Source organism: Pseudoalteromonas sp. NEC-BIFX-2020_015 (assembly GCF_012952265.1).
Classification (GTDB): Bacteria; Pseudomonadota; Gammaproteobacteria; order Enterobacterales; family Alteromonadaceae; genus Pseudoalteromonas; species Pseudoalteromonas neustonica.
Window position 1 is genome coordinate 1 of sequence record NZ_JABCJL010000019.1, and the last position, 96,851, is coordinate 96,851.

The following is a 96,851-nucleotide window of genomic DNA, read 5'->3' on the forward strand; positions in this document are numbered from 1 at the left end:
TGAAATGTATTTGCAGTAGTTGTAGTGGTGCAGAAATTTAGAGCGCTCAGAGGTTCACTCTTGCAAGATACGTCCTGCGCCCACCACTTTCTATTACTACTTAAGCTAATAGAAATAAGCCGACGAAGGTCGGTTTTTTTATGCCTGAAATTCACGTTCTTGTAGGAACAGGCTTTAGCCGTGAAATGTATTTGCAGTAGTTGTAGTGGTGCAGAAATTTAGAGCGCTCAGAGGTTCACTCTTGCAAGATACGTCCTGCGCCCACCACTTTCTATTACTACTTAAGCTAATAGAAATAAGCCGACGAAAGTCGGTTTTTTTATGTCTGAAATTCACGTTATTGTAGGAACAGGCTTTAGCCGTGAAATGTATTTGCAGTAGTTGTAGTGGTGCAGAAATTTAGAGCGCTCAGAGGTTCACTCTTGCAAGATACGTCCTGCGCCCCACCACTTTCTATTACTACTTAAGCTAATAGAAATAAGCCGACGAAAGTCGGCTAAATTTAAAGAGATTGCTCAAAGCGTTCTTTCGGATGAACGAAAGAAAAAAGAGCTAGCAATGCGGCAGATAACTTCGTCCTTGAGCAGATAAAAAACCAAAGTAATGAGTTTTATCAGCAATATTTAAGCGATTTACAAGAGTTCGCTAAAGGCTATTTTTAGTTACCAGCAGGGTTTGTTCAATTATCAAGTGCTGAGAATGCTTAAACTTAAACCATAAAATTAACCCATAGATTAAGCTGTGAAATGATTACAAATATTTGCTTGCGCTGTGAAGTGTGTTATTTTTAATAAAATATTCCAAAATATTTTTGAAGTGGGAATTTTAATTGTGGGTGAAGGTGAGAGCTAATTTCAACTACATCAGATATGTTCTTTGGTAAGTAGTTAAAACCGTGTGGTTAATATAATAATAGAGGATCCTAAAATGCGACAATCACTAATTGCTCTGAGTATTACATTGGCCAGTATTGCTTCGATAACGCCCATCGCTGTCGCTAATACCTGGCAAACGGACGTTATAGGAGTTAGTCAGCCCCAATTAACTCCACAGCATTGGTTAGCTAATACTAAAGTTAAAGTAACGGCTCAGCCATTAATGAGTGCATCACAAATTATGGCGTTCAATAAACAACTGGTCGCTGAAAATGAGCATATTGTCGATCCTCTCGATTTTGCTACACAGCTTACAAAGCAGCAATTAACTAACCACATCTATAGCATTAGCGCGGTACCAAAAAGTCCTCGTTTTTATTCCAATGGCGTCGCATTAACAGACAAAAATTTTGCTGATTATCATGCCAATATGAATTTAGAAGCGATTGAAAATAACAACCAAGTTGGTTTTGGGGTTGTAGTAAAGCGCTCTGTACTACGTACTTTTCCAACATGGGATAGGGTATTAAATAGCGGCTTAGATAATGATCTTGATCGTTTTCAAGAAAGCGGGTTATTTCCAGGTGATATGGTAGCTATTTTACATCAAAGTGCTGATAAGCAATGGCTACTGGTGCGCGCTTATAATTATTTGGCTTGGGTGCCTACGGCTGATATTGCCACTGCAAGTAAAGCGACCTTACATAGATTTAAAAATCAGGATGATTTTTTGCTTATTACGGGGGCAAAAGTTAATACTGCCTACGTACCAGATAATGCTGATATCTCTGAGCTGCAACTCGATATGGGTGTACGCCTGCCATTAGTTGAGGCAAAGCAAGTACCAAATTTATTGCATGGGCAAAATACTTACGCCAATTATGTAGTACAACTGCCAACAAGAGGCGCGCAAGGTGAGTTAGTTATACAACCTGCACTAATTAGCCGCAGTAGTGACGTTAATATAGGTTACTTACCCTACACCCAGCAGAACTTGATAAAACAAGGGTTTAAATTCTTAGGCGAGCGTTATGGGTGGGGGCATGATTATAATGGCCGAGATTGTACGGGATTTGTAGGTGAGATTTATAAAAGTTTTGGTTTATTAATGCCACGCAATTCAGGGCAGCAAGGGCGAGGCGAGTATGGTATTAATCAGCGTTTTGATGGCGCTGATGCAGAGCAAGTAAAGTTAGATGCGGTTAAAAAGATGCAAGTGGGGGATCTTATTTATATACCAGGCCATGTAATGATGTATCTCGGTGAGCAAGATGGTCAACCTTATGTGATCCATGATGTAAAAGGGCTAGGCTATAACAAAGCTGATGGTCGCTTTTATTCTAGCGCATTAAATGGTGTATCGGTCACGCCATTATTGCCACTGCGTTTATCACCGCAAAAAAGTTATTTAGATCGCACCTATAATATTAAGCGAATTCGCTAGGAGCAACTATGAAAATTACCGCTATACGGTTTGCTAAATTAACAGTGCCATTAGTAACTCCGTTCAAAACAGCGCTACGGGAAGTTAGTTTTATAGAAGACTTAGTGGTGTTAATTGACACAGATAAAGGCCAAGTAGGTTACGGCGCAGCAGCATCAACCCCTATTATTACTGGTGATACCCATCAGGGAATGATCAGTATTATTAAGTATTTTTTAGCCCCCAAATTAATCGGTTTAGAAATTGAAAACCTTAATCATATTTGCCATGTTATTCAATCTACTGTGGTGGCTAATAGCAGCGCAAAAGCGGCGCTAGAGTTAGCTGTGTATGATTTATGGGGCAAACTTTACCAAGCGCCTCTTTATAAGTTACTCGGTGGTGGTAGTAGCACACTGCGTACAGATATAACAATTAGTGTTGATGGTATTGATAAAATGTTGGCCGATTGCGACACCGCTGTTAAACAAGGTTTCGATGTTTTAAAAGTAAAGATAGGAAACGATCTACAGCAAGATATTGAACGAGTGAAGGCAATTTATAGTGGCTTTTCTAAACACGCGAAAATTCGCCTTGATGTCAATCAAGGCTGGAATGCTAAACAAACGGTGTTCGCGTTACAAAAATTAGAGAGCGAAAATATTGAATTAGAGCTCGTTGAACAGCCTGTGAAAAGTGATGACTTTAAAGGGTTGAAGTATATCACTGAGCGAGTTAATACACCGATCATGGCGGATGAGAGTGCATTTTCGCCTAAACAGGTTATTCAATTATTGGAACAAAATGCCGTTGATATCATTAATATTAAAGTAATGAAAACCGGTGGCCTGAGCCGCGCTATAGCGATTGCAGATATCACCGCACAATATCAAGCACAGTGCATGATAGGGTGTATGCTTGAAGGCAGTATCGCGGTTGCGGGAGCCGCTCATTTAGCTTCTGCAAAGGCGCAACAAATAACAAAAATAGATTTAGATGGCCCAGCGCTAGGTCAATTCGACCCAGTTCAAGGCGGCGTTGAGTTTAAGGGGCCGTCAATAACTCTAAGTTCTGCGCCAGGGCTTGGGATAACGCAGATAGATGGTTTGCAACATATAGATAACGGAGTTTGGCCAGCATGAAAAATATAATAAAAATGACAAGTGCAGGGGTGGTTTTAACAAGCTTATTGGGGTGTGCTCAGCAACAAATAACGAGCAGCAATACGGTTATTTCATTGCAGACAAAACAACTGGTTGTGGTAATTGCCGGTGATTGGCAAACACCCCAAGCGCAATTGTATCGGTTTGAACGAAAAGGCAATAATTGGAAACAAATAGATGACGACTATTCGGTGGTGCTAGGGCGTACAGGCCTTGCATGGGGGGTTGGTTTACATACTGAACAAGCCGGTATACAAAAGCAAGAGGGGGATGGTAAAGCGCCTGCCGGAATTTTTGAGCTGGGCACTGCATTTGGCTATTTAGATTCACTGCAAACTAATATGGCTTATCAAGGTATGACAGCGAATGATTACTGTATTGATGTGAAAGGATCGCCATTTTATAACCAGCTAGTTAATAAGTCAGTTGTTGGAGAGGCCGCTGTTAAAGATTCATCGGAGTGGATGCGCCGTGATATTTATAGTCAAGATGACCTGTATAAAAAAGGTATCGTGGTTAAGCACAACAGTAATAACATTGATGGTGCGGGCAGCTGTATTTTTATGCACTTATGGCGAGCACAAGATAAGCCCACAGCAGGGTGCACCGCAATGACAGAGCAGAATATGGATGCACTTTTAGCGTGGTTAGACAGTAAATCTGCCCCACTATTAATTAGTTTACCTAAAGCGCAGTATCAACAAAAACAGGCGCTTTGGCAGCTACCATTAATAAAAACATTAAAATAAAGTTGTTTTCTTTTTGCTAAATCAGTGGAATAATATATTCCATTGATTGGTTTTTAATTGGGATAATAAATGAGTGCACAATACACCTTGCTAGATTGGCTCGTGTTTGCAAGCTACGGAGCCATTTTATTACTCAGTGGTTGGTGGTTTAACCGTAAGCGGGCTAATTCTAGTCAAGACTTCTTTTTAGGTGGCAATAGCATGCCAACGTGGATGGTGGCAATTTCGGTATTAGCTACATCGCAATCCGCAGCCACGTTTATTGGCGGGCCAGATCAAGGTTATCAAGGGGATTTATCTTATTTAGCCACAAACATCGGCGCATTTATTGCTGCGTTTATTGTGTGCATTTTTCTTATCCCTAAATTTTATCAGCAGCAAGTTTATACCGTATACGAGCTATTAGAAAAGCGCATCGGCCCCAAAGCCAAGCGTCGTAGCGGCTTAATGTATTTATTTGGTCGTGTGTTTGCCAGTGGGGCGCGTTTATATATGGCTGCGATTGCTGTAGCTATGATTTTATATGGCAATATTGAAGCGCAAAGCGTGATTGTTGCCACACTATTACTCGCACTTGTTGGCTTGCTCTACACCGTATTTGGTGGTATTCGCAGTGTTATTTATTCTGATGTATTACAAACCGTGGTGTATGTGAGTGCAGCCATAGCGGTTATTTGGTGCTTATTGGCTATCATTCCTGCCGATTTTTCTACTATTGTAGCAACGCTAAATGAACCCTCTGCAGGCGCTGATTCTAAACTGGCATTGTTTAAGTTTGACTTAGATTTTGGCCCCAGTGGCGTTTTTAATATGGCATCGGTATTAACAGGTTTTGTATTATTAAACATTGCAGCATTTGGCCTTGATCAAGACATGACCCAGCGCCTACTCACGTGTAAAAATGCCAAAGAGGGCAGTAAAGCCTTGGTGTTATCTATCGTGATGGTGATCCCCGTCATGTTAGTGTTTATCTCTATCGGTTTATTACTTTATATCGTTTATCAACAACCAGCACTAATGAACAGCGCAGGCGAGCAAGTCGTACAAGAGTTTAATGGTGAAAAAATTACCATCTTTATGTATTACGTATTAAACGAAGCTCCTGCAGGCGTTAAGGGGCTTGTCAGTGTCGGTATTATTGCCGCGGCAATATCAACGCTAAACTCAGGTTTGAGCTCAATGTCGTCAGTGATAGTACAAGATTTATATCGTCCTTATTTAGCTGCTAAAAATAAACAAGTCGCTGACGGCCACTTTGTTAAAGCGGGCCGTGTAGGGATGACTGTAGTCAGTGGAGCACTCGCTGCTATGGCGATTGCTTGTTATTTTTGGCAACAATACAGTGATATGCCACTTTTGAAGTTTGCATTAAGCGTAATGGTGTTCTCATACAGTGGTTTATTGGGCGTATATTTTACAACCTTATTTACTAAGCGAGGCAGTGAGGGCTCTGTGCTGGCTGCTTTATTAGTTGGTTTTGTTATTACCTTGCTAATGCAGCCTTACATGATTGATTGGCTGTTACCGCAAACAGAGCGCTTTTATCTCGGTTTCACATGGCAATTATGTATAGGTACAGCACTTTCAACCTTAGTGTGCTGTTTAGGCAAGCCTACTGAGAATAGTGTCGCGCAATGAATAAAATAAAATATCTATTAGCAGTTGATGGTGGTGGAACTAAAATAACGGCGCAGATAATTGAGCTTGCCAGCGGCATAAAATATAGCGCCGCAGGAGGGCAGGCTTCATTGCATAATGATTTTCAAACTGCATTGTCGAATATTGAACAGGTGATCAACGATCTCTATTTGCAAAGTAAGGCTAAAAGCGGTGAAGTACTCGCCGTAATGGGGCTTGCTGGCGGTGGGTCTTCAGTACTATCAAAAAGGCTATTAACAGCGCTAGAACTTGGCTGTGGTATTAAATTTGCCAAGCTGCATGTATACAGCGATGCTATTACTTCATTATATGGGGCTAATAATGGGCAGCCTGTTGCTATTGTAGCACTTGGTACAGGGGCTGTAGGTGCACGACTTAATAATCACGGCGATACACAGTTAGTAGGAGGCTGGGGGTTTTTAGTTGATGATTTTGGCTCTGGTGCACGTTTAGGGCTAAGTGCTGTGCAGTGTTTACTTGATGAAATTGATCAATTTAGCCAGCCACAAAGCCTACTTACACGTAAACTAAGTGAACAAATAGGCGCAACCAGAGAGCAATTAAATGCTTGGTTGTACGAAGCGAGAGCGGTTGATTATGCGCGTTTTACTTATTTAGTATTTGAATTACAAAACGACTGTAAAATTGCTGAACTACTATTACAAAAGCACGCAAAGCAGGTGGAGCGTTTAATTAATAAAACGCGAGCTCAAAGCCAGCTACCTGTAATGCTGATCGGCGGATTAGCGGCCATAACATTACCCTTGTTAAGTGCAGCCACGCAGCAATTAATAATACCTAAACAGGGCGATTCATTAAGCGGTGCCCTTATTTTAGCACAACAAAATTTGCATATATTTTTAGATAGGACAAACCAATGAGTTCTGAACACGCATTTGAACAACAACGTACTCTTCTTGAAGAACTAAATGGTATTGTTTCTGAAGGGCAAAACCCTGCCACACTCGATATTGATTTACTGGATAGCATACAGATCTTGACCAAAATAAACACCGAAGATCAAAAAGTCGCTGATGCAGTAAAGTGCGTAATTCCTGAAATTGCAAAAGCGGTTGATCATATTGTCACAGCGTTTAAGCAAGGTGGGCGTTTAATTTATATTGGTGCAGGTACAAGTGGTCGATTAGGTATTTTAGATGCAGTTGAATGCGCGCCCACTTATAGCGTAAGCGATCAGCAAGTGATAGGTATTATTGCGGGTGGGGAAACTGCATTTAAAAAAGCGGTAGAAGGTGCAGAAGACAGTTTAACGCTCAGTGTTGATGATTTAAAAGCGATTAATTTACAAGCCAAAGATGTCGTTGTCGGTATTGCCGCCAGTGGTCGTACACCTTATGTACGTGCCGCGATTGAATATGCAAAATCAGTAGGGTGCAAAACAGTAGGTGTAACCTGCAACCCTAACTCGTTAGTTATGCAGTTACCAGATATTGGTATTTGCCCAGTAGTAGGCGCTGAGGCAGTCACCGGTTCTACACGAATGAAGTCGGGCACAGCGCAAAAGCTAGTGCTCAATATGTTAAGCACCGCCAGTATGATCCGTACCGGTAAAGTGTATAAAAACTTAATGGTTGATGTGAATGCCAGTAATGAAAAACTACATGCACGCGCTATTCGTATCGTGATGCAGGCAACTGATTGCACGCATCAACAAGCGGTTGATGCGCTTAAGCAGGCAAAGCAAAGTGCTAAATTAGCTATTTTAATTTTACTAACAGGCAAAGACGCCGCCCAAGCGCAACACATGCTCATGCAAGCTGATGGTTTTTTACGTAAAGCGGTGGAACTTTAAATGTTGCTAAGGGTAATTATTTTACTACAGTGCTTATTATTAATTGCGTGCACGGATAGTAACCAAGCTCAAAGTAATGCAAAAGCAACGGCTATTAAAAGTCAGCCTATCTTGGTTGGTGCTGCACAATATGAGGCCTATCTCGGGGCTTTAAAAGACAAGAGAGTTGGGCTGGTTGTTAATCAAACCTCGCAGGTTGACGGAACTCACTTAGTTGATTTGCTCAGAGATAAAGGCGTGGATGTAGTTAAAATATTCGCCCCTGAGCATGGTTTTCGGGGGGATTATGATGCTGGCGCACATGTTAAAAATACCACAGATACTAAAACGGGTATTGATGTAGTATCAATTTATGGCAGTAATAAAAAACCGGATCCAGCGGTATTGAGCGAGTTAGACGTCATAATTTTTGATATTCAAGATGTAGGTGTGCGCTTTTATACGTATATCAGTTCAATGCATTACATGATGGAAGCGGCGGCATTACATAATCTTGAATTTATAGTGTTAGATCGGCCAAACCCGAATATCGCTTACGTAGATGGGCCAATTTTAGAACCTCAGTTTCGTTCCTTTGTAGGCATGCACCCGATCCCTGTTTTACACGGTATGACTGTGGGGGAATTAGCTAAAATGATCAAAGGCGAGCGCTGGATTGATAAGGCAGAGCAGCTTAAGCTGCGTATTATTCCTGTTGCTAATTATACCCGCAACACAGAATATAAAGTGCCAATAAAACCGAGTCCTAACTTACCTAATGCGCAAGCTATTAACTTGTATCCATCATTGTGCTTTTTTGAAGCAACCCCGATAACAATTGGTCGTGGCACTGACTTTGCTTTTCAGGTTATTGGTTATTCGCCAGTGGGGCTAGGGGAATTTAGTTTTACCCCACGGGCAATTAAAGGTGCGTCTATGAACCCTAAATTTAAAGATGTTACCGTATTGGGGCAAGACTTACGTGCAAGTGCCATAACAGGTTTGGATTTAAATATATTTATTAGTGCGTATACACAATTAACTCAAGCGAATCAGGTGTTTTTTGAACGACCAGATTTTATGGATAAACTCGCTGGCACAGATAAGCTGCGTTTAGCTATAAAAGCAGGTAAGTCAGAGCAGCAAATAAAGCAAAGCTGGCAGGCAGGGCTTACTACTTTTATGCAAAAACGTGAACCGTATTTACTGTATAAATACAACTCGCTTTATTAGTGATGAGAACGGTTAGATTAGTAAACAGTTAAGCACTAAAAAGGCCACTTGTGTGGCCTTTTTAGTGCTTAACTTGAATATAGGTTAATTTAGTTATTTATTTCTAAATTCACCTACTACATCATTAGAGTGTTCAAGTAACTTTCTACCTTGACGGCTTGATTGAGTCAAAGCAATAAAGAGAATATCGATAACAAAATCTTGTGCCGTACGTGCAAGAATCGACGACAACCGTACTGACTCTTCTTCAGCAACAGAGTACAACCTCACATTCGCTTGATCGGCAACCGGGTTACTACCAAACTTAGTAACAGAGATCACATAGCTGTCGTTTTTCTTAGCTTGCTTCACTACTTCGGCAATCTCTCTGGTTACGCCAGATTCACTTATCGCGATGACTAAATCACCTTTACCAAATGTAGATACGTAGGCTAGCTGTGCGTGGCCATCTGGTTCAGCTATCGCAGGCATACCTAGCTTTTGCAGTTTATAAGAGAAATCTTTAGCAACAAGTGCTGAGCCACCTAAACCACATATAAGAATACGTTTAGCTGATTTTAATAAGCTAACAGCTTGTTCAATAGGCTGTGCTTCGTTTAGGTTTTTAGTTTCCGTTAAAACCGCTAATTTACTACTGAGTAGTTTTTCAGCTATTTGTTCTAACGAATCACTTAACGTAATTTTGCCGTGTAGTTTTGGCTCTGTTACTTCGTCATTGAGTGCATCGATTACTGCAAGTTTAAATGCAGGAAACCCTTTGTAACCGAGTTTTTGTGAAAACTTCACTACACTTGACTGACTTACTCCGACTACCTTTGCAAGTTCTACCGAAGATAGGTTTCTAATAGCGTTAGCAGAGTTTAATGTGAAGTCTGCTAGTTTGGCTTCGCTGCTCGATAGAGACTGACGTAAGGCTTTAATTTTAACAAATGTAGACATGTTACTCGCTTATTTATGTATTTGGCGTATTTATAGCATCAATCGAAATAACTTTGTACTTATTTTGGGTTCAAATGTAACTATTAAAATTTCATTGTTGCCCTACTTGGTATAGTGAAAATAAATTATTTTAACAATTTCACCATAATTTCGAGAATAATATAAATTATTTATTGGAATAATATAGTTTTATTTATACTGGCTTACAACTAAGTTCACCAAAATTGCGGAGTTTAAGTGTTTTATTACGTGTTTTTATAACAATGTCGATCACTAACTGTAAAGTTAATATATATATGTTATATAGATTATCTTTGTTTTTTCATCTTGGTAAAATAAATTATTCCAGTTTGGTTTTTGCTGTGATACTGTTTAGTGGGGAGAACATTCCACCTTGATAACGCTGTTTAGCGCATGGTCATGTTGCTAGATACGTTTTCAATGGCATACCACATATTACTAAATAATAAATAGCAGGCTCAGTGGGAGAAACAACAGTGAAACTTAATAAAATAGCAATATGCCTTGCAATAGCAGGTTGTGCTTCAGCAAATGCAGCACAAGATGAGCAAGACGAAAAGAAAATTGAGCGTATTGAAGTCACAGGCTCAAGTATCAAGCGCACATCCCTTGAAGGTGATCTACCAATTACAATCATTAGCCGCAGTGATATTGATGCGGCAGGTATTAGCTCGGCAGAACAACTCATGTTGCAGCTAAATATTGGTTCTAATTCAAATGATGGTTTAGGGAGTAATACAGGGATTGTGAGCGGTGAAGAACGCGGTAATAATGGCGCATCAAGTGCTAACCTTCGACAGCAAGGTGCGGGTTCAACGCTGGTATTATTAAATGGTCGCCGAATTGCAAGTCATGGTTTAAAGGGGGCATCTGTTGATTTAAACTCAATCCCGTTTGCTGCAATTGAACGTGTTGAAGTGCTGCGTGATGGGGCATCTGCGGTGTATGGTACTGATGCTGTTGGTGGGGTCATTAACTTTATCTTGAAAAAAGATTACCAAGGCGTGCAATTAAACGCATTTACTGACATTACACAAGCAGGTGGTGGTAATATTAATCGCTTTAGTATACTTGCCGGTACTGGCGATTTAAACAGCGATGGCTACAATGTCATGGGTTCAGTATCGTATAAAAAAGTCGATATATTACGCGGCTCTGACCGTGATTTTACAAACACTTTCCAACCAAATCGAGGTTTATCGCCAGATACGCGTGGTGGTCCTTTTGCGTCAATCAATAACCGTGGTAACGGCGATGATCCAACCAATGGAAATTATAACTTAATTGGTACAGGGCTTATTGACCCCAATAACCTTGATGCACAAGGTAATCCATACGCTAATAATGTGCTTAATGTATTAGCACTTCCTGGGCAGCCTGGGTGTGAATCAATTGAAGGCATGGGCGTTGATACTGGCGCACTGTGGAATCGCGAAAATGAAACACACAGTTGCGCATGGGATTACCCAAGAGCTGCGGTTTTACAACAACCAGTTGACAGCATTGATTTTGTATCGCGTGCTACGTTTAAATTAGATGAAGACACCGAGCTATTTGCTGAAGTTATTGGCTCAGAAGTGACTTCTAAAAAGATTTTTGAACCTAACCAAATTACGCCGTGGTCAATTGGTTCAGCAGGGTATTACCCAAGCACAGGTTCATCGTATGATTATATAGTTGATGCATTATCTGACTATTATGGCGCGGATCAGTTAAATATTGGTGCACCTATTGCTTATCGCTGGCGCTGTATGGATTGTGGTAACCGTGAAATCGAAACAACGACCACGTCTTATAAAGTACAGTTGGGCATGGAAGGCATTATTGGCGACTGGGATTACAAAGCCGGTATTTCACGTTCATCAAACGAGGCTGAATCAGAGCTCGGTGGTGGCTATCATTATACTGAGCTACTTGCGCAGGCAATTGGCAGCGGCGCCGTTAACCCCTTTTTGTTAGCGGGAGAAACACAAACTCAAGCGGGTATGGATGCAATTGAAGCAGCATCAGCGCGTGGCGTAACCTTATATGGCGGCGAAACAACCCTTACACAAATTGATGCGTCGATCTCAGGTGATACAGGTTTTGAACTTGGTCTTGGCGGCGACACGATTATGGTGGCAACAGGTATTGATTTACGCCGTGAGGGCTATAAGTTTAATGGGGATCGTCGTGAATCAGAAAATAGACCTGCCATTTATGGGGCGCCATTTGATAATGGTAACGAACTTGATGATGTTCACCGTGATATAAAAGCGGTATTTGTTGAAGCGCTTATTCCTGTAGTTGATAGTTTAGAGATTAACTTAGCTGCACGTTATGACCATTACTCAGGCTTTGGCGGCACAACTAACCCTAAAATTGGTGTTAAGTATCAGCCCATGGAAGAGTTGTTATTTCGTGGAGCATACAGCACAGGGTTTAGAGCGCCTTCGTTTAACCAGCTATTTAATGGCGTATCAGAGCAGCCGTACACAGGCTCCGATTTAGCTGATCCTGCTTCGTGCGCAAATGGCATCGTTGATGTGTCAAACCCTAGTTGCCAACCTATCACCCCTGCGTTAGTTTATGGCGGCAAAGAAGACTTAGGGCCTGAAGAGTCAAAGCAATCGAGCTTTGGTTTTGTATGGGCACCAAGCAGCGAATTTAGCTTTAACCTTGATTGGTGGGAAATAATCACAGAGGGCACAATACAAACGCCAAACTTTCGTGATTTACTCGAAAATTACGAGACATTTAGCGGTAACTTCTTACGCGATGCACAAGGTAACTTAACAGGTATTGATATGCGCTATATTAATGCCGGTGAGCGTAATACCAGTGGTGTTGAAGTGGGTATGCAGGTCAATGGTCAGTTAGGTGCAGGCTTATGGGATATTAACTTCAACGGTAGTTACTTAATTGAAGATAAGAAAAAGCTTCTTGATAGCATTGCATTTGGCGATAACTTAGTTGGCACTCATTCTCGCGGTAATATTCCACTTCGTTGGAAGCATACCATCGCCTTTAACTATACGCAGGGTGATTGGCGTCATAATGTGACACAAATTTACCGTGATAGTTATGCAGATGAAGTGCCAGCAGGCGTGCAATCGGGTGCAATTAGTATCGGTGAAATCGAAAACTATAACCCAACGGTATCAAGTTATTTAATTTATAACTACAGCGTAGCGTATACCGGGTTTGATAATGTAGGTATTACGTTTGGTATTAAAAACCTGTTTGACCGTGATCCACCGTTTACAGCTCATCAAAACGATTACTCACCAGGTGCTGCGTTTGATCCTCGTGTAGCGAGCGCGCGTGGTCGAGCATATACGCTTAATGCAGAATATCGCTTTTAATTGAGTGTATATAAGGCCAAAGTGTAATTAGGGAGACTGGCTTAGCGTTGTCTGAGTCAGTCATTTTGTAGGAGTATTAAATGCACAATATTAAGCAAGTGGTTATTGCTGGTGGCGGATCTGCGGGATGGATGACCGCAGCAGCGCTGAGTAAACTACTTGGCGAGCATGTAAATATAACCTTGGTAGAATCAGCGCAAATAGGCACTGTTTCGGTCGGGGAGGCCACGATCCCGCAAATTCGTCAGTTTAATCAACTCATTGGTATTGATGAAAATGAATTTTTAAGTGCCACTTCAGGTACCTTTAAGCTAGGAATCGAATTTATTGATTGGGGACAAATAGGGCAGCAATACATGCACCCATTTGGGCCATATGGGGTTAACTTAAATGGTATTGCATTTCATCATTACTGGTTAAAAAGTGTAAAAAACACCAACCCAGCCCCAATATTAGATTATTGCCTCGAAGGGCATGCCGCTAAATTAAACCGCTTTGACCGTATCGTAGGGCAAACAACCAAAGGGCATAGCACCCTTAACTATGCATTTCATTTTGACGCTGTTAAATATGCCGAGTTTTTATCAACGCTGGCTATTAAACAAGGCGTTAAACATATCCAAGGCACTATTTCACAGGTAACCATTGAGCCAAGTAACGGCCATATAAAAGATCTTATTCTTGATGATGGTCAGGTGATCAGTGGCGAATTATTTATTGATTGCACCGGTTTTAAAGGGCGCTTGATCAACCAAGCTTTGCATGTTGGTTTTGAGTCATGGCAGCATTGGCTACCATGTGATAGCGCGATTGCGATTGCCAGCGAATCACTCCCAGAGCTAAAGCCTTACACCCAAGCCACCGCTCATAATGCAGGGTGGCAATGGCAAATTCCGTTACAGCATCGTGTTGGTAATGGGCGTGTATTTGCAAGCGGATTTACTAGTGCAGAACAACAAATCGTGCAGTTAGCCGCGCAGTTACCTTCCAAGGCGATGACTGAGCCACGCCAATTAAATTGGCAAAATGGTCGTCGTTTAAAAGCATGGCAAAAGAACTGTGTGGCCATAGGGCTATCTGCTGGCTTTTTGGAGCCGCTAGAGTCAACAGGGCTACAGTTTATTCAGTCGGCCATTTTACGGCTGATCAGTTTATTTCCTAGTTGTGCAATGGCGAAGGTGGATGCGGATACCTACAATAGATACACTGAACAAGAAATTACCGCTGTTCGTGACTTTATTATCTGCCATTATAAGGTAACAAAGCGCAGCGACAGTGAATTTTGGCGTTATTGCCAACACATGGATGTACCGAATACGGTAAGTGAGCGACTTGCTTTGTTTGCACAAAATGGCCGACTTTTCAGAGAAAACAATGAGCTATTTAATGAGCTTAGTTGGTTTTCGGTATTACATGGTCAAGGTATTGAGCCACAAGGTTATCATCCGCTGGTGAATAGTTTGAGCGATGCAGCTTGTGAGCAATATATGCAACAAATAAAAACCATGATCGGGCAAACCGCGCGCTCACTTCCTATGCACAGTGAGTATGTTGCTCGCCATTGCCGGTATTCTAAAAGTTAGGGTTTAAAAAGCATGATGACGTTTTTATCTTATTTAAAAAAGCTGGGGATTTTTGCCAGTGCAGCCTTTTTAGTTAGCTGTGCTTCAACGCCTTATGAATTTACTCAGTCAGCTAATTATAGCCATCGCGTTAAATTTTTAGTGATGCACTACACCGCTATCAATTATGAAAAATCAATGCAGGTACTTGTCGAAGATGGCGGATTGAGTGCACATTATTTAGTACCTGAGTCAAACGATCCGAGCTACCCAGATGACGAACTTAAAATTACGCAGTTAGTCGATGAGCATGACAGATCATGGCATGCAGGGCGTAGTTACTGGCAAGGCAGAGAGGACTTAAACGACCAATCGATTGGTATTGAAATAGTTAACATACCAACGTGCCATTCCCCAGAACTAGAAGAGCATGAATTAGATACGCAATTGCAAAATGATGCCTCAAAGCTGTGTATTTACCCAGATTATGATGCTAAACAAATGGCGTTATTAATCGAGTTAAGTCAGGGGGTTTTAGCGCGCCACCCTGATATTGGACCAACGCAAGTTGTTGGGCATTCAGATATAGCGCCCAGTCGTAAAAATGATCCTGGTCCACGTTTTCCGTGGTATCAACTCTATCAAGCAGGGGTTGGCGCTTGGTATGACAACCACACGGTAGATAAATATTGGCAGCAATTTAGTGTCGTTAAACCCTCTATAGGTTTAATGCAAAGCGCTTTACGTGGCTACGGTTATGATGTGCAAGCGACGAATCAACTTGATCCGCAAACACTCGATACTTTAAGTGCTTTTCAAATGCATTTTTTACCATGGCACGTTAGTGGTAACGCCGATGCACGCAGTGGCGCAGTACTGTTTGCATTAATGGAAAAATACTTTCCTAAAAAAGCAACCAAATTAATGGCGCAGTATAATCAAGAGCAAACCACAGTTGAGCCGCAGCCAAAACAACTAGCCAATGCACAAGTGGTTGCGTTAATCCCCGAACGAGACCCAAGCACGCGTTTATTGGTTAATAATCGTGGTACGTTTAAAGCCTACAAAGGCCGTGGCCAGCTAGTGATTGAAAACAACACCGCCACCAGTGCCGATATTTATATCAATGGCGAAAAAATCAATATAGCCAGCCCGCTTCAAGCAAATAAACAATACACATACAGTTTAAGTAAACGCACGCGTAACGGCATTAACACGTATAAAGTGGACAATGTATTGCCCGAAGGCGCAAGTTTAACCTTACGCTTTGCCTACCCACAGCTGAAAAAAAGCGCCAATAATACATACAATTTTAGTGCTGTAGATAAACTTATTAATGATGATATTGCAGCGGGGTTTCCAGGGGCAGTGTTAGGCGTAATAAAAGATGGAAAATTAATAAAACTAAGTAGTTATGGCGATGCGAAAAAATACCAACGTAATGGTACAGCAATGCAATCGCCGCAAAAAATGCAAACAGACACCTTATTTGATATTGCGTCAAACTCAAAAATGTTTGCTACTAACTTTGCGCTTATGAAACTTGTAAGTGAAGGCAAGCTTGATGTAAATAAGCCGCTTTTTTACTACTTACCAGAGTTTAGAGGGCGCGGGCGAGAGCAACGCTTAGTAAAAGATTTACTCACCCACAGTGCGGGGTATCCTGCGGTGGTGGACTTTCATCGAAAAGACAATAAATTTGGTGAGCGATTTTTCTCGCAAAATAGCTTGCGGACTAAAAATTTACTGTTAACAGGCGTGCCGTTTATAGCAGGGCGCAATGTTAAACACTTGTACTCAGATATAGACTACATGCTGTTAGGCGTGCTGATTGAACGCATTACGCAACAAGCGCTGGATCATTATGTTGAGGGGCAAATATACCAGCCGCTAGGCTTGCAACACACATTGTTTAACCCGTTACAAAAAGGGGTTAGTAAACATACTATTGCTGCAACGGAGCTTGCAGGAAACAGCCGTGGTGGCCGAATTAGTTTTGATAATATACGCACCGACGTACTGCAAGGGCAAGTACACGACGAAAAAGCATTTTATGCACTTGGTGGTGTAGCAGGGCATGCAGGCTTATTTAGTACCGTAGAAGAGCTTGGTGTGCTTTCGCAGTTGCTATTAAATCGCGGCGGTTATGGCGATAAACAAATATTTACCCCGCAAGTGCTCGATCAGTTTATAGCGCCGCAAGCGAGTAATGAAACTTATGGGCTAGGCTGGCGAAGAGCTGGTGAACACGCCCAAAAGTGGCATTTTGGTCCTTACGCAAGTCCACAAGCGTACGGCCATACTGGCTGGACAGGCACAGTAACCGTTATTGATCCTGCGTATGACTTAGCCATTATTTTACTCACTAATGCACGTCATTCGCCTATCAAGGGCAATGACACCCATTATGAATTTGTTGGTAAAAAGTTTGAGACCGGAAAATATGGCTCAGTAATCTCACTGGTTTATGAGGCTTTGCTTAATCATTAATGTAATCACTCATTAAAGCCACTAACTTAAATCACTAGTCGAATTAAGTTGAGTTTATTGTGCAACTGATTAAGCTAGTGGGCTTGTTTATAAATAATTATAACAGCGGCGCAGTCGCTACTAAAAAGGTTATTGTATGTCTTGGTATTCAATTTTACCGCCGTTGATAGCGATTTTGATCGTGTTTTGGCGCAAAGAAGTGATTATGGCACTGTTAGTTGCTGTTGCTTCTTCAGAGTTTTTACTCGCCCTACAAGGCGATGGAAATACGCTTTTTAACACATTTATAAATACCATAGAGCGTATTGTGGCGGTGGCTAGTTCACCGGGGAATAGCCGTATTTTGATTTTTAGTATTTTAATAGGCGCATTGCTTGCATACATTCGTGAATCTGGTGGTGTGGCAGCAACCGTTAATGTATTGATGAACAAAGGCGTCGCAAAAAGTAAACGCCAAGTTGGTTACTTAACGATGTTCTCAGGCGTAGCCGTGTTTATAGAATCTAACTTAAGTGTATTAACCTCGGGTATTTTATCTCGTGGCTTATTTGATAAGTTTAAAATGAGCCGAGCACGTCTTGCTTACATTATCGACAGTACCAGTGCACCGGTGTGTATTTTAATTTTGCTTAATGGTTGGGGCGCTTATGTACTTGGCTTGTTAGGTAATTATGAATTACCAGAGTCGGCGGTGTCGGTGTTATGGGGCAGTATTGGCTATAACTTTTACGCTATTATTACTTTATTATTAGTTTTTTATACCATCACCTTTGATAAAGTGCATGGCCCATTAAAAAAAGCAGAAGAGCAATTAGAGCACCAAAAAGCAGATGTACAAGAAGAGGTAAAAGGCACCAAAGCACGCTATATGCTAGTGCCACTTATTACACTGATTGGCAGCATGGTCGGCTTTATGTACTGGACCGGTAATGGCGATATTGCCAGCGGCAGTGGTTCTAAATCTGTACTGTATGCAACTATTTTAGCGTGTGTTGTCGCGTACTTTTTAATGATCAGTTCACGTCAATTTACTCATCATAAGCTGGTGGATATCGGCTTTAAAGGCATGGGAGAATTACTCCCATTGGTGGCTATCGTGTTGTTATCGCTTACACTTGGCGCAAGCTTAAAAGATTTAGGCACCGGCGTATTTGTAGCGGGACTGGTGGGCGATTACTTACCTATATACTTAGTTGTTCCGGTGCTGTTTTTAACTGGCGCGGTGATCTCATTCACGACTGGAACATCGTGGGGCACGTTCGCAATTTTAATCCCAATTGGCGTACCGCTCATTCAAGCGTTAGGTTTACCGCCTTCATTAGTGATTGCGGCAATTTTAGGTGGCGGTGTATTTGGGGATCATTGCTCGCCCATATCTGACACCAGCGCGGTATCGGCCATTGCCTCCGGTTGTGATTTACTCACCCACGTTAAAACGCAAATGCCTTACGCACTTTTTGGCGGCGCACTCACGTTTATAGCGTACTTAGTTACGAGCATTATTGTGCTGTAAATTTACAATAATTAAATTAGTGAGAACAAAAGCCTGCAAATTTGCAGGCTTTTTTGTTGCGCAGGCGCTGCTGCTTCAGAGTTTGTTGTAGGAGGTGGCTTCAGCCACGAATGATTTAATAGCAGTGATACCCAATGGGCTTGGTTTAAATTGTAAGTCGCCCTTTAGGGCGAAAAAGTGAATGTCACCACAGAGGGCAAAGAGGCGCTTCGCTGCACAGAGATTAAATATTGGTCGTAGGTGTTGGCTTTAGCCACGAATTTTTCACCTAAGCATCACTTGTCGGGATAAATCCGCGACCTACATTAATAACCTTATTCAAGGTTTTTCATGCTGACGTCGGCAGCTGTTAACATCAGCTAAATCGGGTTGCTACTGCTTCAGGATCTGTTGTAGGAGGTGGCTTTAGTCCGAAAAATTATCATATTATTCAGCCGCTAATGTTTTGCATAATCTAATTAGGGATAAATCCCTGCCTATATTAAGGGCACATATTCGACTTTGATAAAAAGTAAATACAGGTTGTAGCTTCGAATAATTCTGGCACGTAACGTTTTCAGGCTTAAAATCAGAAGCGACTCTTAGCTTAAATAATTAACTGTAATATCATGTAATAACCGCTTTTTTGTATCTTGTTTATATTTAGTGACGAATAAAATGACAAACCTTAGTTTTAATATCACGAAAATAAAGGAATAAGTTATGAAAACGCAAAAAGTTGTTGGCTATTGTAGTAACTGGATCACTCAAGAAAGTTTAAAGTCGCAGATAGAAGGTTATACTCACGTTATTTTTTCATTTTGGATATCACCTGAAGATGGGGTTTTAGGTGCAGCTGAAGCTGCCGCAAATGATCCAGAGCTTATACAATATGTTAAATCACTAGGGAAAAAGTGCATACTTGCAGCTGGTGGTGAAACTTATAACCCAAATGTGACTGATTCAGCACAGGCAAGAGAGTACGGCTTGGCACTTGCAAAATATGCATTAGAATACGGCTACGATGGCGTTGATTTTGATATCGAGAATATTACAGCCTCAGAAGCTTTAAATTGGCTGAGTGAGGCTACAGTGACAGCTGCAGAATATTCGAGTGAGCAAGGAGAAAAGTTAATTATTTCTCACGCACCACAAGGCCCATACTTTCCTGAATACAGCAAGTTAGAAGAGCTAACACATGGCTACATTGATTTTTATAATATCCAATATTACAATCAGGGAGCGTGGGAGTATCAAGCATATGAGTCATTTGAAATGTTATTTCCATTAAAGTATCAGAATATAAGCAATCCGACTTCAATTGAAAGCATTGCATCTCAAGGTGTTCCGCCAGAAAAAATTGTACTTGGTAAACCTATTACTGAAAATGATCTAAGCTCTAGTGGTTTTATCCCATTAGATCAACTCGTCGTCATTATTCGTCAGGCGCAAAGTGAAAACATTGCTTTTGGTGGGGTAATGGGATGGAAAATTGATAGCGATATCGATGGATTATGGGGCCGAACAATTGCGGCTACTCTAAATACAGCCTCTTAAAGGTAGCGTGCTGTAGTGGAATAAAAAATCAAAGAGCTTTGGTTTTATCAATTAGCGCACCCGATACAAGTTAGGTGCGCTATTTTTATTAAGTTGCATTTTGGTGACGGGGTTTTTCGAATTCCCACTGATTTTTAAACACTTGAATTCAAGTATTACGCGCTCTATTTTGGCACTACGCGGTATATACCCATGCCGTCAATTCCTAGGTATAAATCGCCGTTGGGGTGAGTTGCAATACTGCGCACTCTACCAGCGCCTTCAAACAACTTGCTATGACCGATAATATTGTTGCCATCGAGTTCAAGCATGACTAAGTGTGCAAATTTCATTGAACCAACCACGATATTGCCTTTCCACTGGGGGTATTTATCGCTACTAATAAATGCCATACCCGAAGGCGCGATAGACGGCACCCACACCCAGTCAGGTTTTTGCATCCCTTCGCGGGTGGTCTCATCGGTAATTTTACTGCCATTATAGTTGATACCGAAAGTAACTACTGGCCAACCGTAATTAGCTCCTGGTTTGATAATATTGACTTCATCGCCGCCTTGCGGGCCATGTTCGTGGCTCCAAATCACACCCGTTTTTGGGTGCATCGTCATCCCTTGTGGATTCCGATGACCATACGAATAAATACTTTTGCGCGCGTTTTCGTCATTATAAAACGGATTTGATTTAGGGATTGTACCATCAGCATTAATGCGGTGTATTTTTCCTGCATCGTGCTCTAAGTTTTGTGGATGAACATCGCGGTTGCCACGATCGCCAATAGAGAAATACAAGTAACCGTCTTTATCAAATTCAAGGCGAGAGCCATAATGGAACGTTTTTGTGGTGTTAGGGCTGCCATCAAACAGTAGTTGCTGATCAATTAACGTCATGTCTTTTAAGCGTGCGCGCATTATAGAGGTGTTATAGCCTTCGTCATCTCCTTCATAGCCAGAGTAAGAAAAGTATATCCAGCCATTGTCTTTAAAGTTAGGATCAAGCTCCACATCAAGTAGTCCTCCTTGACGCTCAGCATGTACTTTAGGCACCCCTTTAATGGCTTTCTCTAGCAGTTTTCCATCACGAATAAGCCTAAGATCACCCGCTCTGTTTGTGACTAACAAGTCTTGTTCGTTAAGCCACACCATGCCCCAAGGAATTTGCACGCCTTTGGCAACTAATTCAAGTTCATACTTATCGGCACTTGCGGCAACGGGAATAGGCTGCTCTGGCTGAGCGAAGGTATGTAACGAGGTAAAGCTTATAATAGAGGCAATTAAACTGGTGTAAATACACTTTTTCATGACAGTTCCAATTTGTGAACAACAATGACACTAGATTAGCGCGATACAAGCAAAATTGTTATTAACTTTCACTAAAGTGCGATTAGTTTCATAAAATGCAAGGTAAATGACAGGGTTGTCGCACTGGTGTTTTAGGTGATGGCTTCATCCGAAAGGTTTAACACCAATGATAGATTAACCACCGTAGGCGCTGAGCTTACTGACGCATGTGATTGGTAGGTTAGTAGAGTACAACGAAACCCAGCGGGCTTGGTTTAAATTGTAGGTCGCCCTTTAGGACAAAAAAGTGTATTTCACCACGGAGGGCACAGAGGCGCTTCGCTGCACCGAGGCTACATATTGGTTGTAGGAGTAGGCTTTAGCCACGAATTTTTTACTTAAGCATCACTTGTCGGGATAAATCCGCGACCTACATTAATAACCTTATTCAAGGTTTTTCATGCTGGTGACGGCAGCTTTTAACAACAGCTAAATCAGGATGCCACTGCTTCAGGATCCGTTGTAGGAGATGGGGCTTTAGCCATGATTGATTTAACATCCTCGTAGGCGCTGAGCTTACTGGCGCATGTGATTGGTAGGTTGGGTAGAGTGCAACGAAACCCAACTGGCTTGTTTTAAATTGTAGGTCGCCCTTTAGGGCGAAAAAGTGAATGTCACCACAGAGGGCACAGAGGCGCTTCGCACTGTACCGAGGTTAAATAGTGGATGTAGGAGATGGCTTTAGCCACGAACTTTTCACCCAAGCATCACGCTTGATCCTCAAATAGCTAATTGATGTGAACGTAAACGACGAATATAGGCCAACTTTCACCTTATCGCGCATCCATGCGCGATATTACTCATCAATTACTTATTTTCAGGGCGTGATGACGGGGAAATGGTGTTAAACGTGAAATTGGCTTTTGGTCTTGGTAATATACAAGGCCTGGCTCAGCGCACTTCTATGAGACTTATTTAAGAATTATATTTACCTAACTTTGTATGGCGCTATATAAAAAAGAGATGCTTAAGAGGGAATTGGATGATCGATATAAAAGACTTTGATTGGAGTACACCACCTAATCGCAAAATAGATGAGTACTTTCCTGCTGATAAGTTAGATAGGGCTCGATATGCCACATTTCTCACAAGGTTATTAATTCAAGAAGGTTTTGACGAGAATAGGCCGTAAGAAGAACAAAAGAGAAACTACGTATTAAACTTAAATGCCGAGTGGGGCGCAGGTAAAACATACTTTCTCAAGCGTTGGTCGCAGGAACTCAAAAATTTTCCAGTTGTATATATCGATGCTTGGCAACAAGATTACTCAGATGATCCTTTTTTAACAGTTATTGCTGGCATTATTAAGCAGCTTAGTACGCAGGCAAATTTCGCTATTACTATTCCAAACAAAGCAGCGTCAATATTTAAAGCTGTTGCACCTGCTATTGCACAAGGTTTAACGAAAAAAATAACTGGTATCGATTTAGATGAGTTAAATACATTATTATTTTCAGATGATGAAGGTGAAGAGATTGAGAAGGTAGAATCTAACAAACAAAATAATTCTGCATTCTCACCTGCAGTCAAAGCTCTTGCGCAGAATCTTATTAAAGAGCATGAAGCAAAAAATAAAAGCATCGAGGTCATAAAGTCTAAGTTAGCAGACTGGGTCAGTAAATTTGAGCAGCAGGAAGATAAAGAATTACCAATTTTTGTTTTTATCGATGAGTTAGATCGCTGTCGCCCAAGTTATGCTGTTGAAATGCTCGAAACTATAAAGCATATATTTGATGTTAAAGGCATCGTGTTTGTTGTGGCAACAGATACTGAGCAATTGCAACATACAATTAAGTCAGTTTATGGTGAAGGGTTTGATGCCAAAGTTTATTTAGGCCGATTTTTTAATAGTCGCTATAGTTTAAAGCGTCCCGCACTAAGTGATTTTTTAAATGCGCATGCTGACGGAACAAAGTTTGATCCAAAATATCTCAAGAGCAGAAATATTCAAATACTGCCTCAGACTGAACATATAGAAACTACATTAGCTAATATTTCAGTTGTGTTAGATGCTTTCCAAGTGTCCCCTCGAACAGCGATCCAAATAACAGAACGTATCACAGCCATTATTGCTAATTTACCAAACGAGAAGAAGGTAGATGTACTCGTGTTAGCCGTTTTGTTTTGTATCTATGAGAAAGATCATTCATTGTACGAAGAGATCATAAGTGGACGATTTAAACGAGAGGGGAAAAATGATAAAGATGAGCTTCGAAGAATTAGTTTAAGTGATTATCTAGGAGAAAAAATCTTAGATGCTAGTTTATCTGCTGAATTGACATATTCTATTGACCCTGCATTTTTCACCGATAGCTTTTATCTTGGTTCCCTTTCTCGTAGACCAAATCGATACAGTAAAGGAAGTTACCCAGTTTCACTATCAAAGTTTTTAGAACACATTTTTTGTAGGATATTTAATAACGTTGAAAGTTACTTTATAGGCTTTTTAGACTTGGACATTGAAGATGACGTCTCCGAATTAGAAAAAGCTGAACGCGAATTAGCTAACCATCCATATGGAGTTTCTCATGAGTCGGCAATTCTTTGGATAAACTATATTTATATTCATGATGGATATACCCAAATTACGAAAGAACATTATCGTGATTTTATAGAGCTATCTTCGCCGTTAGAGTACATGGGAGATAGCTGATATTTATACATGATAATTTTAGAACCAGGCTTCGTGAATAAAAGCTAAGCCAAGGTTTCACACCTCAGCCTCTTCTCTGTGTAGCGCGCAGCGCCTCTGTGCTCTCTGTGGTAAAACTACCCCCTACACACCTTCACTCCATCCCCTGCATGCTTGAGTGCGATGATATGCCCTTGGCCATTGTGGGCCATGGCGAGCATGTCGCCGATATTTATATCACTTTCAACAGCGTGTTTGGTTTTTAAGCTATTCAATAACGAGTCTTTTATTTGAATGAGTACTTCGCTGTGGCAGCTGGCGATGTACCAGTCGTTGTCTACTTTAACTAATTGCCCGTATTCAATATAGCGCTGTTGGTGTAGGCGCAGGTCGGCGGCGAGTTTATTGTCGAGCTGTTGTTTTTGGCTAGTTATTTCACTTGAATAACTGCCCGCATTATCTACTTGGTGAACTTCAATAAAATGATAGCTGCTGTGTTGCATGGCAAAGGTGTTGCGTGATTCGTCATGAACAGGGGTGTTAAATACGGTAAAACCCAGTACTACTAATGCGCAGGCGAGACCAGTCATTTGCAGGGGTAATAAAAAGCGGGCTGGCTTTTTAATTGGTGCTTTAGTTAGTAGTGCATGCTGCTCTGGCGTTAACGTGTGTGCTTTTTTACGCTCGCTAAAATGCTGTTTAAGCTGTTGGTCAAATTGCTCGTTATGCTTGTTCATTATATGCTCCGAGAATTGTTTTTAAGTGTTGTTTTGCATAACGTAGCCGTGTTTTAACGGTTTCATGATTGCTTTGGGTGATCTGTTGTATGTCTTCAAGCGAGAAGCCTTCTTGCTGTAAGCTAAGCGCTTCGCGTTGTACAAAGCTCAATTGTATGAGTGCACTATTAAAGGCGGCATAGTCAAAGGTCTGTTCGCTATTTGGAGCGACGATGACTGTGTTGTCCTCGAGTTCAACAAAGCGCTGCTGCTTACGAAACTCGTCAATTAATGCATTACGTGCTAGGCGAAAAAGCCACGCTTTTGGGTTGTCTTGCGGTTGATAATACTTACGTTTTTCCATCACTTTAAGCCATGTTTGTTGGCTAATATCAAAAGCGAGTTGCTCGTTACTTTGGGTCACTAAATAGTGATAAAGATCATTGCCAAACAGGGCGACGAGTTTAGTTAAGTGGCGATTGTCGCCACTTTTTGCGTAGTCAGCCAAATGATCTTTATTTGGCTGACTAATAAACCATGATTTTAAGCTCGCGATCATAGGCACCTTACTTTGTTTATTATTGAGTGTGCTTTTTTATTGAGTTTGATCTAATTTAAAATCAAGCTGTACACTTTGGTTTGTTTGCACTTGTGCTACGCCATCAATCACTTTTGGGCGGTATTTCCAGCGCTTTATTGCGCGTAGTGCTTCGCGGTCAAAAATACGTTTAGGTTCGGCATTCGTTACTTGTGCGTCAATTACTTCACCCGTTGCAGATACATTAAAGCTTAATTGTACCCAACCTTCAATCCCTTCACGCGCGGCTACGGGTGGGTATTTGGGATTTATACGTACAATGGGAGTGGCATCGCCAGTCGGGCGCTGTAAGGTGGCTTTAATATCGCCGCCTACTTTGCCAATGTTTAAGTCTGGCGTAAATGTGCCAGTAATAATATTAGTGTCTATGCTTGGCGGATTACGCTGCGGTGTTTTTGGCGGCGTTTGCATTTTAGGTGGTGGCGGTAATGTTTGCTTTTGTTGTACTTTTGTATCTTCTGGAGCTTGAAACATTTCTACAATGATTATGTCGCCGTTGTTTCTTGGGGCGCGCTGTTCGCCGCTTATTAAATACTGCATAAATGCAAATGCGGCAAAGGTCATTAAGCCACCGCCAATAATCGCGGCAGATGTTTTTAACGCTACGGGCTGTTGGGGGATTGTAAGTGTGTGCATAAGCATTTCCTGTGTTTGTTATACCCAAGCATCTGGGCGTTTCACAGGTAAAACGGTTGTTAAATCAAAAAGGGGTGAAATATTTTTAAAAAGTTTCGTCATTGCGTGTAGTGATTGGCTACAATGGCGGCTGAATCCTTTTTGTTTTTAATCTTATTAGGCTGTTATGCAACTTATTCAAATTGATAAAGCTCGTTATCGTAAGCATTTAAATCGCGTTATTATTGGCTGTGGCCTTACTTTGGCCATTGGCAGTTTGGCTATTTCACAAACTCTTATTGCTTTTTTTCCTGATGAAAGCGGCAGCCATTTTCATTGGAATTTAATTGGCGTGGTTATTACGAGTTTAACAATTGGCTGGGCACTTAATAAATACCGTACTCACGATTATATGACTGAAGTTGTTTATGTGTGGGAATTAAAACAAGCGCTTAATAAAATAACCCGTAAATTGGCAAAATTAAAAGCCGCAGGGCGAGAAGGTAATCCTGATGCGCTATTAGCTATTCATTATAGTTATGCGGGCTCGCGTTTGTTATGGCAACTTGACGATAACACCATCACTATGGATGAGCTTGCTATTAAACAAGCAGAGCTAGATAGTGTGGCGGCTAAATTTAATGTGAGCTTAGACGCTAATAACTACGATCCTGCAATTTTAAAGCAGTTTTAAGTAATATACCCATGAAACAAATTGAAACAATTTTACCTGTTTTAGTGAATTTAATTCGGTTATCATCAAAAAACACACAATTATAAATGATTTATTTAAATGAAATTAATTTTTGCAACAACATTGCTTTTTTTATCAGGCGCAAGCCATGCAAACGATGTTAGTTTTTCGATTGGCGGTGGTTACCCTTACGTCGCAGTGCCTGAGATTTCTTTAGCGACAAATGAGGGAACACAGCGTTGGTATGCTAATTATAAAATTGGTTTAGATGATGGCTTTTCGGCTGGTTTTGAACATGCCTTAACGAGCGATAAAAAACATGCTGTAGGTTTTGTTGTTGGTGCATTAGGTGTTCAGGATGATGGTCGTCAATGCCCTTTAGAATCTGAAGATGACAGTATTGGTGATGCATTTGGTAATATTTTTGGCTGTGCGTTATCTGGTATATTTGATAGAGAGACCACCAACGGTGTAGGCGTTAGTTATAGTTACCTTTTTAGTGGTTTAAATGAAGGTGGTTGGCGTGTTCGTTTGGAGTTAGGTTATGGCGAAGGCACTAACAGTAACGAAAGTCGCGCAGATGGCGGTGTGAGTATTAGTTACGAGTTTTAATATTAGGGCGTGTTGATCTTTGTGGATTGAAATTTGTTCAACCTAGGGGCGATTTAATCGCGGCGCGAGGTTTGTAACCTAGCGGGCTAAGTAAAAACCGAGCAACAAAGAGTCAATCGTCCCTAGGAAGAACCCTTTGGGCAGCGCATGTTTGGCATTTATACTGCGTTATAGCCTATTTATGGGGAACAACCACACACCATAGGCGCTGCCCTGCCTAAATACCAAACATACTGCTGCAAAATCAATCTCGAAAGGTCAGCACGCCCTATTTTCAAGTAATAATTGAGTAGGCTTTAATAATAAATTTTAGCCTACTCAAACACTATTAACAGCCTTCTACTGTTTAACCTTCCTTTTTGTTATATAACACCTAAGTTCGTTCTTCTGTTTCAGTTTCTTAAATTAATAATAAGTCCGTTTGTGCATTTTAATCGGTTGTTAAAAAATGCTGGTTAAATAAAACGAAATGGCCTGGCTTTACGTATTGAAGCAAATAAAACTGCTGCATTGTTTAGGAAGTTGCTGTGAATAAAATAAATCCAAAAAAATTACGAAATAGTAAGTGGACGGCTGTTAAGCCAATTAATAAAGAAAAACACTTTATTATTGTCGATATGGAGTTTGATGAAGAGGGCGCTGTAGTGTCTTGTGTTATTGAGGCGGTTATGTCAAAACGAGCTGTTGAAATCGATTGGCGCGATTTAAAAGATACCGCTAATTGGTTACAAGGTTGGCAGTAATACAGTGAATTAAAATTGAAAAACCACCAGCGTTATCACTGGTGGTTTGAGCATCTAGATAAAATAGCGATTACTATTTTAATTCAATCCACGCCATGTTCCAGTAAAGACCTACACCAGGCTCATACTGATTTGAACCTTCAGACCACTGTACGCAATAACCATTGTATGGCCATGACTTACACTGATAAACCTTACCATTTTTAGGTTGTAACACGATTGTATTAGCTTTGTAGCTGCTTAAATTTTCAGGGAAAATAAAGTCAGCATCGGTGTTTGGTGGCGTCACTGGTGGAACCGGTTTACCTGGCGTACCAGTGCTTTGTTCTGCAATATTTAAGTGAAACGATTTTTTGTCGGTAGTGCCATTGTGTGCAACATAGCTAATTACTAAATTGTAGTGACCAGCTTGGGCATGAGGGTAATCTAACGTGAGTTGTGATTGCCCCGCATCCACTTGATACGTTTTACTTTGCACACTGTTATATGACTTGTTTAATGTTGCAGAAATAACGGCTTTAGTGCTGATATTAATAGCAAAATCAAGACTAATAGCGCCATCTTTGATGACGTAGTTATGGGCTAAACCACTCACAGTAAAGTTTGGTTTAGGCAGTGGCGCCATTTCAAAAGCAAGCTCAACTGAGCTTATGCCAGAGTTACTTTGTGCGAAGATTTCATTGCGACCAGAGATTGGCTCAATATTTTTATCTTCATTTAGTTGACCTGCTTGTAGCCATGACTGCGACTCGTTAATTTTTTTCGCTAAAGCAAGGGTCCAATTTTCACTAAGACCTTGCTCTGTGGTTGTTATTTCTAACACGGTTTGTAAAGAGGGTAATTCTTTAGAGTCACCAAATACGCGAGTTTTTACTTTATCACCTACTTTTAAATCACGACCAGTGCCAATATCGCCTACATCTTGCCACGACACATTGCTGGTATCACCGTTATCGATCATCACATCAACAACATTATAAAAGCTCATTGGAGTATCTGCTACATCCCATACGCCCAGTACAATGTGGTAACCGCTACGATCTGACGGTACGTTACACAGATGAGTTAATTGACGCGGTGGTTGTTTGTTGTAGCTTTGGTATTCGCAAAAAGGAACCGCTTCAAATTGGTCGCGGGTTAATGGGCTATTAGGGTTCCACGATTTTTTAGTAATAAAATAACGCCAGTCACGAGATGAATGAGCGGCTGTTAGTGTCCAGCTAAACTCATTTGGACCCGCTTTAATATGGCGTTTTGTCCAGCGATTGATTGACTGACTGTCTAGTTGGCCAAATCCGCGAAGACCTGCACTGGCAATATGACCATCAACAGGGCCTGATTCAGGGAAACGATCTAGTCCTTCTAGGCTTTGTGGTTCATAAACAACATTGCCGCAATTGGCGTTTTCGCGTAGGCGACATAAGTAGCCACGAGATTCTGGTTTAGAAATATAACCATGGGCTGATGCGGTATTTGAAACAGGAAGTAACATTGCTAATGCCAACGGTGACATTGCGAGCAATGTTTTATGTAATATGTTCATTATGATCCTAAAAAAGCTAAATGTAATTTAATTTGACGCGCAGAATAAGCACAAAAATGTAGCTTAAGTTTATTCTGCTTGTACCTTTTATGGTAACTTTGAGGTGTGCTTTACACAATAAGCTTTAAGTTTGAAAAGTAGAGGTTAGGTGTGTTTTTTAGTTGTAATGGATTGTTTTTTTGTAGCAGGTAGTTATTTGGTATTTGCTTTCTCTCTAAAACATTAAATTAGAGCTCGTTGTGATCTTGTGTGTCGTAACGTAATAGGTCGCCTGGTTGGCAATCAAGGTGTTGGCAAATAGCGTCTAAAGTACTAAAACGAATCGCTTTTGCGCGGCCAGCTTTTAATACTGATAAATTTTGTGGGGTAATGCCAATTGCATTTGCAAGCTCGCTAGATTTCATTTTTCTCTTCGCGAGCATTACGTCTAAATCGATAATAATTGCCATTAAATTACTAACTCTTGTTCTTGTTGTAATTGGTGTGCTTGTTTCATTACCCACGCGATGACGTAAATAATTAATCCAGCTAACAAACCAATAATGTCTGTGTCATTAATTGACACCATTCTACCAAGTCCACTGCCGGTTACATAATTAAGTAGTGTAAAAAGTAGTGCGGGGTAAATGGCAACAATAATAAATTGAGCAAGTAAAACAGTACCAAGCCAAGTAAAGCAGCTAATATTTTTTGGGTTAAAAAAGAGTCCTTGGCGATAAAGGTAAAATAACCGAATCAAAATAATATTAATTAAAATAAAAGGCAGTAGTTGCAGTAAACCTAACCAAATTACAGCATTGAAGTTATTTTGTGTTAGTTGTTTAGCGGCTGATGCCCATGATCCGCTTACCTCAAGCCCAATCCACATGTTAGTGCCGTTTTCTTGGCTAAAATTTAATAGTGGGGTATCGCTGATCAGCACAATTACAGTGGTAATGAGCATCGTGAGTAAACTGAGCAATAGCAGCGTTAAAATGATATTGCTCATCCAAATTATTTTTTTCATTGTTATAGACTATTTGGCGTTAATTGGGCTAATAATACCTCATAATGCTTTTTAAGTTCAGCACCATCTAGTGCATCACCGTGATGTTTTCCCTGTGCGATATATAATTGCTTATGTTTTGATGCTGAATGTGCGTACAGAGATTTAGCAAGAGAGCTTGGCGTTTGTGTGTCTTTTTCGCCTGTAATAATAAGTAAAGGCGCAGTGTATTGCTCGATGACTTTAAGGTTATCAATACTGCGTAACTCAGGTGAGTAGTTCAGCTCAATAAAAGGCTTTGCGTACCATGGGATACGAGATTGTGTCATTTGCTCTACATTGGTTACACTGCCTTCAAGTACTAGGGCTGCGACATTACGTTGGCTGGCAACATAACTTGCTATCATGCTTCCTAATGAGTGACCGTGAACAATAATAGGCGCATTAACAAGTTCACTGTGTTGCTTTGCAAAATCAAAAACGGTTAACGCATCCTGCTTTAAATTATCAATAGTGGGTTTCCCGTCACTAAGCCCATAGCCTCTGTGATCGATCATTAATATATTCGTTTGTAAAGGCAAAAGTGCCGTTGCAGGCTCGCCCCCGGCTATATTTACTCTAAATTGATTGCCACCAAAATATAGAATAGTTGCTTTAGCATTATCTATGGTTATTAACGTTCCTCTTAATTGAATACCATCTTGGCTAGCAATCGTTATAAGTTGTGTTTTTGCTGAGCGATTAATAGCTTTCAGATCAGAGAGTTGTATCCGTTTATCTGGCTTAATAAAGTGAGACTCTTTAAGGCTTATGGTAGTACAGGCTGCTTGGCTAAATAGCAGTAGAGTAAGTGATATTTTGATAATTATTTTTAACATGGTAGCTCCTTTAAAAAATTTAATATGTCAGGATTGTTACTTTTAATCAATCAAAAGTTATCGTTTAGCGGTAATTTTATTGTTTTAAACTTCAATGTTCCACCACTGTAGTTATAAATGTGATGATGAAATTAACCAAAAAATGGCTGATTTAATAAGTAAAGAGGAAGGTGCTTGATAGCAGATAATATAAATTGCTAATTCGACTGAGCAATTTATTTAGCTTGATTATCATTCAATTTAGTAGGTAAAAGGTTTTTTTTTTCGTATTTATTTGCTAGGGTTGCGGTTGTATTATGGATGATTGGTTTTTTCAGGGATGATGATGAAGACTATTACTGCCTTTTGCCTTTGGCAATCTGTTGTATGTAGCTATGCGTTCGCGCATATCACTTATGTGAATAAGTCCCCTCTAAATATCCAGCGTTATTTCACTACAAAAATAGTTAATGAGTTATCAGATAATAAGTTTGAATTGATTTATTTTGATTCAAATTTGGATTTGTTATCCCATCAATATTTTGAGCATAACGCGGTAAGTATTCAATGTATAATTGATGTACCTGTAGAGCAAAGTAATAAGTATGGAAATGCTTATAAATACTGGAATGATGGAAATGTATTTCAGTCGTGTGCGACTGCATCGACAGATTTTTTTTCTATCAGTGAAAGCACTTTGTTAGAGGCGGTTTCAAATCAAAATATCATTGTTTTGCATGTACCCAATAGAATCAAGCCGGATCTCCTTTTACACGGAAACTTACTCGTTGAACGCGCATTTAAATTAATGCCTTTAACTGAGTTTCATCAAGCTTATCCTGAGATTACTAAGTTACTTAAACGTAATCGTAGACTGATTGTCGGGCAAGGAAAGCATACCTTCCAATTATATTTAGTGGTAAAAAGGAATTAAAAATGCAAAACAATAAACTTACAAAAAGCGCTTTATGTGTAGGCATGGCGTTGGCTTCAACCTCTGTTTTTGCTGCAAGTAGCTGGTTATCACGCGTTAATACAATAGATGAAAACCAAAATAAGCAAACCTTTTCAGCTCAAAATATCCAATCAGTCAATGTAAGCTCCACTGATTCTTCTAAAGCGATATTTGATATTACAGTCTCTTTGCATAATAACCCTGAAGGGGTTGAGCAAGTAGTTTATGAAGAAATTTTTGCAAATTTTGCCGATGGTATCTGTGAACAAACTAATGGTGCGCATAAGCTAGGAAAAGTAAGTGTATTTAGAGAAAATAAGCATCGCTCTAAATCTGACATTATTTGGGGTGAAAGAGAGTGGCCACGTGCCAATGCTTCTGGTTTTGGTGCCAATGGCATGCACATTTGGTTTGGTGATGTTTTCCCTAATGGTGCATCGCCAGGTGTTGATCATGACATGCTTAACGATCCATTAGGTGCAGGTTATACATTAGCACATGAGTGGGGGCATTATGCATATGGCGTATTTGATGAATACCAGGGTACAGCCGATTCAGGGGAAGCGAGCACACCGTTAAATACAGATGTTGCTGCAACATCTATAATGAGTAACCAATGGCGAGCAACGCAAGGTGATATGATATGGCTCAATCATTCTACGGCAGATTCTATAGGCGACGTAAACCGTACAGCACAAGGGCGGGTTTACGGTAAAAGTGCTTGGGAGGTATTACTGCAAGATGCTAAAGATGACCCTAAGTTAGGGCGTAAAACAGCGCAGCCTAATCGTACACGTTTTGTCACATTGGCAGATAATGCACCTGATAGTACTACACCAGTAAAAATTGAGCTACCAACGGCCCAGACATCATGTCGCGATCAACTTGAAGTTGTTTGGGTTGAAGGTGATATTGATATGCAAGTTGTTATAGATCGCTCAGGCAGCATGTCTGGCTCAGCAATTGATAACGCAAAACAAGCCGCCAAAATATTAGTGGATGCGACAGCTGAAGGCAGTACTTCCTTGGGGCTAGTGAGTTTTTCTAGCAACCGCAGTGTTGTACAGGACTTTCCAATACAAAAAATCGAAAACCCTGATACAGGTGTAAAAGTAAGTCTGAAGGCGTCAATTGATGCTATTCGTTCTTCAGGCTCAACGGCTTTATACGATGGGTCACAGTTAGCGCTAGATAATTTAGTTACCTATCAACAAAATGAGGGGAGCGGTGCACCAGGAGTGGTATTTGTATTAGCTGATGGCGATGATAATAGCTCAACAAGGTCGCAAAGTGAGGTTATTGCAAATTATCAAAATTCAAATATTCCTATTTTTAGCTTTGGTTATGGCTTTGCATCACCAACAGGCCCTTTATTAACGTTAGCAAATGAAACCGGGGGAAAATATTTTTCATCTCCTACATCACTTGCACAAATTGTGGATGCATTTTTACAAGCAAATGCAATCGCAACGGATAACCAAAATTTAGCGTCATCATTGCTCACAATAAATAGTGCTGAAAGTGCCACGCAAGCAATAGAAGTTGATTCAGGTTTAGATAATATTAATGTTTTTGTGAATCATAATTTAGCGGCAACGGATGTTGAGCTTAAATTATTAGATGCTACTGGTGTTGAAGTCACCGGAGTTGTTTTTGAGTGTGTTGAAGCCGCGGGCACACAGTCTTGCAATACAAACATTACTCAAGCTGATATTGCGGCACATGGTCTTGGGCAGTGGCAGCTGCAGATCAGTAATGTGAGCGTAAATAGTGAGTTAAAAACTGCTGTTAATATTAGTGCGGAGCCAAGTCTTTCAGGTAGTTATACGGTCAGCGTAGAAGGCTTTACAGGTAATGCAGTAACTTACCCTGAACCGATGATTATCACCACTGCGATTACGAAGGATAAGTTGATCACTGGGGCTAATGTAGTTGCGACTATTACATCACCGTCGGACCTTACCACGACGTTGGATATGTTTGATAATGGCCTTGAGGGCGATGCGGTGGCAGGTGATGGTATCTACTCTGTTATTGCTCCTTATAAAAGTAACGGGATTTACCAAGTAGAAGTTCACGTAAATAATAATGATAGCGCTGCTATGTATACGACTACGGGCTTATTAACGGCGACTTTAGATGGATCAGTTCCTACAATTGAAGCGTTACCAGCGATTACTGAAAATTTTGTACGTATCACTAAAACATCTTTAGTTATTACCGATGTACCACGTGATAGTGATGGTAACGATACCTATACAGGTAGTGATGATTTAGCTACAACGAATGCAGGTGTTACAGGTGTTGTTGATAATGCAGGTGATATAGACTTTTATGATATTAGTGGTGTTGATACTAGTAAGGATTTAGTCGTTCGTGTAGCTGATTTAAGTTTAGGTATGAAGCCGAGCCTAAATTTATATAAATCAGATGGTACAACAGCAATAAAAGAAAGCATTACTTTGGATACTAATCCATCTAAAACAGGGTATCTATATTATACAATAGATAAAGCTGATCTAGAGTCAAATATTTATGCTGCGGTTAAACATGAAGATGTAAGTGCTGTAGCGGGTGGGTATCAAATTAGTGCTGGTGAGGCATTAAATACCGACGTTGCGCCTAATAATGCACCAGCGATCAATGCAGATAATGTTAGCGTCTGGTCAGGTCAAACAAAAATGTTATCGCCTTTAAATAATGATACCGACATTGACGGTGATACGTTAACGATTGACAGCATTGATACCACTAATACACTTGCAACGGTTACCCTTTCAGGAGATAAAGTCACCTATGATGCATCGGTAGCATTTGCTGACGAAACACAAGGGACCATAGTAACCGATACGTTTAAATATATAGCCACAGATAATAACGGTGCATTTGTTGAAGGTACTGTTACCGTAGCTGTTAATATCAACAGTTCACCTGAGGCCGCTGTTGATACGGTTGAAGTGAAAGAAAATGCATCAGTTACTATTTCTGCCTTGAGTAATGATAGCGATATAGATGGTCATACAATTACGTTATTAAGTTACGACGCAGCACTTAATGGGCAGTTAACAGATAATAATGACGATACTTGGAATTACTCTCCAAATGGGCAATTTGATAACCTTAAAAAAGGTGAAACAGCAACAGAGAGCTTCACTTATACGATTGCCGATGAATTGGGCGCGCAAAGCTCAGCGCAAGTGACTATAACGATTATAGGTGAAAATACATTGCCAGTAAGTGTCGAAGATACAGCAACAACAACTAAGTCTGAAACTGTACAGGTTGATGTTTTAGCGAATGATACTGATGAGGATGGTGATGTATTAACTGTTTCATCGTTTAATGCTGATAATATCAAAGGTGCAGTTACAGATAATGGTAATGGTACGCTAACATATGATCCTGCAGGTAAATTTGACAGCTTATACAGTGGAGAATCTACGACAGAAACATTTACATACACGGTTTCTGATGGTGAACAGCAAGTAACAACAAACGTTGTGATGACTATTACAGGCGAAGGTACTAAACCTGCTGTGCCGGTAGATAATACAGAGCCAACTACGCGTAAATCGAGTGGTAGTTTATATTGGTTTACATTGTTATTAATGCCATTTGCGGCGCTTAGACGACGTAAAAAATAATATAATTTAAAATAACAGAAGCAAGCTTCATTAAGCTTGCTTTTTTTGTGAGTTAAACTGAATGGATGAGCATTATTGCTAATTAAATAACTCATTCGCGGCATTAAAAATTACTTATACATGATAGCCATAAACGCTGCCTTGTTATTGAGCTACTCCCTTATCGCTGTAACGGAGCGCTAATTCAATGCAATTGGCATCACTATTTTTTACTGCGCGGAGCTCCTAGTACAATAGCCGTTTGGCAAATGCATACCGATAAAAATGCGCTGACACCCAATGCCCCCCCAAAGTTATTAAATCTCGGTATTAAATGTTCAAACAGTACTGAAAAAATCAAACTGGCTGAAAATAAAGTGTAAATACCAAAGCGTTTAGGCGCACTCATGCCGATGAAGGTACCGCCAAAAAAAATTGCACTGTAAAGCTGTGCATCAACGTCACTCAAGCTCAATAGCAGATAAGCGCTAATTGATAAGATTGCTGATGCACGAATAGCATCAAGACGATTGTGTTGTGCTAGGTAAAAAGTTAAGAATGCGCCAAGTAACGCAAGTAGTGCAGATATAAGGCTCATAAAACAATCCCCTTAGCTAATACAAATAGAGCTACACTGACAAATGCAATACTTCCCAATCTACCACCAAAGCCTGTAAATAGCTTTGTTGTTAATACATACAAAATTGCGCCAATCAATGAAATAATGGCAAGCTCCCAGTAGCTACTTATTAAACCCTGTGAACACATACCTGCAAAGCTCCCAGCATAAATAGCCGCATATGGGTGATTACCAGAGCTTTTTGGAAAAGGAATAAAGCTACCAATAAGCCCTGTAAGGCAAGATGCAATAACCACAGGTACCATAAACTGTGTATGCAAGGTGTAACACGCAATAGAGCCCATAAAAAAAGCAATGTATTTTAGGATGAAAAATTTGGTCATAGCGCAGTGTTAAAAATAGGGCTTACTTGTAGTTTGAAACAGTAAAGCATTTTATTGTTAGGATCATTCATTTTATTTTACGATGTTTAAATATGGTTGTTCGGTTGCTATTTGTTTTTCAGGTTCAGGTAACTGCCATTTTTTTAAAATTGCTTGATATTGGCCACTCTCTTTTACTTGTTCAATCGTTAGCTTAATTGCTGATGCCGTTTGCTCATCTAGATTTTTGTTTGCAGCAAAGTAGAGTGTGGAAGGGTAATCAGTTAAATGAACATGCTTTTTTACTTGGTTAGGGTCTAAACCAATAAGTTTTAATTCATTTTGTAATGTGAGTGTGTTAGTTAAAACAAAATCAACTCGGCCTTTATAAAGCATATTCCACAATTGAGAGTAATTACTTACGAGTACTAAGTTATTACTCTCATCAAAACCAGCACTTCTAAGATAATGCTCGCTTGAGTAACCCCTAATCGTACTGACCCTGTAAGCTCTTGCGGCTTGAAGTGAGGGGGTCGAGTATTCAAAATCCTTTAGGCTTACTAAATATGCATCTGCAAAATAGACTTGACCGAGCCATTGAAACTGACTTTCACGAGTTGGATTTTTTAATAACGACATCATGATGATATTTGGGTGTGTTTCAAATTCATGAAAAGCGCGTGCCATTGGCATTATTTCAAATTTACCCGTTAATTTTGCTTTTTTTAAAACGGCTTTTGAAATATCCACTAAAGCACCAACCACTTCACCTTCACTATTTTTGAAGTGATAAGGAGGTAAGTCTTCAGCTACGAATGTTAACGATGTTGCTAAACCAAATGGGCTGTACAGTGGTAAAATGAAGGTTAGTAGCAGGTTGCGCAATATAAATGCTCTCTTTTTAAACAAGCAGAGTGCAGTTTAGTGAAAGTTAGCCTAAAGGTATAGAAATTATTAAAATACTTTATTCTTTATTCTTTATTCTTTATTCTTTATTCTTTATTCTTTATTCTTTATTCTTTATTCTTTATTCTTTATTCTTTATTCTTTATTCTTTATTCGTATTTTAACCACAAGTAATGAATTTTTATATATTCTTTTAGGTAACTTCTTTGCCTTCATGCCTGGCTGCTAAATCATCGAGCTCTGCGCATGTGTAGTCAAATTCTGCACTGTCAAAGTAATAGCTAACCTTAACATCAAAACCACCATTTAAAAGTGTGGTTTTTACATCTGCAATAGGCCAGTGTTTTAATTCATTTAAAAAACGGTTAGCTACTTGACCTGACTGGAAACGATAGCGAATTTCTGATTTCATATTTAATAAGTGTAATTTAAAGCTATTTATCTCGTAGTTTGTGGATTTGGCAGGTTTAGTCAAGTTTTTTACGCTTATAGATCTGCAATAAAGCATAAAGTTGCGATTATTAGCATTGGTTTTCAGTTACTTTTGCTTTAACGTAAGGGTCTGAAAATAAAATATAGATGTGAGTAGATTAAAAGGTATGACTAAGTACGGTATAAGTGTGCTATGAAAACGCCAAAACAGATTTTACCGTTAATAGAGGACGGTATAGTTGATGAAGTCATCAGCCAATTAATGAGTGGTAAAGAAGCCTCAGTGTATGTAGTTCGCTGCGGTGAACATATTCGCTGTGCGAAAGTATACAAAGATGTACAACACCGCAGTTTTAAACAAGCAGTAAAATACCAAGAAGGACGCAAAGTACGTAACAGCCGTCGTGGCCGTGCGATGGAAAAAGGCTCTAAATTTGGCCGTAAAGAACAAGAAAATGTGTGGCAAAATGCTGAAGTGGATGCGCTATTTACACTCTCACGCGTTGGTGTAAAAGTTCCACAGCCGCATGGTTGTTATGATGGTGTACTGATCATGGATTTAGTCACCGATAATGATGGTGATGTTGCGCCGCGCTTAAATGATGTAAATTTAACTGCTGAGCAAGCAATTGAAGATCACGCTACTATGGTGCATTACATTCGTTTAATGCTGTGTGCAGGTATTGTGCATGGTGATTTGTCTGAATTTAATGTGTTAGTTGATAGTTATGGCCCCGTAGTTATAGATTTACCGCAAGCGGTGAATGCGGCGGCAAATAACAATGCGCAAGAAATGTTTTTACGCGATGTACGTAATATGCGCTTGTATTATGGGCAGTACGCACCAGAAATACTCGATACACGTTTTGGTGAAGAAATGTGGGCATTGTATCAAGCGGGTGAGTTAACCGCTGAAACGGTTCTTTACGGTAATTTAGTCGATGATCATGCTGCTGCTGATGTTGATTCGGTTCTTGATGAGATCAAAGCTGCATTTGAGCAAATGCAAGAAAACCAAGAACGGATAAAGGCTGCACAAGCACCTGACGAAGAGTAAAGATATCGCGTGTTATACGCTTATGGTCAATGTTAAAGATGCGCGCTAACAGCCTTAAATTCTGTTAGACTGCGCAGCCTTTGGCGACTCGCGGTGAGTTGCTTTAAAACGACAGTTAGGAACGCCGGTGTCAAAATTTTTCTATCGCGGTAAACCCGATATTATGGGTAAAAATAACCAAGGTACTTATAAGCCTAAGCCAAATGTAAAACCTGGTAGCGAAGAAAATCCGCTGGTTTTACAGGTGCAAAGCCCTGAGCGCGAACGTGAAATAAATGCTATTTTGGTAGCCAATGATTTATTTGCTGATATTAAAGTTGATAGTACGTTAGCTGAAGACATTGCTCCTTTGGATATCGTACTCAACAAACCCGTTACGCAAGTTTTTGAGAAAACACCACAACGTAACGATCCATGTTCGTGTGGAAGTGGTAAAAAATATAAAAAGTGCTGTGCTTAACTCGATTAAATAAGTTTAGCTGTAGTTGAATAAACCATCCCAATGGCTATCGAGCTGAGCTTTCGCTTGGCTTAACTCAACACTAAAGTAATGCTGTTCAATAACAGTAACCAGTTTCATTTTTGTTAGCTTGTTCAGTGCATCAGTAATTTCAAAATCAAGTTCACATTGGTAGCTATTTTTAAACCAGTCTTCAATCTTTTCATCAAGCGCTTGCGCGGTTAAACCTTGCGGTGACTTTAATAAGAAGGTGTAGGCAAGCAGTGCTTCTTTAACGTCTTCTTCTTCGGCAGAGTCAATCAATGTATGAAATACGCCTGCATTGTTGTCTAAATTTTTAAAGTACAAGTTATCAGTGAGTGCTTTCATAAAACGAATTTTACGGTTTTTAAATTTACTCCATTCTTTAAAAATAAAGCTACCAAACACGCCCATTCCAATAGCAAAAGTAATAAAGTGCTGTTGGCTCATATGTACTTCTTCATTACGCCAACCTCCCCAAAAGGCTAATAAAGCGATTAACAATAAAATAGACGCGCCAAGTTTCGTCACTAATACTATCGCGCCGCCAATGAGTGCTGATGTGGCAATGACCACTTTATCAATCGGGCGCATTTTAACTTCGCTGTTTGGAAACAACATTTCTAGGTCTGCTTTAGGGACGTTTTGAAATAATTTTATGATGGTCGAATTAGGCTCATAACCCAGTGTTTTTTTGTTTTTTGCAGTAAAGTAATCTGCCCCTTTAAAGCGAATAAACACCGCAACGCGTTCATAATTTGTAAATTGTAGAGTGTGTGTTTTTAATCCCCACCATGAGCGAAGTTGCTCAGTTTTTTGGGATTCACCTCTGCGATAAAACACGACTTCAGCAAAATCATCAAACTCAACGGCTAAACGTACTTTAAAGAGTGACTCTTCACGCAGGGCATCTTGTAAATCGTCAGAAGTGATCTTTTCGTAGTTTGCTGCATTGAGAATGCTTGCAAACTCTTTAGCAAATTCAGCCTGATGAAGGGCTTTTTGTTCATCAGAAATTAGTCCGAGTAAGCGAGTGTCTCTGTTTGGGTCAAAAGGGGCATAGTTATGTTTAAGTGACTCAAGTTGGTGATGGTATTGATTATGTATCAAGCTTGCGAGTAAATGGCTAAATTGCTTGAAGGACTCAGTATCTTGTTCGGTAAGCTCTTGGGCACAGAGATCGACAATATCGTGCTTTGTGAAGGGAATAAATCGATCGTTTGACATACGGTGCGCTTTTACATACTTATTAATTCATAGATAGTAAAAAATAAAACTTATAAATGCGACATAAATCTGAGACTTAACTTATGATTGCATGTTAAATAAAGCACATTGAGATTTTTTAATGTTTTATTGTTGGCATGGCTATTTAATGTAATAGTGCATATTTGTAATTAATCTTAAATGGCGTGCGACTCCTCTTTATGTATATTAAACCCTTAAAGCAGCTTTTTACTGTGTTGTTTGTTGTGATGATTGCCGTAGTAATAGTTGGTTATTTATCAGAATATCATGTGCTTGAGCAAGATATATACTTTAATGGTGTTGCGACTGATGCAATAAATTTATTAATTGTTATTTGTATATTTTGGCTGGTTCAGTTATCTCACTTGGTGATAAAAACGTATTTTTTCTTAAGCTTAGGTTTGTGGTTATGGACTACAGGATTGCTTTTTGATTTATTAGATGAAGTACTCTTTCAACCTAAATGGATTGGTATTTATGTTGAAGATATGTTTCGTACATCTGGCATGTTAGTGACAGGTTACGGCTTATTCTTAGCTATGCAGAATTTGGCGCAAGCTCATCAACAGCTTTCTAAAGAACTAATTACGGATGATTTAACTAAAGTAGCTAATAGGCGTTACTTTTACCAGTATGTGAAAAACAATGAGAGTAAGCCTTACAGTATTTTTATTGTTGATATTGATCATTTTAAATCAATTAACGATGAGTTTGGGCATGATATCGGTGATGATGTTTTAAAAGAATTGGCTGTTCTATTTGCGAGTGAGTTTAAGGACGATGCTATTTTTGCTCGTATCGGTGGCGAAGAATTTGCCATTTATTACCCAAGTACGTGTATGGCAGATATCACAGCAATCACACAGCACTTGCTAACTCTTGCAAGTACTGTTGATGTTGCTGCAACTCGTAAGTTAAGTGTTAGTATTGGCGGCTCAATAAAGCAAGCTGATGATTCGTTGATAGAGGTTATGAAGCGTGCAGATCAAGCGTTATATAAAGCTAAAAATAGTGGCCGAGGACGTTTTGAAATAACATAACACCTGTTATTTTAGTAATAAAAATACCTTCCAATATGTACAGAGTTAAAGGCCAATTTTACATTTGATGGCCTCACGCCTCGTTTTTTAATAATTCACTTATACTAAAACCCTTTTATATTTAGCAGGTTAAGCTTTATTTTTTGTTTGGCACTTAGATTGCAAAGAGTAAAGCTGTAGTGCATAAGAGTGGATTTAGTAAGGGTATTATCGAAGAGGATATTTCACATATTGCACCATGTATTTACTCGCTTTTACATAGAATTAAATTATCTATTTTTGGGTGCACAAGGAGTTAGGATGTCTGTTGGGAAAAGTATAAAACAAAAAACTCGTCAATTTATTGATTCTAAGCATATGCTCAGCGGGATCACGGTTGCGTCATTTTTAGAATCAACTATCGTGCCTATCCCATTAGAAGCGGTAATGGTTCCTTTAATGCAAGCTAGGCGTGAAAAGCTTTGGCTAATTGCCCTAATGGCTACTATTGGCTGTATTTTTGGGGCCTTAGTAGGTTATGCCCTAGGCTATTATTTGTTTGATATGGTAGGGGATTGGGTTATAAATAGCTTTTCAAGCCCCGAGCAATTTGAGCAGGTTAAGCAAAAAATGCAAGCGCAAGGTTTTTGGTTTGTAATGACTTTGGGTATTGTGCCAATTCCATTTCAGATTGCTATGTTGGCAGCGGGCGCTACTAAATACTCTTTGCTGCTGTTTTTAATTGCGACCACTATTGCGCGCTCTATTCGTTATTTTGGTCTCGCACTGGTGGTATATTTTGCAGGCGATCAGGCTGAGCGAATTATCAAAAAACACAAAGCTAAAGCGTTAGTTGCAACTTCAATTATAGTACTGTTAGCGTGGTGGATGAGTACGTTATTTTAATCATTTGGTTGCACTGATAACTTCATCTTTTATTTGGCGTTGTGTTAGGGCGTGTTAACCTTTCGTGATTGATTTTGCAGCAGTCTATTTGGTATTTAGGCAAGGTAGCGCCTATGCAGTGTGGTTGTTCCCCATAAGTAGGCGATAACGCAGTATAAATGCCAAACATGCGCTGCCCAAAGGGTTCTTTCTAGGAGCTATTAACTCTTTGTTACCTACACGGATGTAGGTAAGGGGCGTGAGCAGGACGTGGAAGCTTTGCTCGATTTTTACTTATTCTCACATGGATGTGAGCCAGTAGAATAACGCAGGAGCAGTTATCGAGCCCACTCGATTCCAAACCTCGCGCCGCGATTAAATCGCCCCTAGGTTGAACAAATTTCAATCCTCAAAGGTCAACACGCCATAGGGTGACGCTGCGTTGCCAAATCGCTTTAAATACTTTACTGAATAAATATAGAAATAATAGCGGTATCAGTAGTATTTTTAATATCAAGAGTGAAAGCAGGTTTAAAAAATCTGTAAATAAACTTTCCATTGATGCCACCATATTAGTAATGCCGTTACTAACCGTATTTACAACGCGACTCACTATATTACCAGTATTTCCCGTTAGTTGGTCGTTAAGCCCAATAAGTTGTTTTTTAAGTTGGCTTTTTTGTAAGTACAGCGCGGCTAATTGATTGTTGATAGCAGCCTGCTTTTGTTTAAGGGCTTGTTGTTTTGCAATTAATGGTTTGGCAGATTCAAGCTCTGTAAGGGTTATTTTTTCTGTGAGTGAGCGTGCATCTTGGATTATATTTATCTGTTGAGTTAGTTTATCTAGGCGTTGTTGATTGTTTATTATAACGGTATTTAACTGTAATTCTTGGGTGTTAATTATTTCTATTTCATCAAAAATAGTTTGTTTTTGGCTGTTTATTTTAGCCGTCACTTGCGATGATAGCTGTGATGTTGCATTTGCTTGGGTATTTAAAGTGTCTACTTTTCCTTCGATATATTGATTTTTATTATCAATCTCTTCATCTAAAAATGCATGACTCATTAGCCCAGTGCTCAGTACAACCAAGGGAATTAAAAACCTGATTAACACCAAGCTTGCCAGTAACCGTCCTTTTAGTTGCTTTAAATAACCACCATAGTCACAAATGACATACGCGACGGCGCTCAGTGTAAATAAGCCACTAAAAAACACACCCGATGACATAGTGAACAGTATGCGTTGAATAAAGAGTGAGCCAATAGCCATACGCATTGCATCAGCAATGTATTCGGCTAAATCATTTACAGGATCAAGTAGTTGCGCGGGTTGAATACTTGCGATACCGATCCCAACCTCAGCAGATTGTAATAACGAGATAATGGCGTTTACGCTACGTGCTGATGCATACACGATAGATGACTGTAGTAGGGCTTGGTCAATAAACGTCATAATATAATCGTTAAAATGGGGTAACCAGCAAAGAATAACGAGGATAACAAGAGCAAGGTATTTAGCTGCGTTCACTGAGTTACTTTGCATTTGTTATCCTTTTAAGTTGAGATTTAAATTAACTATCCAGCTCATTTTTGTTGATAGTAATAACCCGTTGCGGGAATGGAATTTCAATGTCTGCGTTTTGAATTACTTTATATACGCCTCCATTGACAGCCAATTTGGTTTCAATAATTTTAGTTGTTGGTACCCAATAGCGATAACTAATAGTAACGCCGCTGTCTGCAAAGCGCTCAATGCCGACCTGTGAATGAGGGTCATCAGCAACTAATTCATGATTTTTTAATACCCCTTCAATGAGTTCAATTGCTTGTTCAGCACTGGCGTTATAAGCGATGTCTATTTCGCCCTTAACAAGAGAGTAATTAAACGAGTTATGCAGGATTTCACCGACGATATGCTTATTTGGAATGGTAATTTCGACTTTCTCTTCGTTGATAAGAACAGTATGTCCCAGCTCAATCGTTTTAACTTGGCCACTGACGTTTTTAACTTCAATGGTATCGCCTACTATAAACGGGCGAGTGGCAATAATCGCCAAACCTGCGCCATAGTTAGACAACATCCCTTGTAGTGCTAAGCCTGCACCAAGGGACGCGGCACCAATAGCAGCTACAAATGGTGTAACGCTTATGCCTATTTTGCCCAGTGCGATAATAATAAACATGATGACCAGCAGTACTTTTACGACATTACTGACAAAGTTAGTAAGCGTGATATCCATATTATTGCGCGCCATGAGTGCGGCAACCATTTTAGATATTTTTTGCGCAACCCATAAACCAAAAATTAAGATCAATACTGCGCCGACTAGCTGCATGCTGTACTTAACGAGGTACTCGCTGATCATGGTGTAATATTTTTCGACTTGTTGTATTTCTGTACTGATCATTACGTGCTCATTAAAAATTAAACGCTCTATTGTTGCTTATCATAGCAGAGCTTGGCTTAAAAAAGGATAAAGTAGAGGGACGATTAACGCAGTTACCAGCGCGCTTAATGCCATGGCAACTGATGCAAAAGCACCAATGCTCGTATTTTCATTTAATGCAGCGGCGGTGCCAATAGCATGGCATGCAGTGCCTATAGCAACACCTTGTGCTTGGTGGTTATAAATCCCCAAAATGCGAAAAAGCATAAAGCCAAATAACGCTCCCAGCAGGCCAATAAAAATAACCATCGCTGCGGCTAGGGATGCAATGCCGCCGAGCGAATCGGTAATTAGCAAAGTAATAGGCGTTGTTACAGACAGTGCTGCTACAGACGCAGCTAAGTGCACAGGAACATCAAATAAAGCGCTCAATAATGTCGCTACAACGGTTGCATTAATAACGCCAAAAGTACAGCTAAGTAAAATTAATAAAGCGTTTTTTCTGATATGGATAAATTGCTGATAAAGAGGCAGTGCTAGTGCAACAATGGCCGGCTCTAATAGCCAGCTGAGTAATTGACTATGCTGATAAAAGCGCGTGTAGGATAAATCAGCTGCAATAAGGATAACCGCGAAAATAGTAATGGCTAAAAATACGGGGTTACTTATTGCCTTTAATAAAGGTGATTGAATTCGAGAATTCAACTTTCTCAGTAATATAAAGAGCGTAATTATAATTGGAATGCTCAACCACCACATATTACTCATTATGATCCCGTCCTTTGAATAGGGCAATCACATAACTGATCAGAATTAAGCTACTCAGGGGAACAAAAATCAGTGTGGCTGTTAAAAACTGCCAATGCTGTCTAATTAAGCCTAAGTGTTCAATAAACCCGACACCGGCGGGGATAAAAAACAGGGGCATAAAATTTAAAAGAGGTGAAGCGCAGGGAAGTAATTGTTGCTCTTTCACTAAGCCACATAGTAGCAGCGACAGTAATATAAGCATCCCAAGTAATGGCGCAGGGAACCCCCCTCCAATCAAGTGCATTATTGTTTTTGCCGCAGCTAAACTACCAATGATCAATGCGCTACTAATCAAATAGCGTAGTACAGGGTAAGATAATACTTGGGTCGTTTTCATCATTGCTTATTTTATTTAATTAATGAGTAAACTTGAACATGTTTAGCCTAAAAAAACTATGCGACTTATAGACTACCAGTGTTTAGGGTTTTGATATTTTATCGTGTCGTTACCTTTTGCTTTGGCAATCGCTTTTTTGGTATTTGGATTGATAATTAACCTGATTTGGCTAAAGGTTTCTTTTGCTAAAATACGACGTTTTGGCGTGTGATAACTTTGTTGTGTGACTCGCTTTATAGCTGCAAGGGCATCGGGGGAGCGCTCGAGTAAAGTTGTAATCATACTTTGGCAGGCATCATGTGGGTTGTCACTGAGTAGAGTGACCAAGCCAATCTCGTGTGCTTTGTATGCACTTATTGGTTCGGCATGACTTGCTAGCCATTGCGCGTCATCACGCTTTAATAAACTAGGTAAAATGACATTAGCACCCATATCGGGGCAAAGTCCCCAGCGTGCTTCCATTATTGCTAACAGTGTATCCGGATGAGCAATTCTATAATCAGCGCCTAACGCTATTTGTAATCCCCCTCCAAAGCAGTTTCCTTGTATAACTGCAAATACAGGAACACTTAGAGACTGCCATCCAAGCACAACTTGTTGAGCTAAGTTACAGTTACCAGGCAGCCATTTAAAGAGCAATTTAAACATATCTACTGGGGATTTCATTACACTTGCTACATCAAGCCCTGAACAAAAGTGTTCACCACTGCCTTGAATAATAACAGCGCGAATCGACTTGTTTTTTTTAAGCTGCTTTATGACTTTAGCTAGTTGTTTGAACATGATGAAATTAAGCGCATTTTGTTTCTCTGCTCGAAATAGTGTGACGTACGCAACTGTGTTTTTTATTTCTAATGTAATCATGCCAACTCCTCTGACCTGTTGATTTTTAGCTTACGAGTTAATCGATTACATGTAAAGCGTCACTCTTTAATTGAACAAAAATTTACAGCAGCGACACAAATGTAAAACCAATGTACAAAAAATTACAAAGTGGTGTATATTTTATTTGAACTTACCACAAAACCTATCGTCAATACTTGCCCTAAACGTACGTTGCGTTTTGCACAATTAGATAATAACCAAATGGTAATGCATTTCATTACCTGCCAAGGAGAAAGCTATGCTGAAACGGTTTACGCCTAATATTTTAGGTACTTACCTGTCATTAACCATTAAATGTATGATTGGTGGTGCATTATTTGCGTCAATAGCAGGCTGCTCTGATGACTCGGCTACTAAACAAGTTGCTCCGCCTCCGGCCGTTTCGGTATTTAAGGTTATAACGCAAGATGTTGGAAATTATCGAGAGTTTGTTGCGAGGACTGAGGCGCATCAGGAAGTTAAAATACGTGCGAGGGTTGAAGGTGAGCTGATTGAACGCCACTTTGATGAAGGATCCTATGTAGAAAAAGGGCAGTTATTACTGAAGATTGATCCAAGTGAGTATCAATCTTCAGTAGCAGGAATTGAGGCTGATTTAAAAAGCAAAATTGCTGGCGCAGATGGTGCAAAGCGAGACCTAACTCGAGGCAAAGAAGTCGCCTCTCAAGGGTTTATTTCGCAATCTGATTTAGATAAGTTAACAACAAAGTACGATCAAGCAGCTGCAGCGGTTAAATCGGCACAAGCCAATCTTGAAAAAGCTAAATTGAATTTAAGTTACACACAAATTAAAGCGCCATTTGCAGGGCGTATTGGTAAAGTAAACTATGATGTAGGTAACTTAGTTGGACCAACATCAAACGAGTTAGCTCAGCTTACTGATGTTGACCCTATTTACGTTAATTTTCAGGTAGAAGAGTCTGACTATATAAGTTACCGCCAAAAGCACCAAGGTAGTGAAGGCAACCCACAAAATGTACCAATCGATTTATCTCTGCGTTTACCTAATAACTCAAACCTAGCATCAAAAGGGCAACTTGATTTCGCTGATACTAAAGTTGATCGCAGTACGGGGACGGTAGAACTACGAGCAACGTTTGCTAATCCTAATAATATAGTTATGCCGGGTTTATTTGTAACCTTGATTTTAGAAAGTAAAGATAAGCAAAAGCAGGCACTAATACCGCAGGCTGCAGTTCAAGAAAACCAACAAGGCAAATTTGTACTCGTCGTTGGGGATGATAAAAAAGTAGCCACTCGTATTGTGCAATTAGGTCGTCGTATTAATGCAATGTGGGTTGTTGAGTCTGGCCTTGAGCAAGGCGAGCAAGTGATTGTCGAAGGTTTGCAAAAAGTGCGCCAAGGGGTGGAAGTTAAGCCAGTCGAGAAAAAGGTTGATCACACCACGGGTACTATTTCTAATTTAACTAATGCCGCGGGCTAAAAGGAGCGTTCATGATCAGTAAAACGTTTATCGCGCGGCCTAAATTTGCCTTAGTGATTTCGATTGTTATCACCCTTGCAGGTTTGATTTCAATGGGATTACTACCTGTGAATATGTACCCGGAGATAACCCCGCCGCAAGTACAAATTACCGCGGTCTATCCCGGTGCAAGTGCACAGATAGTCGAGGAATCTGTGATCAGACCCATTGAAGAACAAATCAATGGTGTTGAAGATATGATGTACATTGAATCGAGCTCAACGAATAATGGCATTGGCAGCATAACCGTATATTTTAAAGTTGGTACAGACACTGATATTGCACAGGTCAACGTGCAAAATAGGGTGGCGCTTGCTGAGCCTGGCTTACCTGCAGAGGTAAAGCGTCAGGGGGTATCAGTTAAGAAAAAATCAAGTGCAATGCTACTGGGGATTAACCTCTTCTCTAGCAAAGATAATATTGATGATATATTTTTGAGTAACTATGCAACCAATTATTTAACCGAATCACTTGGGCGTATACCTGGTGTTGCGTCAGCAGAAGTTATGGGCGAAAGGACCTATTCGATGCGCTTGTGGTTGCGCCCAGATAAAATGGCTGCACTTGGGCTAACAATCGCTGAGGTACAGGCTGCTTTACAAGAGCAAAATACCATTGTAGCAGCCGGTAAATTAGGCGCAGCGCCAAGCTTACCAAGCCAGCAATTTGAATATTCGATTCAAGCTCGAGGGCGCTTAAAAACCCCCGAAGAGTTTGGCCAAACTATTCTTCGCTCAAACCAAGATGGCAATTTCGTCCGTCTTAGTGATATTGCACGTATTGAACTGGGCTCTGCTGATTACAGCGTAATAGCTAAGTTAAACCAGCAAGATACGGCTTTCATTGTTATTTACCAATTAACAGATGCTAACGCAACGCAGGTAGCAAGTGATGTAAAAGCTAAAATGGCAGAACTTGCAAAGCAACTCCCTGACGGTGTTGAATATTCTATACCGTATGATACAACTGAGTTTATTAACCGATCGATTGATGAAGTTGTTGTTACATTATTTCAAGCCGTTGGTTTAGTCGTGTTAGTGGTGTTTTTATTTTTACAAAATTGGCGAGCTACACTTATTCCTACTATCGCTATTCCTGTTTCTTTAGTGGGAACCTTTGCTTTTATGATGGCAATGGGGTATTCAATTAACTTAATTACCTTGTTTGGTTTAGTGCTTGCGATAGGTATTGTGGTTGACGATGCGATTATTGTTATTGAAAACGTTGAGCGTATCCTCAAAGAAGAAAAACTACCCATTAAAGAAGCCGTAACGAAAGCCATGGAACAAGTGACAGGGCCGATTATAGCTACCACCTTAGTGTTACTTGCGGTATTTGTGCCTGTAGGTTTTATGCCAGGTATTACTGGGGAACTTTATAAACAATTCTCTGTTACTATTTCGTTTGCAGTGCTTATATCATCTGTCAATGCGCTTACTTTAAGCCCTGCATTATGTGCGTTATTACTAAATGAAAAAGTAATGACGCCGATAAAATGGTTAGCGCCCGTTGATAGAAGTATTACTAAATCTACTACCGTCTATTCTAAAATCATACACTTTATTTTGAAACGTTCGGCACGAATGGCTATTTTTGCATTGGTTATTTTTGTGGCCGCTGGATGGTTGGCCAAAAGTGTCCCGACAGGGTTTATTCCAGCAGAAGATCAAGGCTTTGTATTTGTTGATGTGCAATTACCTGATGCAGCTGCAAGTGGACGCACAGAAAAAGTGATGCATAAAATAGCCGAAATAGTTAAAAATGAACCCGCAGCGACTGATTTTATAGCCGTATCAGGGTTTTCATTAATTGGTGGTGCAGGTTCAAATAATGCGTTAGGTATTGTGATTTTAAAAGATTGGGAAGAACGTACCAGCCCTGAATTAGGCTTAAAGTCTGTTATAGGTCGTTTGATGGGGCAAATGTGGGCAATGCCAGATGCGCAAGTGATGGTCTTTAATCCGCCTCCTATTCCCGGTTTGGGAAGCAGCTCTGGTTTTGAGTTTCGCTTACAAGATAGTGAGGGGCGTGATCCAACGCAGCTAGCCCAAGTTCTTAACGGCTTAGTGTATGAGGCAAATCAGCATCCTAACCTCAGCAATGTTTACAGTACCTTCAGAGCAAATGTTCCGCAGTACTTTTTAGAGGTTGATCGTAACAAAGCCAAAGCTCAAGGTGTTGCTCTGAGTGATATATTCTTAACGCTACAAGCGCAACTGGGCTCGTTATATATCAATGACTTTAATCAGTTTAGTCGTACTTATAAAGTGATTATGCAGGCTGAAAGTGAGTTCCGTAAAAATCCCACAGACTTACAACATTACTTTGTTCGTAACGATAAAGGGGATATGGTTCCACTGACTACACTCGCTAAATTAGAGCCGATCCTTGGGCCTACGACTTTAAACCACTTTAACCTATACCGTAGTGCTAATATTAGTGGCCAAGCCGCGGCAGAGTTTTCAAGTGGTGATGCAATTGCAGCTATGCAAGAGTTGGCGTCGCAGTTACCTAACGGCTATGTGTTTGAATGGGCGGGGCAGTCTAAGCAAGAGATTGAAGCGGGTAATATGGCACCTATCCTATTTGGTCTAGCGGTTATATTTGTTTACCTATTCTTAGTTGCGCAATATGAAAGTTGGACAATTCCATTTTCGGTCATTGCAGCGATCCCATTGGCAATGTTTGGTGCTATGTTGGCGTTGTATGTATTAGGTATGGAAAATAACATTTACGCGCAGGTTGGTTTAGTGTTGTTAATAGGGATGTCGACCAAAACCGCAATTTTAATTGTTGAATTTGCGATGGAGGAGCGTGCTGCTGGTAAGAGTATATTTGACGCTGCATTGAGCGCGGCAAGCATGCGTTTTCGAGCAGTATTAATGACAGCTCTTTCGTTTGTCTTAGGCGTGTTACCTTTAGTCTTTGCAACAGGTGCAGGGGCTGGAAGCCGAGTCTCATTGGGTGTTACTGTATTGGCAGGTATGCTAGCCGCAACTATTTTTGGCACTTTGCTAGTTCCATTATTTTATAGTTTGGTGCAATCAATGCGTGAAAAAATAAAAGGTACTGTATCGACTCAAGAGTGAAGTAAGGGTTGTGTAAAAAAAGTCAGGGAAACCTGACTTTTTTTTGTCAAAAATTTGCTGAGGTTTGATACTATACTTGGTAATTGCATCTTGAAAGGTTTATGGCGATGACAGGGCCCCGTTTATACAGTGAAGAAGAAGTAACGCACCAAGCTTATGATATCTTTTTAGAATTAGCACCAGATAACCTTACGGAGCAGGATGTTGAAGATTTTAATCAACATCGCGAAGAGCTTGGCTTTATTGAAGAAGGTGAGCCCGATGACCAATGGCATGATTTTGTGGCACTTGAAATTGAACCAGAATTATTTGTTCAAGTACTCGTCGGTCTTGAGTTTGATAATCAAGATATTTTATTTGCTAAAATTTTGATAAGTCGCGATAAAGATGCACCGTTTTGCCATATTTTATGGAAAGAAAGCGAATAATTTAGATGCCATATCTCCGTTATAAAGTACTTATGTTAAGCAATCATACAAAGATTTGTCAGTGATTAGGCTATTTCTGCTATTGAGCTTGATATTGAGCTTTAAAATCTGGGCGGTTGACCCATTTGAAGACTTTCATGAATATGGGCAACTTTCAGATGAAGAGATCCATAAAATTCATCAAGGTGAGTTACTCTACGGTGATATTGAATTTGGCTTTATTGTTAGTCGGGGCAATACTAATTCGACGAGCTTTAAGTTCAAGGGCAATTTATATCAAGATTTTGATAGTTGGCGTAATCAATTTAAAATAGATACGTTATATAAGCGAGACAAAAATGAGGCTACCGGCGATGACGAAGTCTCGGCCAACAGAGTGTTCATATCAGCGCAAGGAAACTATAAAGTTGGTGTGAAAAACGCCTCTTTCTTTATATATGGGGATTACGAAGAAGATAAATTTAGTGGCTTGGACTTTAAAAGTACGTTAGCCACAGGTTATGGAAATAGGCTATATGAAGGGGTTAAAAATCAAGTTGATTTTGATATCGGCCCTGGCTTATATCGCTCTGTTGCAGTAGGTGAAGCGGATGATGATAGTACTAAAACGGGCTATTTGTTGCGTTTGGCGCTGCAATGGGAGCGTACTGTTTCAAAGCGTACGCGCTTTAATCAAGATGTTAGTATTGAACAATCGCTTTCGGGGCTGAATTCGCGATTGAAATCAGAAACTTCATTGATCAGCCAAGTTATGGGGGCGGTGTCGTTAAAGTTTGCTTATTTATATCGTTATAACTCCAAACCGGAAAATGACAAACTAAAGTTTGATTCGGAGCTAAGTGCGACATTCGTTTATAGTTTTTAATATTTATTAGAGAGTGTTATGTATCAACATAAACAATTTGCACTGTTCATTTTTGTTATATTGAGCTGGATTGCCAGTTTTGTAGGTTTAGCGTGGTATTTAATTGGTGCGGATATGCCATTAATGGTATTTGCAGCAATTTTAGTGCTGGTGGCATTTTTCTTTCATGGTTTAACTATTAAAGTTGATGACACTCAAATCAGTTGGGGTTTTGGCCCTGGTGTATTTGGTGATAAGTTACAATTGACAGATATAGTCGAAGCTAAAGCGGTAGAAAACTCATATAGACACGGTATTGGTTTACGTATTACGCATGATGGTTGGGTGTATACTGTGTCAGGGTTTAGTGCAGTACAGCTAGTTTTAAAAGATGGTAGTCAGTATCGGTTAGGAACTAATGATCAAGATGGTTTACTTGCTGCTTTAGCCGATAAAATTAGTAATCCTGAGTAGCCCTAAATATCGTAAAATTAATAAATAAAAAGCGCATTAGCGCTTTTTATTTATTAGGGGAAATTGATTAATGGTCGTGACCACAACCACCTTCAACATGTACATGACCATGGGCTAGTTCGTCGGCCGTGGCATCACGCACTTCAAGAATTTCTACATCAAAGTTTAATGTGATCCCTGCAAGAGGGTTGTTACCATCAACAATAACTTCGTCTTCTTGAATATCAATGATCATGACTGATTGATCACCATCATCGGTAGAAGCACGAAATTGCATACCTACTTCAATTTCCATATCTTCAAACATTGATTTAGGTACTGCTTGCATGAGTTCATCATGGCGTTCACCGTAACCGTTTTCAGGCTCAACAGTAACACTCAAAGTGTCACCAGCTTCTTTACCTATAAGTGCGTCTTCTAGGCCTTGAATTAAGTAACCTGTACCAACGATAAAAATGAGTGGCTCACCATCAAATGAGTTATCGATAGAGTTTTTGTCATTATCCATAACAGAATAATGCATTTTTACCACTTTATTTGTTGCAACGATCATAGTTACTCCTATTTATTCGTCGTCAAGAGAGTAGGGTAGAGGAAGAATTGATAGCTCTACCGCCGGGGCATGTTTTGCACGCAGTAACTGACTAGGTTCACTGTCGTTTGGCAACACTACAAGGCCAAATAAGGTTTTACTTTGCGGGTTGTAAGCTTGGCTTATTAATTTACCCGCGCGGCGCCAGTTTTCACCCATTTGAGTTTCTAGTTCCGGCTCTGCCAATTCTCCGTCACTATGTCCTGACACTATATACATTGCGCGTTTATTCTTACCAAGGTATTTCATTCGCGCTACAGTTTCTTGGCCGGTATAACACCCTTTACGAAAGCTAATTCCGCCAATAGCTTGTAGGTTAACCATTTGCGGGACATATTCACCAAGGGCCAACTCATTGAGTTCAGGTTCACCAGCTAAAATAGCGTGTTGTTGCCACAAAGCATCGTTTTCAAGCGCGATAACGTCATCAGGAAGAGAAAAGTCAGCATTAACCATTAATAAGATACGGTTGTCTGCTAGTTTTATGGCTTTACCATAACTAAAATCACACGCGTTATCTTGCCCATTAAAATGGATATCGAGGCTTTTTAGGGCTACGGTTACGTCTTCACCAATTAAACCGATTAATTTTTCTGTTGCTGCTAGGAGCTCAACGTTTGAAAATACCGCATATTTTTTCAATTCAGCTAGTGATTGGGTGATTTCAACTTCAGAGGCCGCTAAATAGTAGCTATCTTGGTAGGCAAATAATTTCGCGACGCTCCATAGTTTACCTTTGGCATTACAATGCCCAGTCCATAAATAGTTATTTTGGCTTAGCTTGTTGATATCTTGAGTAATTTGACCATGAAGGTAGGCGAGTTTATCAACACCACTAATGCGGATCAGCTGATGTGACAAAGGGCATGCATATACTGTTGACATAAAAACCTGCGTTACAAAAAATATAGGGGCTCATAATACCGTAGTTAGCGCTGAGGGTATAGATGCATAAATTGCTGTTTATTCAGGTGCAATTTGTTAAACTGCAAGGTAACTAAGTACGAGGTAAAAAATGACTGAAATTCACAATAAAGCGCGTATCCGTTGGGCTTGTCGCCGCGGCATGTTAGAACTCGATGTGTTGTTTATGCCGTTTGTCGATGAGGCATTTGATTCATTATCTGTGCAGCAGCAAGCTGTACTACAGCGTTTATTAGAAGCTGATGATCCCGATTTATTTGCGTGGTTTATGGGCCATCAAGAATGTAAAGACCCAGAACTGAAGCAAATGGTACAACTTATTTTAGACCGGGTTCGTGTATAGATTCACGGTTGCAAGAAATAAAGCAGACCACAAACCCTTTGTGGTCTTATTTGGTTTGTTCGCCTGTTGTTTTAGTCTTTTTTTAACCACCCTTACAGTTCAACTACTTACTTTGGCTATGGCTTTTATTAGTGGCCGTTGGTGTTGGCTGCAATTTAAAGCTGTGCATAGTGATGAGGGGGTTGTGATTTTATCATCGTCAAATATCTGCTTTGAAAGTAAAACAGTAAAAATCAACGGTAATCTCAGTTGTAAAAGCCGAGTGTATCCAAAGAGTGTGTGGTTACATATAGAATCATTGGCTCAATCTCGCTGGTTAATTGTTAATGCCAGGAGTGTTGAGCCGCAAAACTTCATTCGCCTTAAACGTGCTATTTTGGCTGCTCGAACTGAGTCGGCGGGGTTAAAATAGTTGGGGTTGGGTTATCATTTAACTGCGGGTAGTCAATGGTGTAATGAAGGCCTCTGCTTTCTTTTCGCTCCATAGCACTTCGAATAATAAGCTCAGCAACTTGGACTAGGTTACGTAGCTCTAATAAGTTATTAGTAACGCGGAAGTTTGCATAATAATCACGAATTTCTTGTTGTAGTAGTTCAACACGGTGTAAAGCGCGTTCCAAGCGCTTAGTTGAACGTACTATGCCAACATAATCCCACATAAATAGACGTAACTCATGCCAATTATGCGTGATCACCACTTCTTCATCTGAATTAGTAACACGACTTTCATCCCATACAGGTAAGGTTTTTAATGCCGGGCTGTGCTGTATTTTAGCTAAAATGTCTTTTGCTGCGGCATGGGCAAACACAATGCATTCTAACAATGAATTACTCGCCATACGGTTAGCGCCATGTAGGCCTGTGTAAGCGACTTCGCCAATTGCGTAAAGATTATCTAGATCGGTTTTACCGTTAAAATCAGTCATTACGCCACCACAAGTGTAATGAGCTGCCGGTACTACTGGGATCGGGTCTTTAGTAATATCAAGACCCACACTCAAGCACTTTGCGTAAATAGTAGGAAAGTGCTCAATAATAAAGTCTTTATCTTTGTGGCTGATATCCAAATATACGCAATTTGCACCTAAGCGCTTCATTTCGAAATCGATAGCGCGAGCAACAATATCTCTTGGTGCTAATTCTTCACGAGTATCAAAATCTTTCATAAATCGGGTGCCATCAGGGCGTTTTAAGTAAGCGCCTTCACCACGCATGGCTTCTGTTATAAGAAAATTCTGTAACTCTGGATGATATAGGCTAGTTGGGTGGAATTGGTTAAATTCCATATTGGCAACGCGACACCCCGCACGCCATGCCATTGCAATACCGTCACCGCTAGATACGTCAGGGTTTGATGTATAGAGGTAGACTTTACTGGCTCCACCGGTAGCTAAAGCCACGAATTTAGCTGAAATCGTTTCGACTTTTTTTGCCGCGCGGTTCCACATATACACGCCGTGAATATGTTGGCCGGTTTGGCCTAGTTTTTTATCACCAATCAAATCAATTGCATTATATTGTTCAAGCAATGTTATTCCAGGGTGTGCTTGCACTTGGCTTATCAGGGTCGTTTGTACAGCGCGACCAGTTGCGTCTGCAGCATGAAGAATACGCCGGTGACTGTGGCCGCCTTCACGCGTTAAGTGAAAACGTTCTTTGCCTTTGCTGTCAAATTCCATATCAAAGGGGACGCCTTGCTCAATAAGCCATTGTAAGCAATCAGGGGCATTGCTTGCAGTGTAATGAACAGCTTCTCTGTCGCATAAACCACCACCGGCATCTAAAGTGTCTTGCACATGCGATTCTATACTGTCATTTTTTTTATCAAAAACAGCAGCAATTCCGCCTTGGGCATAGAGTGTGGAACCTTCGGTTAGTTCACCTTTACTAATTACGGTGACTTTACAGTGGTTGGCTAAAGACAGAGCTAATGAGAGGCCAGCTGCGCCACTGCCTATAATCGCGACATCCGTAATGTGGTGTTTATTTTGGTTCATGTCCGTGGTCTTTGCGGTTACAATGCTCAGATACTAATTTATGCAATTGGTACGAGCAATCAATATTATTATGATAGGCGTATATGTATCATATTTGGCGCGACACTATTAGTGATTTTCAGCTTTTGCCAACTTATTTACGGCTATTTTATAAAATAATAATATTAAACAGAACTTTTTGTTCATAGCGTAGTCAGAGTATTTGTGAACAATGGCTAAGATATGAATAACAAGCAATAATTAGATATAGGAGTACCGGCTCGAATGAGCGAGCAGGATTTGGATTTAGCGCTAGTAAAAAGGGTCCAGCAAGGCGATAAAAATGCCTTCAATCTTTTAGTAAAGAAGTATCAGAATAAAATCGCTGGTTTGATTTCACGTTACGTATCAAATCAAGGTGATATTGCTGATGTAGCACAAGAGGCGTTTATTAAAGCGTATCGTGCTCTTCCTAACTTTAGAGGGGACAGTGCCTTTTATACTTGGTTATACCGTATCGCCGTTAATTGTGCTAAAAATTACTTAGTGGCTCAGGGTCGCAAACCGCCAGCAAATGATATAGATGCTGACGATGCCGAATTTTACGATGGCGCAGATGCAATGCGTTCAAATGCATCCCCTGAAAACTTGTTATTAAGCGAAGAAGTTCGCGCAGTTATTTTTAGCACCATTGATAGTTTGCCTGAAGATCTTAAAACCGCAATCACCCTACGAGAAATCGAAGGGATGAGCTATGAAGAAATAGCAGTGGTGATGGATTGCCCAGTCGGGACGGTGCGTTCGCGTATTTTCCGTGCCCGTGAAGCAATTGATAACAAATTAAACCCATTAATAGGCGAGTCTTAATATGACAAAAGCAGACGTTAACAAGTTGGATAATCAACATCTATCCGCATTACTTGACGGCGAACAACCACTAGAGAATCAAGTGTTAGCATCTGATGATGCTGCTACTTTTGGTCGTTACGCATTGATTGGTGATGCTATGCGTGCTGAGTCAGATAATGCCTTCGTTATAGATATCAGTGATAGCGTTGCAAAAGCACTAGAAAGTGAACCTGTGTATGCTGACTTTAGTCAAAAACAGGCACAGCCTACACCTCTAGTGGCAAACGGCACCGATAATGTAGTGGCATTTAACTGGCGTAAACCAATTTCACAGTTGGCTATTGCAGCCAGTGTGGCAATGTTTGCGATTGTTGGTGTTCAGACTTTGCCACAAGGTGAAAATTCATCGGCGAATGAAATTCCAATGCTACAAACAACACCTTTAACGGGTGTTGCGTCTCCAGTGAGTTATTCATCAGAACCAGCGCTTGAAAATGCAGAGCAAGGTTTACGTGAGTTACAGCAGCAGCGCATAGGCGCTTTAGTTCTTGAGCATCAACGCCAAGCACGAGTTGCATATTCATTAGAAAAAGCCCACACTAAGGCGCAAGCCGAAGAGGAAAAAAACTAATTTAATGAAAGTTCTTACTTTTATTTTGTCGTTGGTATTAATGGCTCCAGCCTTTGCTGACGACGAAAACCCCGCTAAAGAGCTACTGCTCCAGATGGCTGATGCCGTCCACAATCGCAACTTTGATGCCTCTTTTGTTGTCGTCAAAGGTAAAGCGATGGAACCCTATCGTTGGTTACATGCAAAACAAGGTGACACCGAACTTGAGCATTTAAGCTTACTTAATGGTGCTGGCCTAGAAATGGTTAGAATTAATAACCAAGTAACTTATTTTGAGCCTCAATCTGCGCCTTATTCAATTGCTACAGACTCTATTGCAGGTCCAATTCCAGAAGTTCTATTCAAAAATATTGAACGATTAAGTTTGCACTATGATTTTGTTTTAGGGGGTAAAGGACGTATTGCTGGACGTGCTGCTCAATTAGTTCGTATTGAATCAAAAGATGAATATAAGTATAATTATTGGCTCTGGCTAGATGCAGAATCATCCTTGTTGCTTAAATCTGCGTATGTTAATCACGCCGGTGAAATGCTAGAGCAGCTTCAATTAACACATATTAGTGTGACCGAAGAGCCTGCGCCACTGTTATTGGAAATGCTTAATCGTCAATTTCCAACGTCATTACCGGCCGTTGAAGTTTCTAATAAAGAGTCAAAAACAGCGGGTAATAATTGGCAAATCGGTTGGTTACCTGATGGGTTTAGTTTACTTAAATCAGATCGCCATAAATTAGATTTAAACAATGAACTGACTGATTATTATCTATATTCAGATGGTTTTGTTGAAGTGTCGGTGTTTGTTCAACGACCTTTACCAGGGCGCAGACCGAGTGGTTCTTTATCATCAGGAGCTACAACTGTTTATGTTCATAATGCTGGAAGCTTTGATGTGTCGGTGGTGGGAAATATACCAGCAATGACCGCCAAGGCAATTGCTGAGTCGGTTGCAAGACCATTGTAAATTAAAAGCAGATAATGATAGAACAAACCCTTACAGTGGTGTCAATTGATGGCGCCACTGCGCATTTAGAAGCTCAACAAAAAAAAGCTTGCGAAGGCTGTAATGGTCGCTGTGGCTCTCAAGTGTTTGGCAAACTATTTGGCACCGCTAAAAAAACTTTTCCTTACCAATTTGAAACTGTTGTTGCTGTCGGGCAAAAAGTGACACTTGCGCTAGACGATAGCCACATGGTAAAACATGCCTTTGCAGTATATATGCTGCCTTTAGTCTTGGGGTTAGTGTTTTCTCTGATCGCTGCTGAGTTTTTTTCTGCGCCAGAATGGTTACAAATAATTGCCGCTATAAGTGGTGGTTTTACTGGCTTTGCTGTAGCTAAAAGTCGAGTGAAAAGTCTCAAACATGACATCAAAGTAATAAAAATTCATCCAATTAGCCTCCCTTTAACTCAAATAGATGGTGATTGAAGCCAATTAAATGTAAAATTGCGGCTTTATACACTCAATCAATTAAAATAGAAGTTTAGAATCCAGTTTATGAAGCATATCCGTAATTTTTCGATCATCGCCCATATTGACCACGGTAAATCGACCCTTTCTGATCGTTTGATCCAAGTTTGTGGTGGTTTAACTGACCGTGAAATGCAAAAACAAGTATTGGATTCAATGGATATAGAGCGCGAACGTGGCATCACGATTAAAGCGCAAAGTGTAACCTTAAATTATAAAGCAAATGATGGTGAAACTTACCAGCTAAACTTTATCGATACACCAGGACACGTTGATTTTACTTATGAAGTATCACGTTCATTGGCTGCCTGTGAAGGCGCATTACTTGTAGTAGATGCAGGCCAAGGTGTTGAGGCGCAAACATTAGCAAATTGTTATACCGCCATAGAAATGAATTTAGAAGTTATACCAGTACTAAATAAAATCGATTTACCACAAGCAGATCCACTTCGCGTTGCTGAAGAAATTGAAGATATTATTGGTATTGATGCGCTTGATGCTGTGCAATGTAGCGCTAAAACAGGTGTTGGTATTGCTGAAGTTCTTGAAATGATTGTCAGAGATGTACCATCGCCAGAAGGTGATAAAGACGCGCCATTACAAGCATTAATTATCGACTCTTGGTTTGACCCGTATCAAGGTGTTGTATCACTTGTACGTATTAAACACGGTGAACTACGCATCGGCGACAAAATTAAAATCATGTCGAATGAGCATATTCATACTGCAGATCAAGTTGGTGTATTTACACCAAAGCAAACAAACACCGGTATTTTAAGAACTGGCGAAGTAGGCTTTGTTATTGCTGGTATTAAGGAAATACATGGCGCGCCAGTTGGCGATACGATTACCCATCAAAAAAATGCAGCGCCTGCTCGCTTACCTGGTTTTCAAAAAATTAAACCACAAGTATATGCGGGTATGTTCCCTATTGCGTCAGATGAATATGAATCGTTCCGTGATGCCCTGAATAAACTAAGTCTTAACGATGCGTCGTTATTCTTTGAACCAGAGAATTCTACCGCACTTGGTTTTGGTTTTCGTTGTGGCTTTTTAGGCATGCTGCACATGGAAATTATTCAAGAGCGTTTAGAACGTGAATACGATATTGATCTAATTACCACTGCGCCTACTGTAATCTATGAAATAGTAACAAAAGAAGGTACTTTTCAGATTGATAATCCGTCTGACCTTCCGGCAGTAAATGATATTCAAGAAATTCGAGAGCCAATTGTAGAAGCAAATATCCTTGTTCCTCAAGAGTACTTAGGTAATGTTATTACCCTATGTATAGAGAAACGAGGTATGCAAACTAAAATGAGTTACCACGGTAAACAAGTAGCCGTAACGTATGAGCTACCAATGGCTGAAGTAGTAATGGACTTTTTTGATAAATTAAAGTCAACCAGCCGTGGTTTTGCATCGCTTGATTACAACTTTAAGCGTTTTCAAACGTCAGACATGGTACGTGTTGATATTTTAATAAATGCTGAGCGTGTTGATGCACTTGCGATTATTGTACACAGAGACAGTGCACAATCTCGTGGTCGTCAGTTAGCTGATGCACTTAAAGAGCTTATTCCACGTCAAATGTTTGATATTGCAATTCAGGCGGCAATTGGCGCGCATGTTATTGCACGTACAACCGTTAAGCAGTTACGTAAAAATGTAATCGCCAAGTGTTACGGTGGTGACGTAAGTCGTAAGAAAAAACTGCTTAAAAAGCAAAAAGATGGTAAAAAACGTATGAAGCAAGTTGGTAATGTTGAAGTGCCACAAGAAGCGTTTTTAGCAATTCTTAAAGTTGGTAAGTAAGGCTTCGTAACCCAGTTTCGTAAGAGAAAGGATTTAATGTATGGCAGGTTATTTTTCAATATTTTTAGTGCTATTAACATTAGGCTCAGGCTTAATTTGGTTAATTGACCATCTAATGTTTGCGCCAAAAAGACAGCAACGCTTAGCTCTTGCACAAAGTTCTGCTGGCGGCGAGCTAGATGAAGAAACTGCCGCATTAATTGCGCCTGAGCCGACATTGACAGAGACTGCTAAGTCGATTTTCCCGATGATCGCAGCAATTACTATTTTTAGGTCGTTTTTATTTGAACCGTTTCAAATTCCGTCAGGTTCAATGATGCCTACCTTGTTAGTGGGTGACTTTATTTTAGTGCAAAAGTATTCTTATGGGGTGAAAGACCCTGTATGGCGTACTCAATTAGTCGATGTTGCTGAACCTGAACGCGGTGATATAGTGGTATTTAAATATCCATTAGATGAACGTATAGATTATATTAAACGAGCTATTGGTTTGCCTGGTGATAAAATTGTTTACCGTAACAAGCGTTTATATATTCAACCAAATTGCGCAGAGGGTGAAACTCAGCAGGGCGATTTATTGTGTAATGAGTATAATAAGATTGATATGGAAATCATCAATCGTGATGAATTTAAGCAAGGCTCTATGGATTTAGTGCGTTTAAATGAAAATTTAACGACGCTAAAACATGATATTTTAATAAACCCAGAAGCGCTGGAAATGAAAGGGCGTTACTATCAACAGCCGGGTACACGTTCTGATGAATGGGTAGTACCGGCTGATCATTATTTTATGATGGGTGACAACCGCGATAACAGCCAAGATAGTCGCGTATGGGGCTTTGTGCCAAAAGAAAACTTGGTGGGTAAAGCTGTCTTTATATGGATGAGTTTTGAATTTGATAATGGCCCAGATGACATTGTACCAGGCTGGGTTCCAACTGGTGTTCGTTTTGAACGCCTAGGTAATATTCAGTAACAATGAAAAAAAATGTAACAGAGCTATATAGCAAAATAGGGTATACCTTTATTGATCAAGCATTGCTTGAGCAGGCGATGACCCATCGCAGCCATAAAGGACAACATAACGAGCGCCTAGAGTTTTTAGGTGATTCAATTTTAAGTTTTGTCATTGCAAATGCATTATATGGCAAATTCCCTAAAGCCCGAGAAGGTGACTTGAGCCGTATGCGCTCAACGCTTGTTCGTGGTCAAACGTTAGCCGAATTTGGCTTGGAGTTTGGTTTAGGTGATTACCTGCGTTTAGGTCCAGGTGAGCTTAAAAGTGGCGGCTTTCGACGTGAGTCAACTTTAGCTGATGCGGTTGAAGCCATAATCGGTGCTGTATTTTTAGATGCAGGTATAGATGTTTGTGGTGATTTAATTTTGGCTTGGTACGAACCTCGCCTTGATGCTATTTCACCAGGCTTAAACCAAAAAGACCCTAAAACGCTATTACAAGAGTATTTACAAGCTCGAAAACTACCTTTGCCAGGCTACACCGTAGTTGATACTAAAGGTCAGGCGCACAATCAAACATTCACGGTAGAATGTATAGTTGAAGGTATGGATAGCATCATCTCAGTAGGTAGTTCACGTCGTAAGGCTGAACAAAAAGCCGCTGAAAAAGCACTTAAGATACTTAAAAATGAACCTTGATACACTGATCCAGCCTCATACAGGTGAAGTTGATACGTTTTGCGGCATGGTCGCCATTGTTGGTCGACCAAACGTAGGTAAATCTACGTTGCTAAACGAAATTATTGAACAAAAAGTGAGTATAACCTCACGCAAACCGCAAACAACGCGCCACCGTATCATGGGTATTCATACCGAAGGTAAGCATCAGGCTGTTTACGTCGATACACCGGGGCTGCACGTTGAAGAAAAGCGTGCCATTAACCGTTTAATGAATCGCGCAGCATCTAGCTCAATCGGTGATGTAGAACTTATTATATTTGTTGTTGAAGGCACTCATTGGAATGCTGACGATGACATGGTGCTAAATAAAGTATCACAAAGCGGTAAACCAGTATTATTGGTTATTAATAAAATAGACCAAGTAAAGGACCGTGATCTTGTACTGCCACATATGAAGTGGTTAGGTGACAAGTTTGATTTTGTTGGTATTATGCCCGTATCTGCGACGCAGGGTAAAAATATTAACCTAATCAAAGATGAAGTAACAAAACGTTTACCACCGTGTGAGTTTTACTTTCCTGAAGATTATGTAACCGATCGCTCAATGCGCTTTATGGCGGCTGAAGTGATCCGTGAAAAGTTAATGCGTTTTATGGGTGAGGAATTACCTTATTCAGTAACTGTCGAAATTGAGCAGTTTAAATGGCAAGAAAACGGCATTTGGCATATCAATGGCTTAATCTTGGTTGAGCGTGAAACTCAAAAACGCATGGTAATTGGTAACAAAGGCGAAAAGCTGAAAGTTATTGGCCGTGAAGCACGTAAGGATCTTGAAGAAATGCTCGACAACAAAGTATTTTTAGAGCTTTGGGTGAAAGTTAAATCAGGTTGGGCTGACGATGAGCGTGCACTTCGCAGCTTAGGTTACGGTGAAGATTAATCACTTAAGTTACCGTTATGGATAGCGACTTCTACACGGCATATTTATTACATCGGCGTCCTTTTAGTGACTCGCAAGTAATGCTTGATATGCTGGTAGAAGGCGTTGGACAACTACGAATGCTTGCTCGCATAAGTGGTCGCCAGTCAACCAAACATAAAGCGCAGCTGCAACCTTTCCAAGCATTACTCGTAAACTATACGGGTAAAAATGATCTTAAATACATTCAACGTTTCGAATTGCATGGTACGCAATCTCCTTTAGTAGGCGATCAGCTTTACTGCGGCTTCTACTTAAATGAGTTAACAAATCGGATTGTGCCAATCAATGAGCCCATTGATCATGCCTATGAGCTTTATCGAACACACTTACAGCAGCTAACTAAGCACCCTAATTTGCAAGCCGTATTACGCTCTTATGAATTTCAGTTACTAGAGCTTTTGGGTTATGGCGTTGATTTTAGTTTTGATGCCGCAGGCGATCCAATCACCTCAAAACAAACGTATAGTTATTTTGCTGAATATGGCTTTGTTGCACAGGAAAATCATGGTAGTGGCTTTTTAGGGGCGCAATTAAATGCGATTGCTGCTCATGACTTTAGTGCGCCGGATGTGTTATATATGGCAAAACAATTAAGTCGTCATTTAATGAAACCCTTACTGGGTAAAAAACCATTAAAAAGTAGAGAGCTTTTTAAACCGCAATCTTAGTACGGTATTTTTAACCGTTATTTTTACAGGTAAAAAAATGAAAGATATTCTTTTGGGTATAAACGTTGATCATATTGCTACTTTACGCCAAGCCCGCGGTACTAGTTACCCGGATCCAGCTCATGCGGCAAGTGTTGCGGAGCATGCTGGTGCTGATGGGATCACCATTCATTTGCGTGAAGATCGCCGTCATATTCAAGATCGTGACGTATATGTGATGGCTAAAACAATTCAAACGCGTATGAACCTTGAAATAGCTGTTACTGATGAAATGATTGATATTGCGTTGGATGTAAAACCGGCTTACGTTTGCTTAGTACCAGAAAAACGGGAAGAGTTAACTACCGAAGGTGGCTTAGATGTTGTGGGTAACTTAGATAAAATTAAAGCCGCAACTGCAAAGCTGAGTGATGCAGGAATTAAAGTTTCATTATTTATTGACGCAGATAAAGCGCAATTAGATGCCGCTAAAGCATGTAATGCTCCTTACGTTGAAATACATACTGGCGCTTATGCAGATGCGCAAACTGACGCAGAGATGAGCAAAGAGCTTGAACATATTCGACAAGGTGTGAAATATGCGACAGGTTTAGGGCTAATCGTCAATGCAGGGCATGGCCTTCATTATCACAACGTGAAGCCGATTGCTGCGATGGAAGAGATTTACGAGTTAAATATTGGCCACGCAATTGTTGCGCGTGCAGCCATTGATGGTTTAGATAAAGCAGTACGTGACATGAAGCGACTAATGCTTGAAGCACGAGCTTAAAGTTTAAAAATAGCGTAAAAAAGCACCGCGAAATGCGGTGCTTTACTTTATACGAGGTGATTAAAACTGGACCTTGATGCCCATTTTAAATTTACGACCAAGTACGTCATAATTACTTGGGAAAGTATTACCTGAGTTAGCTCTTGTACTTCCAGCTTCCCCACCTACTACCGGTGGCTCTTTTTCTAGGATGTTGTCAATACCAAAATTTACTATAATATTTTCAGTTGCGTGATAGCTTGCAAATAAATCGAAGTAATCATAGCTTTCAATACTTCTAAATTTCTCGAAGGAATTGGCAGCTTGTGAAAGTTCCATATCAACGCCATCTATATGGCGCCATTGTAATGACATTGTTAAGTCTTCCCATACCCAACTGGTACGTTGCACCCAACGCAGTTCTGAAACAGGATCACAGCTTGTACTGAATTTACCTTTACAATCAATTACTGGCGTTAAATCACCGCTTTGGGATTCTTGGGTTAGGTATTTGTTTACATTACCTGAAAATTGTAGCTCCCCCATTTCCTCCATCATTACAGAGAAATTAAAGCCAAGTTCAATACCTTCAGCACGTTGATTTTTTTTGTTAACAGTAAACTGTTCAATACCTGCTCCAGCAATAGTTAAAGCACCACCAACACGGTTTATTTTGTTACATGAAGCAGTGTCTGCTCTTTCATAGCATGCGTCGAGTATTTCTTGTGCTGAAAATTCACCAATTACATCATCAATATCAATATCATAATAGTCTAACGTGATAGTAAAGTTTTCTAGCGTATCAAGTTCAGGCGTCCATACAATACCTGCGGTAAATGTAGACGCCTCTTCTGCGCCAGGTGCATTTAGCGGATCTGTACCACTAATTACTTGAACCTGCCCAGAGATTACATTTTGGACACTACCGACTTGAGCTTCACTCATACCTGTAGACATACAAAGTTGCTTTAACGCATCATTAATATCATCTTTATTGGCTTTTGAACATGGATCTTGTCGAGCATTATCAAGACCAGTAACAACTGGAGAAGCAATTTCACCAACATTAGGTGCGCGAGTTGCTTGTTGTTGCATTACACGAACTAAAACATCACTCACAGGCCGCCAGTTCAAGCCTAGTTTCCATGTTTCATTGCTACCAACGCTATCATAATCTGCCCAGCGAAAACCAAATTCAACATCCAGAGTTTCAGCACCAGGCAAACCATCTAAAATAGGTAAGTAGCCTTCCATAAATAGCTCATCGACAGAGAAACCACCAGAGATAGGTTGCAGATTGCCTCCTGCACCACCTTGACAACTTGCAGGTGCAAGTTTTAAACATTCATCAGGTTCGAATAGACCTTTTTCTTTACGCTTTTCATAGCCAAAGCTCATTGCCAGCGGAGCGCCAGCACCAGGGATTTCAATAAAGTCTAGAGAGCCGTTAACGGTAGCTGTGAAAATTTCTTGGCTATATTTTTGCTGTTGTAATGCTATTGCTTGAGCATAGCCTGACATTTCTTCAGTGATAGTACCAAAACCACCGAATAGATTAATAGGAACACAGCTTGCGTCACCATTTTTACAGGTCACACCATCTGTCGTATCGAGAGCATTTTGAATATTCGTTAAATTTGTATAACCGCCACGAACTGTTGTACGATTTGATTCACCATACTGGTAACTTACATCATATTGCCAATCATCTAAAAAGTAGCCAGTCATGCCAGTAACTAGCTGAAATTGGGTACTGTCAAAACGTTCTGTTCGTGCACCGAGCTCTAGAGTACGTCTTCTTAATTGTACTGATAGGTAATCGGCTTCATCAACAACACCATTACCATTAACATCTTGCCAATTAGTACCATCTAATGTACCTGCCGCTAATGCTTGTGCAGCACCGTCTAGCATAAATTGACGTGCTTGATCACCGATGAGCGGGTTTGCTAATGGTAAATTAAATACCGCACCAAAAGTGCCTGAAGGGGCTACCTGAGTATCAACGCTGGTACTAGTAAAGTTGACTGATGAATAAACTTGATGGTCATCTGTTATGTTGTAGCTACCAAGAGCCGTTGCTGAATATCTTTCTGACGGTGTTTGGTAGAAATTATATGGGTTGAAATTGAACACACTACAGTCTGTAGCTGCCAAGGTACCATCGTTTCTAAACTGACCACTTCCAGTATCACCAGCACCAACAATTGCAAACCGAGTTGGGAATGCGGTAGTCGAACCACCACTTTCAACTGAGTTTGGACCACTACAAGCATCAGGTGCTGGAACTGGAGGCTCGCCATTTAAAAATTCTTGATAGTTGGCGCCGCTTCCCGTTTCAATCCCTAATAAGCCTAAGGGTCTGTCTCCTAGTAAAATCTGATCACGTTTCATCCAGCCAAGAGATAAAACAACGTTGCCCTTATCATCGGCAAGGTTTGAGCCTAAAGTTAAGCTAAAGCTGTCTTTATCGCCATCACCTTCACCTGTTTCTGAATGCTTTGCATCAAAAACAACTCCTTGAAAGTCATCTTTGAGTACAATGTTTACAGCACCAGCTATTGCATCTGAACCATATACAGCAGACGCACCACCAGTAACAAGGTCAATTCTTTCTATAAGTGCGCTAGGAATTACAGAGGTATCAACTTCACCATCATAGTTAAATGGAATCATCCTGCGACCATTCATTAATACTAATGATCGTTCGGCGCCTAAACCTCTTAAGTTGATGGTTGAAGCTCCTGCAGAACCGTTATTCGCGTTACTGCCATCTCCGGGAACCGTTGCAGGTAAGCTTCTTAATATTTGCTCAACTTCAGGCTCTTGTTGAAAACCAAGTTCTTTTTCACCAATTGAAATAATAGGGCTGGCTGACACTGCACCAGGTTGTCTGATACGACTACCAGTAATTGAAATGACTTCTAAGTCTTTGTCTACCTTAGTTTCTTCCGCCGCTGAAATTGGCGCATAAATAAGTGCAGTTGAAACAACACCTGCGCTAAACGCATGCTTTACGGCAAGCGATATTTTATTCTTTAACATTGTAATCTCCCAAGTATTTATAATGATTATACCAAATACTGCAACGTTCCTTTTAGGGGACATTAATTTAGCCACTACAATATATAGTAACTAAATCAGGTATTACAAATTTTTTACTAAAATTTAAAGAGTGTTGCTTTTGTGTTTGTTCGTTTGGTGGGGGGTTATTCGTAGTAATTTGTTTTTTAACAATGGCTTAAGTGAAAACGACTCAAGAGAGTCGTTTTTATTATTATTTAAAACTTACCGTGTTAACAGTTTGTTTCTTCAGCATTTACACCTTCTTTTACTTTTTCACAGGCGTCTTCGACTTTGTTTTGTACATCGGTTACAGCTTCATCTATGCGCTCACCTGCTTCTTCTGCGTGATTGTCTTCACAACCCATAATAAAAAAACTAGCGAAAAGGGCGATAACGGCTGTTTTTACTGTTGTAGATTTCATAATGTAATTCCTTGTAAATAAATATAGTGGTAATACTGTTGCGTTACTTTGTCTCAGCTACTTGGGCACGTTGCCACGTAGTGCGCCTGATACAAGAGAGATAACTAACAATACTAAAAAGATAAAAAATATAATCTTAGCAATTCCTGCTGCGGCACCTGCGATGCCACCAAAACCTAACACTGCAGCAATAAGTGCAATAACTAAAAATGTAATTGTCCAGCGTAACATTGTTTTCTCCTTGGTTAATTTGTACATATTAGATAATGCCATTTACATGCCAATATTAAAGTCCTTTAAAATCAATCGCTTGATTATTCATTCGTTATAGGGATCAGTTTCATAGGAAATATTTACACGCTTTATGTGTAACTTGTTCTTAAGTAAAAAAAGGAATGTAAAATCACCATGCTATTGGTAAGACCAATTAATTTAAGTGGTTTTTAGAAAAGAAATATTATCAAATATAGAGACTGCATAAATAGGGATGGAGCTTTGCATTCTATAGCTTATAAGTTTTGGCTATATTCGCTATTTTTATCATCTATATCTTGAAAAATAATAGCGATTTGTCGGGTGTTAAATTTAATGTGGGTATGTTAGCTTTATATTAATTGGTTTTACCAATTTACAAAGTGTTGGAAGTGGTTAATTACTTTGATATGATTGTTGCATAGTTATTTATATAAAGTGGTTTTTTACCTGCTTTTGTTGCTTTGTTAACTATCAGGTATTGAATATATAAAGGGGCAGAGTATGAATATAGGTGAGTTACTAGCGACAGCAGCAAATTTGATGGCAACAGGCATGGTGGGCGTTTTTGTTTTTCTTTCATTGTTGATTTCAGCAATTGTATTAATGTCTAAGGTGGCGAGTCGTTTTGAGCAACCTATAGATGTACCAGCTCGTGCGCCATCAATCAAAGCGCAAGGTGTGCCAGATGCACACATTGCCGCAATTAGTGCTGCCATCGCTCAGTACAAAAATAAACAAAAATTATAAGGGGTGACTTATGGCTAAATTAAAACTAACAGAACTGGTACTTCGTGATGCTCATCAATCATTATTAGCAACGCGTATGCGTTTAGATGACATGTTACCTATTGCTGAAAAACTTGATGATGCAGGTTATTGGTCGATCGAATCATGGGGCGGTGCAACATTTGATTCGTGTATTCGCTATTTAGGAGAAGATCCATGGGAGCGTATTCGCGCCCTTAAAAAAGCAATGCCGAATACAAAGCAACAAATGCTGTTACGTGGTCAAAATCTTTTAGGTTACCGTCATTATGCTGATGATGTGGTAGAAAAATTTGTTGAGCGTGCACATAAAAATGGTGTAGATGTCTTTCGTATTTTTGATGCAATGAATGACGTGCGTAATTTAGAAACGGCAATCAAAGCCGCAATCAAAGTTGGTGCCCATGCACAAGGTACAATTTCATACACAGTAAGCCCAGTCCATACACTGGAGATGTGGCTAACACTTGCAAAACAGCTTGAAGATCTTGGTTGTCATTCAATTTGTATCAAAGATATGGCAGGTTTACTTAACCCATATGATGCTGAAAAGTTGATTAAAGGTTTAAAAGAAACGGTTTCTATACCAATTGCAATGCAATGTCATGCAACAACAGGTTTAAGTACAGCAACCTATCAAAAAGCGATTGATGCTGGCATCGATATGCTTGATACCGCTATTTCCTCAATGAGTATGACTTATGGACACAGTGCAACAGAGACCATTGTTTCTATAGTTGAAGGAACTGAGCGCGATACTGAACTTGATTTGAATCAGCTCGAAGAGATTGCCGCTTACTTCCGTGATGTACGTAAAAAGTATGCTGCATTTGAAGGCAGTTTAAAAGGTGTTGATGGTCGTATATTATTAGCGCAAGTGCCTGGCGGCATGTTAACTAACATGGAAAATCAACTTAAAGAGCAAGGCGCAGCAGATAAACTTGATCAAGTGTTGCTTGAAATACCACGCGTTCGTGAAGATTTAGGCTTCTTGCCTTTAGTGACACCTACCTCGCAAATTGTAGGCACACAAGCTGTTTTAAATGTACTGACGGGTGAGCGTTATAAAACAATCACTAAAGAAACGGCAGGTGTATTAAAAGGTGAGTACGGAGCAACACCAGCGCCAATGAATAAAGAGCTGCAAGAGCGCGTGCTTGATGGTGCAGACGTTATTACTTGTCGTCCTGCTGATTTATTAAAACCAGAACTTGAGACGCTGCAAGCTGAGTTATTAAAAGAAGCACAAGAGCAAGGTTTAATACTTGCTGATGAGCAAATAGACGACGTGCTAACGTATGCATTATTTCCACAAATTGGTTTGAAATTCATTAAAAACCGTAACAACCCTGATGCATTCGAAGCAATACCTGCGGCCCCAACGGCTCAATCAGAAAAACCAACTAAAACGAATAATAAAACAGTCACTGCTGAGCAGTACAGCGTAAAAGTTGATGGTAAAGTTTATGATGTAGTTGTTGCTCAAGGCGGTGAACTAAAAGAAGTTACTTTAAAAGACAGTGAGTTAATTCCCCAGTCTGCCTCAGTCGCATCAGGGGAGACATTGAATGCACCTCTTGCCGGTAATATCTTTAAAATTAAAGTTAAAGCAGGGCAAACGGTTAACGAAGGTGATGTAGTAATGATCATGGAAGCCATGAAAATGGAAACAGAGATCCGCGCTACACATGCAGGTACAATTGCTCAGATCCTAGTTTCTGAAGGTGACTCGGTTGTCACGGGTGATGCCATGATTTCATTAGCCTAGGAGTAAAGTAGGATGGAAGCATTATTGAATCTCTGGCATGCCACAGGTATTGCGAACTTTACATTTCCGGCATTGATTATGATTGCGGTGGGGTGCTTGTTATTGTATCTCGCAATTACACGTAATTTTGAACCATTACTATTATTACCTATTGGCTTTGGCGCAATATTAACAAATATTCCTTTAGCGGGTTTATCAGACCCCGGCGGATTATTATATTACGTTTATCACATTGGTATTGATACAGGTGTATTTCCGTTATTAATATTCATGGGCGTTGGTGCGCTCACTGACTTTAGCGCCTTGATTGCTAACCCACGTATGTTATTGCTTGGTGCGGCGGCTCAGTTTGGTATTTTCGCGACATTATTCGGTGCTATCTTATTAAACTATGTACCAGGATTCGAATTTACTTTGCAGGATGCATCGGCAATCGCAATTATAGGTGGCGCAGATGGCCCTACGGCAATTTTCTTAGCCTCAAAGCTTGCTCCTGATTTACTTGGTGCAATCGCGGTTGCGGCTTATTCATATATGGCGTTGGTGCCAATTATTCAGCCACCAATCATGCGCGCACTAACAACACCAGAAGAGCGTCAAATTAAGATGCCACAGCTTCGTACAGTATCGAAAAAGGAAAAAATTATTTTCCCTCTAATGGTATTAAGCTTAACCATCTTATTTTTACCAGCGGCAACACCATTAGTTGGTATGTTCTGCTTAGGTAACTTAATGCGTGAATCAGGTGTGGTAGATCGTTTAAGTAACAGTGCTCAAAACGAGATTATTAATATTACAACGATTTTCCTCGGTTTAGCTGTTGGCTCTAAGTTAGCGGCCGATAAATTTTTAACCATAGAAACAATAGGTATTTTAGTTTTAGGTGCCTTAGCATTCTCTATCGGTACTGCATCGGGTGTATTTATGGCAAAAGGAATGAACAAGTTTTCTAAATCGCCAATTAATCCACTTATAGGCGCCGCAGGAGTATCAGCAGTCCCTATGGCTGCGCGGGTTGTAAATAAGGTTGGCCTTGAAAATAACCCACATAACTTCTTGTTAATGCATGCTATGGGCCCCAATGTAGCGGGTGTATTAGGCAGTGCAGTCGCTGCTGGTATTTTGTTAGCATTGGTAGGCTAACAATAACTAAATAAGATTTACTTCCAACCGACTGGCGCAGTGTAGACTGCGCTTTTTTTTTGCCCTTAGGGTCTGTTGACCTTTCAGGGTTGAAATTTGCTCAAACTAGGGGCGATTTAATCGCGGCGCGAGATTTGTAACCTAGTGGGCTCGATAACTGCTCCTGCGTTATTCTACTTACTCACATCCATGTGATAATAAGTAAAAATCGAGCAAAGCTTCCGCGTCCTGCTCACGCCCTTTACCTACATCCGTGTAGGCAACAAAGAGTTAATCGCCCCTAGGCAAAACCCTTCGGGGAGCGCGTGTTTGGCATTTATGCCGCGTTATCGCCTATTTATGGGGGATAACCACACTACATAGGCTCTGCCTTGCCTAAAAACCAAACGCGCAGCTGCAAATTTAACCTCGAAAGATAAACAGACCCTAGGTATACTCGATAGATATTGAATAAATAAGGAATGCTATGAATATCTTCGTGATTTTAATTTCACTGTTTGTCGCACTCATGATTCTAGTGCCATTACTTGAAAAGTATCAGTCGAAAATGGGCCTCGATGGCGCCACTAAATATGCAAAATATATTTGGCCACTGGTGATGATTTCATTGGTGGTGCAATTGATTTATATGTTGGTGAGGTAGAGCGTAGCTAGGAGCGATAGCCTTAAGTTGTAAGTGATAAGCTCGGTGTTAGAGTGGGCTGCGTAGGTTGGGTTGAGCACTAAGAAACCCAACGAAAAAATACTATTAACGGTATAGACTTGCGGACTAAAATGCGCGAGATATGAGCCGTAACTATTTAGAATACTCAAAACCCTTTGTCTAATATGATGTTACTCTTGTTCAAGATCTACAAACCTTTGCGGCAGTAACTTTTATCTGCGATATTTAGGGAGTGTTCAAAAATCTGTGTCATTTGATTAAACTGATAAAAACAGGAATGACACATGACCAATCAATTCAATTTCGAAGAGGCTGTAAAAGCCCTTCAATCAGGTAAAAAGCTAAACGGTAAAGATGGTGTACTTACATCACTTATCAAACAATTAACCGAGTCAGCGCTCCAGGCTGAGCTTGAACATCACCTTGCTAATGAGCAGGCACCTATTCGTAAAAATGGCTTTAGCACGAAGACCATTAAGTCACCTGTTGGCAATTTTGAGCTAGACACTCCTAGAGACCGCAATGGGAGTTTTGAGCCCGAACTCGTCAAGAAAAACCAAACGACATTGAATGATGAAATAGACTCAAAAACCCTCGCTATGTTCAGTATGGGAATGAACTATCGTGATATTAATAAGCACATTGAAGATATGTACGGCATGAACGTCGCTACAGGCACTATCAGTGCTGTGACCGATAAACTTATCCGCTAGTGATTAACTCATGGCGCAATAAATGGCATAATTTATCAGCCTACTTCAAGTACCCTGAGCCTATACGTAGGGTCATATACACGACGAATGCGGTGGAAGCAGTCCATCGTCAGTTTAGAAAACTGACTAAAACAAAAGGCGCTTTTCCAAATGAAAATAGCTTGTTGAAGTTGCTTTATGCTGGCATATTAAACGCGAGTGAGAAATGGACAATACCCATTCAGAATTGGAGCCTTTGTTTATCCCCGTTAGCGATTTACTTTGAAGGGCGTTTAGACAGCGTGCTCGATATTTAATTTTTAAGCTGACACAGAATCTTGAACGCCCTCGGTACAAGGCAAAAGATACAACCCATTGCCTTCTTCTTATGAATATAAGTAGCTAATCGTTACGATTAGCTACTTTAAGTACTTATTAAAAAAAGTTATCATTTCTTCTAAAGTTTGAATTCGATGTTTTTGTACACTTAAGTGATGGTTAGCCCCATCGATCTCCACATACCTAACATCTTTATTAAAATCCTCTAGTGCAGCAGCCATATCACGGCTATGTGCCACAGGAACAACTTTGTCATCTGTACCATGAATAAGTAGAATGGGTATGTTGATCTTTTTGGCAAAATTAACAGGAGAGGCGGCTTTAAGTTCCTCGCTATCAGTACCAAATTGTTTCTTAACAACCTCTTCATTAGTAAATAAACGCGCTTTTGAGATAATCAGCTCAATATCAGAAACTCCAGCAAAGCTTGCTGCACATTTAAATGTGTCGCTATGTTTTATAGCGGCCATTAGCGCGGCATAGCCACCGTAGCTCGCTCCTGCAATACACACTTTATTTTCGTCAACAATGTTTTGCTTGTTTAACCAATGAGCAGCATCTTCTAAATCATCTTGCATCGATTTCCCCCACCCCTTTATAGCAGCCATTTCAAAGTTATAGCCATAGCCTGATGAGCCTCTAAAGTTTGGTTGAAAAACAATATAACCTCGGTTAGCAAATAATTCAGCCCAGTAATCAAAGTCTGCATAATCACGAGACATTGGACCACCATGAGGTAAAATTATTGCAGGAAGGTGACTATCTTGTTTACTTCCTATGGGTTTCGTGAGGTAACCTTCAATCTTTAAACCATCGCGAGCTTGATAGGTAATGAGTTTTTTTGTGGCGTAATTAGTTGCGTTTATTGCAGGGTAACGACTAGCGAGGTAATCAATTATTTTTTCTTTTCTGTTGCCAACATAGTAATCCCCAGCAGTTGTCAGTGAACTTGAATACAATACATATTTAGTTAAATCACGAGACATAGCGATTATAGTATTATGTGCATTAGGAAGTACTTTGTTTAAGCCTTTTTTTAATGCTATATATTCGTCGTCCCAATAGGTTTTGTTGTCATTGGTGCCTTTATGGTTTAAGCCAACTACAGCACCTGTTTTGGGGGAGTAAATAAGAGAACCATCGACATCATATTTTTCATCAGCCAATACAAGCTCTCTTTTTAAGTTCTCGTCTAATAGGTCAACTTTAAATACAGCATAACGGTCATTATGAAGTGCTGTAATGTATATAATATTTGGATCTTTATCAAAACCGAGTATATGAACAACATTTCTTTCAAATACGTTGTAAGACCACAAATCACGTTCTATTTTCCCATTGCTATTATATAAACGATAAAATATCCTAGTTCCATTAAGGCCGTAACCAATTCTTATTTGACCTTGTTGATCAGCAATCCAGTCTTTTATATAACTCTTAAACTTTTTAACGCGGCGCTTATTACCTGTCCGAACATCAACTTCATAAACCGAAGGATAGTTAGCATTGTCATAATCAATAGCCATTAATATTTTATTTTCTTTTTCGGGTAAAAAGCTAATAATATTATCTTGAAACTGTGCAGTTCTTTCACCTCTGCTAAAGCGAGGTTTAACAACAAGACTCATTTTTTGATTATTAGTTAAATCATATTTAAAGAGCCTAGTTTCAGTATACTTGATCGTTCTTTGTGTTGACGTTATGCCAGCACTAAAAACTAAGACATCATCATTTACCCAAGAGTGCCAATTTAATATGGTCGTAACGTTGTCTGCGTGTAAAACCTGCGTACTTTTACCTGTGTCCAAGTTAATTATTATTAAAAATAATGACCCTTTAGAGTTTTCTAGCATCGCAAGGTTTTTTCCACTAGGGGAGAGTGTAACTTGACTGACATATGGAAGGTTCCCATAAGTGCTTATTGGGAGTGGCTTCCCTATATTTGCATAAGCTGCTTTGGGTAATAAGGATATCAGAAAAAAAAATGTGATTAAGGTTAAGGGGCGGTTTAACATACATCTCCTTGTTATTATAAGTTTTTATTCTTAACTGTACCTTTTTTATAGTTGGAAGTCATTTATTTTAATATAGGCTATGGTCTAGAATGAAAGCATGCCATAAGACTAGCAAATAAGAAATGTAAGAATGGGCAGTTCATTGATGTCAGTAAAATGCAAATAATCAGCCATGTACGACGATTAAATAAATCGAATGCATCAGGTCGTAGTAATCAAGTTACTTCATTGGTTAGTAAATCAGGGATTAATATACAATAAAAGAAAAATTCAAGAAGATATAAGCTTTTTAAATATAAGTACTAAAACCGCTACTATCATTGATAGTAGCGGTTTTTTATATGTACTACTTAAGCGCTACTTGTAGCTCTCTGTTGCGCTCTAACTGCGCTAAAAAGTTATCTGCGATTGGCTTGAACTTAGCAAGTTCCGCGCGTGGCAGTGGTTCAGATTTTGGTAGCTTAACTGTTTTAGGGTTACGGTGAACGCCGTTAACTAAAAACTCATAGTGTAAGTGAGCGCCTGTTACGCGGCCAGTTGCGCCTACAGTACCAATTTTTTGGCCCTGTTTAACTTTTTGACCAGTTTTAACAGCACGTTTATTTAAGTGTAAGTACTTAGTTACGTACTGTGTGCCGTGGCTAATAAATACATAGTTACCATTATACTTACTGTAACCTGACTTAATTACCTTACCATTGCCAGATGATACAACTGGCGTGCCAGTACGTGCTGCATAATCAATACCGTTATGTGGTTTTACAGTCTTAGTGACAGGGTGTAAACGGCGTGGGTTAAAGCTTGAGCTTATATATTTAAAGTTAACCGGTGCACGCAAAAAAGCTTTTTTCATACTACGCCCTTCAGGCGTATAAAAAGTATCATCGCTGTGGCGAATAGCCGCATAACGTTGGCCTTGGTTAATAAACTCAGCGGCAATAATTTTACCCGTACCAATAAATTCACCATCAACATAATGAGATTCGTAAATTAAGCCGAACTGATCGCCTTTACGGATATCATTGGCAAAATCCACGTCCCAACCAAAAATATCAGCAAAGTTCATAATTTGGCGTTCGCTTAAGCCTGCAGCAATACCTGAAGTCCAAAAGCTATTGGTGATTTCACCGCCCGTTGAAGCGGTTAAAGTCTCTATTTCTTTACTATCAATAGATGTATCGTAGTTACCCTCGTCATTTAAGGTAACGAATAGAGTGTCTGTTTTTGAAATTACGTAACGTAACTGCGCTAACGAGCCATCTTCAGTTGTGGCAAAACTGAGTATTTCGCCAGGATGAATTTTAGTTAGCTTACGGGTTTCAGCATTGGTGTTCAGAAGTTTATGAACGGTTTGTGCGTTAAAACCTGCGCGTTTAAAAATCAGTGCTAAATTGTCACCGTTCTTTACTTTAAAATCGATTAGGTCATATTCGGGTAGCTTTGCTGCGTCTTCTTGCGAATTTAATTCAGTTAATTGCTCAATGTCATCAACTTTAACTTGTAACTCATAACGCTTTCCGATTTCAAGTGCATCTGCGTTATTGTCTTTAGAAGCGGTGGCTTTCTCTGAAGGAATAAGTGTTAGGGCAGCAATAGCAGAAACTAAACCTAAAATAAGCAACTTGTGTTTTTTTGGGATTTTGTGCACAACGTGAACCATAAGGTGCCTTTTTCTGCTGTCAAGATAATTAATCACTAATATTGCAGGATATACTTAATAAAGCGTTAATACCAGTGTTTTGTAGATTTAAACTGGGGCAGATTTACGCTAGAATCAACGCATAGACTGAATTTTTTGGAGTAATACACAGTGGATTTACAAACCGCTCTTGCAGAGATAAAACGCGGTGCAGAAGAAATATTAATTGAAGACGAATTAGTTGAAAAGCTAAAATCGGGTAAAAAGCTTAAGATCAAGGCGGGTTTTGATCCAACAGCCCCTGATTTACACTTAGGTCATACCGTGTTAATTAATAAAATGAAAACATTCCAAGACTTAGGTCACGAAGTGATTTTCTTAATTGGTGACTTTACCGGTATGATTGGTGATCCAACGGGGAAAAATATTACCCGTAAACCACTTACCCGTGAAGATGTATTAGCAAATGCTGAAACATATAAAGAGCAAGTATTTAAAATTCTTGATCCAGCTAAAACCACCGTTGCTTTTAACTCTAGCTGGATGGAAAATTTAGGCGCTGCAGGCATGATAAAATTAGCTGCTCGTCAAACGGTTGCTCGTATGCTTGAGCGTGATGACTTTAAAAAGCGTTATGCTGGCGGTCAATCAATAGCGATTCATGAGTTTTTGTATCCGTTGGTGCAAGGTTGGGATTCTGTGGCTCTTGAAGCTGATGTTGAGCTTGGCGGTACCGATCAACGTTTTAACTTGCTAATGGGTCGTGAATTACAAAAAGACGAAGGCCAAAAACCACAAACTGTATTGATGATGCCGTTGTTAGAAGGCACTGACGGTGTGCAAAAAATGTCTAAGTCATTAGGCAATTATATTGGTATCACTGATGCGCCTAACGACATGTTTGGCAAAATCATGTCAATTAGCGATGAATTAATGTGGCGTTATTATGATTTGCTAAGTAGCTTGTCAATTGATGAAATTGCTGACCTTAAAGATAAAGTTGCACAAGGTACTAACCCGCGCGATATTAAAATTGATTTAGCAAAAGAAATGATTGCGCGTTTTCATAGCGATGAAGCGGCTACAGGCGCTCATGATGACTTCATTAAACGTTTTCAGAAAAATGCGTTACCAGACGATATCCCAGATATGACAGTAACAATTGACGAAGATACAGTATTTATTACTAACTTACTTAAAGAAGCTGGGCTAGTTGCGAGTACTTCTGAAGCGATGCGTATGATTAAACAAGGCGCGGTTAAAATCAATGGCGAAGAAAAAGTCACTGATACTAAGCTTGAAATTAAAAAAGGCAGTACGGCTATTTATCAAGTAGGTAAACGCAAGTTTGCAAATATTACCTGTGCTTAACAGCTAAAGAATGAAAATTCAGTTTGAAAACCAGCTTCGGCTGGTTTTTTTATATAATTGTTTTAATTATCTCAATGCCAAAAATAAGCAATAACCAAAAAACTCGAGCTTGATTGAGCCGGTTCAAAAGTATCGGAATATCGGCTGCTTGAGGTAAGCGCTCGGTGCCTATGCGCATTTTATCAAAACGAGTGCCTTGATAAATCGCAGGCCCGCCTAATTGCACGCCGACCGATGCAGAACAACAGCTTAATAACCAACCACTATTAGTTTGATAGAAGTGTCTACCATAATGTTTTATATAATGAATGCTCAGCTTGCTGGCTTTACTGGCTGCAATTGTCAAAGCCAATAATCGGGTGGGCAGCCACTCAATAATATACAAAAGCCAAGCGAGAGGCTTTAAAAAAGGGCTGTTTGGCAAAGTGTTTTTACGCCAAGCTTGGTGCATCAAAGTGAGTAAACGATAAGACAATGCAGCCATTGGTCCAAATAGCAGGTAAATAAAGATAACGCTAAAATAATGACGCGCGACTCTTAATATCAACATCTCCATGGCAGCTTTACAAATACCAGCGCTTGATAACGCATTTACTTGGCGGGCAAGTAGTGGTTTTAATAACTCTCGGGCAGTTGCTTTTTGGTTTTGCTTAACTAAACGTGCGATACGCAATGCTTTAGTTTCTATACTTCGCCATTCTAAACTTAAGTAAAGTATTAAACCGGCTAATAGTTCAGGATAATAAGCAAATTCAATGAGTAGAACGACCAATGTCATGATCACTAAAAGCGTTAATATAAAACACAGGGAAGATGATAAATATAGGTAGCTTTTTGGTTCACGTTCACGATAAACACGTTTACCAAGCGCAGTAAAAACGGCTGTTAAAAATGTATTGGGGTGATACCAACTGACCAGAGGTAAAAAGCGCTCACTCAGGAGCGCTAATATAAATACAATAAAGTCCAAATGTTGCTGAACTAAATTGGGTAACACGTTATAGAGTTACCGCAGTTAACTTCTCTAGTAACGCGAGCACCATTTTTGATGAGTTAATTGAAGCGGTTTCTAGATATTCTTCAAATGATTGTGGTGACTCTTTGCCTGCAATGTCAGACATTGAGCGGATCACAACAAATGGTGTTTCAAGTGTAAAGCAGGCCTGCGCAATAGCTGCGCCTTCCATTTCTACGGCAAGCATTGTAGGAAAGTCAGCGCGGGCTTTATCAATACGTACAGGGTCACACATAAATGAATCGCCTGTGCAAATTAAGCCAATCAACGTTTTAACGTCACTAATGCTTTCAATACTTTGTTGCGCAGCGTCAATTAGCTTAGGATGCGCGGCAAAACCCGCTGGCATTTGTGGCACTTGGCCAATTTCGTAACCAAATGCGGTTACATCAACATCGTGATGACGAACTTCAGAAGAAATAACAACATCACCCACGCTTAATGACGGATCAAAACCACCAGCAGAACCCGTATTGATCACGCAATCAGGTTTAAAGTTATCAATTAACAGTGTTGTTGCAATACTTGACGCTACTTTACCAATACCTGATTGGACTAGAGTAACAGTGTTACCTGCTAGCTCACCAGTATAAAAAGTAAAACCTGCTTTAGTTAGAATTTGTGGATTTTGCATCGCTTCACGCAAAATTTTAACTTCTGGCTCCATTGCGCCAATAATACCAACATTCATAATTTAAAATTCCTCGAATTAGATGGCTAGATTATACTGCAAAAATGGGAGTAGGGTAAAACAAACAAAAAATGCGAGCCTAAACTCGCATTTTGTTTTTACAGATGCTGCTATATTTCAGCTAGTGCAGTCGAATGGGCTTTTGCTTGCGAAGGAGATAACACTGCTGGTTTGGTCACTCTATTTCGGCTTGGGCGAATACTCGGTGCAGCAGGTTTGCCTAATTTAAACATAATGGCGTCTCGTACTTCGCTTGGGCGATAACCCGATTTTACTTTCATACGAATATGCGGGATACCAGCGGCCTCTAATGCACCATTTACAAACCAATCGCGCTGCGCTTTGTGGCCATCTTTATTTGCATTGTTAACTAAGTCAACAGCGGCAACGATAGTCATTTTTTCTTTATCGATTAATACGTAATCCAGTTGTTTGTTCTTTGCTTTAGCAATAGCTGCACGTTTTGCTTTAGGCGATAAGCCATGTTTGCAATCAATGATATCAATTAATTTAACGCGGCTAACAATCTTGTATTGATCGCCAACAGCACGTTCTAAAAGATTTAAAAAGGCACTTTCAACTTGCGTAAATACACTTTCTTTACGGGTGAAAGGGTAAGGGTTTCCGCCATCATCGGTAAACTTTGACGCAACAACAGATGCCCCTACGACTAAAACTAAAATTGATAATAAAGCGAATTCCATACGGTAACTCCACAACAACAAATTGACACTGTAAATTACAAAGCAATTTGTGTGCCTAAGTGTTGTGGTGTTACGTATTTATATTAAACGGGTATGGTTTATATTAAGGTTGATAACCATTGGCAACGCCTTTAACTGCAATTGCAACAGCATCATGGGCATGCAGTGACTCGTAATGATTTATTTGTAACCAGTAATCAGCGTATTGTTCACTTTCTAGTACGGCTTTTATTTTCCGTGCCGCATCTTCGCAAAACATCAGGTTTTGACCGTTTAAGCGAGCAAACTCTTGCTCATCTTCACGTTTAACCGCAGCCTGAACAGGGGTTTTAAGCTCATTTTCGAGTGTATCTACCAGGCTTAAAATATCAAATTCAGTAATATTACGATCTAACTTAATTTTGACGTTAGCAATAGAGCGTTGTGAGTGCGGCGTTGCGATTATGCCATCTGTACTACCAAGCCAATTAATTACTTCTTCGTGATTAAGTGGTTGTTGGTTAAATTTTTCCACAAAGGCATTTTGAATAAGTTGGCGCGCTAGTGCCGCTGAGCATGGGCATGTTGACGAATAAGTTACATCAAGGCTTAGTTCAAAGCTAAGTTGCCCGCGGTCAATTTTTGCCTCTAGAGTGATAGGGTAGCTTTTCCAGCCAGCTTTACCGCTTAATAGTGACTTTCTGCGCAGTGGAAGCTCAAATTTAAATTCAATTTTTGCTTGATCACTTAACCCTTCATGGCTTGAAATAAAAGTATCCAAAGCTTGTGATAGGGTACTAGGGTTAACATGTTGTTCGGTAGATAAGGTATCTAATGCTAAAAACAATCGCGACATATGAATGCCTTTTGCATCTTCTTTGTGAAGATTAACAAAGGCGCGAGCTTTTGCATTAACGTTTACAGGCGCAAGACCCCGAGATTCAAAAATAAACGGCAGTTCAATATCGGCCATACCAACCCAGTCTAATTTACCAGTTTGTAAGGCGGGAGCCGTATCTGCTATATCGGGCATGTTGGTTTGCATTGCAAGTCTCGTTGTTGGCAATTGTAAAGCGCAGTATTTTACACGAAATAATTTAAAAATACGTGGTAGATGAAAATTTTCTGTTTTCGTCGCGGAACATGAAAATTGCTAATGTAAAAATGCTAAAATATGCGTAGATGTTAGTTATTTTTGATAGCTACGAAGTTTGCCAAGTTTAAACGCATAGCCAAGAGACAGATTTATATATGATCGATTCTTCTTTGAGTCCCTGGGCTCGAATACTTTCCAGTTCCATTACCCGATTCGGTGAACTTAAAACCGCAGCAATTTGCTATGCGTTATTAATAGTGGTGTCGTTGATTTTATCTTGCATGTTTTATTATGTCGCTGTTGGCGAGGTAATGTTAGTTGATATATTTGCCGTGGTTTTTTTTACTGCGGTGGTTTCTCCTATTATTATAAGCGTGCTGATTAACTCTATACGTCAGCTAGATGCATCCTATGCTTATTTAGACACGGCAACTAAACAAGAAAAGCTTTTAAATCAAACGCTAAAAGATAATATTAGTCGCTTGAATATTGAGATAGATGAGCGGAAAATGGCTTTTCATGCCAAGCATCGTGCAATCGAAGAGCTCAGACACGAAATTGCAGAGCGTAAAAAGACACAACAAGAGCTCGCGCAACAAGGTATGTTATTACGATCTATTGTCGACTCCTCTCCTGATTTGTTTTATTACCGAGATAATAATGGCGTTTTTGCTGGGTGTAATAAAATGTTTGAACAAGTAATGGGTAAATCAAGTCTTGAACTAATTGGTAAAACCGCAGAAGAAATTTACCCAACCCATTTTTTACCTGAAGTATTAATCACCGATAATAAAGTCGAAGAAACTCATACCGCCTTAACGCTTGATGTGGAATATCCAGTAGGGAGTGAAAAGCGTTGGTTTGAAATGCGCAAATTACCGTTTATCAATGATGATGGTGAATATATTGGGCTATTGGCATTTGGACGTGATATCACTAGCCGTAAAGAGGCAGCGCAAGCACTTGAAACTGCCTATAAAGACAAAGGGAAATTTATTGCCACTTTGAGCCATGAATTGCGAACCCCACTCAATGGTATTGTTGGTTTAACACGAATGCTGCTTGATACTGAGCTTGATAAACAGCAGCGCAGCTGGTGTAACACGGTATTTTCTAGTGCAGAAACACTCGGCAATATTTTTAATGACATTATTGATCTAGATAAAATTGACCGTGAACAACTTGATATTGTTACCGACTCAATTAATGTATCTGACTTTATTAATGATGTGGTAAATTTTGCAGGATTAATAGCTGAACAAAAAGGTTTGGAGTTTGAAATTCAACGAAAAGGTATGTTGGATGTATATGCAAAGCTTGACCCCACACGTTTACGTCAAGTGGTATGGAACCTTATAAATAACGCCGTTAAGTTTACTAAACAAGGTCAAGTACAGCTTGAATGTCGTAGAGAAAATAGAGCATGCGGCCCATGGTTGGTTATGAGTATTACAGATACAGGGCAGGGAATACCACAAGAGCAGTTGCATCGAATTTTTGATATGTACTATAAAGCACCGGATTTAAAAGGGACTAATGCTATTGGTTCAGGGATTGGCTTAGCGGTAACAAAAGCTTTAGTCAGTGCAATGCAAGGCGAGATCCATGTTAGCAGTACTGAAGATGAGGGAAGTTGCTTTGTAGTTGAGATACCGCTGTCATTGTGCATCGCGCCCACAGAACAAAGTTATGCGGGTCGCAGTTTGAATATCTTACTCGTTGAAGATGTCCCATTGAATGCCGAAATTGCGACCAATTTGCTTGAACAACGTGGTCATGAGGTTATTTGGGCTGAAACTGGGGAAGATGCTTTATCATTTGTAGCGACAGAAGATGATTTAGATTTAGTACTGCTTGATATGCAACTACCAGACATTAACGGTGATGAGGTTGCAAGACAGATCCGTGAAGATGACTATTTTGATAAGTTACCGATTGTTGTTCTTACGGCCAATGTACGTAGTGCTGAAGAAGAACTTGAAGGTATATCAATTCAAGGTGCTTTAGCTAAGCCGATTAATACCACGAAGCTTGATAAAATGTTGGCTGAATTGTTTGATATAAAGCAAATCCAGCAGTGCGACGAAACTCGCTTAACAGTAAGTAAAGAGGCAGGAGCACATATCAATACTGATTTACTCGATGTTGAAACAATAGAAGACTTTGTTAACTCTATGGGCATAGTAGTTTTTAAGCGTAGTAGCAGTTTATTTGAAAAGCTTAACCCGCAATATCAACAAGAACTTGCGACCTCTTTAGCTAATGGTGATCGTGACGAGTATAAGTCTGTTGCGCATAAGCTTAAAGGGGCCGCAGGCTCAGTTGGTTTAAATGACGTACAGTTACATGCGAAAGTAATGGAACATGGCGCTATAGAGGAAGATGAAGAAGTTTTACATATCTGGCTAACTGTTTTAGCAGATAAAATAAATGAAGGGCAAATTGCCCTTCATTCATTCTTACAGCAATTGGAACGTTAATGCTGTGGGTTTTGGTAAGATTGATATTAACTATCAATCTTACCAATGAAGCGATAACCTTCACCATGAATGGTGCTGATTAGTTCAGATGTGCTGTTGTCGCTTTCAAAGTGTTTTCTAATGCGACGAATTGTCACATCAACAGTACGGTCATTTGCACGTAATTCACGACCAGTCATATGTTTTATTAGCTGTTCACGGCTAAATATACGACCTGGAGAATCTAGCATTAAGCGTAGTGCTCTGTATTCACCTTTAGGTAAACGTTTAGCATCACCGTCAGGCGATGTTAAACAACGGCTGTTCTCATCAAGCTCCCAACCATTGAACGTGATTACACCATTTGTTTCAAGGTTTGATTCTTCACCACCAAGTGCAGTACGAGAAATCAAATTACGAGCACGAATAGTTAACTCACGAGGATTAAACGGCTTAGTTATATAGTCGTCTGCACCAATTTCAAGGCCTAAAATACGGTCAACATCATTATCACGACCGGTTAGGAAAATAAGACCTACGTTACGCTTTTGACGTAATTCACGTGCTAAAATCAGCCCGTTTTTGCCTGGCAGGTTGATGTCCATAACTACAAGATTAACATCATCATTATTTGTAAGCTTGTCATGCATGTCATCGCCATCAATGGCTTCAATAACTTTGTAACCTTCAGCTTCAAATAAACTAACGAGGTTTAGTCGAGTTACGTCTTCATCCTCTACAATCAGAATGACTGGCGTTTGCATTATTAATTAACCTTTTTCGGAATATTTTATTTACAATTAATTCGGTATTGTATTATAAAACCGAATACAGAGATTATAGGAGTATATCCATTTGTTAACAAGTAAAATCAATTTGGATGAAATTTAGAAACAGCTAATATTCGAGATTGCACTTTAAAATTACTACGCAATAGCTGTTGCTTATTGATATACAGTCGGATTTTATTCCCTTCTTGGACCAAGGAGGCAACACCACCTTTATCTAAAAAATTGATGCTTTCACCAACTGTTAAGGTGTCTAAGGAAGTAGCATCGATCCAAAGAGGGATTATATCATCTTCTAATGTTTCATCAATGTATGTGATATCGCAAAAGCGAGAAAGTTCAGAAATATGTTGGTTTTTATTAATTAAGACGACGGCAATGGGGACATCTTTAATTTTCAGTGTCGAATTACCCTTTAATATCGCGCCTATGCCTTGCTCAATATCATAAAAACAAAAAGTTATTTGTCTATTTTCATCGTTTCGAGGGAATTCTATAAACTTTGTTAGCTGATATAGGAAAGCAGACTTTACTTGCTCAGGTGATTTTGCTTGCAATAAAAAGGGAGTAAACGCCAAAATAGTTAACAAAACAACCCGAGCAATCATCTTTTAGTTGCCTCTTTTAATGGCAAGGTGATGATGAAACGGGTGCCATCTTGGTTTTGTTCATCAAAATAAACACTCCCCCCCAAGGCTTGCGTTACTAAGTTGTAAACTAAATGCATACCTAGACCGCTGCCACCTTCTCCGCGTTTAGTGGTTACAAATGGGTCAAAAATACGTTTCTTAATTGATTTATCTACGCCAATACCATTATCGGTATAATGAATGATTAAACTACTTTCGTTGCGCTCGACAGTGAGCTCAATTTCATTATCGATGCTATCTTTAAAGCCATGAATCAATGAATTACTCAATAGCTGCTGTATCACTTGCTGCAATGGCCCAGCTTTAGTTTCCATTACTAAGGTGGATGGGCAATGAGTTGTTATTTTAGGGTCTTTTGACTTTAAGTCAGTACGCATAGAGAGTAATACATCAGAAATTAACTCACTTATATTAACTAAAGCATTTAATTCCCCATCTTGACTAACGGCAACTTTTTTAAAGCTTGAAATAAGCTCCGCAGCTCTATTGAGGTTTCTATAAATTAAATCTAGGTTTTCTAAACCATCGTCAATAAAGCGCTTGAGTTGATTTGACGTAAGTTTTTTCTGATCAAATCCGGCACTGATCTCAGCTAATTTATCGCGTAACAAAGTTGAACCCGTGATCCCTAAACCAATTGGTGTATTTACTTCGTGAGCAACCCCTGCAACCATTTGACCAAGAGACGCCATTTTCTCGCTTTCGACAATTTGATTTTGATATTGATGCATTCTCTCAAGGGTATCTAATAGCTCTTGATTTGCTTCACGCAGTGCAATGGTACGTTGATTAACTTTTTCTTCTAAGCTTTGGTTTAGTTGCTTTATTTCTTGTTTATCGTTCTTGTGCCGTTCAATTTGGTTTTGTGTACGGGTCAGCATAATATTCAAACTACTCGATAAAATATTTATCTCGGTAATGTTAGTCTTTGGTGCACGAGCACTATAGTTATGATTTTTTGACACATCTTGTAGTAAAAGGGTTACTTGATCGATTGGATCAACAATTCGTTTTTGTATCCGCTTGGCGACAAAGTAAACCAGCACTAAAACGAATAAGGTCAGAATGAGATCAACAATGATCTTTTTATTTATGTAGGCATTAAGACGCTCTAAACCACCACGTATATAAACGTATCCTTTAACTTCATTTTCGTACATGATTGGTTTTATTAATTCTATATAGTTTTCAGTTATTTTTGGTTCTTTTAACTCTTCAATGTTATCAACGCGTATTGGTACTGGAGGGGTTTTTTTAGCATTGAAACTGGTGAAAAAAACGGCTTTATTAGATATCTCATCAATAGCATAAATGTGGATGTTTTTAACTAATGGAATACTTTCAAATGACTTAAGTCGTTGTTCTTCGGTTTTCCTATCTTCAAATAATACCGTTACTTGAGCGTTAAATGCTGTGATTTCAGCAAGAATATTCAGTTTATTGATAATTAATAGCTTTTGCTCTTTGACATCAAGGTAAGTCGAAATTGAAATCGATAGGGATAAGCACAAAGCTGTAACAAACATTACTGCGCTGATCAGAGCTTTACGTATACTTGTTTGTGGTATCGGTTTAGGCATTGTCGGAATGAAGCCTGAATATTGTTTTTTTGTTTAAGTAGCCGTAAGTTTAGCAAAAACCTAGCAAAGAGACTAAAAATATAAAAAAATTGTTAAAAAGCTGCCATTTTTTATTATTTAGCAGCTTCATTGAAGCCTGACCTGAATGTGGGGAAGCCTGGTAATTAACTGCTATAAACTGAAAATTTATTCGTTTTATGCACGGTTTGATAAGTGCCGAATTGAGTTTCTAGAATAGGCGGGTATTTCAAAAAGCAGTTAGCAACAATCGTTAGTTTACCTTGTTTAGTTAAGTGTTGCTTAGCCCCACTTAAAAATTGTTCGGCTACATTATAGTCAGTCGCGATACCGGTATGAAATGGTGGGTTTGAAATAATAAGCTCAAACTTCCCAGTCACATTAGCTAAACCATCACTAAGTAAAGCTTTGCCGTTTACCGCATTTAATGCCAACGTTTGCGTAGTTGCATAAGCGGCAAGGGCGCTTACATCTGTACAGGTAAAATTCAATGCTGGGTTTTTTAGACCTAAAAAGGTAGCAATAAGGCCTGCACCACAACCAAAGTCGAGTACATTACCAGATTTAATAGTCGGTGCATTCTCTAACAGTATTTTTGTACCACCATCAAGCTCACCATGATTAAATACGCCTGGAATACTGATTGCATTGAAACTAATCCCCGCAACATCAACACTAAACTGTTTGTGATAACGAGTTATTGCAAATTCAGCTAACGTTTTTATGTCTGAAAATAAATACAAGGCACAATGACGAGCGCTATCAATTTTATTACTATACTCGCAGTGGCAACTAAATTGCTTTTCAATCGATTTTACGCCGCTTTTATTCTCGCCAACAACCAATAATTCGGCATCAGGGTTAATAACAGCGCGTATATTATCAAGTGTCATCAAGGCTTCTGGTTTTGCTTTTGGGTAGTAATAGATAACTAAGTCAAAATGTTTACTTACTATTTCATGGCTAACACACACATCAATATCATTGATGTTTTTAGCAAACTCACCATTAGCATGATTGTAGCTAAAGGCTGTAATCTTGCTGTTTGGATTTAACTGCTGTAGCTGTGACAAAAAGCCATCTTGTACAAAATTAACCACTAAAATAGAGTCCGCCGTTAGGTTTGCGCTATTGCGTAGTAAAAGTGAACTTGGGTTGGTTAATGCGCTCATAAATGGCTTTGCCTTAAAATTAATTGATTTAACTAATGCGTTCGAACATTAAATCCCAAACGCCATGGCCTAAACGATGACCGCGTTGCTCAAATTTCGTCAAAGGACGTAAATCAGGTCGTGGTACGTAATCGTTAGTTTCTGACTGGTTTTTAAAGTGTTCAGCAGTTTGCATTACTTCGAGCATGTGCTCAGCGTAGTTTTCCCAGTCAGTTGCCATGTGAAAAACACCGCCAATTTTTAATTTACTGCGCAGGCTTTCAACAAATGCTGGTTGTACGATACGGCGTTTGTGATGGCGTTTTTTATGCCATGGATCCGGAAAGAATAATTGCACTGTGGTAATGCTGCCTTGTGCAATACAATCAGCAAATACTTCAACAGCGTCATGTTCAAAAATACGTAAATTAGTGATGCCTGCTTCATCAGCATCCATCAAACATGCACCAACACCTGGGCGGTGTACTTCAATACCGATAAAATTAAGGTGCGGTGCGCTTTTGGCCATTTCGACCAATGACTTACCCATACCAAAACCGATTTCTAAAACAACATCGTTGTCATTGCCAAATACTTGGGCTAAATCAAGCATACCCTGTTGATGCTCAAGCCCCATAGTTGGCCAGCATTTTTCAATTGCCGCAGCTTGTCCTTTAGTCAAACGACCTTCGCGTTTAACAAAGCTGCGAATTGTACGAATATATCTACCTTCTTGCTTCGCTTGCTCAAGGTTATCGTTACTTGAATCACTCATATATTTTGGCCTGATGAAAACAACATGTCTTAAAATGGTGGCATATTATCCCTGACCACGGCGTTGATCACAAGGCCTTATCTTTTGCGCATGTTTATAACTTGATATTTTAACTCACTGCAATAGACTGAGCGCCATTAAGGGGCGGGTATAAAAAAGTAGTTATTTTGAAGTTAAACAACAGTGAAACAAGCTGGTTTTCACAGCAAGTAGTCGATTGGTATCATCTTTATGGGCGTAAAACCTTGCCTTGGCAATTAAATAAAACACCTTATAAAGTCTGGGTGTCTGAGGTGATGCTACAACAAACCCAAGTCGTTACTGTTATTCCTTATTTTGAAAAGTTTATGCAAAGTTTCCCTGATATTATTGCTTTAGCAAATGCAGATGAAGATCAAGTATTGCATCACTGGACGGGATTGGGCTATTACGCCCGAGCGCGTAACTTGCATAAAACGGCAAAAATAGTACGAGATCAATACAATGGTGAGTTCCCAACAACGTTAGATGAAGTTGTTGCCTTGCCCGGAATAGGGCGCTCGACCGCTGGGGCGGTTTTATCGCTGTCACTTGGTCAGCATCACCCAATTTTAGATGGTAATGTAAAGCGTGTGCTTGCTCGGTTTTTTATGATTGAAGGTTGGTACGGGGTAAAGAAAGTTGAAAATCAACTCTGGCAACTATCAGAGCAGTTAACCCCGGAAAAGCAAGTAACGCAGTTCAACCAAGCAATGATGGACTTAGGCGCTAGCCTTTGCTCTCGTAGTAAGTTTGATTGCGAGCCTTGCCCGTTGCGATCGCGTTGTGGAGCATATAAAACGGAGCAGGTGAAACAATTTCCGCATTCTAAACCAAAAAAGGCAGTGCCTAAGAAAGCATGTCATCAATTAATTATTCAATGTGATGATAAAGTCTTAATGGAAAAAAGACCTAGTTCCGGAATTTGGGGCGGTTTATTTAGTTTTTTTGAATTCGAGCAAAAATCTCAGTTAGATACTTTTTTAGCCCAGCAAGGGCTTGATGTGGTAACCGAGGCCGTTGAGCCGTTTACTCATGTATTTTCGCACTTTGAATTAACCATTAACCCGCATGTACTTATTTTGCATAAAGTACCCGATGTGGTAAATGAACGGCAATTAGTATGGTACCCACTTGATGAATCAATCGAGGTCGGTTTAGCGGCTCCAACTAAAAAGCTAGTTAAACAAATCAGCGCAATGGTTTACACTAGCTAATATCGTTTTAACAGAGCACAAGAGAGCAATCATGGCACGCACTGTATTTTGTCAAAAATTACAAAAAGAAGCCGAAGGGCTTGGTTTTCAGCTTTACCCAGGTGAGCTTGGTGAAAAGATTTTTAATAACATTTCAAAAGAAGCATTTGCACAATGGCAACATAAGCAAACAATGCTGATTAACGAAAAACATTTAAATATGATGGATCCTGAGCATCGTACTTTTTTAGAAGAGCAAATGGTTGGCTTTTTATTTGAAGATAAAGATGTGGAAATTGAAGGTTATCGTCCACCAGAAAAATAGTTTTCAAAGCAAATAAAAAGGGCTAATTTAGCCCTTTTTATTTAACTCAATTAACTCATTCGTTGAGGTCATCTTGTTTTTCGGCATTTCGCACTTGTTCTTTTAGAAACATTGCCACTTTCGAGTATTCAATTTCTAGGTTATCGCGTTGCTCAATTAGTTGATCACTGGTTAAATCTTGTTCTTTAGCATGGCTTTCAAACTCTTCAGCTAACTCTGCAATTTTTTCAGCGCCAATAGTTTTAGATATAGACTTTAGCTGATGGCATGCCTCAACAATGCTTTCAAAGTCATTTGTCATAATGGCCGTATTGATATCTTTTGTTAATATATGGCTTTGCTCTAAATACATTTTGAAAAAACGAATTTGTTTTGCCTCATCGTTATTAATATATTTAGCAAGTACATCCATATTAATCGGTGTAACAGGTTTGCTTATAGCGTCTGGCAATGGCCCTTGTTTGCTTTTTACACTCCATTGCTCAAGTGTTGCTTCAAGAGTGTTGAGCTCAATGGGTTTTGTTATAAAATCATTAATACCGGCATTTAAACAGCGCTCTTTCTCGCCTTTTAATGCATTTGCAGTTACCGCAATAACATAAGGCTGAGCGTTTATATCTTCTAAAAGAGCGGCTTCATCACGTATTTTTTCTACCATGTCGTAACCAGACATTTTTGGCATATGCAAATCAGTTAAAATAAGTGGGTAACGACCTGTTTGCCACATTTTTAAACCTTGCTCACCATTATCAGCGACTTCAACCCCATAACCAAGTAAATGCAACTGATCGGTTAATACCTGTTGATTTAAAATATTGTCTTCAACAAGCAATACGAGTTTATTTTCTTCTCTGGCTTGTTCAACATTCAAATAATTATTTAGTGTTTTAACTGGCTTTACTTGTCTAGGCGTGTGTAAACCAGCAGCAACTAGCAGAGACATCATAAAGTTTGATTTACATAAAGGCGCAGCATTTAGGTAAAAAATGTTTTTATGGTTTATTGCAGCTTCGTCTAACTTGCTTAGCACAACCACTTGTTGGTTATTATCCTCTAGCGTATAAAGTAATCGGCGTAACAGGTAATTTATATCGTCCATTGAGTCTATACCATCAAGTACCCAAATCACCCCGTGACTATCTTGATGTTCCTCTATCTGTTGTGGACTTTGTGTGACGATTGTTTTAGCGCCCATAAAGGATAGGTAACGATTAAGTGTTTGCTGTCGAGTCGGGTGGTCAGTAACAAGTACTACGCGGTGGTCTTTTAGTGTGTTTTTGTGGGCATACTTTATGGTGTTCTCAGTGCTAAATGGTAGCTCAACAACAAAATCACTACCGATACCTATATCACTGGTAACCTCAATAGATCCCAACATTAATTCAGTTAAACTTTTACAGATAGATAAGCCTAAACCCGTGCCGCCATATTCGCGAGTAATAGACCCCTCAGCTTGAATGAAGGGATTAAATATTTCACGCAGTTGCGCTTGATTCATGCCTTTACCATTGTCGCTAACACTAAAGCGTAGAGTAAAGTGGTCGGCTGTATTTTGTGCTACCTCTACGGCAATACGCACATGTCCTAAGCGTTTATCATCGGTACTGGTAAACTTAATTGCATTACTACATAAATTATAAAGTACTTGGCGAACACGCACTGTGTCACCAATTAGGTTAATTGGAATATCAGGGGCAATAGCGAGCTCTAGCTCTAATTGACGTTTTTTGGCAATTGATGATAAAACACGAGCCACTTCTTCAATAGTATCGGATACTGAAAATGGGATTGGGTCGATATTTAATTTTCCGGCTTCAATTTTTGAGAAGTCGAGGATGTCATCAAGAATACCTAATAAAGAAAATGCAGATTCACGTATTATTGTACTTAGACGATGTTGTGCGCCATCGAGCTCTGTTTGGCGTAGTAAATCAATTGTACCAATAACACCATTCATTGGTGTGCGTATTTCGTGGCTCATAGTCGCTAAAAACGTGGTTTTTGCTTCACTGGCTTGTTCAGCTCTTTGACTCGCTTTTTCAAGGGCTAAAGTACGGTTATGAACCTCAGTTTCTAGGCTACTTTGTAGCTTATGTAAATCTTGCTGTGCGACGTCATTATTATTTATTGCGTTTTGCACTTGCTCAAGTAGGTGGTTGATATTTTTAGCCACAATATTAAGGCCTAGATCAAGCTGCTCATTTACACTACTTTTATAGTTACCTGATTTGGTAATGCCCTCTAACTCATTAGCAAGTAAATCACTGCTTTTACGGATCCGTGTATTGATATACACATTGAAAAATAAAGCTAACAAAAATAGACAAATAAAAGCAGCTATGGCTAAAGCTATAGCCAACTCAATTGAGTGTTGTGGTAAAAGAGAGGGCGAGCTGATTTTTTGTCTTATAATTAATTCTCCAACAGGCTGATCATTTAAGCTTAGCAGGTGATGAAGGATCCCTTGTTGAACTTTATGCTGTTGAAGCTTGATTGGTTCAATCTTGTCCTTATTACTAGCAAAGACTAGCTGTAGTGGTTGAGTTGGTGAATATCGATAGAGGTAATAATCAAACTCTTTATTAAGGATAGAGCTTAAATCAAGTAACTGCTTTACATTATCTTGCCCGGGTCTGGTCAGGGCATCAACTAAAGGTGCATTCAATTGCTCGGCCAATACAATTAAGCTTGGCGTATCTTTAGTTGCTTTAATATCGAATTGCTGGCTTGGGTAAAATGAATAAGCAACAACCGCGAGTGCTGTTACCGCTAGGTTTATTATTAAAAAAAGAGGCAATAAGCCTTTCACAGGAGAAGAAAATTTACTCTGCATTTATTATCCAACTTGTCTATTATCAACCGCAATCTAAACAGCTGCTTGTGTACTTAAATCAATCCTATCATTTACTCGGAATAATTCACTACGTTTTTAGTCTTGTTATACATAAAGAGATTAAATTACTATAGAGCTTGAGTGAAATGCTAAATTGGTTGTCTTAAAAAGCAGCGTTTATTGCATTTATTAAACAGTTTGTTGAAAAACCGTGCAAGCAACTATAAAGAATAAAAAAAAAGTTGACTTAAAAGGGCAAAACCAGTTTAATACGCCGCACGCCCAGATAGCTCAGTCAGTAGAGTTAAGTGGGAATGTATTGAAAATCCTTTATGGTTTTCTATTAAAACTGAAATTGCCCAGATAGCTCAGTCGGTAGAGCAGAGGATTGAAAATCCTCGTGTCCGTGGTTCGATTCCGCGTCTGGGCACCATTATTTAGTAATAGTGTTTAAATCAATTGATTAAACATTATTATGCGTGCCTTAGCACACAGTTTTGTGTGCCGACTTAGCTCAGCTGGTAGAGCAACTGACTTGTAATCAGTAGGTCAACCGTTCGACTCGGTTAGTCGGCACCATTTATTTAGATTAAGTGTTTTAAACATTTAACTAGCACTGTTTAAGTGCCTCGATAGCTCAGTCGGTAGAGCAGAGGATTGAAAATCCTCGTGTCCGTGGTTCGATTCCGCGTCGAGGCACCATTTATTAAAAGTTATCAATCATTTAAAATTGATAAAGTGCCTTAGCACACAGTTTAGTGTGCCGACTTAGCTCAGCTGGTAGAGCAACTGACTTGTAATCAGTAGGTCAACCGTTCGACTCGGTTAGTCGGCACCATTTATTTAGATTAAGTGTTTTAAACATTTAACTAGCACTGTTTAAGT

The 96,851-nt window shown here is 39.7% G+C and carries 83 protein-coding genes, 4 tRNA genes and 2 pseudogenes; 52 read left to right on the plus strand and 37 right to left on the minus strand.

Annotation, left to right across the window (positions count from 1 at the left end):
• The first annotated feature begins 927 nt into the window (after nt 1–927).
• From HH219_RS14190 to HH219_RS14220, 7 genes are all read left to right on the plus strand, one after another.
• Nucleotides 928–2,319 (plus strand): SH3 domain-containing protein, encoded by a 1,392-nt coding sequence (locus tag HH219_RS14190; protein ID WP_169327841.1) that lies wholly within the window; start codon nt 928–930, stop codon nt 2,317–2,319.
• Between the two features lie 8 nt (nt 2,320–2,327).
• Nucleotides 2,328–3,440, plus strand: a complete 1,113-nt coding sequence (locus HH219_RS14195; RefSeq protein WP_169327842.1) for a dipeptide epimerase — start codon at nt 2,328–2,330, stop codon at nt 3,438–3,440.
• Nucleotides 3,437–4,210, plus strand: coding sequence for a L,D-transpeptidase family protein (locus tag HH219_RS14200; RefSeq protein ID WP_169327843.1), 774 nt, complete (start codon nt 3,437–3,439; stop codon nt 4,208–4,210). Before HH219_RS14195 ends, HH219_RS14200 begins: the two co-directional genes overlap by 4 nt.
• Nucleotides 4,211–4,279: 69 nt before the next feature.
• Entirely contained in the window at nt 4,280–5,848 is a 1,569-nt protein-coding gene (locus HH219_RS14205) for a sodium:solute symporter (protein ID WP_054453142.1), read from the plus strand.
• Entirely contained in the window at nt 5,845–6,750 is a 906-nt protein-coding gene (locus HH219_RS14210; protein ID WP_169327844.1) for a BadF/BadG/BcrA/BcrD ATPase family protein, read from the plus strand. The genes HH219_RS14205 and HH219_RS14210 overlap by 4 nt, the downstream gene beginning before the upstream one ends.
• Entirely contained in the window at nt 6,747–7,682 is a 936-nt protein-coding gene (murQ, locus tag HH219_RS14215) for an N-acetylmuramic acid 6-phosphate etherase (RefSeq protein WP_169327845.1), read from the plus strand. The genes HH219_RS14210 and murQ overlap by 4 nt, the downstream gene beginning before the upstream one ends.
• Nucleotides 7,683–8,894 (plus strand): DUF1343 domain-containing protein, encoded by a 1,212-nt coding sequence (locus HH219_RS14220; RefSeq protein ID WP_169327846.1) that lies wholly within the window; start codon nt 7,683–7,685, stop codon nt 8,892–8,894.
• Between the two features lie 93 nt (nt 8,895–8,987).
• On the opposite strand, the gene HH219_RS14225 is transcribed toward HH219_RS14220, so the two are convergent.
• Nucleotides 8,988–9,833, minus strand: coding sequence for an SIS domain-containing protein (locus HH219_RS14225; RefSeq protein ID WP_054205354.1), 846 nt, complete (start codon nt 9,831–9,833; stop codon nt 8,988–8,990).
• Between the two features lie 497 nt (nt 9,834–10,330).
• On the opposite strand from HH219_RS14225, the gene HH219_RS22420 reads away from it, so the two are divergent.
• From HH219_RS22420 to HH219_RS14250, 5 genes are all read left to right on the plus strand, one after another.
• Nucleotides 10,331–13,198, plus strand: a complete 2,868-nt coding sequence (locus HH219_RS22420) for a TonB-dependent receptor (protein ID WP_169327847.1) — start codon at nt 10,331–10,333, stop codon at nt 13,196–13,198.
• A gap of 80 nt (nt 13,199–13,278) precedes the next feature.
• A complete protein-coding gene (locus tag HH219_RS14235) occupies nt 13,279–14,781 on the plus strand; it encodes a tryptophan halogenase family protein (protein ID WP_169327848.1) in 1,503 nt (500 codons plus the stop codon).
• Between the two features lie 12 nt (nt 14,782–14,793).
• Nucleotides 14,794–17,250, plus strand: coding sequence for a penicillin binding protein PBP4B (gene pbp4b / locus HH219_RS14240; protein WP_169327849.1), 2,457 nt, complete (start codon nt 14,794–14,796; stop codon nt 17,248–17,250).
• Between the two features lie 136 nt (nt 17,251–17,386).
• Entirely contained in the window at nt 17,387–18,763 is a 1,377-nt protein-coding gene (locus tag HH219_RS14245) for a Na+/H+ antiporter NhaC family protein (RefSeq protein WP_054205363.1), read from the plus strand.
• A 702-nt stretch (nt 18,764–19,465) separates the two neighbouring features.
• Nucleotides 19,466–20,299, plus strand: a complete 834-nt coding sequence (locus tag HH219_RS14250; protein WP_054205364.1) for a glycoside hydrolase family 18 protein — start codon at nt 19,466–19,468, stop codon at nt 20,297–20,299.
• 164 nt (nt 20,300–20,463) lie between these two features.
• Here the strand turns inward: HH219_RS14250 and HH219_RS14255 are convergent, their stop codons facing one another.
• Nucleotides 20,464–21,597 carry a PQQ-dependent sugar dehydrogenase gene (locus HH219_RS14255; protein WP_169327850.1) on the minus strand — a complete coding sequence of 378 codons (1,134 nt, stop codon included), beginning with the start codon at nt 21,595–21,597 and terminating at the stop codon, nt 20,464–20,466.
• A 1,240-nt stretch (nt 21,598–22,837) separates the two neighbouring features.
• Here HH219_RS14255 and HH219_RS14260 point away from each other — a divergent pair.
• A pseudogene (locus HH219_RS14260) lies at nt 22,838–24,289 on the plus strand (P-loop NTPase fold protein); the annotation flags it as partial.
• Nucleotides 24,290–24,405: 116 nt separating this feature from the next.
• Here the strand turns inward: HH219_RS14260 and HH219_RS14265 are convergent.
• The 3 genes from HH219_RS14265 to HH219_RS14275 are packed head-to-tail and all read right to left on the minus strand — an operon-like array spanning nt 24,406 to nt 26,218.
• Nucleotides 24,406–25,005, minus strand: coding sequence for a hypothetical protein (locus HH219_RS14265; RefSeq protein WP_169327851.1), 600 nt, complete (start codon nt 25,003–25,005; stop codon nt 24,406–24,408).
• Nucleotides 24,992–25,543, minus strand: a complete 552-nt coding sequence (locus HH219_RS14270; RefSeq protein ID WP_169327852.1) for an RNA polymerase sigma factor — start codon at nt 25,541–25,543, stop codon at nt 24,992–24,994. Before HH219_RS14270 ends, HH219_RS14265 begins: the two co-directional genes overlap by 14 nt.
• A 36-nt stretch (nt 25,544–25,579) precedes the next feature.
• Nucleotides 25,580–26,218 (minus strand): energy transducer TonB, encoded by a 639-nt coding sequence (locus HH219_RS14275; RefSeq protein ID WP_169327853.1) that lies wholly within the window; start codon nt 26,216–26,218, stop codon nt 25,580–25,582.
• Between the two features lie 166 nt (nt 26,219–26,384).
• On the opposite strand from HH219_RS14275, the gene HH219_RS14280 reads away from it, so the two are divergent.
• The 3 genes from HH219_RS14280 (at nt 26,385) to HH219_RS14290 (ending at nt 28,246) form a co-directional block, all read left to right on the plus strand.
• On the plus strand, nt 26,385–26,891 hold the full coding sequence (locus HH219_RS14280; RefSeq protein ID WP_169327854.1) for a DUF3087 domain-containing protein: 507 nt from the start codon (nt 26,385–26,387) through the stop codon (nt 26,889–26,891).
• A 99-nt stretch (nt 26,892–26,990) separates the two neighbouring features.
• On the plus strand, nt 26,991–27,503 hold the full coding sequence (locus tag HH219_RS14285) for a hypothetical protein (protein WP_054453177.1): 513 nt from the start codon (nt 26,991–26,993) through the stop codon (nt 27,501–27,503).
• 527 nt (nt 27,504–28,030) lie between these two features.
• Nucleotides 28,031–28,246: a TIGR02450 family Trp-rich protein gene (locus tag HH219_RS14290; RefSeq protein ID WP_169327855.1), complete on the plus strand. Its 216-nt coding sequence runs from the start codon at nt 28,031–28,033 to the stop codon at nt 28,244–28,246.
• A 73-nt stretch (nt 28,247–28,319) separates the two neighbouring features.
• On the opposite strand, the gene gbpA is transcribed toward HH219_RS14290, so the two are convergent.
• From gbpA to HH219_RS14310, 4 genes are all read right to left on the minus strand, one after another.
• Complete coding sequence (gbpA, locus tag HH219_RS14295; protein ID WP_169327856.1) at nt 28,320–29,789, minus strand: N-acetylglucosamine-binding protein GbpA; 1,470 nt, start codon at nt 29,787–29,789, stop codon at nt 28,320–28,322.
• A gap of 227 nt (nt 29,790–30,016) precedes the next feature.
• Complete coding sequence (locus HH219_RS14300) at nt 30,017–30,238, minus strand: helix-turn-helix transcriptional regulator (protein ID WP_054205376.1); 222 nt, start codon at nt 30,236–30,238, stop codon at nt 30,017–30,019.
• Nucleotides 30,238–30,795, minus strand: coding sequence for a DUF2975 domain-containing protein (locus HH219_RS14305; protein ID WP_064435709.1), 558 nt, complete (start codon nt 30,793–30,795; stop codon nt 30,238–30,240). The genes HH219_RS14300 and HH219_RS14305 overlap by 1 nt, the downstream gene beginning before the upstream one ends.
• A gap of 2 nt (nt 30,796–30,797) precedes the next feature.
• On the minus strand, nt 30,798–31,652 hold the full coding sequence (locus tag HH219_RS14310; protein ID WP_169327857.1) for an alpha/beta fold hydrolase: 855 nt from the start codon (nt 31,650–31,652) through the stop codon (nt 30,798–30,800).
• A 397-nt stretch (nt 31,653–32,049) separates the two neighbouring features.
• Here HH219_RS14310 and HH219_RS14315 point away from each other — a divergent pair, with 397 nt between their 5' ends.
• Both HH219_RS14315 and HH219_RS14320 read left to right on the plus strand, forming a co-directional pair.
• Complete coding sequence (locus HH219_RS14315) at nt 32,050–32,565, plus strand: hypothetical protein (RefSeq protein ID WP_169327858.1); 516 nt, start codon at nt 32,050–32,052, stop codon at nt 32,563–32,565.
• A gap of 2 nt (nt 32,566–32,567) precedes the next feature.
• Nucleotides 32,568–36,230 carry an Ig-like domain-containing protein gene (locus tag HH219_RS14320; protein WP_169327859.1) on the plus strand — a complete coding sequence of 1,221 codons (3,663 nt, stop codon included), beginning with the start codon at nt 32,568–32,570 and terminating at the stop codon, nt 36,228–36,230.
• 202 nt (nt 36,231–36,432) lie between these two features.
• On the opposite strand, the gene HH219_RS14325 is transcribed toward HH219_RS14320, so the two are convergent.
• The 4 genes from HH219_RS14325 to HH219_RS14340 all read right to left on the minus strand — a co-directional run bounded on the left by HH219_RS14325 (nt 36,433) and on the right by HH219_RS14340 (nt 38,469).
• Complete coding sequence (locus HH219_RS14325) at nt 36,433–36,807, minus strand: hypothetical protein (RefSeq protein WP_054205381.1); 375 nt, start codon at nt 36,805–36,807, stop codon at nt 36,433–36,435.
• The gene (locus HH219_RS14330) at nt 36,804–37,172 is read right to left on the minus strand and encodes a hypothetical protein (protein WP_170174240.1); all 369 of its coding nucleotides are present in this window, start codon (nt 37,170–37,172) and stop codon (nt 36,804–36,806) included. The genes HH219_RS14325 and HH219_RS14330 overlap by 4 nt, the downstream gene beginning before the upstream one ends.
• 72 nt (nt 37,173–37,244) lie before the next feature.
• A complete protein-coding gene (locus tag HH219_RS14335; protein WP_211842144.1) occupies nt 37,245–38,036 on the minus strand; it encodes a transporter substrate-binding domain-containing protein in 792 nt (263 codons plus the stop codon).
• A 214-nt stretch (nt 38,037–38,250) separates the two neighbouring features.
• Entirely contained in the window at nt 38,251–38,469 is a 219-nt protein-coding gene (locus HH219_RS14340) for a hypothetical protein (RefSeq protein ID WP_054205435.1), read from the minus strand.
• 213 nt (nt 38,470–38,682) lie between these two features.
• On the opposite strand from HH219_RS14340, the gene HH219_RS14345 reads away from it, so the two are divergent.
• Nucleotides 38,683–39,546: a PA4780 family RIO1-like protein kinase gene (locus HH219_RS14345; RefSeq protein ID WP_054205383.1), complete on the plus strand. Its 864-nt coding sequence runs from the start codon at nt 38,683–38,685 to the stop codon at nt 39,544–39,546.
• A gap of 127 nt (nt 39,547–39,673) precedes the next feature.
• Nucleotides 39,674–40,006, plus strand: a complete 333-nt coding sequence (locus HH219_RS14350) for a PBPRA1643 family SWIM/SEC-C metal-binding motif protein (protein WP_054205384.1) — start codon at nt 39,674–39,676, stop codon at nt 40,004–40,006.
• 15 nt (nt 40,007–40,021) lie between these two features.
• Here HH219_RS14350 and HH219_RS14355 read toward each other — a convergent pair whose 3' ends face one another.
• On the minus strand, nt 40,022–41,254 hold the full coding sequence (locus tag HH219_RS14355) for a TMEM143 family protein (RefSeq protein ID WP_054205385.1): 1,233 nt from the start codon (nt 41,252–41,254) through the stop codon (nt 40,022–40,024).
• A 200-nt stretch (nt 41,255–41,454) separates the two neighbouring features.
• Here HH219_RS14355 and HH219_RS22075 point away from each other — a divergent pair, with 200 nt between their 5' ends.
• Together HH219_RS22075 and HH219_RS14365 are read left to right on the plus strand one after the other, a co-directional pair.
• Entirely contained in the window at nt 41,455–42,315 is an 861-nt protein-coding gene (locus tag HH219_RS22075) for a GGDEF domain-containing protein (protein ID WP_249118529.1), read from the plus strand.
• A gap of 300 nt (nt 42,316–42,615) precedes the next feature.
• The gene (locus HH219_RS14365; protein ID WP_054205387.1) at nt 42,616–43,200 is read left to right on the plus strand and encodes a VTT domain-containing protein; all 585 of its coding nucleotides are present in this window, start codon (nt 42,616–42,618) and stop codon (nt 43,198–43,200) included.
• A 388-nt stretch (nt 43,201–43,588) separates the two neighbouring features.
• Here HH219_RS14365 and HH219_RS14370 read toward each other — a convergent pair whose 3' ends face one another.
• The 5 genes from HH219_RS14370 to HH219_RS14390 form a co-directional block, all read right to left on the minus strand.
• Nucleotides 43,589–44,722, minus strand: a complete 1,134-nt coding sequence (locus tag HH219_RS14370) for a hypothetical protein (RefSeq protein ID WP_169327860.1) — start codon at nt 44,720–44,722, stop codon at nt 43,589–43,591.
• Nucleotides 44,723–44,750: 28 nt separating this feature from the next.
• A complete protein-coding gene (locus tag HH219_RS14375) occupies nt 44,751–45,587 on the minus strand; it encodes a mechanosensitive ion channel family protein (protein WP_169327861.1) in 837 nt (278 codons plus the stop codon).
• A 39-nt stretch (nt 45,588–45,626) separates the two neighbouring features.
• Entirely contained in the window at nt 45,627–46,334 is a 708-nt protein-coding gene (locus HH219_RS14380) for an LrgB family protein (RefSeq protein WP_169327862.1), read from the minus strand.
• Complete coding sequence (locus HH219_RS14385; RefSeq protein WP_064435701.1) at nt 46,327–46,716, minus strand: CidA/LrgA family protein; 390 nt, start codon at nt 46,714–46,716, stop codon at nt 46,327–46,329. Before HH219_RS14385 ends, HH219_RS14380 begins: the two co-directional genes overlap by 8 nt.
• 69 nt (nt 46,717–46,785) lie before the next feature.
• Nucleotides 46,786–47,577 (minus strand): crotonase/enoyl-CoA hydratase family protein, encoded by a 792-nt coding sequence (locus HH219_RS14390; RefSeq protein ID WP_169327863.1) that lies wholly within the window; start codon nt 47,575–47,577, stop codon nt 46,786–46,788.
• A gap of 259 nt (nt 47,578–47,836) precedes the next feature.
• Here HH219_RS14390 and HH219_RS14395 point away from each other — a divergent pair, with 259 nt between their 5' ends.
• The 5 genes from HH219_RS14395 to HH219_RS14415 all read left to right on the plus strand — a co-directional run bounded on the left by HH219_RS14395 (nt 47,837) and on the right by HH219_RS14415 (nt 53,916).
• On the plus strand, nt 47,837–49,042 hold the full coding sequence (locus HH219_RS14395; protein WP_054453192.1) for an efflux RND transporter periplasmic adaptor subunit: 1,206 nt from the start codon (nt 47,837–47,839) through the stop codon (nt 49,040–49,042).
• Nucleotides 49,043–49,053: 11 nt separating this feature from the next.
• Nucleotides 49,054–52,170 (plus strand): multidrug efflux RND transporter permease subunit, encoded by a 3,117-nt coding sequence (locus HH219_RS14400; RefSeq protein ID WP_169327864.1) that lies wholly within the window; start codon nt 49,054–49,056, stop codon nt 52,168–52,170.
• A 107-nt stretch (nt 52,171–52,277) separates the two neighbouring features.
• Nucleotides 52,278–52,598 carry an HI1450 family dsDNA-mimic protein gene (locus HH219_RS14405; RefSeq protein WP_054205395.1) on the plus strand — a complete coding sequence of 107 codons (321 nt, stop codon included), beginning with the start codon at nt 52,278–52,280 and terminating at the stop codon, nt 52,596–52,598.
• 61 nt (nt 52,599–52,659) lie between these two features.
• A complete protein-coding gene (locus HH219_RS14410; RefSeq protein ID WP_054205396.1) occupies nt 52,660–53,463 on the plus strand; it encodes a DUF481 domain-containing protein in 804 nt (267 codons plus the stop codon).
• Between the two features lie 18 nt (nt 53,464–53,481).
• A complete protein-coding gene (locus tag HH219_RS14415) occupies nt 53,482–53,916 on the plus strand; it encodes a hypothetical protein (protein ID WP_169327865.1) in 435 nt (144 codons plus the stop codon).
• Nucleotides 53,917–53,983: 67 nt separating this feature from the next.
• On the opposite strand, the gene HH219_RS14420 is transcribed toward HH219_RS14415, so the two are convergent.
• Complete coding sequence (locus tag HH219_RS14420; protein ID WP_054205398.1) at nt 53,984–54,469, minus strand: peptidylprolyl isomerase; 486 nt, start codon at nt 54,467–54,469, stop codon at nt 53,984–53,986.
• A gap of 12 nt (nt 54,470–54,481) precedes the next feature.
• Nucleotides 54,482–55,393: a folate-binding protein YgfZ gene (locus HH219_RS14425; RefSeq protein WP_169327866.1), complete on the minus strand. Its 912-nt coding sequence runs from the start codon at nt 55,391–55,393 to the stop codon at nt 54,482–54,484.
• Nucleotides 55,394–55,523: 130 nt separating this feature from the next.
• On the opposite strand from HH219_RS14425, the gene HH219_RS14430 reads away from it, so the two are divergent.
• Together HH219_RS14430 and HH219_RS14435 are read left to right on the plus strand one after the other, a co-directional pair.
• Nucleotides 55,524–55,775 (plus strand): succinate dehydrogenase assembly factor 2, encoded by a 252-nt coding sequence (locus HH219_RS14430; protein WP_054205400.1) that lies wholly within the window; start codon nt 55,524–55,526, stop codon nt 55,773–55,775.
• 118 nt (nt 55,776–55,893) lie between these two features.
• Nucleotides 55,894–56,187, plus strand: a complete 294-nt coding sequence (locus HH219_RS14435; RefSeq protein WP_169327867.1) for a hypothetical protein — start codon at nt 55,894–55,896, stop codon at nt 56,185–56,187.
• Here the strand turns inward: HH219_RS14435 and nadB are convergent.
• Complete coding sequence (gene nadB, locus HH219_RS14440; protein ID WP_169327868.1) at nt 56,147–57,772, minus strand: L-aspartate oxidase; 1,626 nt, start codon at nt 57,770–57,772, stop codon at nt 56,147–56,149. The two genes, HH219_RS14435 and nadB, sit on opposite strands and share 41 nt — an antisense overlap.
• A gap of 264 nt (nt 57,773–58,036) precedes the next feature.
• Here nadB and rpoE point away from each other — a divergent pair, with 264 nt between their 5' ends.
• From rpoE to pdxJ, 10 genes are all read left to right on the plus strand, one after another.
• On the plus strand, nt 58,037–58,618 hold the full coding sequence (gene rpoE / locus HH219_RS14445) for an RNA polymerase sigma factor RpoE (RefSeq protein WP_054205403.1): 582 nt from the start codon (nt 58,037–58,039) through the stop codon (nt 58,616–58,618).
• Between the two features lies 1 nt (nt 58,619).
• Nucleotides 58,620–59,231 (plus strand): RseA family anti-sigma factor, encoded by a 612-nt coding sequence (locus HH219_RS14450; protein ID WP_169327869.1) that lies wholly within the window; start codon nt 58,620–58,622, stop codon nt 59,229–59,231.
• Nucleotides 59,232–59,235: 4 nt separating this feature from the next.
• Nucleotides 59,236–60,192, plus strand: a complete 957-nt coding sequence (locus HH219_RS14455) for a MucB/RseB C-terminal domain-containing protein (protein ID WP_054205405.1) — start codon at nt 59,236–59,238, stop codon at nt 60,190–60,192.
• A 14-nt stretch (nt 60,193–60,206) separates the two neighbouring features.
• A complete protein-coding gene (locus HH219_RS14460) occupies nt 60,207–60,656 on the plus strand; it encodes a SoxR reducing system RseC family protein (protein ID WP_054205406.1) in 450 nt (149 codons plus the stop codon).
• Between the two features lie 69 nt (nt 60,657–60,725).
• Nucleotides 60,726–62,513: a translation elongation factor 4 gene (gene lepA, locus HH219_RS14465; RefSeq protein ID WP_054205407.1), complete on the plus strand. Its 1,788-nt coding sequence runs from the start codon at nt 60,726–60,728 to the stop codon at nt 62,511–62,513.
• 40 nt (nt 62,514–62,553) lie between these two features.
• Entirely contained in the window at nt 62,554–63,489 is a 936-nt protein-coding gene (gene lepB, locus HH219_RS14470; RefSeq protein WP_054205408.1) for a signal peptidase I, read from the plus strand.
• A 2-nt stretch (nt 63,490–63,491) separates the two neighbouring features.
• Nucleotides 63,492–64,169: a ribonuclease III gene (gene rnc, locus HH219_RS14475; protein ID WP_054205409.1), complete on the plus strand. Its 678-nt coding sequence runs from the start codon at nt 63,492–63,494 to the stop codon at nt 64,167–64,169.
• Nucleotides 64,159–65,091: a GTPase Era gene (era, locus tag HH219_RS14480; protein WP_054205410.1), complete on the plus strand. Its 933-nt coding sequence runs from the start codon at nt 64,159–64,161 to the stop codon at nt 65,089–65,091. The genes rnc and era overlap by 11 nt, the downstream gene beginning before the upstream one ends.
• Before the next feature lie 17 nt (nt 65,092–65,108).
• Entirely contained in the window at nt 65,109–65,801 is a 693-nt protein-coding gene (gene recO, locus HH219_RS14485; protein ID WP_169327870.1) for a DNA repair protein RecO, read from the plus strand.
• A gap of 37 nt (nt 65,802–65,838) precedes the next feature.
• Nucleotides 65,839–66,570: a pyridoxine 5'-phosphate synthase gene (gene pdxJ / locus HH219_RS14490; RefSeq protein WP_169327871.1), complete on the plus strand. Its 732-nt coding sequence runs from the start codon at nt 65,839–65,841 to the stop codon at nt 66,568–66,570.
• 60 nt (nt 66,571–66,630) lie between these two features.
• Here pdxJ and HH219_RS14495 read toward each other — a convergent pair whose 3' ends face one another.
• The 3 genes from HH219_RS14495 to HH219_RS14505 all read right to left on the minus strand — a co-directional run bounded on the left by HH219_RS14495 (nt 66,631) and on the right by HH219_RS14505 (nt 70,268).
• Nucleotides 66,631–69,594 (minus strand): TonB-dependent receptor, encoded by a 2,964-nt coding sequence (locus HH219_RS14495; RefSeq protein WP_169327872.1) that lies wholly within the window; start codon nt 69,592–69,594, stop codon nt 66,631–66,633.
• 251 nt (nt 69,595–69,845) lie between these two features.
• Nucleotides 69,846–70,037 (minus strand): hypothetical protein, encoded by a 192-nt coding sequence (locus tag HH219_RS14500; RefSeq protein ID WP_054205413.1) that lies wholly within the window; start codon nt 70,035–70,037, stop codon nt 69,846–69,848.
• A 57-nt stretch (nt 70,038–70,094) separates the two neighbouring features.
• Entirely contained in the window at nt 70,095–70,268 is a 174-nt protein-coding gene (locus tag HH219_RS14505; RefSeq protein ID WP_064485886.1) for a DUF1328 family protein, read from the minus strand.
• A gap of 525 nt (nt 70,269–70,793) precedes the next feature.
• On the opposite strand from HH219_RS14505, the gene HH219_RS14510 reads away from it, so the two are divergent.
• The 5 genes and pseudogenes from HH219_RS14510 to HH219_RS14530 all read left to right on the plus strand — a co-directional run bounded on the left by HH219_RS14510 (nt 70,794) and on the right by HH219_RS14530 (nt 75,641).
• Nucleotides 70,794–71,039, plus strand: a complete 246-nt coding sequence (locus HH219_RS14510; RefSeq protein ID WP_054453205.1) for an OadG family transporter subunit — start codon at nt 70,794–70,796, stop codon at nt 71,037–71,039.
• A 10-nt stretch (nt 71,040–71,049) separates the two neighbouring features.
• Nucleotides 71,050–72,825 (plus strand): sodium-extruding oxaloacetate decarboxylase subunit alpha, encoded by a 1,776-nt coding sequence (gene oadA, locus HH219_RS14515; protein ID WP_169327873.1) that lies wholly within the window; start codon nt 71,050–71,052, stop codon nt 72,823–72,825.
• Between the two features lie 12 nt (nt 72,826–72,837).
• Nucleotides 72,838–73,968 carry a sodium ion-translocating decarboxylase subunit beta gene (locus HH219_RS14520; RefSeq protein WP_169327874.1) on the plus strand — a complete coding sequence of 377 codons (1,131 nt, stop codon included), beginning with the start codon at nt 72,838–72,840 and terminating at the stop codon, nt 73,966–73,968.
• A gap of 466 nt (nt 73,969–74,434) precedes the next feature.
• Nucleotides 74,435–74,611 carry a hypothetical protein gene (locus HH219_RS14525; protein WP_169327875.1) on the plus strand — a complete coding sequence of 59 codons (177 nt, stop codon included), beginning with the start codon at nt 74,435–74,437 and terminating at the stop codon, nt 74,609–74,611.
• 305 nt (nt 74,612–74,916) lie between these two features.
• A pseudogene (locus HH219_RS14530) lies at nt 74,917–75,641 on the plus strand (transposase).
• A 102-nt stretch (nt 75,642–75,743) separates the two neighbouring features.
• Here HH219_RS14530 and HH219_RS14535 read toward each other — a convergent pair.
• Entirely contained in the window at nt 75,744–77,291 is a 1,548-nt protein-coding gene (locus tag HH219_RS14535; protein ID WP_249118530.1) for a S9 family peptidase, read from the minus strand.
• A gap of 733 nt (nt 77,292–78,024) precedes the next feature.
• Entirely contained in the window at nt 78,025–79,338 is a 1,314-nt protein-coding gene (locus tag HH219_RS14540) for a peptidoglycan DD-metalloendopeptidase family protein (protein ID WP_169327877.1), read from the minus strand.
• Nucleotides 79,339–79,488: 150 nt separating this feature from the next.
• On the opposite strand from HH219_RS14540, the gene tyrS reads away from it, so the two are divergent.
• Nucleotides 79,489–80,688 (plus strand): tyrosine--tRNA ligase, encoded by a 1,200-nt coding sequence (gene tyrS / locus HH219_RS14545; RefSeq protein WP_169327878.1) that lies wholly within the window; start codon nt 79,489–79,491, stop codon nt 80,686–80,688.
• Between the two features lie 49 nt (nt 80,689–80,737).
• On the opposite strand, the gene HH219_RS14550 is transcribed toward tyrS, so the two are convergent.
• The 4 genes from HH219_RS14550 to folE2 all read right to left on the minus strand — a co-directional run bounded on the left by HH219_RS14550 (nt 80,738) and on the right by folE2 (nt 84,122).
• Nucleotides 80,738–81,685 (minus strand): cobalamin biosynthesis protein, encoded by a 948-nt coding sequence (locus HH219_RS14550; RefSeq protein WP_169327879.1) that lies wholly within the window; start codon nt 81,683–81,685, stop codon nt 80,738–80,740.
• A 1-nt stretch (nt 81,686) separates the two neighbouring features.
• Complete coding sequence (gene mtnN / locus HH219_RS14555; RefSeq protein ID WP_054205420.1) at nt 81,687–82,394, minus strand: 5'-methylthioadenosine/S-adenosylhomocysteine nucleosidase; 708 nt, start codon at nt 82,392–82,394, stop codon at nt 81,687–81,689.
• Nucleotides 82,395–82,504: 110 nt separating this feature from the next.
• Nucleotides 82,505–83,098, minus strand: coding sequence for a DUF2726 domain-containing protein (locus tag HH219_RS14560; protein ID WP_054205421.1), 594 nt, complete (start codon nt 83,096–83,098; stop codon nt 82,505–82,507).
• A gap of 103 nt (nt 83,099–83,201) precedes the next feature.
• The gene (gene folE2 / locus HH219_RS14565; protein ID WP_054205422.1) at nt 83,202–84,122 is read right to left on the minus strand and encodes a GTP cyclohydrolase FolE2; all 921 of its coding nucleotides are present in this window, start codon (nt 84,120–84,122) and stop codon (nt 83,202–83,204) included.
• A gap of 206 nt (nt 84,123–84,328) precedes the next feature.
• Here folE2 and arcB point away from each other — a divergent pair, with 206 nt between their 5' ends.
• Nucleotides 84,329–86,653: an aerobic respiration two-component sensor histidine kinase ArcB gene (gene arcB / locus HH219_RS14570; RefSeq protein WP_169327880.1), complete on the plus strand. Its 2,325-nt coding sequence runs from the start codon at nt 84,329–84,331 to the stop codon at nt 86,651–86,653.
• 26 nt (nt 86,654–86,679) lie between these two features.
• Here the strand turns inward: arcB and arcA are convergent, their stop codons facing one another.
• From arcA to trmB, 5 genes are all read right to left on the minus strand, one after another.
• A complete protein-coding gene (arcA, locus tag HH219_RS14575) occupies nt 86,680–87,396 on the minus strand; it encodes a two-component system response regulator ArcA (protein ID WP_054205424.1) in 717 nt (238 codons plus the stop codon).
• A gap of 107 nt (nt 87,397–87,503) precedes the next feature.
• Nucleotides 87,504–88,028, minus strand: coding sequence for a YfiR family protein (locus HH219_RS14580; RefSeq protein WP_054205425.1), 525 nt, complete (start codon nt 88,026–88,028; stop codon nt 87,504–87,506).
• Entirely contained in the window at nt 88,025–89,650 is a 1,626-nt protein-coding gene (locus tag HH219_RS14585) for an ATP-binding protein (protein ID WP_054205426.1), read from the minus strand. The genes HH219_RS14580 and HH219_RS14585 overlap by 4 nt, the downstream gene beginning before the upstream one ends.
• A 164-nt stretch (nt 89,651–89,814) precedes the next feature.
• Nucleotides 89,815–90,840 carry a 16S rRNA (guanine(1207)-N(2))-methyltransferase RsmC gene (gene rsmC, locus HH219_RS14590; RefSeq protein ID WP_169327881.1) on the minus strand — a complete coding sequence of 342 codons (1,026 nt, stop codon included), beginning with the start codon at nt 90,838–90,840 and terminating at the stop codon, nt 89,815–89,817.
• A gap of 28 nt (nt 90,841–90,868) precedes the next feature.
• Entirely contained in the window at nt 90,869–91,594 is a 726-nt protein-coding gene (gene trmB / locus HH219_RS14595; RefSeq protein ID WP_054205428.1) for a tRNA (guanosine(46)-N7)-methyltransferase TrmB, read from the minus strand.
• A gap of 164 nt (nt 91,595–91,758) precedes the next feature.
• Here trmB and mutY point away from each other — a divergent pair, with 164 nt between their 5' ends.
• Nucleotides 91,759–92,829 carry an A/G-specific adenine glycosylase gene (gene mutY, locus HH219_RS14600; protein WP_054453215.1) on the plus strand — a complete coding sequence of 357 codons (1,071 nt, stop codon included), beginning with the start codon at nt 91,759–91,761 and terminating at the stop codon, nt 92,827–92,829.
• A gap of 31 nt (nt 92,830–92,860) precedes the next feature.
• Nucleotides 92,861–93,133, plus strand: coding sequence for an oxidative damage protection protein (locus HH219_RS14605; protein ID WP_054205430.1), 273 nt, complete (start codon nt 92,861–92,863; stop codon nt 93,131–93,133).
• A 55-nt stretch (nt 93,134–93,188) separates the two neighbouring features.
• Here the strand turns inward: HH219_RS14605 and HH219_RS14610 are convergent, their stop codons facing one another.
• Nucleotides 93,189–95,966: a hybrid sensor histidine kinase/response regulator gene (locus HH219_RS14610; RefSeq protein WP_169327882.1), complete on the minus strand. Its 2,778-nt coding sequence runs from the start codon at nt 95,964–95,966 to the stop codon at nt 93,189–93,191.
• A 357-nt stretch (nt 95,967–96,323) separates the two neighbouring features.
• Between HH219_RS14610 and HH219_RS14615 the strand changes: the two genes are divergently transcribed.
• The 4 genes from HH219_RS14615 (at nt 96,324) to HH219_RS14630 (ending at nt 96,804) form a co-directional block, all read left to right on the plus strand.
• Nucleotides 96,324–96,399, plus strand: a tRNA-Phe gene (locus HH219_RS14615).
• Between the two features lie 70 nt (nt 96,400–96,469).
• Nucleotides 96,470–96,545, plus strand: a tRNA-Thr gene (locus HH219_RS14620).
• Nucleotides 96,546–96,592: 47 nt separating this feature from the next.
• A tRNA-Phe gene (locus HH219_RS14625) sits at nt 96,593–96,668 on the plus strand.
• A gap of 60 nt (nt 96,669–96,728) precedes the next feature.
• Nucleotides 96,729–96,804, plus strand: a tRNA-Thr gene (locus HH219_RS14630).
• Nucleotides 96,805–96,851 lie beyond the last annotated feature (47 nt).

Bases quoted from the DNA above. Each gene is read 5' to 3' on its own strand.
- HH219_RS14190 (WP_169327841.1), top strand. From the start codon at position 928: ATGCGACAATCACTAATTGCTCTGAGTATTACATTGGCCAGTATTGCT.
- HH219_RS14195 (WP_169327842.1), top strand. From the start codon at position 2,328: ATGAAAATTACCGCTATACGGTTTGCTAAATTAACAGTGCCATTAGTA.
- HH219_RS14200 (WP_169327843.1), top strand. From the start codon at position 3,437: ATGAAAAATATAATAAAAATGACAAGTGCAGGGGTGGTTTTAACAAGC.
- HH219_RS14205 (WP_054453142.1), top strand. From the start codon at position 4,280: ATGAGTGCACAATACACCTTGCTAGATTGGCTCGTGTTTGCAAGCTAC.
- HH219_RS14210 (WP_169327844.1), top strand. From the start codon at position 5,845: ATGAATAAAATAAAATATCTATTAGCAGTTGATGGTGGTGGAACTAAA.
- murQ (WP_169327845.1), top strand. From the start codon at position 6,747: ATGAGTTCTGAACACGCATTTGAACAACAACGTACTCTTCTTGAAGAA.
- HH219_RS14220 (WP_169327846.1), top strand. From the start codon at position 7,683: ATGTTGCTAAGGGTAATTATTTTACTACAGTGCTTATTATTAATTGCG.
- HH219_RS14225 (WP_054205354.1), bottom strand. From the start codon at position 9,833: ATGTCTACATTTGTTAAAATTAAAGCCTTACGTCAGTCTCTATCGAGC.
- HH219_RS14235 (WP_169327848.1), top strand. From the start codon at position 13,279: ATGCACAATATTAAGCAAGTGGTTATTGCTGGTGGCGGATCTGCGGGA.
- pbp4b (WP_169327849.1), top strand. From the start codon at position 14,794: ATGATGACGTTTTTATCTTATTTAAAAAAGCTGGGGATTTTTGCCAGT.
- HH219_RS14245 (WP_054205363.1), top strand. From the start codon at position 17,387: ATGTCTTGGTATTCAATTTTACCGCCGTTGATAGCGATTTTGATCGTG.
- HH219_RS14250 (WP_054205364.1), top strand. From the start codon at position 19,466: ATGAAAACGCAAAAAGTTGTTGGCTATTGTAGTAACTGGATCACTCAA.
- HH219_RS14255 (WP_169327850.1), bottom strand. From the start codon at position 21,597: ATGAAAAAGTGTATTTACACCAGTTTAATTGCCTCTATTATAAGCTTT.
- HH219_RS14265 (WP_169327851.1), bottom strand. From the start codon at position 25,005: ATGAACAAGCATAACGAGCAATTTGACCAACAGCTTAAACAGCATTTT.
- HH219_RS14270 (WP_169327852.1), bottom strand. From the start codon at position 25,543: ATGATCGCGAGCTTAAAATCATGGTTTATTAGTCAGCCAAATAAAGAT.
- HH219_RS14275 (WP_169327853.1), bottom strand. From the start codon at position 26,218: ATGCACACACTTACAATCCCCCAACAGCCCGTAGCGTTAAAAACATCT.
- HH219_RS14280 (WP_169327854.1), top strand. From the start codon at position 26,385: ATGCAACTTATTCAAATTGATAAAGCTCGTTATCGTAAGCATTTAAAT.
- HH219_RS14285 (WP_054453177.1), top strand. From the start codon at position 26,991: ATGAAATTAATTTTTGCAACAACATTGCTTTTTTTATCAGGCGCAAGC.
- gbpA (WP_169327856.1), bottom strand. From the start codon at position 29,789: ATGAACATATTACATAAAACATTGCTCGCAATGTCACCGTTGGCATTA.
- HH219_RS14300 (WP_054205376.1), bottom strand. From the start codon at position 30,238: ATGGCAATTATTATCGATTTAGACGTAATGCTCGCGAAGAGAAAAATG.
- HH219_RS14305 (WP_064435709.1), bottom strand. From the start codon at position 30,795: ATGAAAAAAATAATTTGGATGAGCAATATCATTTTAACGCTGCTATTG.
- HH219_RS14310 (WP_169327857.1), bottom strand. From the start codon at position 31,652: ATGTTAAAAATAATTATCAAAATATCACTTACTCTACTGCTATTTAGC.
- HH219_RS14320 (WP_169327859.1), top strand. From the start codon at position 32,568: ATGCAAAACAATAAACTTACAAAAAGCGCTTTATGTGTAGGCATGGCG.
- HH219_RS14325 (WP_054205381.1), bottom strand. From the start codon at position 36,807: ATGAGCCTTATATCTGCACTACTTGCGTTACTTGGCGCATTCTTAACT.
- HH219_RS14330 (WP_170174240.1), bottom strand. From the start codon at position 37,172: ATGACCAAATTTTTCATCCTAAAATACATTGCTTTTTTTATGGGCTCT.
- HH219_RS14340 (WP_054205435.1), bottom strand. From the start codon at position 38,469: ATGAAATCAGAAATTCGCTATCGTTTCCAGTCAGGTCAAGTAGCTAAC.
- HH219_RS14345 (WP_054205383.1), top strand. From the start codon at position 38,683: ATGAAAACGCCAAAACAGATTTTACCGTTAATAGAGGACGGTATAGTT.
- HH219_RS14355 (WP_054205385.1), bottom strand. From the start codon at position 41,254: ATGTCAAACGATCGATTTATTCCCTTCACAAAGCACGATATTGTCGAT.
- HH219_RS22075 (WP_249118529.1), top strand. From the start codon at position 41,455: ATGTATATTAAACCCTTAAAGCAGCTTTTTACTGTGTTGTTTGTTGTG.
- HH219_RS14365 (WP_054205387.1), top strand. From the start codon at position 42,616: ATGTCTGTTGGGAAAAGTATAAAACAAAAAACTCGTCAATTTATTGAT.
- HH219_RS14370 (WP_169327860.1), bottom strand. From the start codon at position 44,722: ATGCAAAGTAACTCAGTGAACGCAGCTAAATACCTTGCTCTTGTTATC.
- HH219_RS14375 (WP_169327861.1), bottom strand. From the start codon at position 45,587: ATGATCAGTACAGAAATACAACAAGTCGAAAAATATTACACCATGATC.
- HH219_RS14380 (WP_169327862.1), bottom strand. From the start codon at position 46,334: ATGAGTAATATGTGGTGGTTGAGCATTCCAATTATAATTACGCTCTTT.
- HH219_RS14385 (WP_064435701.1), bottom strand. From the start codon at position 46,716: ATGATGAAAACGACCCAAGTATTATCTTACCCTGTACTACGCTATTTG.
- HH219_RS14390 (WP_169327863.1), bottom strand. From the start codon at position 47,577: ATGATTACATTAGAAATAAAAAACACAGTTGCGTACGTCACACTATTT.
- HH219_RS14395 (WP_054453192.1), top strand. From the start codon at position 47,837: ATGCTGAAACGGTTTACGCCTAATATTTTAGGTACTTACCTGTCATTA.
- HH219_RS14400 (WP_169327864.1), top strand. From the start codon at position 49,054: ATGATCAGTAAAACGTTTATCGCGCGGCCTAAATTTGCCTTAGTGATT.
- HH219_RS14405 (WP_054205395.1), top strand. From the start codon at position 52,278: ATGACAGGGCCCCGTTTATACAGTGAAGAAGAAGTAACGCACCAAGCT.
- HH219_RS14415 (WP_169327865.1), top strand. From the start codon at position 53,482: ATGTATCAACATAAACAATTTGCACTGTTCATTTTTGTTATATTGAGC.
- HH219_RS14420 (WP_054205398.1), bottom strand. From the start codon at position 54,469: ATGATCGTTGCAACAAATAAAGTGGTAAAAATGCATTATTCTGTTATG.
- HH219_RS14425 (WP_169327866.1), bottom strand. From the start codon at position 55,393: ATGTCAACAGTATATGCATGCCCTTTGTCACATCAGCTGATCCGCATT.
- HH219_RS14430 (WP_054205400.1), top strand. From the start codon at position 55,524: ATGACTGAAATTCACAATAAAGCGCGTATCCGTTGGGCTTGTCGCCGC.
- HH219_RS14435 (WP_169327867.1), top strand. From the start codon at position 55,894: ATGGCTTTTATTAGTGGCCGTTGGTGTTGGCTGCAATTTAAAGCTGTG.
- nadB (WP_169327868.1), bottom strand. From the start codon at position 57,772: ATGAACCAAAATAAACACCACATTACGGATGTCGCGATTATAGGCAGT.
- rpoE (WP_054205403.1), top strand. From the start codon at position 58,037: ATGAGCGAGCAGGATTTGGATTTAGCGCTAGTAAAAAGGGTCCAGCAA.
- HH219_RS14450 (WP_169327869.1), top strand. From the start codon at position 58,620: ATGACAAAAGCAGACGTTAACAAGTTGGATAATCAACATCTATCCGCA.
- HH219_RS14455 (WP_054205405.1), top strand. From the start codon at position 59,236: ATGAAAGTTCTTACTTTTATTTTGTCGTTGGTATTAATGGCTCCAGCC.
- HH219_RS14460 (WP_054205406.1), top strand. From the start codon at position 60,207: ATGATAGAACAAACCCTTACAGTGGTGTCAATTGATGGCGCCACTGCG.
- lepA (WP_054205407.1), top strand. From the start codon at position 60,726: ATGAAGCATATCCGTAATTTTTCGATCATCGCCCATATTGACCACGGT.
- lepB (WP_054205408.1), top strand. From the start codon at position 62,554: ATGGCAGGTTATTTTTCAATATTTTTAGTGCTATTAACATTAGGCTCA.
- rnc (WP_054205409.1), top strand. From the start codon at position 63,492: ATGAAAAAAAATGTAACAGAGCTATATAGCAAAATAGGGTATACCTTT.
- era (WP_054205410.1), top strand. From the start codon at position 64,159: ATGAACCTTGATACACTGATCCAGCCTCATACAGGTGAAGTTGATACG.
- recO (WP_169327870.1), top strand. From the start codon at position 65,109: ATGGATAGCGACTTCTACACGGCATATTTATTACATCGGCGTCCTTTT.
- pdxJ (WP_169327871.1), top strand. From the start codon at position 65,839: ATGAAAGATATTCTTTTGGGTATAAACGTTGATCATATTGCTACTTTA.
- HH219_RS14495 (WP_169327872.1), bottom strand. From the start codon at position 69,594: ATGTTAAAGAATAAAATATCGCTTGCCGTAAAGCATGCGTTTAGCGCA.
- HH219_RS14500 (WP_054205413.1), bottom strand. From the start codon at position 70,037: ATGAAATCTACAACAGTAAAAACAGCCGTTATCGCCCTTTTCGCTAGT.
- HH219_RS14505 (WP_064485886.1), bottom strand. From the start codon at position 70,268: ATGTTACGCTGGACAATTACATTTTTAGTTATTGCACTTATTGCTGCA.
- HH219_RS14510 (WP_054453205.1), top strand. From the start codon at position 70,794: ATGAATATAGGTGAGTTACTAGCGACAGCAGCAAATTTGATGGCAACA.
- oadA (WP_169327873.1), top strand. From the start codon at position 71,050: ATGGCTAAATTAAAACTAACAGAACTGGTACTTCGTGATGCTCATCAA.
- HH219_RS14520 (WP_169327874.1), top strand. From the start codon at position 72,838: ATGGAAGCATTATTGAATCTCTGGCATGCCACAGGTATTGCGAACTTT.
- HH219_RS14525 (WP_169327875.1), top strand. From the start codon at position 74,435: ATGAATATCTTCGTGATTTTAATTTCACTGTTTGTCGCACTCATGATT.
- HH219_RS14535 (WP_249118530.1), bottom strand. From the start codon at position 77,291: ATGAGTCTTGTTGTTAAACCTCGCTTTAGCAGAGGTGAAAGAACTGCA.
- HH219_RS14540 (WP_169327877.1), bottom strand. From the start codon at position 79,338: ATGGTTCACGTTGTGCACAAAATCCCAAAAAAACACAAGTTGCTTATT.
- mtnN (WP_054205420.1), bottom strand. From the start codon at position 82,394: ATGAATGTTGGTATTATTGGCGCAATGGAGCCAGAAGTTAAAATTTTG.
- HH219_RS14560 (WP_054205421.1), bottom strand. From the start codon at position 83,098: ATGGAATTCGCTTTATTATCAATTTTAGTTTTAGTCGTAGGGGCATCT.
- folE2 (WP_054205422.1), bottom strand. From the start codon at position 84,122: ATGCAAACCAACATGCCCGATATAGCAGATACGGCTCCCGCCTTACAA.
- arcB (WP_169327880.1), top strand. From the start codon at position 84,329: ATGATCGATTCTTCTTTGAGTCCCTGGGCTCGAATACTTTCCAGTTCC.
- arcA (WP_054205424.1), bottom strand. From the start codon at position 87,396: ATGCAAACGCCAGTCATTCTGATTGTAGAGGATGAAGACGTAACTCGA.
- HH219_RS14580 (WP_054205425.1), bottom strand. From the start codon at position 88,028: ATGATTGCTCGGGTTGTTTTGTTAACTATTTTGGCGTTTACTCCCTTT.
- HH219_RS14585 (WP_054205426.1), bottom strand. From the start codon at position 89,650: ATGCCTAAACCGATACCACAAACAAGTATACGTAAAGCTCTGATCAGC.
- rsmC (WP_169327881.1), bottom strand. From the start codon at position 90,840: ATGAGCGCATTAACCAACCCAAGTTCACTTTTACTACGCAATAGCGCA.
- trmB (WP_054205428.1), bottom strand. From the start codon at position 91,594: ATGAGTGATTCAAGTAACGATAACCTTGAGCAAGCGAAGCAAGAAGGT.
- HH219_RS14605 (WP_054205430.1), top strand. From the start codon at position 92,861: ATGGCACGCACTGTATTTTGTCAAAAATTACAAAAAGAAGCCGAAGGG.
- HH219_RS14610 (WP_169327882.1), bottom strand. From the start codon at position 95,966: ATGCAGAGTAAATTTTCTTCTCCTGTGAAAGGCTTATTGCCTCTTTTT.